Annotated in this window: 107 protein-coding genes (2 of these 107 running past the window's edge); 54 read left to right on the plus strand and 53 right to left on the minus strand. The window is 62.8% G+C overall.

The window, feature by feature from the left end; all coding sequences use genetic code 11:
- On the plus strand, nt 1-2 hold a 2-nt sliver of the coding sequence (locus ACQ5BM_RS07050) for a threonine ammonia-lyase (protein WP_429809546.1). The gene continues 967 nt to the left of window position 1, outside the view; just 2 of its 969 coding nucleotides fall inside the window; the start codon falls outside the window, past its left edge; the stop codon is cut by the window's left edge — 2 of its three bases fall inside, at nt 1-2.
- Between the two features lie 9 nt (nt 3-11).
- On the opposite strand, the gene ACQ5BM_RS07055 is transcribed toward ACQ5BM_RS07050, so the two are convergent.
- The 7 genes from ACQ5BM_RS07055 to ACQ5BM_RS07085 form a co-directional block, all read right to left on the minus strand.
- Nucleotides 12-698, minus strand: coding sequence for an ABC transporter ATP-binding protein (locus ACQ5BM_RS07055; RefSeq protein WP_429809547.1), 687 nt, complete (start codon nt 696-698; stop codon nt 12-14).
- A complete protein-coding gene (locus tag ACQ5BM_RS07060) occupies nt 695-1,444 on the minus strand; it encodes an ABC transporter ATP-binding protein (RefSeq protein WP_429809549.1) in 750 nt (249 codons plus the stop codon). The genes ACQ5BM_RS07055 and ACQ5BM_RS07060 overlap by 4 nt, the downstream gene beginning before the upstream one ends.
- On the minus strand, nt 1,437-2,408 hold the full coding sequence (locus ACQ5BM_RS07065; RefSeq protein ID WP_429809551.1) for a branched-chain amino acid ABC transporter permease: 972 nt from the start codon (nt 2,406-2,408) through the stop codon (nt 1,437-1,439). Before ACQ5BM_RS07065 ends, ACQ5BM_RS07060 begins: the two co-directional genes overlap by 8 nt.
- 7 nt (nt 2,409-2,415) lie before the next feature.
- Nucleotides 2,416-3,336 carry a branched-chain amino acid ABC transporter permease gene (locus tag ACQ5BM_RS07070; RefSeq protein ID WP_429809552.1) on the minus strand — a complete coding sequence of 307 codons (921 nt, stop codon included), beginning with the start codon at nt 3,334-3,336 and terminating at the stop codon, nt 2,416-2,418.
- Nucleotides 3,337-3,429: 93 nt separating this feature from the next.
- Nucleotides 3,430-4,569 (minus strand): ABC transporter substrate-binding protein, encoded by a 1,140-nt coding sequence (locus ACQ5BM_RS07075; RefSeq protein WP_429809554.1) that lies wholly within the window; start codon nt 4,567-4,569, stop codon nt 3,430-3,432.
- Between the two features lie 42 nt (nt 4,570-4,611).
- Nucleotides 4,612-5,448 (minus strand): tryptophan 2,3-dioxygenase, encoded by an 837-nt coding sequence (gene kynA, locus ACQ5BM_RS07080; RefSeq protein ID WP_429809556.1) that lies wholly within the window; start codon nt 5,446-5,448, stop codon nt 4,612-4,614.
- Between the two features lie 3 nt (nt 5,449-5,451).
- The gene (locus ACQ5BM_RS07085) at nt 5,452-7,071 is read right to left on the minus strand and encodes an AMP-binding protein (protein WP_429809558.1); all 1,620 of its coding nucleotides are present in this window, start codon (nt 7,069-7,071) and stop codon (nt 5,452-5,454) included.
- A 327-nt stretch (nt 7,072-7,398) separates the two neighbouring features.
- On the opposite strand from ACQ5BM_RS07085, the gene ACQ5BM_RS07090 reads away from it, so the two are divergent.
- A complete protein-coding gene (locus ACQ5BM_RS07090; protein WP_429809560.1) occupies nt 7,399-8,229 on the plus strand; it encodes an alpha/beta hydrolase in 831 nt (276 codons plus the stop codon).
- 58 nt (nt 8,230-8,287) lie between these two features.
- Here the strand turns inward: ACQ5BM_RS07090 and ACQ5BM_RS07095 are convergent, their stop codons facing one another.
- The gene (locus ACQ5BM_RS07095) at nt 8,288-9,181 is read right to left on the minus strand and encodes a DMT family transporter (protein WP_429809561.1); all 894 of its coding nucleotides are present in this window, start codon (nt 9,179-9,181) and stop codon (nt 8,288-8,290) included.
- Nucleotides 9,182-9,414: 233 nt separating this feature from the next.
- Here ACQ5BM_RS07095 and ACQ5BM_RS07100 point away from each other — a divergent pair, with 233 nt between their 5' ends.
- The 6 genes from ACQ5BM_RS07100 to ACQ5BM_RS07125 all read left to right on the plus strand — a co-directional run bounded on the left by ACQ5BM_RS07100 (nt 9,415) and on the right by ACQ5BM_RS07125 (nt 14,716).
- Nucleotides 9,415-10,746: a PQQ-dependent sugar dehydrogenase gene (locus ACQ5BM_RS07100; RefSeq protein WP_429809563.1), complete on the plus strand. Its 1,332-nt coding sequence runs from the start codon at nt 9,415-9,417 to the stop codon at nt 10,744-10,746.
- 107 nt (nt 10,747-10,853) lie between these two features.
- Complete coding sequence (locus tag ACQ5BM_RS07105) at nt 10,854-11,372, plus strand: SRPBCC family protein (RefSeq protein WP_429809564.1); 519 nt, start codon at nt 10,854-10,856, stop codon at nt 11,370-11,372.
- On the plus strand, nt 11,338-11,685 hold the full coding sequence (locus ACQ5BM_RS07110; RefSeq protein WP_429809566.1) for an ArsR/SmtB family transcription factor: 348 nt from the start codon (nt 11,338-11,340) through the stop codon (nt 11,683-11,685). The genes ACQ5BM_RS07105 and ACQ5BM_RS07110 overlap by 35 nt, the downstream gene beginning before the upstream one ends.
- Nucleotides 11,686-12,088: 403 nt before the next feature.
- Entirely contained in the window at nt 12,089-13,615 is a 1,527-nt protein-coding gene (locus ACQ5BM_RS07115) for a sensor histidine kinase (RefSeq protein WP_429809568.1), read from the plus strand.
- Nucleotides 13,616-13,617: 2 nt separating this feature from the next.
- Nucleotides 13,618-13,995, plus strand: coding sequence for a response regulator (locus tag ACQ5BM_RS07120; protein WP_429809569.1), 378 nt, complete (start codon nt 13,618-13,620; stop codon nt 13,993-13,995).
- A gap of 136 nt (nt 13,996-14,131) precedes the next feature.
- Nucleotides 14,132-14,716: a cysteine hydrolase family protein gene (locus ACQ5BM_RS07125; RefSeq protein WP_429809571.1), complete on the plus strand. Its 585-nt coding sequence runs from the start codon at nt 14,132-14,134 to the stop codon at nt 14,714-14,716.
- A 32-nt stretch (nt 14,717-14,748) separates the two neighbouring features.
- On the opposite strand, the gene ACQ5BM_RS07130 is transcribed toward ACQ5BM_RS07125, so the two are convergent.
- Nucleotides 14,749-15,951, minus strand: coding sequence for an MFS transporter (locus ACQ5BM_RS07130; RefSeq protein WP_429809573.1), 1,203 nt, complete (start codon nt 15,949-15,951; stop codon nt 14,749-14,751).
- A gap of 140 nt (nt 15,952-16,091) precedes the next feature.
- Between ACQ5BM_RS07130 and ACQ5BM_RS07135 the strand changes: the two genes are divergently transcribed.
- Nucleotides 16,092-16,655, plus strand: a complete 564-nt coding sequence (locus ACQ5BM_RS07135) for a TetR/AcrR family transcriptional regulator (protein WP_429809574.1) — start codon at nt 16,092-16,094, stop codon at nt 16,653-16,655.
- A gap of 90 nt (nt 16,656-16,745) precedes the next feature.
- Entirely contained in the window at nt 16,746-17,216 is a 471-nt protein-coding gene (locus ACQ5BM_RS07140; RefSeq protein ID WP_429809576.1) for a CHRD domain-containing protein, read from the plus strand.
- Nucleotides 17,217-17,234: 18 nt separating this feature from the next.
- Here the strand turns inward: ACQ5BM_RS07140 and ACQ5BM_RS07145 are convergent, their stop codons facing one another.
- The 7 genes from ACQ5BM_RS07145 to ACQ5BM_RS07175 all read right to left on the minus strand — a co-directional run bounded on the left by ACQ5BM_RS07145 (nt 17,235) and on the right by ACQ5BM_RS07175 (nt 22,890).
- Nucleotides 17,235-18,050 (minus strand): carbohydrate ABC transporter permease, encoded by an 816-nt coding sequence (locus ACQ5BM_RS07145; protein ID WP_429809578.1) that lies wholly within the window; start codon nt 18,048-18,050, stop codon nt 17,235-17,237.
- Nucleotides 18,047-18,988: a carbohydrate ABC transporter permease gene (locus tag ACQ5BM_RS07150; protein WP_429809579.1), complete on the minus strand. Its 942-nt coding sequence runs from the start codon at nt 18,986-18,988 to the stop codon at nt 18,047-18,049. The genes ACQ5BM_RS07145 and ACQ5BM_RS07150 overlap by 4 nt, the downstream gene beginning before the upstream one ends.
- On the minus strand, nt 18,985-19,131 hold the full coding sequence (locus tag ACQ5BM_RS07155) for a hypothetical protein (protein ID WP_429809581.1): 147 nt from the start codon (nt 19,129-19,131) through the stop codon (nt 18,985-18,987). The genes ACQ5BM_RS07150 and ACQ5BM_RS07155 overlap by 4 nt, the downstream gene beginning before the upstream one ends.
- Before the next feature lie 65 nt (nt 19,132-19,196).
- Nucleotides 19,197-20,537: an ABC transporter substrate-binding protein gene (locus tag ACQ5BM_RS07160; protein WP_429809582.1), complete on the minus strand. Its 1,341-nt coding sequence runs from the start codon at nt 20,535-20,537 to the stop codon at nt 19,197-19,199.
- 334 nt (nt 20,538-20,871) lie between these two features.
- Nucleotides 20,872-21,249: a hypothetical protein gene (locus tag ACQ5BM_RS07165; protein ID WP_429809584.1), complete on the minus strand. Its 378-nt coding sequence runs from the start codon at nt 21,247-21,249 to the stop codon at nt 20,872-20,874.
- Between the two features lie 10 nt (nt 21,250-21,259).
- Nucleotides 21,260-22,174 (minus strand): glutathione-dependent disulfide-bond oxidoreductase, encoded by a 915-nt coding sequence (gene yghU, locus ACQ5BM_RS07170; protein ID WP_429809586.1) that lies wholly within the window; start codon nt 22,172-22,174, stop codon nt 21,260-21,262.
- A gap of 242 nt (nt 22,175-22,416) precedes the next feature.
- Nucleotides 22,417-22,890 carry a VOC family protein gene (locus ACQ5BM_RS07175; RefSeq protein ID WP_429809587.1) on the minus strand — a complete coding sequence of 158 codons (474 nt, stop codon included), beginning with the start codon at nt 22,888-22,890 and terminating at the stop codon, nt 22,417-22,419.
- Between the two features lie 307 nt (nt 22,891-23,197).
- Here ACQ5BM_RS07175 and ACQ5BM_RS07180 point away from each other — a divergent pair, with 307 nt between their 5' ends.
- On the plus strand, nt 23,198-23,929 hold the full coding sequence (locus ACQ5BM_RS07180) for a glutathione S-transferase family protein (protein ID WP_429809588.1): 732 nt from the start codon (nt 23,198-23,200) through the stop codon (nt 23,927-23,929).
- Nucleotides 23,930-23,976: 47 nt separating this feature from the next.
- Here the strand turns inward: ACQ5BM_RS07180 and ACQ5BM_RS07185 are convergent, their stop codons facing one another.
- On the minus strand, nt 23,977-24,948 hold the full coding sequence (locus ACQ5BM_RS07185) for an alpha/beta fold hydrolase (protein WP_429809590.1): 972 nt from the start codon (nt 24,946-24,948) through the stop codon (nt 23,977-23,979).
- Between the two features lie 197 nt (nt 24,949-25,145).
- On the opposite strand from ACQ5BM_RS07185, the gene ACQ5BM_RS07190 reads away from it, so the two are divergent.
- From ACQ5BM_RS07190 to ACQ5BM_RS07240, 11 genes are all read left to right on the plus strand, one after another.
- Nucleotides 25,146-25,616 (plus strand): Rrf2 family transcriptional regulator, encoded by a 471-nt coding sequence (locus ACQ5BM_RS07190; RefSeq protein WP_429809592.1) that lies wholly within the window; start codon nt 25,146-25,148, stop codon nt 25,614-25,616.
- A gap of 282 nt (nt 25,617-25,898) precedes the next feature.
- Nucleotides 25,899-26,783, plus strand: a complete 885-nt coding sequence (locus ACQ5BM_RS07195; protein ID WP_429809594.1) for a helix-turn-helix domain-containing protein — start codon at nt 25,899-25,901, stop codon at nt 26,781-26,783.
- Between the two features lie 182 nt (nt 26,784-26,965).
- Nucleotides 26,966-29,170, plus strand: coding sequence for a TonB-dependent siderophore receptor (locus tag ACQ5BM_RS07200; RefSeq protein WP_429809596.1), 2,205 nt, complete (start codon nt 26,966-26,968; stop codon nt 29,168-29,170).
- 141 nt (nt 29,171-29,311) lie between these two features.
- Nucleotides 29,312-29,635, plus strand: coding sequence for an ArsR/SmtB family transcription factor (locus tag ACQ5BM_RS07205; RefSeq protein WP_429809598.1), 324 nt, complete (start codon nt 29,312-29,314; stop codon nt 29,633-29,635).
- Nucleotides 29,632-30,042, plus strand: coding sequence for an SRPBCC family protein (locus ACQ5BM_RS07210; RefSeq protein ID WP_429809600.1), 411 nt, complete (start codon nt 29,632-29,634; stop codon nt 30,040-30,042). Before ACQ5BM_RS07205 ends, ACQ5BM_RS07210 begins: the two co-directional genes overlap by 4 nt.
- A 45-nt stretch (nt 30,043-30,087) precedes the next feature.
- A complete protein-coding gene (locus ACQ5BM_RS07215) occupies nt 30,088-30,303 on the plus strand; it encodes a hypothetical protein (RefSeq protein ID WP_429809601.1) in 216 nt (71 codons plus the stop codon).
- 314 nt (nt 30,304-30,617) lie between these two features.
- Nucleotides 30,618-31,424, plus strand: a complete 807-nt coding sequence (locus ACQ5BM_RS07220; RefSeq protein WP_429809602.1) for a phosphate/phosphite/phosphonate ABC transporter substrate-binding protein — start codon at nt 30,618-30,620, stop codon at nt 31,422-31,424.
- 214 nt (nt 31,425-31,638) lie between these two features.
- Entirely contained in the window at nt 31,639-32,565 is a 927-nt protein-coding gene (locus ACQ5BM_RS07225) for a fatty acid desaturase (protein ID WP_429809604.1), read from the plus strand.
- Between the two features lie 331 nt (nt 32,566-32,896).
- Nucleotides 32,897-33,967 carry an HlyD family secretion protein gene (locus tag ACQ5BM_RS07230; RefSeq protein WP_429809606.1) on the plus strand — a complete coding sequence of 357 codons (1,071 nt, stop codon included), beginning with the start codon at nt 32,897-32,899 and terminating at the stop codon, nt 33,965-33,967.
- Nucleotides 33,967-36,753, plus strand: coding sequence for a ribosome-associated ATPase/putative transporter RbbA (gene rbbA / locus ACQ5BM_RS07235; RefSeq protein WP_429809608.1), 2,787 nt, complete (start codon nt 33,967-33,969; stop codon nt 36,751-36,753). The genes ACQ5BM_RS07230 and rbbA overlap by 1 nt, the downstream gene beginning before the upstream one ends.
- Nucleotides 36,754-36,755: 2 nt before the next feature.
- Nucleotides 36,756-37,868 (plus strand): ABC transporter permease, encoded by a 1,113-nt coding sequence (locus ACQ5BM_RS07240; protein ID WP_429809610.1) that lies wholly within the window; start codon nt 36,756-36,758, stop codon nt 37,866-37,868.
- 79 nt (nt 37,869-37,947) lie between these two features.
- Here ACQ5BM_RS07240 and ACQ5BM_RS07245 read toward each other — a convergent pair whose 3' ends face one another.
- A complete protein-coding gene (locus ACQ5BM_RS07245) occupies nt 37,948-38,391 on the minus strand; it encodes a hypothetical protein (RefSeq protein ID WP_429809612.1) in 444 nt (147 codons plus the stop codon).
- Between the two features lie 352 nt (nt 38,392-38,743).
- Between ACQ5BM_RS07245 and ACQ5BM_RS07250 the strand changes: the two genes are divergently transcribed.
- Complete coding sequence (locus ACQ5BM_RS07250) at nt 38,744-39,685, plus strand: MYG1 family protein (RefSeq protein WP_429809614.1); 942 nt, start codon at nt 38,744-38,746, stop codon at nt 39,683-39,685.
- Between the two features lie 89 nt (nt 39,686-39,774).
- On the opposite strand, the gene ACQ5BM_RS07255 is transcribed toward ACQ5BM_RS07250, so the two are convergent.
- A complete protein-coding gene (locus ACQ5BM_RS07255) occupies nt 39,775-40,674 on the minus strand; it encodes a LysR family transcriptional regulator (protein WP_429809616.1) in 900 nt (299 codons plus the stop codon).
- Nucleotides 40,675-40,789: 115 nt separating this feature from the next.
- Between ACQ5BM_RS07255 and ACQ5BM_RS07260 the strand changes: the two genes are divergently transcribed.
- Nucleotides 40,790-41,626: an oxidoreductase gene (locus ACQ5BM_RS07260; protein WP_429809618.1), complete on the plus strand. Its 837-nt coding sequence runs from the start codon at nt 40,790-40,792 to the stop codon at nt 41,624-41,626.
- 115 nt (nt 41,627-41,741) lie between these two features.
- Here the strand turns inward: ACQ5BM_RS07260 and ACQ5BM_RS07265 are convergent, their stop codons facing one another.
- Complete coding sequence (locus ACQ5BM_RS07265; RefSeq protein ID WP_429809619.1) at nt 41,742-43,013, minus strand: MFS transporter; 1,272 nt, start codon at nt 43,011-43,013, stop codon at nt 41,742-41,744.
- Nucleotides 43,014-43,118: 105 nt separating this feature from the next.
- Here ACQ5BM_RS07265 and ACQ5BM_RS07270 point away from each other — a divergent pair, with 105 nt between their 5' ends.
- Entirely contained in the window at nt 43,119-43,568 is a 450-nt protein-coding gene (locus tag ACQ5BM_RS07270; protein WP_429809621.1) for a winged helix-turn-helix transcriptional regulator, read from the plus strand.
- 508 nt (nt 43,569-44,076) lie between these two features.
- Here ACQ5BM_RS07270 and ACQ5BM_RS07275 read toward each other — a convergent pair.
- Together ACQ5BM_RS07275 and ACQ5BM_RS07280 are read right to left on the minus strand one after the other, a co-directional pair.
- Complete coding sequence (locus ACQ5BM_RS07275) at nt 44,077-45,912, minus strand: ABC transporter ATP-binding protein (protein WP_429809623.1); 1,836 nt, start codon at nt 45,910-45,912, stop codon at nt 44,077-44,079.
- A 51-nt stretch (nt 45,913-45,963) separates the two neighbouring features.
- Nucleotides 45,964-47,163 carry an aminotransferase class V-fold PLP-dependent enzyme gene (locus tag ACQ5BM_RS07280; RefSeq protein WP_429809625.1) on the minus strand — a complete coding sequence of 400 codons (1,200 nt, stop codon included), beginning with the start codon at nt 47,161-47,163 and terminating at the stop codon, nt 45,964-45,966.
- A 271-nt stretch (nt 47,164-47,434) separates the two neighbouring features.
- Here ACQ5BM_RS07280 and ACQ5BM_RS07285 point away from each other — a divergent pair, with 271 nt between their 5' ends.
- The gene (locus tag ACQ5BM_RS07285) at nt 47,435-48,172 is read left to right on the plus strand and encodes an IclR family transcriptional regulator (RefSeq protein ID WP_429809839.1); all 738 of its coding nucleotides are present in this window, start codon (nt 47,435-47,437) and stop codon (nt 48,170-48,172) included.
- A gap of 15 nt (nt 48,173-48,187) precedes the next feature.
- Here the strand turns inward: ACQ5BM_RS07285 and ACQ5BM_RS07290 are convergent, their stop codons facing one another.
- The 5 genes from ACQ5BM_RS07290 to ACQ5BM_RS07310 form a co-directional block, all read right to left on the minus strand.
- Nucleotides 48,188-48,703, minus strand: a complete 516-nt coding sequence (locus ACQ5BM_RS07290; protein ID WP_429809627.1) for a RidA family protein — start codon at nt 48,701-48,703, stop codon at nt 48,188-48,190.
- 22 nt (nt 48,704-48,725) lie between these two features.
- Nucleotides 48,726-49,937 (minus strand): amidohydrolase/deacetylase family metallohydrolase, encoded by a 1,212-nt coding sequence (locus ACQ5BM_RS07295; protein ID WP_429809629.1) that lies wholly within the window; start codon nt 49,935-49,937, stop codon nt 48,726-48,728.
- A 3-nt stretch (nt 49,938-49,940) separates the two neighbouring features.
- Nucleotides 49,941-50,810: an ABC transporter permease gene (locus tag ACQ5BM_RS07300; protein ID WP_334197776.1), complete on the minus strand. Its 870-nt coding sequence runs from the start codon at nt 50,808-50,810 to the stop codon at nt 49,941-49,943.
- Nucleotides 50,810-51,751 carry an ABC transporter permease gene (locus ACQ5BM_RS07305; protein ID WP_429809632.1) on the minus strand — a complete coding sequence of 314 codons (942 nt, stop codon included), beginning with the start codon at nt 51,749-51,751 and terminating at the stop codon, nt 50,810-50,812. Before ACQ5BM_RS07305 ends, ACQ5BM_RS07300 begins: the two co-directional genes overlap by 1 nt.
- Before the next feature lie 120 nt (nt 51,752-51,871).
- Nucleotides 51,872-53,401 carry an ABC transporter substrate-binding protein gene (locus ACQ5BM_RS07310; RefSeq protein WP_429809634.1) on the minus strand — a complete coding sequence of 510 codons (1,530 nt, stop codon included), beginning with the start codon at nt 53,399-53,401 and terminating at the stop codon, nt 51,872-51,874.
- A gap of 259 nt (nt 53,402-53,660) precedes the next feature.
- On the opposite strand from ACQ5BM_RS07310, the gene ACQ5BM_RS07315 reads away from it, so the two are divergent.
- Complete coding sequence (locus ACQ5BM_RS07315) at nt 53,661-54,359, plus strand: aspartate/glutamate racemase family protein (RefSeq protein WP_429809636.1); 699 nt, start codon at nt 53,661-53,663, stop codon at nt 54,357-54,359.
- Between the two features lie 113 nt (nt 54,360-54,472).
- Here the strand turns inward: ACQ5BM_RS07315 and ACQ5BM_RS07320 are convergent, their stop codons facing one another.
- Together ACQ5BM_RS07320 and ACQ5BM_RS07325 are read right to left on the minus strand one after the other, a co-directional pair.
- A complete protein-coding gene (locus ACQ5BM_RS07320; protein WP_429809638.1) occupies nt 54,473-54,766 on the minus strand; it encodes a hypothetical protein in 294 nt (97 codons plus the stop codon).
- Nucleotides 54,767-54,980: 214 nt separating this feature from the next.
- Nucleotides 54,981-55,928, minus strand: a complete 948-nt coding sequence (locus ACQ5BM_RS07325; protein WP_429809639.1) for a LysR substrate-binding domain-containing protein — start codon at nt 55,926-55,928, stop codon at nt 54,981-54,983.
- 145 nt (nt 55,929-56,073) lie between these two features.
- On the opposite strand from ACQ5BM_RS07325, the gene ycaC reads away from it, so the two are divergent.
- On the plus strand, nt 56,074-56,700 hold the full coding sequence (ycaC, locus tag ACQ5BM_RS07330) for an isochorismate family cysteine hydrolase YcaC (protein WP_429809641.1): 627 nt from the start codon (nt 56,074-56,076) through the stop codon (nt 56,698-56,700).
- Between the two features lie 76 nt (nt 56,701-56,776).
- On the opposite strand, the gene ACQ5BM_RS07335 is transcribed toward ycaC, so the two are convergent.
- Nucleotides 56,777-57,955 (minus strand): MFS transporter, encoded by a 1,179-nt coding sequence (locus ACQ5BM_RS07335; RefSeq protein WP_429809643.1) that lies wholly within the window; start codon nt 57,953-57,955, stop codon nt 56,777-56,779.
- Nucleotides 57,956-58,268: 313 nt separating this feature from the next.
- On the minus strand, nt 58,269-58,685 hold the full coding sequence (locus ACQ5BM_RS07340; protein WP_429809645.1) for a DUF2000 domain-containing protein: 417 nt from the start codon (nt 58,683-58,685) through the stop codon (nt 58,269-58,271).
- Between the two features lie 130 nt (nt 58,686-58,815).
- Between ACQ5BM_RS07340 and ACQ5BM_RS07345 the strand changes: the two genes are divergently transcribed.
- On the plus strand, nt 58,816-59,301 hold the full coding sequence (locus tag ACQ5BM_RS07345; protein WP_429809647.1) for an Lrp/AsnC family transcriptional regulator: 486 nt from the start codon (nt 58,816-58,818) through the stop codon (nt 59,299-59,301).
- 16 nt (nt 59,302-59,317) lie between these two features.
- On the opposite strand, the gene ACQ5BM_RS07350 is transcribed toward ACQ5BM_RS07345, so the two are convergent.
- Entirely contained in the window at nt 59,318-60,223 is a 906-nt protein-coding gene (locus ACQ5BM_RS07350) for a LysR family transcriptional regulator (protein ID WP_429809649.1), read from the minus strand.
- A gap of 131 nt (nt 60,224-60,354) precedes the next feature.
- Here ACQ5BM_RS07350 and ACQ5BM_RS07355 point away from each other — a divergent pair, with 131 nt between their 5' ends.
- The 4 genes from ACQ5BM_RS07355 to ACQ5BM_RS07370 all read left to right on the plus strand — a co-directional run bounded on the left by ACQ5BM_RS07355 (nt 60,355) and on the right by ACQ5BM_RS07370 (nt 63,183).
- Nucleotides 60,355-60,834 carry a carboxymuconolactone decarboxylase family protein gene (locus ACQ5BM_RS07355; protein WP_429809651.1) on the plus strand — a complete coding sequence of 160 codons (480 nt, stop codon included), beginning with the start codon at nt 60,355-60,357 and terminating at the stop codon, nt 60,832-60,834.
- Between the two features lie 59 nt (nt 60,835-60,893).
- Nucleotides 60,894-61,646, plus strand: a complete 753-nt coding sequence (locus ACQ5BM_RS07360) for an SDR family oxidoreductase (protein WP_429809653.1) — start codon at nt 60,894-60,896, stop codon at nt 61,644-61,646.
- 51 nt (nt 61,647-61,697) lie between these two features.
- The gene (locus ACQ5BM_RS07365; RefSeq protein ID WP_429809655.1) at nt 61,698-62,105 is read left to right on the plus strand and encodes a cupin domain-containing protein; all 408 of its coding nucleotides are present in this window, start codon (nt 61,698-61,700) and stop codon (nt 62,103-62,105) included.
- Between the two features lie 67 nt (nt 62,106-62,172).
- Nucleotides 62,173-63,183 carry a mechanosensitive ion channel family protein gene (locus ACQ5BM_RS07370; protein ID WP_429809657.1) on the plus strand — a complete coding sequence of 337 codons (1,011 nt, stop codon included), beginning with the start codon at nt 62,173-62,175 and terminating at the stop codon, nt 63,181-63,183.
- On the opposite strand, the gene ACQ5BM_RS07375 is transcribed toward ACQ5BM_RS07370, so the two are convergent.
- Nucleotides 63,166-63,654, minus strand: coding sequence for an RrF2 family transcriptional regulator (locus tag ACQ5BM_RS07375; RefSeq protein WP_429809659.1), 489 nt, complete (start codon nt 63,652-63,654; stop codon nt 63,166-63,168). The genes ACQ5BM_RS07370 and ACQ5BM_RS07375 overlap by 18 nt on opposite strands.
- 195 nt (nt 63,655-63,849) lie before the next feature.
- On the opposite strand from ACQ5BM_RS07375, the gene ACQ5BM_RS07380 reads away from it, so the two are divergent.
- Nucleotides 63,850-64,416 (plus strand): methylated-DNA--[protein]-cysteine S-methyltransferase, encoded by a 567-nt coding sequence (locus ACQ5BM_RS07380; RefSeq protein WP_429809661.1) that lies wholly within the window; start codon nt 63,850-63,852, stop codon nt 64,414-64,416.
- Between the two features lie 315 nt (nt 64,417-64,731).
- Nucleotides 64,732-65,505 (plus strand): LuxR C-terminal-related transcriptional regulator, encoded by a 774-nt coding sequence (locus ACQ5BM_RS07385; RefSeq protein WP_429809663.1) that lies wholly within the window; start codon nt 64,732-64,734, stop codon nt 65,503-65,505.
- Here the strand turns inward: ACQ5BM_RS07385 and ACQ5BM_RS07390 are convergent.
- From ACQ5BM_RS07390 to ACQ5BM_RS07415, 6 genes are all read right to left on the minus strand, one after another.
- Nucleotides 65,474-65,743, minus strand: a complete 270-nt coding sequence (locus tag ACQ5BM_RS07390) for a transposase (protein ID WP_429809665.1) — start codon at nt 65,741-65,743, stop codon at nt 65,474-65,476. The genes ACQ5BM_RS07385 and ACQ5BM_RS07390 overlap by 32 nt on opposite strands.
- Nucleotides 65,744-65,839: 96 nt before the next feature.
- Nucleotides 65,840-67,267 carry an HlyD family type I secretion periplasmic adaptor subunit gene (locus ACQ5BM_RS07395; RefSeq protein ID WP_429809667.1) on the minus strand — a complete coding sequence of 476 codons (1,428 nt, stop codon included), beginning with the start codon at nt 67,265-67,267 and terminating at the stop codon, nt 65,840-65,842.
- Nucleotides 67,268-67,286: 19 nt separating this feature from the next.
- A complete protein-coding gene (locus ACQ5BM_RS07400; protein ID WP_429809668.1) occupies nt 67,287-69,002 on the minus strand; it encodes a type I secretion system permease/ATPase in 1,716 nt (571 codons plus the stop codon).
- Between the two features lie 190 nt (nt 69,003-69,192).
- Nucleotides 69,193-69,810 (minus strand): PE-PGRS family protein, encoded by a 618-nt coding sequence (locus tag ACQ5BM_RS07405; RefSeq protein ID WP_429809670.1) that lies wholly within the window; start codon nt 69,808-69,810, stop codon nt 69,193-69,195.
- A 280-nt stretch (nt 69,811-70,090) separates the two neighbouring features.
- Nucleotides 70,091-71,152 (minus strand): hypothetical protein, encoded by a 1,062-nt coding sequence (locus tag ACQ5BM_RS07410; RefSeq protein ID WP_429809672.1) that lies wholly within the window; start codon nt 71,150-71,152, stop codon nt 70,091-70,093.
- Between the two features lie 185 nt (nt 71,153-71,337).
- The gene (locus tag ACQ5BM_RS07415) at nt 71,338-72,327 is read right to left on the minus strand and encodes a GlxA family transcriptional regulator (RefSeq protein ID WP_429809841.1); all 990 of its coding nucleotides are present in this window, start codon (nt 72,325-72,327) and stop codon (nt 71,338-71,340) included.
- Nucleotides 72,328-72,741: 414 nt separating this feature from the next.
- Between ACQ5BM_RS07415 and ACQ5BM_RS07420 the strand changes: the two genes are divergently transcribed.
- Together ACQ5BM_RS07420 and ACQ5BM_RS07425 are read left to right on the plus strand one after the other, a co-directional pair.
- Nucleotides 72,742-73,770 (plus strand): four-carbon acid sugar kinase family protein, encoded by a 1,029-nt coding sequence (locus tag ACQ5BM_RS07420; RefSeq protein ID WP_429809674.1) that lies wholly within the window; start codon nt 72,742-72,744, stop codon nt 73,768-73,770.
- A gap of 3 nt (nt 73,771-73,773) precedes the next feature.
- Nucleotides 73,774-74,475: a FadR/GntR family transcriptional regulator gene (locus ACQ5BM_RS07425; RefSeq protein WP_429809676.1), complete on the plus strand. Its 702-nt coding sequence runs from the start codon at nt 73,774-73,776 to the stop codon at nt 74,473-74,475.
- A gap of 162 nt (nt 74,476-74,637) precedes the next feature.
- Here the strand turns inward: ACQ5BM_RS07425 and ACQ5BM_RS07430 are convergent, their stop codons facing one another.
- The 3 genes from ACQ5BM_RS07430 to ACQ5BM_RS07440 are packed head-to-tail and all read right to left on the minus strand — an operon-like array spanning nt 74,638 to nt 77,911.
- Complete coding sequence (locus ACQ5BM_RS07430; protein ID WP_429809678.1) at nt 74,638-75,756, minus strand: iron-containing alcohol dehydrogenase; 1,119 nt, start codon at nt 75,754-75,756, stop codon at nt 74,638-74,640.
- Nucleotides 75,757-75,761: 5 nt separating this feature from the next.
- Nucleotides 75,762-76,718, minus strand: a complete 957-nt coding sequence (gene pdxA / locus ACQ5BM_RS07435; RefSeq protein WP_429809680.1) for a 4-hydroxythreonine-4-phosphate dehydrogenase PdxA — start codon at nt 76,716-76,718, stop codon at nt 75,762-75,764.
- On the minus strand, nt 76,715-77,911 hold the full coding sequence (locus ACQ5BM_RS07440; protein WP_429809682.1) for a sialidase family protein: 1,197 nt from the start codon (nt 77,909-77,911) through the stop codon (nt 76,715-76,717). Before ACQ5BM_RS07440 ends, pdxA begins: the two co-directional genes overlap by 4 nt.
- 232 nt (nt 77,912-78,143) lie before the next feature.
- Here ACQ5BM_RS07440 and ACQ5BM_RS07445 point away from each other — a divergent pair, with 232 nt between their 5' ends.
- The 6 genes from ACQ5BM_RS07445 (at nt 78,144) to ACQ5BM_RS07470 (ending at nt 84,992) form a co-directional block, all read left to right on the plus strand.
- Nucleotides 78,144-79,007, plus strand: coding sequence for a DMT family transporter (locus ACQ5BM_RS07445; RefSeq protein WP_429809684.1), 864 nt, complete (start codon nt 78,144-78,146; stop codon nt 79,005-79,007).
- 56 nt (nt 79,008-79,063) lie between these two features.
- Complete coding sequence (locus ACQ5BM_RS07450; protein ID WP_429809842.1) at nt 79,064-80,533, plus strand: ABC transporter substrate-binding protein; 1,470 nt, start codon at nt 79,064-79,066, stop codon at nt 80,531-80,533.
- Between the two features lie 87 nt (nt 80,534-80,620).
- On the plus strand, nt 80,621-81,535 hold the full coding sequence (locus ACQ5BM_RS07455; protein WP_429809844.1) for an ABC transporter permease: 915 nt from the start codon (nt 80,621-80,623) through the stop codon (nt 81,533-81,535).
- A gap of 10 nt (nt 81,536-81,545) precedes the next feature.
- On the plus strand, nt 81,546-82,469 hold the full coding sequence (locus ACQ5BM_RS07460; RefSeq protein WP_429809686.1) for an ABC transporter permease: 924 nt from the start codon (nt 81,546-81,548) through the stop codon (nt 82,467-82,469).
- Complete coding sequence (locus ACQ5BM_RS07465; protein WP_429809688.1) at nt 82,462-84,081, plus strand: ABC transporter ATP-binding protein; 1,620 nt, start codon at nt 82,462-82,464, stop codon at nt 84,079-84,081. The genes ACQ5BM_RS07460 and ACQ5BM_RS07465 overlap by 8 nt, the downstream gene beginning before the upstream one ends.
- A 26-nt stretch (nt 84,082-84,107) precedes the next feature.
- Nucleotides 84,108-84,992, plus strand: a complete 885-nt coding sequence (locus tag ACQ5BM_RS07470) for a dihydrodipicolinate synthase family protein (protein WP_429809690.1) — start codon at nt 84,108-84,110, stop codon at nt 84,990-84,992.
- Between the two features lie 46 nt (nt 84,993-85,038).
- Here the strand turns inward: ACQ5BM_RS07470 and ACQ5BM_RS07475 are convergent, their stop codons facing one another.
- From ACQ5BM_RS07475 to ACQ5BM_RS07485, 3 genes are all read right to left on the minus strand, one after another.
- A complete protein-coding gene (locus tag ACQ5BM_RS07475; protein WP_429809692.1) occupies nt 85,039-88,077 on the minus strand; it encodes an AsmA family protein in 3,039 nt (1,012 codons plus the stop codon).
- Between the two features lie 76 nt (nt 88,078-88,153).
- Complete coding sequence (locus ACQ5BM_RS07480; RefSeq protein ID WP_429809845.1) at nt 88,154-89,101, minus strand: DUF817 domain-containing protein; 948 nt, start codon at nt 89,099-89,101, stop codon at nt 88,154-88,156.
- Nucleotides 89,102-89,265: 164 nt separating this feature from the next.
- Nucleotides 89,266-89,748, minus strand: coding sequence for a hypothetical protein (locus ACQ5BM_RS07485; RefSeq protein WP_429809694.1), 483 nt, complete (start codon nt 89,746-89,748; stop codon nt 89,266-89,268).
- 533 nt (nt 89,749-90,281) lie between these two features.
- On the opposite strand from ACQ5BM_RS07485, the gene ACQ5BM_RS07490 reads away from it, so the two are divergent.
- The 7 genes from ACQ5BM_RS07490 to ACQ5BM_RS07520 all read left to right on the plus strand — a co-directional run bounded on the left by ACQ5BM_RS07490 (nt 90,282) and on the right by ACQ5BM_RS07520 (nt 100,649).
- Nucleotides 90,282-92,018, plus strand: a complete 1,737-nt coding sequence (locus ACQ5BM_RS07490) for a hypothetical protein (protein ID WP_429809696.1) — start codon at nt 90,282-90,284, stop codon at nt 92,016-92,018.
- 128 nt (nt 92,019-92,146) lie between these two features.
- Nucleotides 92,147-94,189, plus strand: coding sequence for a type I secretion protein (locus ACQ5BM_RS07495; RefSeq protein ID WP_429809698.1), 2,043 nt, complete (start codon nt 92,147-92,149; stop codon nt 94,187-94,189).
- A 175-nt stretch (nt 94,190-94,364) separates the two neighbouring features.
- Entirely contained in the window at nt 94,365-96,653 is a 2,289-nt protein-coding gene (locus ACQ5BM_RS07500; RefSeq protein ID WP_429809700.1) for a type I secretion system permease/ATPase, read from the plus strand.
- Between the two features lie 6 nt (nt 96,654-96,659).
- Nucleotides 96,660-98,000, plus strand: coding sequence for an HlyD family type I secretion periplasmic adaptor subunit (locus ACQ5BM_RS07505; RefSeq protein WP_429809701.1), 1,341 nt, complete (start codon nt 96,660-96,662; stop codon nt 97,998-98,000).
- A gap of 497 nt (nt 98,001-98,497) precedes the next feature.
- Complete coding sequence (locus tag ACQ5BM_RS07510; RefSeq protein ID WP_429809703.1) at nt 98,498-98,914, plus strand: hypothetical protein; 417 nt, start codon at nt 98,498-98,500, stop codon at nt 98,912-98,914.
- Between the two features lie 119 nt (nt 98,915-99,033).
- Nucleotides 99,034-100,005, plus strand: a complete 972-nt coding sequence (locus ACQ5BM_RS07515) for an aldo/keto reductase (RefSeq protein ID WP_429809704.1) — start codon at nt 99,034-99,036, stop codon at nt 100,003-100,005.
- 263 nt (nt 100,006-100,268) lie between these two features.
- A complete protein-coding gene (locus ACQ5BM_RS07520) occupies nt 100,269-100,649 on the plus strand; it encodes a VOC family protein (RefSeq protein WP_429809706.1) in 381 nt (126 codons plus the stop codon).
- Nucleotides 100,650-100,715: 66 nt separating this feature from the next.
- On the opposite strand, the gene ACQ5BM_RS07525 is transcribed toward ACQ5BM_RS07520, so the two are convergent.
- On the minus strand, nt 100,716-101,141 hold the full coding sequence (locus tag ACQ5BM_RS07525) for an OsmC family protein (RefSeq protein ID WP_429809707.1): 426 nt from the start codon (nt 101,139-101,141) through the stop codon (nt 100,716-100,718).
- Nucleotides 101,142-101,297: 156 nt separating this feature from the next.
- Between ACQ5BM_RS07525 and ACQ5BM_RS07530 the strand changes: the two genes are divergently transcribed.
- Nucleotides 101,298-101,780: a methyltransferase family protein gene (locus ACQ5BM_RS07530; protein WP_429809709.1), complete on the plus strand. Its 483-nt coding sequence runs from the start codon at nt 101,298-101,300 to the stop codon at nt 101,778-101,780.
- Between the two features lie 59 nt (nt 101,781-101,839).
- On the opposite strand, the gene ACQ5BM_RS07535 is transcribed toward ACQ5BM_RS07530, so the two are convergent.
- Both ACQ5BM_RS07535 and ACQ5BM_RS07540 read right to left on the minus strand, forming a co-directional pair.
- Nucleotides 101,840-103,045 (minus strand): aromatic amino acid transaminase, encoded by a 1,206-nt coding sequence (locus ACQ5BM_RS07535; protein WP_429809711.1) that lies wholly within the window; start codon nt 103,043-103,045, stop codon nt 101,840-101,842.
- Nucleotides 103,046-103,070: 25 nt separating this feature from the next.
- Complete coding sequence (locus tag ACQ5BM_RS07540; protein ID WP_429809713.1) at nt 103,071-103,982, minus strand: DMT family transporter; 912 nt, start codon at nt 103,980-103,982, stop codon at nt 103,071-103,073.
- A 116-nt stretch (nt 103,983-104,098) separates the two neighbouring features.
- On the opposite strand from ACQ5BM_RS07540, the gene ACQ5BM_RS07545 reads away from it, so the two are divergent.
- Nucleotides 104,099-104,554, plus strand: coding sequence for an Lrp/AsnC family transcriptional regulator (locus tag ACQ5BM_RS07545; RefSeq protein WP_173518946.1), 456 nt, complete (start codon nt 104,099-104,101; stop codon nt 104,552-104,554).
- Nucleotides 104,555-104,578: 24 nt separating this feature from the next.
- On the opposite strand, the gene fabF is transcribed toward ACQ5BM_RS07545, so the two are convergent.
- The 4 genes from fabF to ACQ5BM_RS07565 all read right to left on the minus strand — a co-directional run bounded on the left by fabF (nt 104,579) and on the right by ACQ5BM_RS07565 (nt 108,950).
- Nucleotides 104,579-105,847, minus strand: a complete 1,269-nt coding sequence (gene fabF, locus ACQ5BM_RS07550; RefSeq protein ID WP_429809715.1) for a beta-ketoacyl-ACP synthase II — start codon at nt 105,845-105,847, stop codon at nt 104,579-104,581.
- A 127-nt stretch (nt 105,848-105,974) separates the two neighbouring features.
- Nucleotides 105,975-107,168, minus strand: coding sequence for an acetyl-CoA C-acyltransferase (locus ACQ5BM_RS07555; RefSeq protein ID WP_429809716.1), 1,194 nt, complete (start codon nt 107,166-107,168; stop codon nt 105,975-105,977).
- A 45-nt stretch (nt 107,169-107,213) separates the two neighbouring features.
- Nucleotides 107,214-107,819 (minus strand): TetR/AcrR family transcriptional regulator, encoded by a 606-nt coding sequence (locus ACQ5BM_RS07560; protein WP_429809718.1) that lies wholly within the window; start codon nt 107,817-107,819, stop codon nt 107,214-107,216.
- Between the two features lie 117 nt (nt 107,820-107,936).
- Complete coding sequence (locus tag ACQ5BM_RS07565; protein ID WP_429809720.1) at nt 107,937-108,950, minus strand: oxidoreductase; 1,014 nt, start codon at nt 108,948-108,950, stop codon at nt 107,937-107,939.
- Between the two features lie 54 nt (nt 108,951-109,004).
- Here ACQ5BM_RS07565 and ACQ5BM_RS07570 point away from each other — a divergent pair, with 54 nt between their 5' ends.
- The gene (locus ACQ5BM_RS07570; protein ID WP_429809721.1) at nt 109,005-110,024 is read left to right on the plus strand and encodes an AraC family transcriptional regulator; all 1,020 of its coding nucleotides are present in this window, start codon (nt 109,005-109,007) and stop codon (nt 110,022-110,024) included.
- On the opposite strand, the gene ACQ5BM_RS07575 is transcribed toward ACQ5BM_RS07570, so the two are convergent.
- Entirely contained in the window at nt 110,005-111,063 is a 1,059-nt protein-coding gene (locus ACQ5BM_RS07575) for an adenylate/guanylate cyclase domain-containing protein (protein WP_429809723.1), read from the minus strand. The two genes, ACQ5BM_RS07570 and ACQ5BM_RS07575, sit on opposite strands and share 20 nt — an antisense overlap.
- Before the next feature lie 146 nt (nt 111,064-111,209).
- On the opposite strand from ACQ5BM_RS07575, the gene ACQ5BM_RS07580 reads away from it, so the two are divergent.
- A protein-coding gene (locus tag ACQ5BM_RS07580) for an SRPBCC family protein (RefSeq protein WP_429809725.1) crosses the window boundary here: on the plus strand, nt 111,210-111,579 show its 5' portion. It continues 89 nt past the right edge of the window; the window shows 370 of its 459 coding nt (coding positions 1-370); the start codon lies at nt 111,210-111,212; its stop codon lies beyond the right edge, outside the window.

Raw genomic sequence — 111,579 nt, forward strand, 5'->3', positions numbered from 1 at the left:
GAGCGGCTGGCTCAAACGCCGAGATAGCGGTCCTGAAGTTCTGGCGTCAGCGCTGCTGGAGCGCCTTTGAAAACCGTCGCGCCCTTTTCCAGGACGAAGCAGCGGTCGGCGACCGGCAGTAGTTCCGAAAGCGTCTTGTCGATAACGAGGATCGACTGTCCTGCCGCTTTCAGCGTCCGGATCGCCGACCAGATGTCCTGGCGGATGACCGGCGCCAGCCCTTCGGTTGCCTCATCGAGAATGAGCAGGCTGGGACTGGTCATCAGCGCCCGGCCGATCGCCAGCATCTGCTGTTCGCCGCCCGAAAGCGTATTGGCATATTGGTCGCGCCGCTCGCCGAGGCGAGGAAAGAGTGCGATCACCTTCTCGAAGCTCCACGCGCTGCCGCGGGCCGTGGCGACGAGGTTCTCCATGACGGTGAGATTGGGAAAGCAGCGCCGTCCTTCGGGCACAAGCCCAAGGCCGAGTCTTGCGATCCGGTGCGGCCGCATGCCGGAGATCGCCTTGCCCGCAAAGGTGATAGCGCCGGCGCGTGGGCGTAGGAGGCCGAGGATCGAATTGATCGTCGTCGTCTTGCCCATGCCGTTGCGGCCCATGAGTGCGACCACCTCGCCCTCCCGGACATCGAGATTGACACCAAAAAGCGCCTGGGAAGCCCCGTAAAAGGTTTCGAGGCCCTTGATTTCGAGCAGGCTCACGCGGCTTCTCCCAGATAGGCCCGGCGGACTTCCGGGTCGCTGCGGATTTCATCGACCGTGCCCGACGCGATGATGCGACCATAGACGAGCACCGAGATGCGGTCTGCCAGCGCAAAAACCGCGTCCATGTCGTGTTCCACTAGCAGCATCGGCGCTTCGTAGCGCAAGCCGTCGAGGAACGTCGTCAACCGCTTCGAGCCCTCCGGTCCCATGCCGGCCATCGGCTCGTCGAAGAGAAACGCCTTGGGCGACAGCGCCAGCGCGATGGCGATTTCGAGTTGGCGGCGTTCACCGTGCGAGAGTTCGGCCGCCGGCACATGGGCGCGCGCGGCAAGGTCGACGCGCTCCAGCATCGCCATCGCAGGTTCGGTCAGGTCCTTGTCGCGGGTCACCTGGCGGAAGAAGCGAAAGCTGCTGCCCTGCCGCGCCTGCACCGCCAGCATGACATTGCGAAGGGCTGAAAACTCCTGCGCGAGCGACGAGATCTGGAAGCTGCGCGCGAGGCCAAGCCGGGCGCGCGCGGCCATGTCGAGGCCGCCAATATCCTGGCCGAGAAAGCGGATGGTGCCGCTATCGGCTTTCAGCGAGCCGGCGATCTGGTTGATCAGCGTGCTTTTTCCGGCGCCGTTCGGGCCGATCAGCGCGTGGATCTGGCCCGGGCGAAGCTCGAGGCTGACGCCGTCGGTCGCCTTGAGGGCACCGAAGGATTTACGGAGATCGCGGATTTCGAGAACGGGCTCAGACATGGCGCGGCTTTCCGGAGAGGAGACCCAGCAATCCGCCGCGGGCAAAGAGCACGATACCGAGCAGGATGAGGCCGAGGAAGAACTGCCAGCGCTCGGTGATGCCGCCGAGCACGTATTCGAAGAAGACGAAGATCATCGCGCCGGCGACCGGTCCGAACAACCGGCCCTTGCCGCCAAGAATGATCAGCACGATCAGCTCGCCCGACATGTGCCAGGAGAGCATCGAGGGGCCGACGAAGCGGTTGAGGTCGGCATAGAGCGCGCCGGCGAGCCCTGTGATCATCGCCGAGACGGCGAAAGCGACGAGGTGGATGTTGAAGGGTGCAATGCCGACGGCGGCAAGGCGGATCCCGTTCTGCCTCGCCGCCTGCAGGGCGCTGCCGAAGCGTGAACCCTCGACCACGCGAAACAGAAGAAGGGCTGCCATCAGGGCCGCGTAGCAGATCAGGAAATAGGGCAGGGGCTTGGCGGTGTTGACGCCAGGAAAGACGTTGCGCATCGACAACGACAGCCCGTCCTCGCCGCCATAAGCCGGCCAGGAGATCGCGAAGTAATAGATCATCTGTGCGAAGGCGAGCGTGATCATGATGAAATAGACGCCTGATGTGCGCAGGCTGATCGCACCGATCGGCAGCGCCGCGAGCCCGGCGACCGCCACGGCCGTTATCCAGATGAGCGGCATCGACGACGTTGCGGGGATGTCGGCGAAGAGCGGCTCTGCATTGAAGGCGTGCGTCGCGAGGATGCCGGCGACGTAACCGCCGAGGCCGAAGAAGGCGGCGTGCCCGAAGGAGAGCAGCCCCCCGAGCCCAAGCGCGAGATTGAGGCCGACGGCGGCGAGCGCCAACACGGTGACGCGGGTGGCGAGCGTCACGTAGAAGGGTTCGCCCAGGCCGGCGGCCAGAAGCGGTGTGCCGAGAAGCAGAAGGGCAAGCAGCAGGTTGACGGTGGTTTCGCGGCTCATCGGGACCTCATGATTGCGCCGCAAACAGGCCGCTCGGCCTGAAGGCGAGGATCAGCGCCATGACCACATAGATCAGCATCGAGGCGAGTGCCGCGCCGATCGTCGTCGCCTGCGACGCGGGCATGGTGAGTGCCAGCAGCGAAGGAAGCAGGAAGCGGCCCATCGTGTCGACGACGCCGACGATCACCGCGCCGACGAGCGCGCCCTTGATCGAGCCGATGCCGCCGATGACGATGACGACGAAGGCGAGGATCAGCACCGGCTCGCCCATGCCGACCTGTACCGACTGCAGCGCCCCGACCAGGGCGCCGGCAAGGCCCGCGAGCGCTGCGCCAAGCGCGAAGACGACCGTATAGAGCGTGCCGATGTCGACGCCGAGCGCCCCGATCATCTCGCGGTCGGACTCGCCCGCCCGGATGCGCATGCCGAGACGCGTCCTGGATATCAGCAGGTAGAGACCGACGGCCACCGCGATGCCGACACCGATGATCGCCAGGCGATAAAGCTGGTACTGGCCTCCGCCCGGGAGCGGTACCGCACCCTGCAGCAAAGGCGGTATGTCGAGATAGAGCGGGAACGAGCCGAAGAGCCAGCGCGCGCCCTCGGACAAGATCAGGATCAGCGCGAAGGTGGCAAGCACCTGGTCGAGATGATCGCGGTCGTAGAGCCTGCGGATGACCGCGACCTCGATGATCGCACCGACGCCGGCTGCGGCGGCGAGGCTGGCGATCAGACCGATCCAGAAGGAGCCGGTGGCCGCAGCGACGGTCGCACAGGCGAAGGCGCCGATCATGTAAAGCGAGCCGTGGGCAAGGTTGATCAGGCCCATGACGCCGAAAATCAGGGTCAGGCCGGCGGCCATCAGAAACAGCATCACACCGAGCTGAAGCCCGTTAAGCAGTTGTTCGATCAGGAGTGCGGTGAACAAGAGACCGGTCCAAGCTTGATGTCGGGAGGACATGGATCATCGGCCGGATGCCGGCATCAGGGCCGTGCATCCGGGCGACGACAGGTGCTGGCATCACATGCTGCACTTCTCGGCGTAGGCGTCCTTGTGATCTTCGAAGGCCGTGGCGATGATCTTGTTGGTCAGCACACCATCGGCTTCCTTCACCACCTCGCGCACATATATGTTCTGGATCGGGTGGTTGTTGTTGTTGAAGACGAACTTGCCGCGCACCGACTGGAAGTCAGCCGCCTTGAGTGCCGCGCGGAAGGCGTCCTTATCCTTGACGCTCGCCTTCGAAAGCGCGGCAAGGATCAGGTTGGCCGTATCCCAGCTTTGCGCCGCATAGATCGAGGGCAGGCGCTTGTACTCGGCCTTGAAGGCTTCGACGAACTTCTTGTTGGCCTCGTTGTCGAGGTCCTTCGACCAGGTCGCTGAGTTCTTGACGCCAAGCGCGGCATCGCCGATCGCCGGCAGAACGTCTTGGCTGAAGGAGAAGCCGGGGCCCATGACCGGGATGTTCACGCCCGACTGGGCATATTGCTTCATGAAGGCGATACCCATGCCGCCGGGCAGGAAGAAGTAGACACTATCGGCGCCGGATGCACGGATCTGGGCGATTTCGGCGGCGTAATCCGTCTGGCCGACCTGCGTGTAGATCTCGCCGGCGAGGCTGCCCTTATAGTAGCGCTTGAAGCCAGTCAGCGCGTCCTTGCCGGCTGGATAGTTGGGCGCCAGGATGAAGGCGTTCTTGTAGTCCTTGTTGGCGTATTGCCCCATCGCCTCGTGGAAATTGTCGTTCTGGTAGGCGACGTTGAAATAGTTCGGGTTGCAGTTCGCGCCGGCAAGCGCGGACGGGCCGGCATTGGGCGAGAGATAGATCACATCCTGCGCAACCGTGTTCGGCACGACGGCCATGGCCAGGTTCGACCAGATGATCCCGGTCATGAGATCGACCTTGTCGCCCTGGATCATCTTCTCGGCGATCTGCACCGCAAGTTCCGGCTTCTGGGCATCGTCCTCGATCACCAGTTCCACGTCCTTGTTGCCCGACTGCTTGATCGCAAGCGTGAAGGCATCGCGCATGTCGATGCCGAGACCCGCACCGCCCCCCGAAAGCGTGGTGATGACACCGATCTTCACCGGCTCGGCATGGGCAAGGCTCGACGTCGCAAGCGAGAGGCCAAGAAGGCTCGCTGCCAGAATGCGGTTCATGCTGTTCTCCTCGTTTGGGGTTCCCTTATAAATTGTGTTCTATCAGAGACCCGTGCGCACGTGCCAGAGCTCAGGGAAGAGTTCCACTTCGAGCATCTTCTTCAGATAGGACGCGCCGGATGTGCCCCCGGTTCCGCGTTTCATGCCGATGATGCGTTCGACCGTTGTGACGTGGTTGAAGCGCCAGCGCCGGAAGTAATCCTCGAAATCGACCAGCTTCTCGGCGAGCTCGTAAAGCATCCAGTAGCGCTCGGGATCGCGGTAGACGGTCTGCCAGGCAGCAAAGACCTTGTCGCTTTCCGTGCGGGTTTCGCGCCAATCGGTCCGATCGGCCTCCTCGCCGACATCGAAGCCGTTGCGCGATAGCAGCCGGATCGCTTCGTCGTAGAGCGACGGCGCGGCGAGGATTGCTTCCAGCTTCTCCATGATGTCGGACCGGTGCGCATGCGGCCCTAGCATTGCGACATTGCGGTTGCCGGCAAGGAACTCGATCGCCCGGTACTGCCAGGACTGGAAGCCGGAGGATTGGCCGAGCGATTCGCGGAACGTGGTGTATTCGCTCGGCGTCATGGTACGCAACACGTCCCAGGCGCTGTTTAGCTGTTCGAAGATGCGCGCGACCCGCGTCAACATCTTGAAGGCGGGTTCCAGCCGGTCGTCGCGGATCGAGCGGACCGCGGCGTTGATCTCGTGCAGCGCGAGCTTCATCCAGAGTTCCGATGTCTGATGCTGGATGATGAACAGCATCTCGTCATGGGCCTTGGATAGCGGCTCCTGTGCGTCGAGCACTTTCTCCAGCATCAGGTAGTCGCTGTAGGACATGCGGCCCTTGAACGACATCTGGGCGCCTTCTTTCGAAGGATCGTATGATTTGCTCATGGTTTAGTTCTCCGACCGCAATCGGAACCGCTGGATCTTGCCCGTGGCTGTTTTCGGCAGGCTGTCCAGGAACTTTACCGATCGCGGATATTTGTAGGGCGCGATCGTCGCCTTCACGTGGTCCTGCAGGCGCTTGATCGTCGCGTCATCCGCTGGCACGCCTGATACCAGCACGACATAGGCCTCGACGATCTGGCCTCGCTCCGCATCGGGCGCGCCGACGACGGCACATTCGGCGACTTCCGGGTGGGAAATCAGGGCGGCCTCGACCTCCGGGCCGGCGATGTTGTAGCCGGCGGTGATGATCATGTCGTCTGACCGGGCGGCGAAATGGAAGAAACCGTCCTCGTCCTGGTAGAAGGCATCGCCGGTGAGGTTCCAGCCGTCGCGAACATAGTCGCGCTGGCGCGCGTCCGACATATAACGGCAGCCGGTCGGGCCGCGCACGGCAAGCTTGCCGATCGTGCCGCGGGGGACTTCGCGCATCTCGTCGTCGACGATCCGCGCTTCATAGCCGCCGACGGGTTTCCCGGTCGAGGCGGCCTTGCGGTCCTCGAAACGGTTGGAAATGAAGATGTGCAGCATTTCGGTGGCGCCAATCCCGTCGAGGATCGGCTTGCCGGTCTTTGCCGTCCATTCCTCGAAGACGGGTCCCGGCAAGGTCTCGCCCGCGGAGATCGCCACGCGCAGGGAAGAGAGGTCAGCGCCGTCGTCCATCGCCTTCATCATTGCCCGATAGGCGGTGGGGGCGGTAAACGAGATCGTCGCTCTGTACTTCTCGATGATCTCCACCATGTTGGCGGGCGTCGCGTGCTCGAGCAGCGTTGCCGCTGCCCCGAAACGCAAGGGGAAGATCGCAAGGCCGCCGAGGCCGAAGGTGAAGGCGAGCGGCGGCGAGCCGACGAAGATGTCGTCGGGCGTGACGCCGAGCACTTCACGGGCGTAGCCGTCGGCGATCGCAAGCAGATCTCGGTGGAAGTGCATGGTCGCTTTCGGGACACCTGTCGTGCCCGAGGTGAAGCCGAGCAGTGCCACGTCGTCGCGTCCGGTATGCACTGCCTCGAAGACCACGGACTTGTCGAGCGCGATCCGGTCGAGTTCGGCGTCGTGGTTCGCGGTCCCGTCGAAGCCGATGACCTGTTTCAGAAAGCGGCTGTCCTTGGCGCAGGCGATCATCTCGTCCATCAGGCGCGTGTCGCAGAGCGCCAGGCCGATCTCTGCCTTGTCGACGATCTTCGTCAGTTCGCCGGCGCGCAGCATCGGCATGGTGTTGACGACGACCGCGCCGACCTTTGTCGCCGCCAGCCAGCAGGCAACCATGGCCGGATTGTTGGCGGAGCGGATGAGCACGCGATGTCCTGGCTTTACGCCGTAGTTCTCGACGAGCGCATGGGCGAGCCGGTTTGTCCAGTCGGACAGTTCCTTATAGGTTCGGTGGCGGCCGTTGCCGATCAGCGCGGTATGGTCGCCAAAACCCTTGGCGACCATGGCATCCGTCAGTTCGACGGCGGCGTTGAGGTGGTCCGGGTAGTCGAAGCCTTCGAGAAGGAATTCCGGCCATTCTTCCGGTGGCGGCAGATGGTCGCGTGTGAATGTATCGACGTGCGAAGTCGGTCCGAGCATGTGGCGGCTGTTCCCTTGTTCAGTTCCTGCCTGTTGCGCAGGCATTTTTCAAAGCCGGCTAAATTTCTTGCGGTGGTGCGGAGCCCTGCATGCGAACAGGTTGCAGGCTGCGCCGCATCGTCGCCGATGGGCTGCGCCGTCGCTGCGACGACTCCAATGATCGTGATGGGCACAGCGAGACCTCCACTTCTCGGCTGAACATGGGGCAGCATCGCACCAGTCTAAAATTATTTCAAGCCTAAAGTTTTTCCAATGACGCCATTGCGTTTCTCGCCGGGGCGGGTGATTTCTAGTGCATGGGGAGACATCGAAGGGAGGATTGCATCGATGCTGGAACACCGTGTTTCCGATTGGAACGATGCCTATGCCAATGGCGTGAACATTGCGCGGGGCGATCGGTGGCCGGAGGCATGGGCGGGGCCTGCCGAGGCATTCCGCAACGCGCTTTCAGCATCCGGGCTGGCCAAGCTTGACGTTGCCTATGGCGAGCGATCCAGAAACCGGATGGACCTGTTCTTCCCGGATGAGGCGGCGAAGGGTCTGGTCGTTTTTGTTCATGGTGGATTCTGGTTGCAGCTCGACAAAAGCTTCTGGTCGCATCTTGCCGCCGGCGCCGTCGCCCATGGCTATGCCGTTGCCATGCCGTCCTATACGCTCTGCCCGGAGATCCGCATTGCCGGGATTGTCGGGGAGGTCGCGGCGGCCATCAGCGAAGCAGCGAAACTGGTCGAGGGCCCGCTGATGCTGACCGGCCATTCGGCCGGCGGCCATCTCGCCAGCCGGATGATCACGGCGACCGCGCCGCTTTCTCCCGATGTCCAGGAGCGCATCCGCAACGTCGTCTCGATCTCGGGTGTGCATGACCTGCGCCCGATGATGTCGACCGGGATGAACGAGAAGCTGGCGATCGATGAGGCGGAGGCGCTCTCGGAAAGCCCGGCGCTGCTGCGGCCCATGCCAAATGCCCGCATCACCTGCTGGGTCGGTGGCGGCGAGCGCGCGGAATTCCTGCGCCAGAATGCGCTGCTTGCCAATATCTGGACCGGACTTGGGGCGACCACGGCGACCGTCGTCGAGCCGGACAGGCATCACTTCAACGTCATAGATGGCCTTGCCGATGCCGCGCATCCGCTGACGAGAACCTTGCTTTCGGTGTGAGCGCGGCGCCGGACCAAGGGGGATGGTCGCGAAGCCCGCATCCACGGGGCTGCGGGTGTCAGCGAATGAAGATCAGCGCCATGCCAAGAACGACGAGGGCAGCCCCGGCCCAGGCTCCCGCGGCGGGCCGCTCGCCCGTCCTCAGCCAGAGCATCGGCAGGATCATGACCGGCGAGGTCGCCGATAATGTCGATATGATGCCCACCTTGCCGCCTGAAAGCGCGAAGAGCAGCAGCGTCATCCCCATGCCAAGCGCGAGCACCCCGGTCAGCGCCGTCATCGCGGCAACCTTAAGCGTCAGTGGCGCCCTCGGTTTGACCGATGGAATCGGTAGCTGAATCAGGATGCTCAGGCAGAAGGCCGCAATGCCGACGCGCAGCATGGAGGCGACAAAAGGATCGATGCCGGCGGCCATGACCGGTCGCACGATGATCGAGCCGATCGCCTGACCGGTGGCGGCGCCGAGTCCGAGCAGCACGCCGATCCAAAGCGGCCCCTTGACCTTTTCCCATTCGTGAATCTGCGCCCGGCGCTTGCCGAAGAGAATGGCGAGAAACACGCCGGTGGCCGTCAGCGCGATGCCTCCAACCGCTGTGGGCGACAGTGTTTCGCCGAGCAGCAGCCAGCCGAGCAAGGCGGCGATCGGCGCGTTGAGGGCGAAAAGGATGCCGGAGCGTCGCGGACCCAGCCGATTGAGCGCTGCGAAGAGCAGCGTGTCGCCAATGAAAATACCGATCAAACCCGACAAAAGCAGTGGTGTAACGCTTGCGGCATGAAGCTCACGCCACGTTCCGGTGGCGAGCACATAGATTGCCAGGAGCCCTGTGACGAAGATCTGCCGAAGGCGATTGAAGGCGGGCGCGCCGAGATGGCCGGCCGGCCCGGCCGAGATCAATCCCGTCAGGGCCCAGCAGGTCGCCGCCCCCAGCGCGGCGAGTTCATGAATTGGCATGATGTTCCGATCGGTAGACTGCGGCTTGCGAAAAAGCTCTTCTCGGCCTCCGTTAAAGCTTGAGCAAACGGCGTTCGTCCAGCGCTTTTTCAGCCGCATCAACAGGGTGTTTCGTTCTGGACGGCGCTTGCGCGCTGGCGTTGATTGCGAACGCGTTTTTCTGCACTTTTCTCCAGGCGCCCGGAACGCCTGAAGCCGGCTGTCGTTAGGTTCGGACATCGAAGGAATCCGCCATGAAAAAGCTCGTGATCGCCCTTCTGGCTTTTGGCGTCGTTGCGGCTGCTGGCGGCGTGGGCCTTGGTTACCTGTCGCGACAGGAGGCAACGGTGCCGATCGAACAGACCTATGGTCCCAACCCGGTGCTGGTCGAACCAAAGATCGAGCGCGTGCCGTCCGTCAATGTCGCGGAAGCCACGCCTTGGCCTGCGGGCACGATGCCATCGGCGGCCGAGGGCCTTGCCGTCAAGGAGTTTGCAGGCGGCCTAGATCACCCGCGCTGGCTGCACGTGCTGCCGAATGGCGACGTGCTGGTCGCTGAAAGTAATGCACCGCCGCAGCCCGAGCCAGGCTTTTCCGTGCGGGCCTTTGCTGCCCGACTCATCCAGGGCAGGGCCGGTGCCCGAAGCCAGAGCGCCAATCGCATATCGCTGTTGCGCGATGCCGATGGTGACGGTGTGGCCGAAACAAAGACTCCCTTCATCAACGGGCTCAATTCGCCTTTCGGCATGGCCCTGCGCGACGGCAAGCTCTATGTCGCCAATGCCGATGCAATCGTGGCCTTTCCCTATCAGGAAGGGGCAACCGAGATTGCGGCACCCGCCGAGAAGATCATCGACCTGCCGGCCGGTCGCAACCACCACTGGACGAAGGATCTCGTCGCCAGCTTGGACGGGTCGAAGCTTTATGTCACCGTCGGTTCCAATTCCAATGTCGGTGAAAACGGCATGGAGGAGGAAAAGGGACGTGCCGCCGTGCACGAGATTGACCTCTCCACCCGGAAAATGCGGCTATTCGCATCCGGGCTTCGCAATCCCAACGGGCTCTCCTGGCAGCCGGATAGCGGTGAACTGTGGGTTGCGGTCAACGAGCGCGACGAGATCGGGCCCGATCTCGTTCCCGATTACATGACCTCGGTCAAGGATGGCGCCTTCTACGGCTGGCCCTATAGCTGGTATGGCCAGCATGTCGACGAGCGGGTCAAGCCGCAGGCTCCCGAACTGGTGGCGCGCGCGATCAAGCCGGACTATGCGCTCGGCGCCCACACCGCCTCTCTCGGCCTGACCTTCAACACTGGCGACCTCTTCGGCCGCGACATGAAGAATGGCGCTTTCGTAGGCCAGCATGGCTCGTGGAACCGGATCCCGCGCAGCGGCTACAAGGTGATTTTCGTACCTTTCGACAACGGCAAGCCGTCCGGCCCGCCGCGGGATATCCTGACGGGATTCCTGACCGACGACGGCAAGGCGCTGGGGCGGCCGGTCGGTGTCGCGATCGCCCGTGACGGTGCGTTGCTTGTTGCCGACGACGTCGGCAACAAGGTGTGGCGGGTCGCGCCCGCGTCCTGAGCGATCTCGCGACGAAGGGTCGGCGGACAAATGTGCAACTATTTGGTTGCGCATCTGTCGGCAGTCGCTATACTTGCAACCAAATCGTTGCACGAAAGGAAAGCGTTATGAGCTCATTCGATCGTATCGAGAAGGCAATCCTGCTGCGCGCGCCCATCGAGCGCGTCTGGCGGGCGATAACCGACGTCTCGGAATTCGGGCAGTGGTTTGGCGTCGAGCTGAACGAGCCTTTTGCTCCGGGACGGGCGGTAACGGGCTCTTTCAAGGGAGAGTTCAACGAAGAGCATATTGCGAAATACCAGGCCTCGATGGGTCTCGAGCCGGCGCCGATCCGCCAGCCCGAACCGAATGCCGTTTTCTGCACCGTCGAGGAAATGGATGCGCCGCGGCTTTTCAGCTTCCGCTGGATACCCTATGGCCTCGACGCCGAATGCGATCCCGCGCGGGAGCCGACCACACTCGTCGAATTCCGGTTGGAGGCGGTTGCCGGCGACACACGGTTGACGGTCACGGAATCCGGCTTCGAAAACGTGCCGGCGCATCGGCGCAAGCGCGCATTTCTCATGAATGACGGTGGCTGGAGCGCCCAGATTGAAAACATCAAGCGCCATGTCGAACACGCCTGAGCGGGAACTGGCGGGCGTCTTTGCGGCGCTCGGCGATACGACCCGCCTTGCGCTGGTCACGCGGCTCCTGGCCGCCGGTGCCCTGACGGCAACGGCACTGTCCGAGGGGCAGGCAATCACCCGGCAGGCGATCGTGAAACACCTGCAGGTGCTGGTGACGGCAAGGCTGGTGGTGCACGAGCGTCACGGCAGGGAGGTCCTCTATGCGGTCGATCCGCGCCGCCTTGAAGAGGCGCGCGCATTTCTCGAGGCGATCGCAGAGGGCTGGGACAAGGCGCTTGGCCGGCTCAAATCGCTTGTCGAGACACCCTGAGGCCGCCGGCAACTCGGCCGACCTGGCCGGTGACCCAGTCCGACGCGTCGGAGAGGAGAAACGACACCGCGGCTGCGGTCCGATGATTGCCGACGGTCGCGGCCTTGGATAGGTCTTTCGCGACGGACCACTTGCGGACAGGCGCTGGGAACGCCTCGCCTCGGCTCTCGAGCCCATCTCGTGCCGACAACGATCGGGAGGCCCCGCCCGGATCGCCGTCGCACTTGTCCGTGATCGGTCCAATCGAGGTCCCGGCAGGCTTGAAATCGAAGCGCCGCGCTACAGTTGTTTTCTTTTGGTCACCGGGCGTGCGTGGACGGACCAATCTCGCAAGTGGCATTCGTGATCGCAGCCTTTCAGGGGTGGTTTCGGCAGACCTCTCGCCGGGACCCGAGGTGCAGACATGAGGCAGGGTTCGTCCGGCGTCGATAGTTCCTGGATCAAGAAGGCCGACGAACTGGCGGCCCTCTTTCAGTTCACGGATGCTCTCTACCGCGCCGATTCGATCACCGACATTTTCGATGCCACGTTCGATGCGATCGAGCGAGCCTTGCGCTGCAGCCGTGCCTCCATTCTGCTTTTCGATCATGCCGGGGTGATGCGTTTCGTCGCGTCTCGCGGGCTCTCGGAAGGTTATCGCCGGGCTGTCGACGGCCATTCGCCGTGGAGACCTGGTGACCGCGACGCCACCCCGATTTTCATCAGCGACATAGAGCTCGCCGACGAGCCTCAGGCGCTGAAGGACATCATAAGGCGCGAAGGGATCCGCGCGCTCGCCTTCATTCCCTTGACCGCCAACGGCGTGGTCATTGGCAAGTTCATGACCTATCGCGAAGTCGTGCACATCTTCACCGAGGAGGAAGCCGTTCTCTCCCTGACGATCGCCCGGCAATTGGGCTTCAGCATCGAACGCAGACGGATCGAGGAGGCGCATCAGCGTGCCGAGAAGGGACTTCGCCGCAGCAACGAGCGCTTGCGGATCATCCTCGATAGCGCCAGCGAGTATGCGATCATCACGCTCGATGGTGCCGGACGGATCGCAAGCTGGAACAGTGGCGCCGAACGGCTGCTCGGTTATCGCGAGAGCGAGATACTTGGCCAACCGGGCGACATTTTCTTCAGCCCTGAGGACCGTGCGTCGGATGTCCCCGACCAGGAGATGCGAACGGCTCGCGAGGAGGGCCGGGCAACCAACGAGCGCTGGCACTACCGCAAGGATGAAACCCGTTTCTGGGGTTCCGGCGTCATGCTTCCCGTCGAGGAGAGCGGACCGGACCGCTACCTCAAGATCTTCAGGGATCGAACCGAGGAGCGCAGGGCGGAAAAGCGCCAGAAGCTGCTCATCGGCGAGCTCAATCATCGTGTGAAGAACACGCTGGCAACCGTGCAGTCCCTTGCCGAACAGACGCTTAAGAGCTCGGAGACGCCGGAAGCGTTTGCCAGCGCGTTCAACACCAGGCTGCTTGCTCTTGCCAAGGCGCACGACCTGCTCACGAGCGAGGCATGGCAGGCGGTACACCTCAACGACATTGCCCAAGCCGTTCTCGCAGCCTGGATCGAAGATGGGCGGGTGTCTCTTCAAGGACCTGCGGTCCGCATCAGCCCCAAACAGGCTCTCGCGCTCTCGATGGCGTTCAACGAATTACTGACCAATGCGATCAAATACGGCTCTCTGTCGAACACCAGCGGCCGCGTTTTATTGTCGTGGCAATGCAGCGACACGTGTTCGGTCCGGTGGGAAGAGCGCGGCGGACCGCCCGCGTCACCTCCGGACCACCAGGGGTTCGGGCTGCGCGTTCTCAACCGCGGGCTCGCCAGCGAACTCGGACACCCGGTCGATCTTCGGTTCGAAGCGTCGGGAGTTACCTGCACGATCGGGATGGATTTCGTCGACGGGCGGCGCGCCGGCGTGGACGACAGGGGGGAATGACCATGTCTGCGATTTTGGCGGGACGCCGGATACTTGTCGTCGAAGACGAGATGCTGGTGGCCATGTCGATCGAGGACACCTTGATCGATGCCGGCGGCGAAGTGGTTGGTCCTGCGCCCACCGTGGGGCGGGCATTGGGGCTGCTGCAATGCGAGGCCAAAATCGATGCCGTCGTGCTGGACATGAACCTCCAGGGACAGAGCGGGCTTCCGGTCGCGGACGCATGCGATGAAAGATCGATCCCTTTTATCATCCTGAGCGGCTATGGCGACACGGCGCTCAGCGGGACACGCCATGCGGCCCCGATCCTTTCCAAGCCCTTCGCGAGCGCGGTACTGGTGAAGGCTCTCACGACGCTTTTCGAAGGCAGCCGCTCATGATGGGCCCGGGCAGCCTGGCTGGTCGCGCCTGCATCGAGCGCTTACAGCCCTGAGAAGGAACCGCATTTCATCCCGCGGGTTGGGTCGCCGGACCCAAATGCATGGGATGGCGCTATGTGTCGGGTGGATTGTGATCATGAACGCGGAACGCTGGATTCATATTTGCGTCGACATGCAGCGCATGTTCAACGAGGAGACGCCATGGCAGGTGGACTGGATGGCGACGATCTCGGACCAGGTGCTGGAGGTCGCCGGTCGTTTTCCTGATCGCACTGTCTTTACCCGGTTCATTCCGCCAAAATTGCCGGCAGAAATGCCTGGCATGTGGCGGTCCTATTATGAAAAATGGCCGATGATGACAGCGACACGGCTCGACCCGGGCCTGCTCGATCTGCTTCATCCCTTGCAGCGTCTGGTGCCGCCTGCCCGGGTCCTAGACAAGCGCACCTATTCGCCCTGGCTAAGCGGCAAGCTGGAAAGCTTGCTCGCTCATCAGGATGTCGGAACGATCGTGGTGACGGGCGGCGAAACGGATGTCTGCGTCCTGGCGACCGCGCTCGGCGCGATTGACCTGGGCTACAAGGTGATCCTGTTGAAGGACGCCGTCTGCAGCTCCGTTGATCAAACGTACAATGCCGCGCTCGACCTCCTCGGCAATCGCTTCTCGGTTCAGCTGGAGATCGCGACGACGCAGGAGTGGCTTTCGCTGGCGCGGGCCTAGGCGCCGCCATTCGGGAACCGCTTGCGCCACGGTCAGGCCATGCTCGGCTCCCTTTCCGAAGACGCCCGGCTGGCAAGCAGGCCGAGGATACCCACGCCGATGATCGCTGCCGCATAGATGTCGGTCGTGAGCTGGTAGCCCAGCGCCTTCGCCAGGAAGCCGGCGAGAATTGCCGGCAGGCTGAACGCCAGATAGCTCTGGATGTAGATGGTGGATAGCAGCCCGGCGCGCTCGTCGGCTTTTGCCAGCGGCATGACCGAACCGAGCGTGGCGAGGAAGCTCGTGCCGAAACCCATGCCGGTGAGAAGCGTGCCGACAATCAGGACGGGCACATAGGCGAGGTGGGTCCCGGCGACCACGGTCAGCATGCCGAAAGTCGTGCTCAAGACGCCGAAGGTCAGGTTCGCCTGAGGATTGCGGGCGCGGCGGAAGAAGACGGCGAATGCGCCGGCCGCCATCAGCGCCGCGACGACGGCGCCCCCGGTCAGCGGGTTCTTGTTTCCCGTGGTGGCGACGACCAGCGAGGGGACGAGCGAAAGGTAAAATCCCCCAAGCGCCCAGTTCGCTACGTTGACGGGGGTGACGAGCGCCAGCGGTCGCTTGGCGCGCTGCGGAATGGCGATCCGCGGCATGAGCGAGGATAGCGCTCCGGGGCGGCGCGAACCGGTTTCGGATATCAGCCAGATCGCCGCCGCCTGCACCAGGAAGCCGGCGAACAGCAGGACATAGACGAGATGAAGCGGAAGGGGGCCGTACTGGATCAGCGCGCTGGTGCCGAGCGCCCCGACCGCCAGGCCAATCAGGGGTGCGAGCGAGTTTACGAGCTGCCCTCTGGCGTGGTCGACATCGACGAGTGCCGCGCCGATCGAAGCGCCGGCGACGCCCGTCGCAAGACCCTGCACGATGCGTGCCGCGATCAGCCAATGGGTCCCTTCGGCGAGCACGAACAGGGACATTGCCGCCATCTCGACGAGCAATGCTGCGAATATCACCGGCTTGCGCCCGAGATGGTCCGAGATCGAACCGGCGATCAGCAAGGCCACGAGAAGTGCGAAGGCGTAGACCGCGAAAATAACGGTCATTTCCACCGGGCTGGCGGCGAAGTTCTCCTGATAGAAGCGATAGAGCGGGGTTGGGGCCGAGGAGGCGCCGAAGAATGTCGCGAGCGTGACGGCGTAGAAGGCGATGGGACCTGCCGGGCGAGCGCTCTCTCTGGATTCGGAGGTGGAAGACATCTATATAACCCTTAAAGCTAAATCGTTGCGTTTGGCAGATTTAGGTATGCGCCGCACTAAAAGCAAATAATTTGCTTTTATGCTGTTGTGAGAATTTCTGAAGCATCGGCTGCGGCCGAAGAAAGACGGGGTTGGAGCGGATGGCGACAAAGGAAGGCCCGCGGCCGGGCGGACGAAGCGCCCGGGTTCAGGCGTCGGTTCACAAGGCCGTGCAGACCTTGCTGGCGACGCACGAGCGCACCGAGGTCACGGTTCCGTTGATCGCGGCGGAAGCGGGCGTTACGCCTTCGACAATCTATCGCCGTTGGGGCGACCTGCAGGAACTGCTCGCCGATGTCGCGGTCGAACGGCTACGCCCCGACATGGTACCTGTCGACACCGGAAGTTTTGGCAGTGACCTGATGGCTTGGGCCGAGCAATATGCCGAGGAAATGTCCTCGGGGCCGGGTCGCGAGATGATCCGCGACGTGCTTGCGGCGCAGGATGGAAGCGGCGCCTACCAGTGCTGCAACTTCACCCGGCAGCAGATCGAAACGATCGCCGAACGCGCCAGGGAGCGCGGTGAAGTCTTTCCGGATGTTGAGACCGTCATGGACGGCGTCGTCGCGCCGATCATGTACCGGATCCTCTTTGGCGGCGCGCCGGACGCCGCGCATGTCGAGCGTCTGGTGAGGGCGTCGCTGGCGGCGAAACCGGCGCCTTGAGGCGCCTTGCTTCCCGAGAACGATGGCACCCGCGTCCCGCCGCGGGTCCTGCGACGATCCTGCAACCGGAACTTAAACTGGTGCTCGGGGTTGGAAGGCCTGCCCAACATCTGTTCTGGAGGATGCGAGATGAGACCGATCCACAAGAGTTCCCTTCTGGCCTGCCTTGCTGCCATTGCAATTATGGCCGCCGGCGGCGTTTCGGCCGAAACCTTGAAATTCAAGGCGGATATGACGGGATCAGGTGAGGTGCCGCCCAATGAAAGCGCGGGCAAGGGCATGGGTGAAGTCACCCTCGATACAACGTCGAAGACGTTGACCTGGACCGTGAAGACCGATGGCCTGTCAGGTGATCCGACCGCCGCCCATTTCCACGGTCCGGCAGCCGCGGGCGAAAACGCCGACCCGGTCGTCGATATCTCGACCTCCATGAAATCGGGCTCTGCCGAACTCACCGATCAGCAGATTGCCGATCTGCAAAGCGGCAAGTGGTACCTCAACATCCACACGGCGAAATTCCCCGACGGTGAGATCCGCGGCCAGGTGGAGAAGGCACAGTAAAGGCTGGCGGCCTTCCGCCTACTTCACGGCGCCATGGGCAAGCCCGCTGACCAGATAGCGCTGCATGAACAGTGCGATCAGATAGACCGGGGCGATGCCCGCCAGAGAGGCCGCAGCCATCTGGCCGAAATTCACCAGCCTGTCGCCCTGGAACAGCGAAATGCCGACCGGCAGCGTTCGCGTGGCATCGGAGAAGGTGAAGGCCGAAGCGAAGAGGAACTCGTTGTAGGCGAGCACCGTGATGATGATGAAGGTCGCCACGATGCCCGGCGCGATGATCGGCACCACGATCTGCAGCAGAATGCGAAGCGGCCCCGCTCCGTCGATGGCGGCGGCCTGCTCGATCTCAATCGGCATCCGGCGCAAGAATGGCGTCAGCAGCCAGAAGGCGACGGGTACGTTGGCGAAACCGTAGATGAGAACCAGACCGGTACGCGTGTCGAGAAGACCGCTCGCCTTCAGCAGGAAAAACAGCGGGATGAGTGCCACGATCGGTGGTGCCATGTAGCTTGAGAGCGTTACGTCCGAAAGCCATCGCCCGCCGATCTTCAGCCGCAGCATTGCGTAGGCTGAAGGCAGCGTGAGCGCGATGGTGAGCGATCCGGCAACGAGCGATACGATCACGGAATTCACGATGAAGCCGACGACATTGGCCGCCTCGAAGGCCGCCGGCCAATTGGCAAGCGTCGGCGCCGTCGGCCAGAAGTGGTCGTTGAGCACGTCGTCCTTCGTCTTCAGGGAGACGGCGAGGAGATAGAGGAAGGGTAGGGCGAAGAAGCCGACGATCGGTGCCGTTGCAAGGCCCAGCCAGAGATGCCGTGCGACGAGCTTCATAATTCGCGTCTTTCGAAATGCTGATGGAGACGCACGACTGGCAGCGTCGCCAGCCCTATGACCAGCGCATAGATCATCGTCTCGGCGGCCGCCCGCCCGACATCGAACTGCTCGATCGCCCGCCTGTAGATGGAAAATCCCGCCGATGTCGTTGCAAAACCCGGCCCGCCGAAGGTGAGGATGTAGACGAGGTCGAACAGCTTGAACGAGAGGATCAGTTTCAAGAGATAGATCGACGAGAGTGGCGCGGCGACCAGTGGCAGCGTGATGTGCCAGAAGCGCTGCCAGCCATTCGCGCCATCGACGAGTGCCGCCTCCCGGACCCCTTCCGGAATCGTCGAAAGCGCCGCGAAGCAGAGGATGACGATGAAGGGCGTCCATTGCCAGAGGTCGGCGACGGCGATCGCCAGCCAGGCGAACAGTGGGTGGCCGAGGAAAGAGATCGGCTGGGAGATCACGCCGGAGTTGATCAACGTGCCGTTCAGCAGTCCGCCCGCCGGCGCGAAGATCAGCTTCCAGGCGATGCCGACCATGACGGGCGGCGTCATCAGAGGCAAGAGCACGAGGCTCATCAGGAAACGGCCGCCTTTCAGCAGCGACGTGAAAAGCAGCGCGATCAGAAAACCGAATGCGAGTTGCAGCAGCGACGTCGAAAACGCATAGGCGATGCTTCTGCCGATCGCCGAAAGGAACACCGGATCCTGCAGCGCCGTTGCGAAATGCTTGATGCCGACGAAGCCGCGAAACGGTTTTCCAAGCGTACTCTTGCTGAAGGCGAGCCCGAGCAGGAAGACGGTCGGGTAGAGCGTCGTGACGGCCAAGGCGAGCACGACGGGGGCGATCCATAACGCACGTCCGAAGCGTGCCGACAGGGTGTCTCGGCGCCAGGTCTTTCGGTTCGCGTCCGGGCCAAGGGCGTCGAGGGTGAAGGCGGTCATGCGGCCTCTGCCAGAGCAGGCCGTATCGGCCCGCTGCCGGCCCGCGTGGCGACCAGCATGTCTTCGATGTCATCGAAGTGACCAGGCGTGATTTCCAATTCGCTGCGGCCGAGCCTGCGCTTCGGCAAGGTTTGCGTGGTCATGATCTTTCACCTCTAAAGAGAAGAGGGGGCGCTGCCGGGAGGAAGCGAGCGCCCCCAGCGAGCAATCAGCCGTTGGTCTCGATGATCTCGGTCCAGGCCTGGTGGGCATCGGCGATCGCCTGTTCTGCGCTCTTGGTGCCGGCGAGCGCCAGCGCCAACTCGTCGGTCAGCGCGTTTTCGAGCTTCGGCGCATAGACGGCGGTCGGCCAGGCGAGACTGTTCTCCAAAGCGCCATCGTCGAGCAGCGGCTGCACGAGCGGCTGGAATGCCTTGAATTTTTCCGACTTCAGGCCCGACTGGCGGTCCGGGTCGATGCCAGAGCCGGTCAGCGTCAGGAGTTGCTCGTGATAGTCCTTGCTGGTGGCGAGCTTGATCAGGTCCCAGGCGACATCCTTGTTCTTGGACCCGCTGGTGATCGCAAAACCGAATCCGGCGTTGAAGGCGAGCCGCGGCGTCGTGTTGCTGCCGCCGGTGGGAATGCGGGCCACGCCCCACTTGTCGACGATCTTCGAGCCCTTGGGATCCTGGGCATAGCCGCCAAGGTCGGTCCAGAAATCGATCTGCGCCGCCTTGCCGTTGAGGAAGGCGGGCAGCCCCTCTTCGAAGCGGGTTTCGAGCGGGGTCGGCAGTGCATGGGGTGCCGAGGCGAGCAGCGACTTCAAGGCCTCGACCGCCTCGGTGCTGTCAAGCGCGGAGGTGCCGTCCGGCTTCAGGAAGTCGCCGCCGAAGCCGGTCAGACGGTTGGCATAGGTGGAGAGGATGATGACCGGGATCTTGGCGCCCAGAACGGCCGCGCCGTAGATGCCGTTCTTCGCTTCGGCCTCGGTGATCACCTTGGCGTTTTCATTGTATTCGTCCCAGGTGGAGGGCGCCTTCAGGCCATAGCGGTCGAAGAGCTCACGATTGTAGAACAACAGGTGGCTGTCGCCGTCATAGGGCAGGCCATAGCGGCGGCCATCATGCAGCGTGTACTGGTTGTAGATGGTCTGGATGAAATCGTCCGGCTGGATCTCCGACTTGTCGCGCTCGATCAGGTCCGTCACATCCTCGATCACGCCATCTTCGGCGAGCTGGCCCTTGTAGGTATAGAAATAGTCGATGACGTCGAACTGGTTCGCGCCCGATTGCACATCCAGTGTCGCCTTGACGCTGACCTGGTCATAAGGGACCGCCGTGACGTTGACCTTGGCGCCGGTCAACCTCTCGAAATCCTCGGCGATCTTCTTGCCGGTGACCACATGCGGCTGGATGATCAAGAGATTGATCGCGCGCCCGGCGTACTTGTTGCCGGACGCAAGCGCCGTCGACGCGACAAGCGGTGCGATCAAGGGCAGCGTCCCCGCGGCGGCAAGCGATTTCAGCACGCTGCGGCGGCGGTAGGCCTGGCCGAAAATGGAATTGGACATCGGATCCTCCGTCGAGATCTGGGTTCTGGCGGTCGGCGCGCGCCAATCCGTCGGCCGGTGGTCAGCGCCGCGTGACCTTGCTTCAGCATCATGGAGGAGAAGACAATCTTTATATACATATAATCCATATATTTTATGGGTTATATCAGAATGATTTTCCTGCAGCGGCCCACCGGCCGGGGCAGGAATTTCTCAGCTGGTCCGATCGCCGCGTCAATGCTGCTGGAAGAGCCGAAAGCCGCTCCCGTCAGCGCGTTGGGAAACGGAGCGCGTCAATACGCGGAGGCGGCGGACAACCGATTGGGCCTCGATGCTCAAGGCCCAAACGCGGCGGTCATACTTCGAATACGTCCTCGAACGACTCCGGGAAGCTCTGGCGGGCGATCCTTTCATCGATCACCAGCAGGGATTCGTAGGACAGCGGATCGAAGTCCTTGTCCGCGGCCACGACCTCGCGGCCGAAGAGAAGGCAGAGGCGGGCGGCGTCGAGATTGCCGCGCTCGAAGGGTTCCGCGCCGAAGTAATGCCAGAGAGCATGCAGGAAGGCGGCGTCGATCCGGTGTTCCGCCGTGCCCGGGCGGCCGCGACGCGGTATCGCCTTGAGCGGCGTTACCCCGCGCGGATTGGCCCGGCGAATGGTGAACTGGATGCCGGTGCCCGGCATGCCGGACGGAAAGCCCCGGTGTTTGGTCATGTCGGGCAGGTTTGCCATGCGATCCTCCTCAGGCCGTCTCGGCCTGAGCGATCTTGTCCTGCGTCCTCGTCTCGAAGTCGGAGGCGTCGTGGCGTTCGTGCAGTTGTTCCGACGGATCGCCGCTCAACCGGTTGACCATACGGCCGCGCTTGACCGCCGGGCGAGCCGCAATTTCGGCTGTCCAGCGCTGGACGTGTTCGTAGCTCTGGACCTCGAGGAAGGTGCCGGCGTCGCCATAAGCCTGGCCAAGCGCGAGATTGCCGTACCAGGGCCAGGTGGCCATGTCGGCGATGGTGTATTCTGAGCCCGCCAGGAACCGGTGGTCGGCGAGATGACGATCGAGCACGTCGAGCTGGCGCTTCACCTCCATCGCATAGCGGTCGATGGCGTATTTGATGTGCATCGGCGCATAGGCGTAGAAATGACCGAAGCCGCCGCCGAGGAAGGGAGCCGAGCCCATCTGCCAGAACAGCCAGTTGAAGGTCTCGGTGCGGGCACGAAGCTCGCTCGGCAGGAACGCGCCAAATTTTTCTGCGAGATAGGTGAGGATGGAGGCCGACTCGAAGACGCGGACCGGTTCGCCACCGCCTTTCGGTTTACGGTCCAGGAGCGCCGGGATCTTGGAGTTGGGGTTGACGTCGACAAAACCGGATCCGAACTGTTCGCCATCGCCGATACGGATCGGCCAGGCATCATATTCGGCGCCCGAATGGCCCGCGGCCAGAAGCTCTTCGAGCATGATCGTGACCTTCACGCCATTCGGAGTCGCGAGCGAATAGAGCTGCAGCGGGTGCTTGCCAACCGGCAGGTCCTTGTCGTGGGTCGGCCCCGAGATCGGGCGGTTGATGCTGGCAAACGCGCCGCCGTTGCTTTTGTCCCAGGTCCAGACCTTTGGAACTTGGTAGCCGGCGGGGAAATTGTCAGCGGGAGATTTTTCGGTCATGAACTCTGTCCTTATCGCCTCAAGTGCATATCCAACGGGCAAGCAACGTCACAAAGCATCCGATGTCGGCCAGCTGCTTCGTGCAGTTCTATACCGTCCTTTCGGTGCCTTCCAGAAAAACGGTTTCACTTCGTGCGCACGCACTAGCATGCAAGCCTCGCAGACGCGCGGCTTTTCGATATGCGGACGTCCGCTCTGGTCGGCTAAGAACGCCGTTGGCAGGATCGCCCGTTGGCGGAGCATCAGCCGCGCCTTGCCGCTTCGATTGCGGCCACGTCGATTTTCCGCATGTCCATCATGGCCTCGAACGCGCGCTTCGCCTCGCCGCCGCCGGCGGCGAGCGCTTCCGTCAGGACGCGGGGCGTGATCTGCCAGGAGATCCCCCATTTGTCCTTGCACCAGCCGCACGCGCTCTCCTCGCCGCCATTGTTGACGATGGCGTTCCAGTAGCGGTCGGTTTCTTCCTGATCGTCGGTGGCGATCTGGAACGAGAAAGCCTCGTTGTGCTTGAACATCGGTCCCCCGTTGAGGCCGAGACAAGCGACACCGGCAACGGTGAACTCGACCGTCAACACGTCGCCGTCCTTGCCGGACGGATAGTCGCCGGGCGCCCGGTGCACCGCCGTCACCCGACTGTCCGGAAAGACTTCGGCGTAGAAGCGTGCGGCGGCTTCGGCATCCTTGTCGTACCACAGGCAGATCGTGTTCTTTGCCATAAGCTTTGTTCCTTTCGCGTTGAAGACCTGCGGTCCTCTCCATGGGGTCTCCTACGAAATAGGTAGCCTACCGGCTTTCTCCAGCCCGAAAGCGCTCATGGGCTCTGCCAAGCCCGCATCATGACAGCTTCATCGCCTTGCATATTTGCGCGCTCGCGATCGATCGTAGCGCCATCTGGTGGAAAGCCGGGCCGCGATGCCCCGGCAGTCAGCGTCTACGCATGTAGACGATAAGTCCAAGTCCGGCCGTCTACAGAGGCAGCGTCTACCCAGCTACATCCGTGGCACCAACCATGGAGAAACCGACATGCACTCTATCTCTGAACCGATCTTTACCGCGGGCTTTCCGCTTGGCAGTTCCGCAGGACTTGTCACGGCATTCGAATGGCTTGGCCAACCCTATCGCCTTACCCGCGTCGACATGCTCGGGGAAATGCGCACCGAGGCCTATCGGCGGCTGAACGGTCGGGTCGAAACTCCCGTGTTAGTCAGCGAGGAAGGCCGTGTCCTCACCGAAACGATGGCGATCGCGCTGTGGCTGGAGCGGCGGGACCAAGAGCGCCGCATCAGCTTCGCGCCCGGAACGTACGAAGCTGACCGGATGCATCAGTTCATCGCCTTCCTCAACACCGGCTTCACCGGCGCCTTCTTCCCCCTGTGGGTGGCGCTGGAGGCGGAGGAGGCCACGGAGGATTATCGCCAAACGCTCCGCGCCTTCGGTCGCGAATTTGTCGCCAAGCGCCATGCGCAGCTCGAGGCGATGATGGGCGACGGCGACTATCTGCTGGGCGACCGGCCAACGCTCGCCGATGCGGTGTTCGTTGGCGTCGCGCGCTGGGTGGATTTTCACGAGGCGATCGATCCGCAGGACTATGAGCAGAACTACCCGCGCATCCACGCGCTGCGCAAACGTATCGAGGCCGATCCCGCCTTCCGCTTCGCGCTGGCGATCGAGGACGGAAAGTCGGCTGCCGGCAGCGGTTCGATGAAAGGGCTGGTCCCGCTTCAGGACGTGTTGCGCATGACAGGCGCGCTTTGATCCGATGAGGTTGTGCGCCGACGAGCGCGGCGCGCAACCCACGACCGTCAGATATGCCGCGCGAAATCGATGATGGCGTCGCTCACGAGGTCCGGACGTTCCTGCGGCAGCCAATGTCCGCTGCCGGGCACGACGACCTGGTCCAGGAGTTGGGGAACGAGGCCGGGCATTGCGTCGATGATGGCCTGCATTCCTGGGATGCTGAGTCCGGTGTCCCGCTCGCCGACCATGAACAGGGCGGGTACATCGACCTTCATGCCGGCGAGCGACGCTTGCAGTTGCCAGTTGCGATCCAGGTTGCGGTAGTAGTTCAGGCCACCGCGAAAACCGGAGTGGGCGAACGCCTGCGCATAGGCCTCGAGGTCGGCGGCCGTCAGCCAGTCCGGCATTTTATCCGGATCAGGAAGAGCCGCGAGCAGTCCGTCGCGCCGGGAAACCATCCCGAATGGATTTGGCGTCTGATCCCCGGCTTGCCGCGGGCCGGCGTCTCCGGAAGCTGCAAAGAGAATTTTCCTTAGCGTCTGCCGAATGTCCCGCTCCAGTTCCACCTCGGCGACACCGGGTTCCTGGAAGTAGAGCGTGTAAAGCTGTGCCTTATCGGTCTGTGGGAAGATCCGGCTCGGCGGCATGGGCGGAGGTGCCATCATCGGCACACTGATCGCGACCACGCCACGGAAGCGATCTGGCCGCATTTGCGCCGCCTGCCACGCGACCGTGGAGCCCCAGTCGTTGCCGACGATGAGGGCAGTCTCTTCGCCGAGCGCGTCCAAGAGCGCGACCATATCGCCGACGAGATGAAACAGGGTGTATTCATCGATCGCTGCGGGGCACTCCGTGTGCCCATATCCGCGCATATCCGGTGCCACCGCACGAAAGCCGGCTTTGGCCAGTACCGTCAATTGATGACGCCAGGCGCGGGCCGTTTCCGGAAAGCCGTGGCAGAAGAGGACGAGTGGCCCTTCTCCCTGTTCGGCGACATTCATCCGGATCGTTCGCGTCTCGATGGTACGAGCAGGCATTTTCAGTCCTTCCGCTTTTGATGTCATGCCTCGGATGGCGATCTCAGCGCTCCTTGCCGGCCACGTTGTCGCCAGCAGAGCGGCCAATATCGTCCGTCTTCGCATCCCTGGGTCCTTGATTCCGTAATTTTATAAGTTACAGAATCGGGTGAGGTCAAGAATGCGTAACAATTATAGTTACGCTTTAGAGGTGGCATATGAAAAGAGATAGCCGGCTGGCGCGGATGATCCACGTGCTCATCCATATGGGGCTTCTGGGCGGGCGCGAGACTTCGGAAACCATCGCGAAAATGTTGAACACCAATCCGGTGGTCGTGCGCCGCACGATGGCGGCCTTGAAGCGCAACGGCGTGGTGGATTCCGAAGGAGGACGAGGCGGCGGATGGGTTCTGTTGCGGTCGCTGGACGACCTGACGGTCCTTGACATTCAGAAGGCGCTGGATGAAGGCGAGGTCCTGGCCGCCGGCATTTCGGAAGATCACCCCACCTGTCCGGTAGAGCGGGCAGCGAATGCCGCCCTGGTGCAGGCGTTCGACAAGGCGGAAAGCGCTTTGCTGGACGAGTTCGCAAAGCTCAGGCTGTCGATCATTGCCGAACATGCGATATCGGACGAAAAGCAAGGGATCCCGCCCCCGGACGGAAGAGAGGATGACGGGAAACAGCGCTGACGACCCGCGCCTGACATGGGGCGGCAACTTCCCCTTGGTGGCGAAAGGGCTATGCGCTTCGGTTCGTCGAGGAGGCGGTAGCAAGTGCAAAGTCGTCGGGTTGCATGTCGACTTCGAGGCACATCTTCATGGCTTCTATTTTGAAGCCTGCGGCTTCGTTCCCGCCGATGCCGGCCTGATCCGCCTTCGATAGGAGTCGCTAATGCGCCCCCGATCAGGGCTTCCGTTGCGCATTAAAGGTGAGTAAAGAAGGAAGGAATTAAACCGAGCATTTGGCAATTGATGACGTTCCAGCCACGGATGCAGAACAAGATCTCCGGCTTCAAGGTTCTCGGCGGCTTGCACCGCCGGGAATGGAACGGAATCATCGCCGATGTCTGGGAAGTCGAATGCGAGGCGCGGGCGGGAGGCCACTATGTGTCGGATGATCCGCGCATGTTCATCTTGCTCGATGCGCAGGGCGGGAGCCGCTGCAACGTCAAGCTCTCGCCCGGTGGCCCCGGGACCGTGCAGAACTATCGCGAACAGGGGCTTTCATACATCCCGGCCGGCATGGAAATCCGGGCCGATGTCGTCGATGTGCAGTACATCCGCCATCTAGATCTGCACTTCAATCTCGATGTCCTCAGCCGGCGGCTGATGGAAGATCTTGATGTCAGCCGTTGCGACACGCCGCGGCTGATGTTTCACGACGAGCGTTTCCTGCAACTCGCCCGGCTCATCGCCGCGGAGTGCCTCAATCCGCAGCCGCTGCATGATCTCTATGGTGATGGTCTGACCGTCGCGCTGTTCATCGACCTGATGAAGCTCAACCGCGCTGCACCGCGCAAACGCAGTCCACTTGCCGCCTGGCAGATGCGCCGCGTGGCTGACTACATCGAAGAGAATTTCGGCCGCAACATTCGGCTCGAGGAGTTGGCGACGCTGGCGGGACTGTCGCAATCGCATTTCAGCCATGCCTTCAAGGCCTCGACCGGCATGGCGCCGCATCAATGGCAGACGAATGCACGTATCGAGCGAGCCAAGCAACTTTTGCTGAAAAATGACACGTCATTAACGGCCGTAGCCGTCGAGACCGGATTCTCGGACCAGGCGCATTTCACTCGGGTTTTCCGCAAAGTCGTCGGCACCACGCCGGCGCAATGGCGGCGGAGCCGATTGGCCTGAGCAACTCGTCTGGCGCGGGCAGACGATCGCTGTGAATAGCCCAGGATCGTTCAATTTCCGCGGATCGCTCCAAGCGTCGGCATAATAGTTGATATAAACACTCATCTTATCTGAGGTTTGGTTTTTAGTGCTGCATATCGTCCGGGGGATTGGTGCGATGGGCGGCTCAGGGCGATGAAGAGATGATGGTGAGTGGCAGGGCGGCCGGTTTGGCCGAATGGCTGGCAGGCGGGGTAGCCGGCATTGCAATTCTCGCGGCGGGTGCCGCGATCGCGCAGGATGCACCGGCAACCCGGCTGGAAAAGATCGAGGTCCAGGCCGGCGCGACCCAAGACAGCGCGACCGGTCCGGTCGAGGGATATGTCGCCAAGGCGACGACCACCGGTTCGAAGGCGGCAACGCCGATCAGCGAAATTCCCCAATCCGTATCGGTCATTGGCCGCGAGGAGCTGGACGATCGCGGCGTCGTCAACAAGGTCGACGAGGCGCTTCGCTATACGCCGGGCGTGATGGCCGAGCCCTTTGGCGTCGATCCGGACACGGACTGGTTCTATATCCGCGGCTTCGACGCGACGCAGACCGGCGTCTTCCTCGATAGCCTCAACCTCTTCTCCTATGGTTTCGGCGGCTTCCAGATCGATCCCTTCATGCTCGAGCGCGTCGAGGTGCTGAAGGGGCCTTCGTCGGTGCTCTATGGCGGCGCCAATCCCGGCGGCATCGTCAGCCTCATCAGCAAGCGGCCAAGTGATGACACCTCCGCCTATGTGGAGACCGGGATCAACAACAACGGCAATGCCTTCCTCGGCATCGACGTGAACCGGCCGCTGGACGATGCGATCAACTACCGCGTCACCGGCAAGATCTCCGGCGGCGACAACTATGTGGACCATTCGGAAGACCTGCGCGGCTTCATTCTGCCGCAGATCGCCTATCAACCCGACGATGCGACCAGCCTGACGGTTTACGGTCTGCTGCAGGGCCTTGATCAGGTCCACACCGGTGGCGGCTTCCTGCCCTATGTCGGCTCGGTCGTCGACGCGCCTTTCGGGAAGATCGACCGCAAGGCCTTCTTCGGCGAACCGGGGATCGATACCGGCACCTATGTCCAGCAGATGCTTGGCTACGAGTTCAGGCACGAGTTCGACAGCGGCTGGCAGTTTAGCCAGAACCTGCGCTACGGCCACCTCTACAAGCATGAGAATGGCCCGTATACCTACGGCTATTATGATCCGAGCCTGCCGTTCCCGGTTTCGCCGGTGCCGGCCACGCCCGACAATCTGCTCTATCGCCTGGGCTTCGAGGCGACCTCCAAGGTCGATGCGTTCAGCGCCGACAATCGCCTCGAGGGAGAATTCGAGACCGGCGCCCTCGATCACACGCTGCTGGTCGGGCTGGACTACAAGCTCTTCCGCCTGGACCACGTTCAGGCTTCGTCGGCGGGAACGCCGATCAGCGCCACGGATCCGGTCTACGGCGCATCGCAGCCGGCCAACGCCATCTATATCAACCAAGTGATCACCCAGCAGCAGCTGGGCGTCTACGCACAGGACCAGATCCGCTTCGGCGACGGTTGGCTCGTCACGCTCAATGGCCGCTATGACTATGTCGACACCCGGACCGACAATGGGCCCACCTTCTGGGCTCCGACGCAGAATTCGACCTTCGATTACAGCGAAGGCGCTGCCAGCGGCCGCGCCGGGCTTGCCTATGAATTCGACAATGGCCTGACCCCCTATGTCAGCGTTGCCACCTTCTTCAATCCGATCGTGGCGGTGACGGCGACCGGCAACACCAAACCCGAGGAAGGTGAACAGTTCGAAGCCGGCGTCAAATACGAGCCGACCTTCTTCGACGGTGTGCTGACCGCGTCTGTCTATCAGCTGACGAAACGCAACGCGCTGGTGACCGACCCGCTGACGAGTATTTCCACCCAGACCGGCGAAGTGCGCTCCCGCGGCATCGAACTCGAGGGCAAGGTCAATCTCAACGAGAGCTGGAAGGTGATCGCCGGCCTCGATTTCATGGATATCGAGGTGACCGACGACGCAAACCGGGCACTGGTCGGCAAGTCGCCTTATCTCGTCCCCGATGCGCAGGCCTCGCTATGGATCGACTACACCGTGCAGCAGGGCGCGTTCGAGGGCGTCAGCCTCGGTGCCGGTGTTCGCTATCGCGGTGAAAGCTGGGCGGACAAGGAGAACACGGCGAAGGTGCCGTCCTCGACGGTCTTCGATGCCGGACTGCGCTATGAGAAGGACGGCTGGGGTGCCGCTCTGAACGTCACCAACCTGTTCGACAAGGAATATGTGAGCGGTTGCAGCGGTGTCCTTGTCTGCGGTTACGGCGACGCCCGGACCGTCACGTTCAAGCTGAGCAAGAAATGGTAATCTCCGACTAGCCCACTTTCCTCTCTGGCCGCTCTTGGATGCGAAGACGGACGAGACCCGCAAGCAGGTTTCGCCGCAACCCATTTGACAAACGCATAGCCAATTGACTATACGTCATTCATAGTCAATTGGGTATGAGACATGTCGCAGTTACAGGACGCGGTCTTTCGGGCACTCGCAGATCCCACACGTCGTGGGCTCTTCGAGCGTCTCTGCCGCCAGGGCGATACGACCGTCGTCGGCTTGCTGGCCGATGCCGGCGTTTCGCAGCCGGTCGTGTCCAAACATCTGAAGATCCTGAAAGCTGCAGGGCTCGTGCGCGACCGGCATGAAGGCCGCTACACCTATTACAGTGCCCGGCGCGAAGCGCTCGGGACCCTGGTTGACTGGACGACGGAGATGGCCGGCTTCTGGCAGGACCGCTTCGACGATCTCGATGATCTACTAAAGAGAATGGACCAATGATCGAAACAACCGAAACTACCCGCGCTGTCGTCGTCGAACGCAATTTTCCCTATCCGCCAGAGAAGATCTGGCGCGCGCTGACACAACCGCATCTGATCGCCGAATGGCTGATGCGGAACGATTTCATCCCTGAGGTCGGCCGTCGCTTTACCCTCTCCGCCGATTGGGGGCAGGTCGATTGCGAGGTTCAGACGATCGAGGCGAACCGCGAGCTCGCCTATCGCTGGGATACCAAGGATCTCACCAGCGTCGTTACGTGGACCCTTGCCGCCGCCGATGGCGGCACGAACCTGCGCATGGAGCAGCGCGGCTTCCGGGCGGACCAGAAGGCTTATTTTCAGGGTGCGACCGTCGGATGGCCGCGGTTCATCACCCAGCTGGCAGAGGTCGTCGCGAAACTCGACTGACCATCGCTTGGCTTCAGAACCGCTTTTCACAATCAAGGTGCCAGAATGACCTCTCTCATCCGGACAATCCATCGATGGGCGTCGCTGCTGTTCTCCCTGGCCGTTGCTGCGATCTTTGCCGGCATGGCTTTGGTGGTGCTCCCCGAATGGGTCTACTACCTGCCTCTGCCGCCGCTGGCCGTGCTTCTGCCGACGGGGCTCTATCTCTTCGCATTACCCTATCTGAGCAAGCCGCGAGATAGGGTTCAGGCGGCCGAGTAAGGGCGTCGCGGCTGGCGGCATCAGTCGACGTCCTTCCCATCGACGCGCAACAGCCACGGGCCGAGACACCCGGTTCTCAGCATGATGAATGGCCTGCGCGTGCGCGATCCGATCCCCATCGTCGGACGAGGGTGGCCGCCCGCGTCCGACGGTTCTTTTCCTCAAGGAACCGAAGGCCGTCATAAGACAAGCGCGTGCGGCAATCCCCTATCCTCGAGGCGGGCTTCGGGGTCGCATAGAATTCGATTGAGAATTAAGTCTATGCAATGCATAGAATTTTCAATCGCATTCACGATATCGCCCCGAGGTCGCTCATGCCCATCGCAAGTCTTGCCATGTACGTCAGCCCGGCGCCGCTGAAAGACGCGACGCGGCTGTTCTGGGAGGCGCTGGCGCATCGCCTTCGTGCCGTGGGGCTCGATGCGCCCGCGGCACTGCAGGAGGACATACGTTATGACGAGGCCTGGCTTCGTCCCGATCTGTTGTTCGGCCAGACCTGCGGCTATCCCTATGTCCAGCGGCTGCGCGGTCAGGTGCAACTGGTGGCGACGCCGGTCTACGGACTGCCGGGCTGCGATGGTCCGCTCAAATGCAGTTTCATCATCGTCAATGCTGAATCCTCTGCGCGTTCGGTCGAGGATTTGCGGGGTGCTCGCGCGGCGATCAACGATCCCGGCAGCAATTCCGGCTACAACCTCTTTCGCGCCTTTGTGGCGCCCCATGCGATCGGCGGCCGGTTTTTCTCGTCGGTGCTGGAAACCGGCGGCCATGTTGCGAGCATCGACGCGGTTTCGAGCGGGATCGCCGATATCGCCGCGATCGACTGCGTGACCTTCGGCAATACCTTGCGCTTCGACCCGGATCGCGTCGCCGGCGTGCGCATCCTGGCGGAAACGAAAAAAGGTCCGGGATTGCCGTTCATCACCGCCGTATCGACGCCGGCAAGGGATCTTGTGCTGCTGCGCCGCATGCTTGCGGAAACCATCGCCGATCCGGCCCTTGCCGAGATCTGCGACACGCTTTCGCTGCGCGGCGTCAGCCTGCTGGCAGACGGCGACTATGAGGCTTTGGCCGCGCTTGACCGCGATGCTGCCGGCCGCGGGTACCCGACGATCGCCTGACGGTTCATCAACCGCGATTCATCCCGACGAGCATGAGCAAGACTGGCAGAGTAGAATATAAATTACATAGAATAAATATTTTGTGACTGTGGCGTTTGGCGCAAGCACTTTTCCCCTTTGCGTGGCTTCGCCGCAATGCCATGCGGCGCGTTCCCGTTGGCCGGCTTTTTATATTGGCGATTGAAATCGATCGCTTTTTCCGGCCGGAGACCCGATGTCGACTGACGCGCTGCCCCAACAATCGAGCCTATCTGCAATCGCCCGCGTCGAATGGCAGACCGTTGCCCTGACCCTCGTCATCTATGGTGGCTTTCTCGCTCTGACCTGGTTCTGGCAATCGCTTCCTGTTGCCGTCGTGATTGGCCTTGGCGGCTGGCTCATTGCCTGGCACGGATCGCTGCAGCACGAGGTCATTCACGGGCATCCGACGCGCAATCAGCACGTCAACGATGCGATCGGATGGCCGCCGCTCTCCCTTTGGTTGCCCTATGCGATCTATCGCGAAGGGCATCTCGTCCACCATCGCGACGAACATCTGACGGATCCGATAGAGGATCCGGAGTCCTCCTATTTCACCCGGACTGCCTGGGAAGGCATGGGCAAAGTGGGACGGAAACTTGCCGAGTGGAACACGACCTTGCTCGGCCGGCTGACGCTCGGCCCGCTGGTCATGATCCTGAGCTTCCTCGCGCAGGAGGCGGTCCTGATCGCGCGGGGTGACTGCGCGCGGATAAGGATCTGGCGTGCGCACGCGGCAGGCGTTGCCGTCGTGCTCGTCTGGATTGTCGCGGTTTGCGGCCTGCCGCTCTGGCTCTATCTTTTCGGCTTCGTCTATGTCGGTGCCGCGCTGACGAGGCTTCGTTCCTATGCTGAACATCGTTACGCCGGCCATCACGACGAGCGGACGGCGATCGTCGAAGGCACGCCGCTCTTCGGTCTCCTGTTTCTCTACAACAATCTGCATGTGCTGCATCACCAGCGGCCGGGCATTCCCTGGTATCAGATTCCGGGCCTTTATCGCCGGCACAGAGTTGCGCTGCTGACGATCAATGGTGGCCTCGTCTATCGCGGCTATCTCGACGTGGCGCGCCGATTTCTCCTGAAGCCGCACGACGATCCGCGCCATCCGCAGCATCCGTAGCTCAGGAAGCGAACGGAACGAAGCCACGAGGCCCGGAGGTGAAAACTCTAGGCGCCCTGCCCGTAGCGTGCCCGGTGATGGGCGACGAAGGCGCGCAAGGCCGCAGAGTTTTTCGGCCTTGCAGGCGGCGACCAATTCAACCCGGCTTTGGCGCCAAGGCGCGGCTGATCGGCAATTGACATGAGTCAATGCAGCAACCGAGTCCTTCAGGCCTGTTCTAGCGACGACCCTTTTGCGCCGCCGTGTGCAGCCAGCGGGTCTGCCTATTACCGGTTGTGTTTGCGCGGCCGCGGGCTATTGTCGTGGCATGTGTTGAAGGTGGGACGCTGAAATGGAAAAAGCCCGGAAGAATTGGTTCTTGGTCGGTCTGGTCGTCCTGGCGCTCGCGGGCGGTTACTATGCCTGGCAGAACTTGGATCGCAATGCGCTGCCTGCCGGGATCGCGAGCGGTAACGGACGCATCGAGGCCGTCGAGATCGATATCTCGACCAAGACCGCGGGACGGATCAAGGAGATCCTGGTGGACGAGGGTGACTTCGTCATTGCCGGCCAGGTGCTCGCCCAGATGGACACCGCGCAGTTGGAAGCGCACAAGCGGCAGGCCGAAGCGCAGCAGCATCGTGCGATTATCGGCGTCGAGGCGGCGAAGAACCTGGTCACGCAGCGCGAAGCGGAAAAGGCGGCGGCGGAAGCCGTGCTGGCGCAGCGGCGAGCGCAACTGGACGCTGCCGAACGACGGCTCGCCCGGTCCGAGCAACTCGTTAGGACGAGCACCGTTTCGCAGCAGGTGCTCGACGACGACCGAGCCACTGCCGAGGGTGCCAGAGCGGCAGCCAGTGCTGCCGAGGCGTCGCTCGCCGCGTCAAATGCTGCGATCAATTCGGCGAAGTCCCAGGTCGTCGATGCCGAAGCCTCGGTCGAGGCGGCCAAGGCCTCGGTCGAAAGCATCATCGCCGACATCAACGACAGCACCCTGGTCTCGCCGCGCGACGGCCGTATTCAGTATCGTGTGGTCCAGCCGGGCGAAGTGCTAGCGGCCGGCGGCCGCGTGCTCAATCTCGTCGATCTCGGTGATGTCTACATGACGTTCTTCCTGCCGACGGATCAGGCTGGACGCCTGTCGATCGGCAGCGAGGTCCGGCTCGTCCTGGACGCCGCGCCGCAATACATCATTCCCGCCAGGGTCTCCTATGTCGCCGACGTCGCGCAGTTCACGCCGAAGACGGTGGAAACGGCTGAGGAGCGGCAGAAGCTGACCTTCCGCATCAAGGCGCAGATTCCGAAGGAACTCCTGAAGAAATACATCCGCATGGTGAAAACCGGTCTTCCGGGCGTCGCCTATGTGAAGGTCGACCCGAATGCGGAGTGGCCGGCGAGCCAGACCGGCACGCTGGTGCAGTGATGGCTGGTTCCGACAGGGCCGGCCTGCCGCCGACAGAGCCCGTGGTTCGCTTGCGCGCAGTCACGCTTTCCTATGGCAAGACGAAGGCGCTGAACGACGTGACGCTCGACATCCCGTCCGGCTGCATGGCCGGGCTGATCGGTCCGGACGGCGTTGGGAAATCCAGCCTGCTGTCTCTCGTCGCCGGCGCACGCGCCGTGCAGGCGGGGCGCGTCGAGGTGCTTGGCGGCGACATTGCCGATCCCGGTCATCGGCGCCGGACCTGCCCGCGCATCGCCTATATGCCGCAGGGTCTCGGCAAGAACCTCTATCCGACACTTTCCGTTTTCGAGAATGTCGATTTCTTCGGCCGGCTCTTCGGTCACGATCGCAAGGAACGCGAGCGGCGGATTGTCAGCCTGCTCGAAAGCACCGGCCTTGCCCCTTTCGCCGAGCGCCCTGCGGGCAAGCTCTCCGGCGGCATGAAACAGAAGCTCGGGCTTTGCTGTGCGCTGATCCATGACCCCGATCTCCTGATCCTCGACGAGCCGACGACCGGCGTGGATCCCCTGTCGCGGCGACAGTTCTGGGAGCTGATCGACGACATTCGCGCCGAGCGGCCGGGCATGAGCGTTATCGTCGCGACCGCCTATATGGAAGAAGCCGCCCGCTTTGACTGGCTGGTTGCGATGGATGCGGGCCGGGTGCTGGCAACGGGCACACCCGAGCAACTGCTTGAAAAGACCGGTGTCGGCACGCTCGATTCCGCCTTCATTGCGCTGCTTCCCGAGGAGATCAGGCGCGAGCACCACGACGTCGTCATTCCGCCGCGCCCGGAAGGCGCAAGCGACGACATCGCCATCGAGGCGAGCAACCTTACCATGCGCTTTGGCGATTTCGTCGCCGTCGACAATGTCAGTTTCCGCATCGGGCGCGGCGAGATCTTCGGCTTCCTCGGCTCCAACGGCTGCGGCAAGACGACGACGATGAAGATGCTGACTGGCCTGTTGGCCGCCAGCGAAGGGATGGCAAAGCTCTTCGGACGCGAGGTCGACCCGCGCGACATGGAGGTACGCCACCGCGTCGGTTACATGTCGCAGGCCTTTTCGCTCTATACCGAGCTCACGGTCCTGCAGAACCTGGAACTACATGCCAGGCTGTTCGGCATGGAGGCGGAGAACATTCCGAAACGGATCGAGGAACTGGCGAAACGCTTCGATCTCTCTGATGTCATGGAGGTCCTGCCGGACGCCTTGCCGCTCGGTGTGCGCCAACGGCTCTCGCTTGCGGTGGCTCTGATCCATTCACCGGATATCCTCATTCTCGACGAGCCAACGTCCGGCGTCGATCCCGTGGCGCGCGACAGTTTCTGGCAGATCCTCGTCGATCTCTCCCGCAACGACCAGGTGACGATCTTCATCTCGACCCACTTCATGAACGAGGCGATGCGCTGCGATCGCATGTCGCTGATGCATGCGGGCAAGGTGCTCGTCAGCGACACGCCGGCCGGCATCATGAAAAGCCGTTCCGCCTCGACCCTGGAGGAGGCTTTCATCGCCTATCTGGAAGAGGCGATCGCCGGGGCAAAGCAGCCGGCTCCCGCAGTGGTCAGGGCCACGACGCCGGCGGAGCCGGCCGCCGGACGATCGGCCGAGGCCACGCGGCCTCCGAAATCAGAGTTTTTCGACGTCGGGCGCATGTTCAGCTACACCCGCCGCGAGGCGCTGGAACTGGTGCGCGATCCCATCCGCGCAACGCTCGCCACGATCGGCACGGTCATCCTGATGTTCGTCATCGGCTACGGCATCAACATGGATGTCGAGGACCTGACCTTCGCGGTGCTCGACCGCGACCAGACGACGACCAGCCGCGACTACATTCTCGAGATTGCCGGCTCGCGCTACTTCATTGAGAAGGATCCGATCACCGACTATGCCGATCTCGACCGGCGCATGCGCAACGGCGAACTGAGCCTGGCGATCGAGATTCCACCCGGTTTCGCCCGGGATGCGGCGCGCGGCGATACGGTGGAGATCGCGGCCTGGATCGATGGCGCGATGGCGAGCCGTGCCGAAACGGTCAAGGGTTACGTCCAGGGGCTGCACGCCCATTGGCTGACCGGCAAGATCCGCGAACGCTATGGGGCCGCCGCAACCACCGGCAGCTTCAGGATTGAGACGCGCTTCCGCTACAATCCCGACGTCAAGAGCATCGTCGCCATGGTACCGGCGGTCATCCCGCTCCTGCTAATGCTGATCCCGGCGATGTTGTCGGCGCTCAGCGTCGTGCGCGAGAAGGAACTGGGGTCGATCGTCAATCTCTATGTCTCGCCGGTCACCCGGCTCGAATTCCTGATCGGCAAGCAGATCCCCTATATTGCCCTGGCGATGCTCAATTTCGTGTTGCTGACGGCCTTCGCGATTTTCGTCTTCCGGGTGCCCTTTACCGGCAGCCTGCTTGCCTGGACGGCCGCCGGGCTGATCTATGTCTCGGCGGCGACGGCCATGGGGCTCGTCATCTCGACCTTCATGTCGAGCCAGATCGCCGCGATCTTCGGCACGGCGATCCTGACGCTCATTCCGGCGATCCAGTATTCCGGCATGATCGACCCGGTCTCTTCGCTCGAAGGCGCGGGGGCCTTCATCGGCCAGATCTATCCGACCACCCATTTCATGACGATCGCCCGCGGTACCTTTTCCAAGGCTCTGGGCTTCGGTGATCTCGGCGGCGCCTTCGTGCCGATGCTGATCGCGGTGCCCGTGCTGCTTGCGGTAGGCACGTTCTTCCTCAAGAAGCAGGCGAGGTGACGATGCGCCTGTCCCATATCTATCATCTCGGCATCAAGGAACTCTGGGGGCTCTGGCGCGATCCGATCCTGTTGATCCTGATCGTCTATTCCTTCACGCTGTCGGTCTATACGGGCTCGACCGCAATGCCTGAAACATTGAACCGCGCGGCGATCGCCATCGTCGACGAGGACCGATCGCCGGTTTCGACGCGCATCTCGACCGCTTTCTATCCGCCCTATTTCGTGCCGCCGCAGATGATCACGCCGGCGGAAATGGACCGCCGCATGGACCAGGGGCTCGATACTTTCGCGCTCGACATTCCGCCGAATTTCCAGACGGATCTCTTGGCCGGCCGCTCGCCGACGATCCAGCTCAATGTCGATGCGACACGCATGAGCCAGGCCTTTTCCGGCAATGGCTATATCCAGCAGATCGTAACCGGCGAGGTCTCGGGTTTCCTTGACCGACACCGCAGCGAGACGCCGCTGCCGGTCGATCTTGTCCTGCGCGCGCGCTTCAACGCCGAACTCAACAAGGGTTGGTTCGGCGCGGTTATGAACGTCATCACCAACATCACCATCCTGTCGATCGTGCTGACGGGCGCGGCGCTCATCCGCGAGCGCGAGCACGGAACGGTGGAGCATCTTTTGGTCATGCCCGTGACCCCGTTCGAAATCATGGTCAGCAAGGTCTGGTCGATGGGGCTCGTGGTGCTGCTCGCCTCAGCGGTCTCGCTCATCTTCGTCGTCAAGGGCGCGCTCGCCGTTCCGGTACAGGGTTCGTTCGCCCTGTTCCTGCTGGCAACAGCCCTGCAGCTCTTCGCGACCACGTCGATGGGCATCCTGCTTGCAACGATCGCCGGCTCCATGCCGCAGTTCGGCCTGCTGCTGATGCTGGTGCTTCTGCCGCTCCAGGCTCTGTCCGGCGGCATGACGCCGCGCGAAAGCATGCCCGAGATCATCCAGAACATCATGCTGGCGGCGCCGAACACGCACTTCGTCATTCTGGCGCAGGCGGTTCTTTTTCGCGATGCCGGTCTGGACGTGGTCTGGCCGCAGCTTCTTGCCCTGCTGGTGATCGGTGCGATCCTGTTTGCCTTCGCCATGCGACGCTTTCGGGCGTTTCTGAAATAGACGCCGCAGATGGCTGCTGATCGGAAGGCGATGCCGACCGATCGACGCTTGATCGCTGCTTTCCATGCTGCGGGAGGCGTCAGACGGGAATGAACTTCCCGTCGTAGCGCACGCGAAAATTCCGGCGCTGGGCATCTTCCTGGAAGCAGACAAACACCAGTTCGAGATCGTGCGTGCTGCTGCGTCTGCCAAGCAGGCTCAGCGTGATCACGATCACGCCGCCATAGGTGCGTGTCAGGTTGATGGCCGCGCGTCGGATTTCGTTAGTGCCGGCATCGTCCCGGTCTTCGCGCCGTTCGTAAACCTGCCAGTAACGCGCGCTTTCCCAGGCGGACCGCAATGCTTCCGTTATCTCCGCCTTGAACTCGTCTACCGACCGTCCTTTGCTCCATGAAACGGTCCGCTCGGTGTGATCGCCAAAGATATCGAGATAGCCGTCATAGTCGTCCGGATGGGAAAAACACCGCTCGATCATTCCGAATGCCACGTCGTCGGAAATTGCTGCCTTAAAGAAAATCGTCATCGAATCGCAACCCTGCCTTGAGCGCCTATGTTGTCAAAGCGTCAGCGGCGTATCCAGTCCCCCGGCGTCTGATCGCTGCCGGGCGAACAACTATCATGCCTCTACAGTGACTTGAACCGGCTGACATCCTGTCCGTGAAAGGCTCTTACGTCATTCGAAGTCGATATCCGAGGGAAGGCTGGTGGATTGGAAATAGGGGTGTCGTGAAACAGCAGATGGGGTTCGTCGTCGTGCGATCGAACAGTCCGGTTGCGAGATCTTCCACGCCGCGAAGAAGATGGTGGGTTGAGGTGGCAGCAAGCAATGGCTATGTGGAGCGCTCCCTCTTCAACGAACGACAAGGCCAATCGGGATGATCCCAGAGTTTCTCGTCACCCATTCCGGTGGCTTCCATGCCGACGAGCTGTTGTCCACCGTCATCCTCACGCGGCTTTTTCCAGAGGCCCGTCTCGTCCGCAGTCGGGCTGCGGAATGGATCAGGCCCGGTGCAGACCGCATCATCTACGATGTGGGCGGCCAATATGACGCCGCCGCCGGTATCTTCGATCATCATCAGCGCGGTGCGCCGCTGAGAGCGGACGGCCAGCCCTATAGCTCGTTCGGACTGATCTGGAAGCATTATGGCCGCGACTATCTGGCCGCTTCAGGCGTTCCTGGAGACCATGTCGAGGCGGTCCATGCCGCCTTCGACGCCCGCTTCGTGCTTCCGGTCGACCTGATGGACAATGGCGCGCTCGATCCGTCCGTTGCCGGCCCGCTCGCCGGGCTCACGCTGCCGGCGCTGCTGGAAACCTTGAAACCCGTTTTCGACGAGGCCGGCCAGGAGGCTGAGGATCGCGGCTTTCAGGCGGCCTTGGCGATCGCCCGCACGCTCGTCGAGGCTGGCGTAGCGCAACGCGCGGCAAAACTGAGGGCCGAGACGCTCGTCCTTCAGCAAATCGCCCAGGCCGGCGACAGTCGAATCCTCGAGTTGCCGATGGGCATGCCCTTTCGCCCGGCCGTCGTGAAATCTGGCGCCGATCATTTGTTGTTCGTCGTTCATCCGCGCGAAAAAGACTGGTGCCTGACGGGCATCCGCAAGGCCGATGAGGGCTTCGAGCTTCGCGCAGACCTGCCGGTGGCCTGGGCCGGTCTGACCAACGGCGAATTGGAGGCGGTCTGTGGGGTTGCAGGCGCGCGCTTCTGTCACAATGGCCGCTTCATCGCGGCCGCCGCAACGCGCGAAGCGGCCCTCGCCATGGCCGCGCTGGCCGTTGCGGAGGCCACTTCGTCCGCCGTGGAAAACAGGGCGTAAGCTAGGACCTTGTGTCGGGCGGCTTTGCCTGGCCGGAAACGGTATCAGGACCGACCGCGGCGCGATCGGTCGCATGAAGCGGCTTAGCGCTAAGTTTTGGGGCCCGCGGTTTTGACGAAATCGACGAAGGCGCGCAGCGCCGCCGGCATTTGCCGCCGGCTGGGGTAATACAGATAGAAGCCGCCGTAATAGGGGCACCAATCCTCGAGCACTCGAACGAGTTTTCCTTCTTCGACGAGCGATCGCACCTGATCCTCGAAGGTGAAGGCTATGCCGGCGCCCGCAAGCGCGGCGTCCACCATCATGTCCTGGTCGTCGACGATCAGAGGGCCGCTCACCTCAACCTGAAGTTCCACACCTCCGCGCTCGAACTCCCAGGCATAAAGCCGGCCGCTGCCGAAGCGCAGTCCGACACACGGCAGTTCCCTCAGGTGATCGGGAGCGGTTGGCTTGGCAAAGCGCTCGAAAAAGGAAGGCGTTGCCACGATCGCGGTGCGCTGGCGTGGCCCGATCGGTACGGCGATCATGTCCTGTGCGATGACTTCGCCGAAACGAACGCCGGCATCGAAGCCCTCCGACACCATGTCCACCAGGTCGTTGTCGACGACGATCTCGATGCTGATCTTCGGGTAGGCTTCGAGAAAACGCGCGACCAGAGGCAGAAGCACCATCTTTGCGGAGGCGCGCGCCGCATTGAGTTTCAACCGCCCGACAGGGGTGCCCCGGAAGTTGTTGAGGTCGTCCAGCGCATCCTCGATGTCGCGGAAGGCAGGGGCGACCCGGGCGAGCAGAAGTTCGCCTGCTTCCGTCAGCGCGACGCTGCGGGTGGTTCGGTTGAAGAGACGAAGATCGAGGCGTTCTTCAAGAGCCTTCAGGGCATGGCTGAGCGCCGATGGCGTGCAGCCCAGTTCGTCTGAGGCGCGGCGGAAGCTTCGATGCCGGGCCAACGCCAGGAAGGAAGACAGATCGGAAGGCGATACGGTTCTCATTGTTGAATGGTACTCATTAGATCAGGGAGAATCCAGTCGATTATCTCAGCAGATGTAACGGGGTAGAACCTTCTCAGCCGCCGACGATGGAGCGGCGAAACAACAGGAGGTTCACATGCATACTTGGTTCGTCACCGGGGCTTCTCGCGGATTTGGTGCCCTCATCGTTGAAAAGGCGCTCGCCAAGGGCGACCAGGTCGTCGCGACGGCGCGCAATCCGAAGGCGATCGTCGAGCGTTTCGGCGCGCAGCCCAATCTTCTGGCCGTGGCGCTCGATGTCACCGACGAGTCCCAGGCGCATCAGGCCGTCGGGCAGGCGATCGCACGCTTTGGCCGGATCGATATTCTGGTCAACAATGCCGGCTACGGGCTGCTCGGTGCGGTCGAAGAGGCAAGTGGTGCCGAGATCGAGACCCTCTACCGCACCAATGTCTTCGGCTTGCTGGCCGTCACCCGTGCCGTGCTGCCGCATATGCGCCGCCAGCATTCGGGACGCATCCTGAACTTTTCGTCGATCGGCGGATATCGCAGCGGGCCCGGCTTTGGCGTCTATTGCTCGACGAAGTTTGCGGTCGAAGGCTTGACCGAGGCACTTGCGGCAGAGCTTGCCCCGCTCGGGATCCATGCCACGGCGATCGAGCCCGGCTATTTCCGCACCGACTTCCTCGACTCGACCTCGCTCAGCGTCAGCCCGATCGAGATCGACGACTACGCGGAGACGGCCGGTGTCGTTCGCAGCAAGGCGAAGGACATCAGCCATAACCAGCCGGGCAACCCCGATAAGCTGGCAGAGGTGCTGATCTCGTTCGTCGACGCAGAAAATCCGCCGGTGCGGTTGCCGCTCGGCAGTGACACGGTGGCAGCGATCGAAGCCAAACACGCATCGGACGCCGAGCTTCTGGCCCAATGGCGTGCCGTGTCCCTCTCGACCGATTTCGACCCGGCCGCATAAACGTTGAGGCAGTCGGCCGCTTCCTCAGGCCCCGCCATGATGCGGGGCCTTCTCGTTGCCAGGCCAACTTAGTTCGCGCCGACAGGCTTGAACTGTCGCCACTGTTGCAGATCACTTAACCGTTCGACGCTGCGCCTTCCTCCGGGGTCTGCGACCTCGAAGGTCGGGTCGCCAGCCAGAAGATGAGCGAGGCAAGGCTGATCACCGTGCCCATCAGACAGACGCCGCTCCATCCCGCATGCGCGTAGGCGACGGTGGAAAGGGAGGATCCGATCGCGCTGCCGAGCGAGTAGAACAGCATGTAGCCAGCCGTCAGCCGGTTCTGCGCTTCCGGGCGGACCCGGTAGATCAAGGCCTGGTTCGTGACGTGGACCGCCTGGAGCCCGAAGTCGAGAACGACGACACCGGCGATCAGCCACAGAATGGACTGGTCCAGCAATGAGATCGGCAGCCACGCAATGAGCATGAGCGCGAGTGCAATGCCCGTCGTCGTCTGGCCCAGTCCAAGGTCGGCCCAGCGGCCCGCGCGAGAAGCAGCCAGTGCCCCGGCGATGCCAGCCAAGCCGAAAAGACCGACCTTCGTATGCGACATGGAGAAGGGCGGCGCACTCAGCGGCAGAACAAGCGGGGTGAGCAGCGTCGTCACGTTCGCGAAAATCAGCAGGGCGATCACGCCCCGGGTGCGCAGCACCGGCTCTTGCCAGATCAGCTTGAAGGTGGAGCCGACAAGGCGGGGGTAGCTGAGCTTGCTCGCTTCCCGCTTCTGGTGTGGCAGGAGCCGATGCAGCAAGACGGTGATAACAAGCGTCACGGCACACGATGCGAGATAGACCGATCGCCAGCCGAGGAGATCCGTCAGAAGACCTGCGACGGTGCGGGCGGACAGGATGCCGATCACGATGCCGCTGGTGACGAAACCGACCACGTGGCCACGTTCAGATGGCCGGGCCAGGCTGGCCGCATAGGCGACCAGGGCCTGCGTCAGGACGGCAAGCATGCCGACGGTCGCGATCGAGGCCATCAGCATTTCCGTGTTGGCTGAAAGGGCCACGAAGCCGAGCGCCATCGCCGAAAACAGCGATTGGGCGATGATCACCCTGCGGCGATCGAAAAGGTCGCCAAGCGGAACAAGCAGGATCAGGCCGAGCGCGTAGCCGACTTGCGTCGCCCCGACGATCAAGCCGGCACCTGTTTGTGAAAGGTCGAGATCGGCCGCCATCACATCCAGCAGGGGATGCGCAAAATAGGCGTTGGCGACCGCAAGGCCGGCGGCAAAGGCAAAAAGGGTCATCATCGGGCGCGTCAACGCAGACACCACAACACCGGCATTTGGGCGCACGCCATCGTTTGCGGCGTCGCTCGACGCCGCAGCAGCTCTACCATCCATTGGACTTCTTCCTTATTTCGGTTTAATAATGAAACCAAGCAATGGATACCAATTTGGTTTTATAATGCAACCAAAAATCTCGTGGAGCGGGAGAGGAGAGTTCGTATGGTGGCGCGCAAAAGCCTCAAGGGCGACTACTGCCCGAGCGCGCGATCGCTGGACGCGATCGGCGACTGGTGGTCGCTGCTGATCGTGCGCGATGCGTTCGAGGGACTGAGGCGCTTCAGCGATTTTCACAAAAGCCTCGGCATTGCCAAGAACATCCTGACCGATCGTCTGCGCACGCTCGTCGACCGCGGCATTCTCGAGACGGTTCCCGTGGACGGGACGAAGGCGCGGGTCGAGTATCAGTTGACGGCCATGGGGCGGGACCTGTTTCCCGTGATGGTTGCCTTGAGGCAGTTCGGTGAACAACACCTCTTTCAGCCCGGCGAAGAGCATTCCCTGCTGGTCGAAAAGGAAACCGGGTTGCCGGTAAAGCTCGATATCCGCACGCAAGATGGCAGGCCGATCGGTGCCGCCGAGACGGTCCTGATCAAGGTTCCCGAAGACTGATCGGGTCTGCAACGATCCGCACAACGACGACAAACTGATCGTCGCCCGCCGGACAGCTGGTGCGTGTTTTCGGTGTTCTCCGGCCGGCGACGCGTGCCGGCGAAGCTCTCCGGGGCGTTGTGCCTTCAACCTCGATACAAAGGTGAGACGAACCGGGCAGGTTGGGCGCTCGACTGCCGTTTCGTTGGCCATGGCGAGAAACCGGAAAAACCGCCATGTTCGCCATCCCTGCCGCGTCCGGTTGACACGGTTCGCGCTCGGTTGGGTAATAGTCCTGCCGGGAAAAAGTTCCGCGCCTGCAACGGGATACGGGTGCCCGATCGCAGGCGCATGCGTCAGTCGATCAAGAGCCGCGAAAGACCGCTGCGAACGGCGCAACTCTAAAGCACGGTAACAAGAAGTACCTAGATGGCGGCGGCACCTTGGCGGTGCCGCATGACGGTGAGCGGATCGCCGCGTGTGGCACGGCTGGCCTTGCCGGCGGTACTGCCGGCTAGACGCAATCCAGCTACACCTGGACGAAATGGTCCTCCCCGACCTGCCGGTAACGCCGTTCGGCCGGAATATAGTCGGGGGCGCGCAAGGGGCTCTTGAGCTCGTCGCTTGCAACGCCGCGGCGGGCATGGCGGCGTGTCGGATCGGCAATCGGCACGGCGGCGATCAGCTTCTTCGTATAGGGGTGCTGCGGGTTTTCAAACACCTGGGCGCGCGACCCGATCTCGACGATTTCACCGAGATGCATGACCGCAACGCGGTGGCTGACACGCTCGACCACGGCCATGTCGTGCGAGATGAAGAGGTAGGCAAGACCGAGGCTCGCCTGCAAATCGAGCAGTAGGTTGATGACCTGCGCCTTGATCGAGACGTCGAGCGCGGAGACGGATTCGTCGGCGACGATGACCTTCGGGTCGAGCGCAAGCGCCCGGGCGATACAGACGCGCTGGCGCTGGCCGCCAGAGAATTCATGCGGGTAGCGCGCGGCCATCTCGGCCTGCAGCCCGACCCGTTCCAGAAGGTCCGCAACCTTCTCGCGCGCCTGTCTGGCCGTGCCGAGCCTGTGCTCGAGAAAGGGTTCGGCGATCGCGGCCCCCACCGTCATGCGCGGGTTGAGGCTGGCAAAGGGATCCTGGAAGATCATCTGCATGGTGCGGCGCATCTCGCGGAGCCGCTTGCGGTCCATGGCCAGAACATCCTGTCCGTCGAGCCTCACCGAGCCGCTTTCCGGCTCAATCAGGCGCATGATGGCGCGGCCGGTCGTCGACTTGCCGCAGCCGGATTCGCCCACGAGCGACAGCGTCTCGCCCGGCTGCAGGCTGAAGGAGACGTTCTCGATCGCGTGCACGCGGCCCTTGAGCTTGCCGAGAAGGCCGGCGTGGATGTCGAAGCGCTTGACGAGGTTCTTGACCTCGAGGATCGGCTTGCGGCCGGATTGAACCGTATCGGTGGCTTCGGCTGAGGCTGTCGGCAGGCCGGTTGCCGGGTCGACGACAGGAAAGCGCATCGGCTGGCTCTCACCCTTCATCGAGCCGAGCATCGGCACGGCCGAAAGCAATGCGCGCGTATAGGGATGTTTCGCCCGGAGGAAGATGTCCTCCGTGCGTCCGGTTTCGACGGCGTCACCACGGAACATCACCACGGTACGATCGGCGATCTCGGCAACGACGCCCATGTCGTGGGTGATGAAGAGCACCGAAGTGCCTTCCTCCTCCTGCAGCACCTTGATGAGGTCGAGGATCTGGCCCTGGATCGTCACGTCGAGCGCCGTCGTCGGCTCGTCGGCGATCAGAAGTTTCGGGCGGCTGGCAAGCGCCATGGCGATCATCACGCGCTGGCGCATGCCGCCGGAGAAACGGTGCGGATATTCGTCGAAGCGGGACGCCGCAGAAGGGATACGGACCTTTTCGAGCAGGCGAATGGTTTCTGCGCGGGCGTCGGCCTTCGACATGGGCTTGTGGCACAGTAGCGCCTCGGAGATCTGGTCGCCGATGGTGAACAGCGGATTGAGGCTGGTCATCGGTTCCTGGAAGATCATCGCAACGTCGTTGCCGCGCACATTTCGCATCTCGCTTTCGGGCAGATCGAGGATGTTGCGCCCGCCCATCATCACCCGTCCCTCGATGCGGCTCGTCTCCTTCTGCAGGAGCCGCATGATCGAGAGCGAGGTGACGCTCTTGCCCGATCCGGATTCGCCGACGATCGCGACGGTTTCGCCGGGGGCAACCTCAAAGGAGATGTCGCGCACGACCGGCTTCCAGGCGCCGTCGACCAGGAATGAGGTGGTCAGGTTCTCGACGGAGAGAACGGGCGCCGTCGAACGGTCCTGCTGAGCTTGGGTCTCGGTCATATCGGCTCCTCCGCCTGGTATTGTGCGTCTCGTCGCTTTCGGATGCTGAGATCAGTCGGGCCAGCGCAGCAGGCCGGCGAAGCGGCGGGCGTTGCGCTCGCTGAGCGAGGTGGCAATGATCTCGTTCGATGCTCTCGCCTTGTCGAGTTCGTCGGCAAGGCGGCTTGCGACGATCTTCTCCTGACCGGGATGCAGGTTGCAGGGGTCCAGGTAGAAGTAATTATGTTCGACCTCGTGGTCGCGCACGATGATCGGTGGCGCGCCGCGCGCGAGCGCATCGGCGAGATCCCAGGCGGTGATGTGGGCCTCCTGCGGATCGATGGCGACGCGCAGACGGTCGAGTGGGTTGTTGGTCGGATCGGCCTCGATTACCGGCTTGATGCCGGGACGACCGCTCAGCGTCTCGTACCAGAGGTTCAGGTAACCGGTTTCGCGTTCGCGGATGCCGGCATGGTCGCGCCTCTCCCAGGCTTCGAGTGCCGCCATCACGCCGAGCATGCTTTCCTTGCCGACCTTCATGCCGCGGCCGATGCCGAGGTTCTGCAGGAAGGTGTTGCGCACCAGCTCCTTTCTGCCGGCGACGATGCCCGAGGTCGGGCCGCCCAGGAACTTGTGGCCGGAATAGAGCACGATGTCGGCGCCCTGTTCGAGGAAGATGCGCAGATCGTACTCAGAGGCAGCATCGACGATGACGGGGACGCCCTTCGAATGGCAGACCTCGGCAAACTCCTTGAGACCGACGAGGCCGTACTGCACGACGTGATGGGAGACGACATAGATGGCGCAGGCCGTGTGCTCGTTGATCGCACCTTCGATATGATAGCGATAGGCCGAGGTCGCCTGGCCGACGAGCACCGGTTTGGCGCCGGCGATGCGGATGGCCTGATCGACGGGGGCGCCGTAGCTCACCACGTGGCCCATCTGGATGATGACCTCGTTCTTGAGGCCGGTCGTATCCGGCAGGCGCTCGATTGCCGCGAGATTGTTGCCGGTCATGGTGCCGGCGACGGCGAGGCTGATGCCCGCGGAGCAGGAAGCGGTCACAAAACCGGCCTCGGCACCCGTTAGCCGTGCGATGACTGGGCTCACCTTGCGCTGCAGATCGTTGATCTCGACAAACTGCGGCAGTATGCCTGTCATTGCGGCAATCGCTTCCGGGACCACGATCGATGCCCCGAGGCTGGTCATCGTGCCGGAGACGTTGATAACGGGACGAAGGCCGAGAGCTTCGCGAATGTCACGGTCAGGCATAGTGGTCTCCATGTGATTTTCTTGTCGTCGAGGCGGCTAGACTATTCCGTTTTCGCGGAATATCTACCATAGTAATGAAGTATGCGTGAGGCGTTTCGCCGTACGGTCCAGCCGTCTTGAGCGGACCTGCATGGCTGCAGCCTCGCATTTCGCTGTCGATATAAGATCCAAGCCGCGCGGGAGTGGAGCAGTGGACAAGACGACGACCGGCGCCGAGCCGAACGACGACATTGAAACGACCGGCAAGCCGCGCCGTTCGCGCGTGAGCGGCATGGACCGTGCCTTGCAGGTTCTGGATTTCCTTTACGAGACCGGCGCCCCGAGCGGCGTCTACGCCATCGCCAAGGCGGTCGGTGCGCCGCTGTCGACGGCTTACGTCATCGTCGACGACATGGTCGAAAAGAACCTGCTCAGCCGCGATGCCGATGGTCTCGTCTGGCTTGGCGACCGGCTCTATCACTATGGCCTGGCCTATGCCCGCTCGCTCGATTTCCTCGGCGTTGCCACCCGCGAGATGCACGACCTCGGCCGTGTGGTTTCCGAGACGATCCAGCTTTGCGGTCGCGACGGCGACTATATGCAGGTGCTCGCCATGGCCGACGGTCCCGGTCATTTCCAGGTGACGTCGCGCGTCGGTACGCGCGTGCCGCTCAACTGGACGGCCTCCGGCCGGCTGCTCGTCGGCCATCTGCCGGCCGATGAACGGCTCGAGCTTTTCCGCCGCTGCGCCCGCACATCGCCGACCGGCCGCGCCGATATCGACCCGGCGACCCTTTCCGCCCAGGCCGAAAGCGCGCTTGCCGCGCGGCTGTCGATCCAGGCGGGTGAATCCGATTATGCGGTCGCCTGCGTCGCCGCGCCGATCCTCGACGACAAAGGCAATTGCGCCGCCACGATCTCGATCGTGCTGCCGGAGCAGAAGATCCTCGACGATCGGGCGTTTTACGCCGATCACGTCAGGGTTTCCGCGGAGCGTATCGAGAAGATGATGGGCTGGCGCAGCCATTGATCCGACCTCCCGTCGTCACTCGTGCAGAGCGACGATCGCCTCGATCTCGACGGTGATGTTGCCGGGTAGAGACCCGAAACCCACCGCCGAGCGCGCATGGCTGCCGGCCGCTCCAAAAACGTCGATCATCAGGTCCGAGCAGCCGTTGATGACACGCGGATGCTCGGCGAAGTCCGGTACTGCGTTGACCATGCCGAGGATCTTGACGATGCGCCTAACCCGTCCGAGATCGCCCAGCGCGTCGTGCATGACGGCAAGCAGGTTGATGCCGGTCAGCCGCGCATGGTCATAGGCGCTGTCGATATCGACATCCGCACCCACCTTGCCTGCATGCAGATGGCCGTCGACCTCGCGTGGCCCCTGGCCCGAAAGGTAGAGGATGTTGCCCTCGCGCACATGCGTCACGAAGTTGGCGATCGGCGGCGGCGCCGGTGGCAGGTCGATGCCGAGGGCCCGAAGCCGTTGATACGGGGAGGCAGCTTCGGGGCCGTCTTTCTTCTGATCCAGACTGTTCACGCGATGTCCTGTCATTTCTGTATTCGGTGGCCTTGGTTCAGCGGTAGCCGTAGCCATGGCTGTGGTCCGGGCATTCGACGCGCTGCGGCTGATAGCGGGTGGCCGTGACCACATCGGTGCCCATCACTGCGTAACGCGGTTCGAAGAGGCGATTGAGGTGCGCCTCTGCGCCGAGTGAATCGAAGACCCGCAGTTCGGAGTCGACGAGGTCGAAGAGGGTGAATTCGGCGCGAGCGCCGACAGCGAGCAGATTGTCCATCGGCAAGCGGATCACCGAGGCCGGCGCGTGGGTTACGGCCTCGACCACTTTCTCGAAGGGCATGCCGACGCTGAGGAGTTTCGACATGGTGGTGCCGAGGTCCCAGACGGACTGGTTCATGCTGCGCAGATGCACGTCGGTGGAGATCGAGAAGGGCAGGAGCCCGCGGGCGATCGCGACTTCTGCGACGCGGAAGGAGAAGGAGGCGCCGCCATGGCCGATGTCGAGGCGGATGCCTTCGCCGGCGCAGCGCTCGGCAAGTTCGAACAGGTCCTCGTCCTCGATGATGCTCGACCCTGCCTTGCCGTTGAAGCAGTGGGTGACGATGTCGCCGGGACCGAGGATCTCCAGCACCTCGTCATAGAGCGCCGGCGGCTCGCCGACATGGACCATCATCGGGACCTTCAGAATCTTGGCGATCTTCTTGCCGAGCTTCACCGGCGTCACGCCCCAGGAACCGGTGATGACGTGGCTGGCGCGGACTTTCAGCCCGACGATGTGCTCGCGGTTTTCCTGGTAGCAGGCAATGATGCGGTCGATGTCGATCGAGCGGATGTCGGAGAGTTCGCTGACGCGATTGCAGGCGACGAGACCGATCGAGCCGAGATTGAGGAACGCCTTGATGCGCTCGCGTGCCGGCTCGATGATATATTCGCGGAAGCCGTGGAAATTGGCTTCGCCTGCCGAACCCGCGTCGACGATAGTGGTGACCCCGCGCTCCATGCCGCAGAGCTGCGGGCGCACGGAGATGTCGGTGCCGCCATGCCAGACATGGGCGTGAAGGTCGATCCAGCCGGGGGAGATCCAGGCTCCCTTGCCTTCAACGCGGCGCGCTCCGCCGGGAGCTTCGATGTTCGGGCCCAGTGCCGCGATGCGGCCCTCGCCGTCGACGAGAATGTCGATCGTCTCAGTCGGCGCCGCCATGCCGAAGGCGACGGGCTTCACCTGCCGGATCAGCACGGGATCGGCGCTGGGAGTTGCGTTCGTCATGACTTACAGGTCCTTTCTGAGGCGGGGGTCGAGCATGTCGCGCAGGCCGTCGCCGACCATCTGCAGCGACAGCACCGAAAGCACGATGGCGATGCCGGGGAAGAGCGTCACCCAATCGGCCTGGCCGATATATTGGCGACCCGAGGCGATCATCGTGCCCCAGGTCGGAATTTCCGGGCTGACGCCGACGCCGAGGAAGGAGAGACCGGCTTCGGCGAGCATGGCGTGGGCAAAGAGGAACGTGCCTTGCACGAGCACCGGTGAAAGAAGATTGCGCAGCACGTGCCGCGTCATGATATGCGGCGTCGAGATACCGAGCGCGCGCGCCGCCTCGACATAGGGCAACTCGCGGATCACCAGCGTCGAAGCGCGCACGACGCGGGCGAGCCTCGGCGCATAGACGATGCTGAGCGCGATGATCACGGTCGTCAGTGATGGCCCGAGGGCAGCGACAAGCGCGATCGCAAGCAGGATGTCCGGGAAGGCCATCATCGCGTCGATGACCCGGGCGATCGGCGTGTCGAGCTTCGGGAAGAAGCCGGCAAGCAGTCCGAGCACGACGCCGATGACGGTCGCAAGCGTGACGACCGCCGCGCCGACAAAGAGCGACAGCCGGCCCGCATAGATGGTGCGGGAGAAGACGTCACGGCCGAATTCGTCGGTGCCGAAGAACCATTGCATGCCGGGCGGCGTCAGCCGGTTGACGATCGACAGCTTGCCGGGCGCATAGGGCGCAATCAGCGGTGCGAAGGCGGCAAGCAGCACGAAGACGGTGAGGACGATCAGGCCGAGAGCAACCGTCTTGCGCTTCAGGAGCCGGCGGATGAACTTGCGGCCCTCGCTCTCGGAGGGCACGGATACGGTGATAGCCATCAGTAGCGCACCCTTGGATCAACGAGGAGATAGAGCATGTCGATCGCAAAATTGATCAGCACGTAAAGCGCGGCGATGACGAGCAGTGCGCCTTGGATCACCGGATAGTCGCGGCGAAGCACGGCGGAGACGACGAGGTTGCCCACACCGGGCAGGCCGAACACGGTCTCCGTGACGACCGCGCCGGAAATCAGCACGGCGGCGGTGAGGCCGATGATCGTCAGGATCGGGATGAGCGCGTTCTTGAGCGCGTGTTTCATCACCACCTTGCGTTCGCCGAGCCCCTTGGCTCGGGCGGTGCGGATGAAATCGTCGCCGAGTACGTCGAGCATCGAGGCGCGGGTGAAGCGCAGGATCAGTGCGGAGGAGACGACGCCGAGTGCAATCGCCGGCAAGGTCAGGTGATACATGCGCTCAGTGAATGAGGAACCGGGACCGCCATAGCCGGAGACCGGAAACCAGCCGAAGCGGACGGCAAGCACCTGGATGAGGATCAGGCCGAGCCAGAAGCTCGGTATGCTGGCGGCCAGCATTGCGAGCGTCGTTGCCGCCTGGTCGACGAGGGAACCACGCTTATAGGCGGCATAGATTCCGATCGGTAGCGCGATGGCGCAGGCGATCACGATCGAGAACAATGTCAGGAAGAAGGTCGGTTCGGCGCGTTCGGCAAGGGCTGAGGTGACTGGCTGGTTGAGGAAGATCGATTGGCCGAGATCGCCCTTAAGCAATTGCCCGATATAGTAGACATATTGCAGCCCGAGCGACTGATCGAGGCCGAGCCGGGTGCGCAATGCCGCGATGTCTTCCTGGGTCGCTTCCGGACCGAGCATCACCGCAGCCGGGTCGCCCGGGGTCACGCGGACGATGACGAAGACGATCGTGACGACGAGCGCCATGACGACGATCATGCCCATCAGCCGCTGGAGAATGTAGCGTAACATGGTGGCCTCGAAACTTTCCTGTGCGCGTCAACCGCCGAAGCGGATGAAGACCGTCGCGTCCTTCCGGCGGGCGGTCAGCAAATGGCCGCGCGCCCGCCGAAATCCCTGGGAGGTGGGAGCTTATTTCTTGATCGAAGCGTTCCAGAAGTATGGCCATGGCGCCGGCGAGACGCCTTCCAGTGTCTTCGACTTTGCCGAGAGCGCGTTGAAGTCGCCGATCTTGATGAACGGTACTTCCTCGTAGATCACCTTCTGCACGTCAGCCCAAAGGGCCACACGCTTGGCTGGATCGGATTCGGCGTTGAAGGCATCGACCGCCTTGGCACGCGCCGGGGTATCCCAATTGCCGGGTGCCTTGGTCGACATCATGCCGATCAGCGCCGGTTCCGGCAGGAAGGGGCTGTGAGTGATGTAGATGTCCCATAGCGTCGGGTCGGCGCGGCGCTGGGTGAGCGTTGCCCAGTCGACCACCTGCAGATCGACCGTGAAGCCGGCAAGCTTCAGATACTCGGCCGCGACCTGGGCCATCTTGTAGTGGAACTCGTACTGGCGGCTGGTCAGGATGCGCAGCGGCTCACCCTTGTAGCCGGAGGCTTTCAACAGTTCGCCAGCCTTCTCCGGATCGGCGATGTTGTAGGCGCCTTCGGTGCCTGCATCGGTCCGCCAGGCGTATTGCGACGGATAGAGGGCCGCGTCGAGCGCATAGAAGTCGGTGCTGCCGAAGGCGGCCGCCATCATGTCTTCCATGCTGAGCGAGGCGCGGATCGCCTTGCGCAGTTCGACATTCTTGGTCATGCCGTTACCGGAGTTCAGCACGAAGACCGGCCAGCCGAAAGGCTGCAGCATGACAGGGTCGGAGGCGCTCGAACCCTTTACCCGCTCGAAGGATTCGACCGGCAGCGAGTCGACATAGTCATACTGGCCGGAAACGGCGGCCTCGACGCGGGTATTCGGGTCCGGAACGGGCACGAAGCGGATTTCGTCGGCATACTGGTGGCGGGCGCCGCCATAGCCGTTGGCCTCGCCTTCCGGCGATTTGTAGGCGTCAAAGCGGGTGAGCTGGATATACTGGTCGGCCTTTCGCTCCTTGAGCTGATAGGGGCCGGTGCCGACGAAATCGGTCATCGGTTCGGCCTGCTTCTCCGACGGAAGCACGATCGCTGCGGAGTTGTTGAAGGCCAGCAGCGAGACGAGCGGCGCGTAAGGGGTGTTGAGCGAGATCTTCACCGTCAGCGGGTCGACCGCCTCGATACCGGCGATCGTCGTTGCCGTCTGCTTGCCGCGCGAGGCAACCTTGGTCCAGCGCTCGAGCGAGGCGACGACGTCCTTGCTGTCGAGGTCGGTGCCGTCATGGAACTTGACGCCGGAGCGCAGCTTGATCGTGTAGGTCTTGCCGTCGGCGCTGATCTCCGGCAGCGCGCTGGCCAGAAGCGGCGTCGGCTTCCAGTCCTTGTCGAAGGTGTAGAGCGTCTCGAAGATGTGCTGTGAGACGATGCCGACAAGATCGGCGGTCGAGGCCATCGGATCGAGCGTCGGTGGTTCGCCCACCGTCGCCACATTGATGACGCCACCTTTTTCCTGCGCAAAGGCGAAGGATGCCGATGCAATGAGCGCCGTTCCGACAAGCAAGGCAAGTTTAGTCGATTTCATGATTGCTCCTCCTCTTATTCCATAGTTATGTTATGAAGTTCTTTATTTTGGAATATAAAAAGGCACAAAGTCGGAAATGTCAACCGGAGGCCGTCGTGTTACGGGCATTGTCGAACGCCAGGCTTGATGGAGACCGGCGAGGCCGGCGCGGTTTCGGGCGAGGAAATGCCTGTTTCACTAGGGAATTCCCGCGCGCAGGAGCTTTCGCTATCGCCAGCGATTTGTTAGCTCGAAGGTCGGTGGAAAGAGGAGACGCCAGGTGAAGGTCATTGGGCTAATCGGCGGGATGAGCTGGGAGAGCTCCGCCCAGTATTACCGCATCATCAACGAGACGGTCCGCGACCGGCTCGGCGGCGTGCATTCGGCAAAGTCGCTGATGTGGTCGATGGATTTCGGTGAAATCGAGCGGCTTCAGCACGATGGCAATTGGCCGGCGCTGACGGAGGAAATGATCGCGGCCGCACGCCGACTGGAAGCAGGCGGCGCCGATTTCCTGATGATATGCACCAACACCATGCACAAGATGGCCGCCGACGTTTCGGCAGCCGTCTCCATCCCGCTGCTTCATATTGCCGACCCGACCGCCGAGAAGATCAGGGCGGCAGGCCTCGGCAAGGTTGGCCTGCTCGGCACCGCCTTCACCATGGAGCAAGACTTCTACAAGGGCCGCCTGAAAGACGCGTTCGGTCTGGAAGTGCTGGTGCCGGAGGCGGAAGACCGCGCCAAGGTGCACGAGATTATCTATCGCGAACTCGTTGCCGGCATCGTCAAGGACAGCTCGCGCGACGCCTACCGCGCCATCATCGCGCGACTTGTCGCTGCGGGCGCGGAAGCGATCATCATGGGCTGCACGGAGATCATGCTTCTGATTTCGCAGGCAGACAGCCCGGTCCCGGTCTTCGATACGACCGAGATCCATGCGCTCGCCGCCGTGGATCTCGCGCTCGAAGGCGCGTGAGTGGCTGAGACGCCATCGGCTGCTGCCGGGTCGGGCAGGGGATGCTGACGGAGGGGCGCTGGCCGCGTAATGCTTTGACGGCCGGCGGAATCGCCGGCCGTGGTGGCAAGCCTTTAGTGTAAGGTGAATGCCCGGGGCTCGCCTTGAAACAGGCTGAGCAACGCGATGCCCTGCTGCAGCAGAAGTTCGGCTGCCGGCAAGTCGCCAGCGATCAGATCGTCGGCACAGCTGGTGATGATGTTGGCGAGGCTGATCGAATTCTCTGCGAACCGATCATCGCCGATCTCGTAGGCCTTTTCGGCCGTCGCCTCGAGTGCGTCTGCGACGAGCGCCATCATGTCCGAGCGCTCGTGAAGCGTCATCTTGTCCAGTGTCTTGGCGTCAAGCGTCTTGGCAGATGTCTGCATGATTACCTTCCCTGTTGTTGAAGCCGGAATTGGCCGCGCCGGCCGCAGGGCCGGGGGAAAAGTCTACGACTGTGATGGATCGCTGATGGGAGCCGGCGTCGAACGCGGCTTCCTCATTAAGATCGTGAATAGCGGCGCGGTATGCAAGGAATGGCTACTATGCGCCCTGCGCATGGGTCGCGACCTGTGGCAAAAGAGGTGTCTCCCAGGCGCCTCAACCACCCATATGGGTAATCTTCGCCGGCCATGCCAGGCTCTCGTCGATCGTCAGGCGGTCGGCGGCGCATTCCTGGGCGAGAAAGTCGATGAAGGTGCGAACCGACGGCAAAAGCCCGCGCCTCGAGGGAAAGACGGCGTGAACGATGCCTGACGCAGGCCGCCATTGCGGCAGCACCGGCACAAGGGTTCCGGCCACCAGGTCCTTCCAGATCATCATCGTCGGCAATTGCACGATGCCGGCGCCGTCGAGTGCGGCCTCGCGCAACGCTGCCATATCGTCGGTCAGGAAGCGTGGCTCATGCCGGACGACCGCCTGCTCTCCCGAGGAACTTTCCAGCCGCCATTCATAGCTGTGAGTGGCGGATGTCCAGGCAAGGCTGGCGAGTCCCGCCAGTTGCTCGGGCGCCCGGATCGGCTCTTTGAGGAAGCCTGGCTTGGCGACGAGATATTGCGAACTGTCGTCGAGCTTGCGCATGACGAGCTCGCTTCTTTCCAGCGGCGGAAACCGCACCCGGATGGAGACGTCGAAGCCCTCGGCGATCACGTCCACGCGGCGGTTGGTGCTTTCGAGCTGCAGGCTGATTTTCGGATGGGCGGTCATGAACCGGGCGAAGAGCCGGCCGAATTGGAAGGAGATCAGCGCCGTCGGACAGCTCACCCGGATGGTGCCCTGCGGCTCTCCTTGGTGCTGCGCAATGAAGGCATCGGCGGCTTCGGCCTCGATCAACACGGCGACGCAGCGCTGGTAGTACTCGCGGCCGACATCGGTGACAAAGAACCGCCGCGGCGAGCGCTGGATCAACCGAACGCCGAGCCGGTCTTCAAGCGTCGCAATCCGCCGGCTCAGTCGGGACTTTTGTGTTCCGGTCGCCCGTGCCGCTGCCGCAAAGCCGGCATGCTCCACGACTTGCACGAAATAATAGAGGTCGTTCAGGTCTTGCATCGTTCTACAAATAGAACGCTGCGTCGAAATTCACAATCTTTTTGCCTTGACGGTGCTGAAGTAGCCTACATCCAATCACAGCGGATCAGGCAGCGATGAACGCACCGCCGGCGGTGATGGAACCAAGCGAAGGAAAGGACTTCCGATGACCAAGCCCTACGTACGCCTCAACAAGGATGATGTTGCCGTCCTGCTCGTCGACCATCAGACCGGTCTCCTGTCGTTGGTGCGCGACTTCGATCCGGACAAGTTCAAGAACAATGTCCTGGCGCTCGGCGATCTCGCCAAATATTTCAAGCTGCCGACGGTTCTGACCACCAGCTTCGAAGACGGCCCGAACGGCCCGCTGGTGCCGGAACTGAAGGAACTGTTTCCCGACGCGCCCTTCATTCCCCGTCCGGGTCAGATCAATGCCTGGGACAACGCGGACTTCGTCAAGGCGGTGAAGGCCACCGGCAAGAAGCAGTTGCTGATTGCCGGCGTGGTGACCGAGGTCTGTGTGGCGTTTCCGGCGCTTTCGGCGATCGAAGAAGACTTCGAGGTCTTCGTCGTCACCGACGCCTCCGGCACGTTCAACGAGGTGACCCGCGATTCTGCCTGGTCGCGCATGACCGCCGCCGGCGTTCAACTGATGACCTGGTTCGGCGTCGCCTGCGAACTGCACCGCGACTGGCGCAACGACATCGAGGGTCTCGGTACGCTGTTTTCCAACCACATCCCCGATTACCGCAACCTCATCACCAGCTACACCACCATGGCGGCGCGCAAGTAAGGCACGCTGCCGGTGAGCGACGAAAGCCCCGGCCGATCACGGACGGGGCTTTTCGCATGGCATATCGCGGTGGCGGTTACGCGCGGCTGGCGGCCCGTTGAACATCCTGCGCGGTGACGCGCGTGGCGGGCTTCAACCGGCCGGTCAAAAGCAGGCTGGTGACGAGGAAGGGCACGAGCACGCCAAGGCCGAAGCGCATGTCGCTGTGTTCGGCGACGAGGCCGATCAGCGGCGGTCCGAGCAGGAAGCCCAGAAGTGCGATGAATGACAGGATGGCGACGCTGGCGGCGGCTGGCCGGTCCTTCTGGTCGGCTGCCGCGGTGACAGCGAGCGGGAAACCGACCGAAACACCGAAGCCCATGGCGGCAAAACCGGCAAGCGCGGCCCAGGCGGCAGGGCTGATGACCACCAGAACCAGCCCGGTAACGCTGGCGATGCCGCAGGCGCGCGCGACGGCAACCGGTCCATAGCTCGCCTTCAGCCGGTCGCCGGCGAAGCGGCCGGCTGCCACCATGAAGGCGAAGATCGAATAGCCGAAGCCGGCGCTGGCGCCGGAGAGCCCGTAGACGTCGCGAAGGAAGACGGCCGACCAGTCGGCCACGGCGCCCTCGGTCATGGTGATGCCGAAGACGAAGAAGCAGACGCCAAGCAGTGCAAGGCTCGGCAACCGTCGGCTGGATGGCGCCGCCTCCGCAGACGCGGCCTCGCCGGTCTGGAGGCGCGGCAGCTTGCTGGCAAAGAAGACACTGATCGGCAGCATGAACGCCGCCGCCAGTGGCACTGCCCATTCCGGCGCGACACGGAGCGCGGCGAAGCCGACACCGATCAGGCTGCCGGTCATGATGCCAAGGCTCCAGAACCCGTGGCACGTGCTCATGATCAACTGCCCGGAGTGCTTTTCGATCGCGTCGGCCTCGACGTTGAGGCCAAGCTCAAGCGTTGCCAACGCCACGCCGACGATGGCGAGTGTCACGAAGAGCCCTTCGATGCTTGAGGCCCATGTCGGCAGCCAGACAAGTGCCAAAAAGACCACGAAACCATAAAGGATGGTGGCGCGGCCGCCGATCCAGGCGACGAAACGCCCGGCAAAGGGCAGGGTAAGCAGGATGCCCACCGGCATGCCGAGGAGGGCAACGGCGAGCTCCGCCGGTCCGAGACCAAGGCGCTGCTGTACATCGGGTATGCGCGGCAGCCAGGCGCCGAAGGCAATCGGCTGAAGGAAGAAGATCAGCATGATGAGCCGTTGGTTGGTCATGCGCATTGTTCCCCAATAGTTATCGTATCGCGCGCTCCGACCTCGGCAGCGGCGGCGCCGTCGAGCCGATGCGGTCCATGAAGCAATTCTGATATTCTGAAAATCGTTTTCAGAGCTTGTCGTGCACGACAGATGCCGTCAAGCTTGGAAAGAGCTTCTCTGGCGAAAACGCGGCAATTCCAGAGCGAATGGCGGGTGGGTGTTGCGAATGTGTCGCCACTTTCCCGTGTGATGCCGGGCTGATATGAAAAAAATATACATAGGCATGGGCGGCGTCCCTGCGAAGGGGCGCCGCCCTTGCCTCCGGCGTGCACTACCTGAGCAGCTTCAGGGATCCCGTCAGCGACTTCACCCATTTGGCCGTGCCGGCGAGGCCGATGCCGTCGATCGTTTCCTCTGCGAGGTCTCGTTCCGGGAACTGGGCTTTATAATCTGCATAGCTGTGCAGCGAGCGCGCGAAGGCCGGAAACGGCACGACGATGCGATCCTCCTGTTTCGGCAGCGCCTTTAGAAGCAGTGCGCCGATCGTGCGGCTGTCGGCCTGGAGAACCGGAACGGGGCGGTTGGAACTGATATCGATCGTATTCTGCCTGCTGTCCGTCAGTCTCTGGTTGCCAAGGTCGGGCATCGCCGAGCCAATGCCGATGGAAATCGCCGCGATGGTGTTGGCGAGGTGGCCCGGTGGCAGTTCCGGATTGACGACGATGGCGAGGCGGATGTCCTGAAGCACGGTGGTCTATTCCTTCCTGTTTCTTGATCGGGAGAATAGACCGAGCTTCGAGGTAGGTTCTTTCGAATGTTGCGGAGAATTGTTCAAGCGAGGTAGGTTCTACCCAAATCAATGAGCTTCGAGGTGCAATATGCCAGCGACTTTGACGCCCGCGGACGTGAAGATATTGACCGCCCTGCAAAATGACGGGCGCCTGAGCAACCAGGCGCTTTCGGAGGAAGTCGGCATGTCGACCTCGCCGTGCTGGCGGCGCGTGCGCCAGCTTGAGGACGATGGTGTCATTCAGGGCTACATGGCCGTCCTGAACCGGAGGGAAATCGGCTTGGGGGTGCTTGCCTTCATCCGGGTGAAGATCGACAGCCACACGGAGGCGGAAGCCGATGCCTTTGCCGACGAAGTGATGAAGCTCGACAGTGTCGTCGCCTGCTACAGCATTGCCGGCGATGCGGACTTTCTTCTCCAGGTCGTTTCATCCGACCTCGATTCCTACTCGGACTTCGCCATGAAGGTCGTGCGGCGACTGCCCTGCATCAAGGAAATGCAGACGACCTTCGTTCTGAAGGAAATCAAGGCCTTCAGCGGTCTCCCTTTGCGCGCGACGACCGGCCACCGCTGAGCGAAGCATTTCGTGGTTAGGAGGCGGACGCCATCAAGGGGTCCTCCCGGACGACCTGCACGAGGAAGTCGAGAACCGTCCGCACCCTCAGCGGCATGTTCCGGCGTGACGGATAGACGACGCTGATCGGCAGGCGCGCCGGCGGAAAGTCCGGCATGATGTTCACCAGCCTGCCGGCTTCGATGTCAGGGCAGGCGAGAATATGTGAAAGAACCGCAAGTCCGCCCCCTGCCAATACCGCCCGATGCACGGCCACGGCGTTGTTGGCGACGAGACGCGGCGCGATGCGCACGAAGATGTCGTCGGATCCATCGGAAAAAGTCCAGGAGCGCCCGTCTCCGGCGCGGCTATAACAGATACATGCGTGGCCGCCGATCTCGTCCGGTGTTTTCGGTGCGCTTCTTCCGTCGAGATAGCCGGGTGCTGCGACGAGGAAGGCGGTCGTCCAGCCGATGCGCCGGCACATCAGGCTGCTGTCTGACACAGGGCCGAGGCGCACTTCGAGATCGATCCCTTCGCCGACAAGATCAGACGGTTCTTCGCGCAAGATCAATTCGACCGACAGGCCCGGATGCCGCTCGAGGAAGGCAGCGAGGCGGTCGCTGACATAGAGGCCGAGCGGTGCAGGCAGGGTGAGCCGTACGCGTCCGGACACCATGGCGGTCTCGGCGCAGGACGCCTCGTTGAGTGCGTCGACCGCTTCGACCACTCTCAGCGCCATCGGAATCATATGTTCGCCCTCGGCGGTGAGCGCCAGCGCGCTCGTCGTTCGATGCAGAAGGCGCGTGTTCAGATGTTCTTCCAGCGCCGATACCTGCCGCGACACGGCCGGCTGCGTCAGCTTGAGGTCGAGCGCTGCTGCAGAGAACGAGCCCGTTTCCGCAACCCGCAGGAAGGCCCTCAGCGCAGAGACGATGTCCATTCAGGCCCCCAAACGTTTCGGCATAAGGCTTATGCGGCGAGTGTATGCCCAATGCGCTTTACTGTCCAGATATTAAGGATATTGTGTATCCATAAGGATATTTTTTGTCCTTAATAACGGAGCAAGAAGCCATGACACAGCGCCTGAACTACGCACAGCATTCCCCCGAGTTCGTGAAGAAGCTCTCCGACCTCAGCTTCAGCCTGAAGGACAGCGTCATCGAGCAGAAGATCCGCGATCTCGTGAACATCCGGGCCTCGCAGATCAACGGCTGCGCCTTCTGCCTCGACATGCATGTGAAGGAAGCGAAGATCCACGGCGAGAGCGAATTGCGCCTCTACCACGTCGCGATCTGGCGTGAATCGAACCTCTTCATCCCGCGCGAACGCGCAGCGCTGGCCTGGACCGAGGCGGTGACGAAATTGCCCGAAGGCGGCATTCCGGACGAACTTTACGAGCGGGTACGCGGCCAGCTTTCGGAGAAGGAAATCTCTGACCTGACGTTCGCAATCTCGATCATCAATGCGTGGAACCGTGTCAGCGTCGCCTTCAAGAACGTGCCTGGTTCGGCCGACAAACTCTATGGTCTCGACAAGGCCGGACTGAACTAACCCCTGTTCCAGAGTGATCGGGCAAGGCGGCGCGTGCGCCGTAGCGATTGGAGGATTCCATGAAAATCGTCATCATCGGCGGGACGGGCCTTATCGGCTCCAAGACGGTCGAGCGTCTGCGAAAGCAGGGCCACGAGGTGATCGCCGCCTCCCCGAATACCGGCGTGAACACGATTACGGGCGAAGGGCTCGCTGAGGCGCTTGCCGGCTGCGACGTCGTCGTCGATCTCGCCAATTCGCCCTCTTTCGAGGACGAGGCGGTGCTCGCGTTCTTCGAGACCTCCGGCCGCAACCTGCTTGCGGCCGAAAAAGCGGCGGGCGTCAAACACCATGTCGCGCTTTCGGTCGTGGGCACCGAGCGGTTGCAGGAAAGCGGCTATTTCCGCGGCAAGCTCGCCCAGGAGAGGCTGATCAAGGCTGGCAGCATCCCCTATACGATCGTGCACTCGACCCAGTTCATGGAGTTCCTGGGCGGCATCGCCCAGTCGGGAACCGTCGGCGGCACGGTGCATCTGTCCCCCGCCTATGTGCAGCCGATCGCCTCGGATGATGTCGCCGATGTCATGACCGAGATCGCGCTCGCGGCCCCTGCCAACGGCACGATTGAAATTGCCGGCCCGGAGCGTTCGCGTCTTAGCGATCTCGTCGCCCGCTATCTCGAGGCCAGCGGCGACAGCCGCAAGGTCGAACCGGATCGTCGGGCGCGCTATTTCGGCGCTCTTCTGGAGGACCGTTCGCTCGTCTCCGACAACAACCCTCGGCTCGGCCGCATCACCTTCGCGCAATGGTTCGCCACCTCCGCTCGCAAGTGAAAACACCGTGTGCTTGGCGCATACCACCAGACCCCCGAAAGGATTTCCGACATGATCAAGTCACTCATTTCCGCTCTTGCGGTCACGGCCGCATTGTTTGGATCAGCCGCTGCCGGCGACGCTTCCAAGGTCACGCTCGTCTACGAGCACGAACTGCCAAACGTTCCGGGCAAGAGCATCAAGGGTGTTCTGGTGGAATATGGGCCGGGCGGTTCCTCGGAGGCGCATACCCATCCGAGCACGGCTTTCATCTACGCAACGGTGCTCGAAGGCACGATCCGAAGCAAGGTCAATGACGGCCCGGTCAAGGAGTACAAGGCTGGTGAGAGTTTCTCCGAGATGCCCGGCGATCGCCATGGCGTCAGTGAAAACGGCAGCAAGACCGAACCGGCCAAGCTGCTTGCTGTCTTCGTCGTCGATACTGCCGAGAAGGAACTGACCCATCCGATGACGAAGTAACGCAAGGAAGGCCGGGTGCCGATCGCGCAGCCGGCCTTTCGTTCGGGCGCAACTTTTGGAGCCGATCATGTTCGCCGACAATCTGCCATTGCCGCTCGTCCTGATCAATCTTCTCGGGGTTACCGGCGTTGTCGTCTGGCACCTGCAGGGTCGTGACCGCCCCACGGCCAGGCTGATCGTCCAGATCCTCTTCTTCTGCGTCATGACGGCGGTTCTCCTCTTTGCGGGCATCATGCCGCATCGAAACGACGATCAGTACCTCCAGGGCGCGGCCGCCCTGCTGGCGACGTCAGCGCGCGTCCTATGGTGGACGCACCTGGCTTGGTCCCTGATCGGCTTCGTCCGTATCTACATCGTTCTGGAAAAGCGGCCCCGGGAGGCTCGCTTGCTGCAGGATCTCATCGTCGCAGTCGTTTATCTCGGTGTTGCACTGTCGGTTCTGGGCTTCGTCTTCAACGCGCCGATCGGCACGCTCGTCGCAACGTCTGGCGTGGTCGCCATCATCTTCGGTCTGGCGCTTCAGAACACGCTTGGCGACGTATTTTCCGGCATCGCGCTGACCTTGGGGCGGCCTTTTGCCATAGGCGACTGGATTGCACTTGGCGACGGCACCGAGGGGCGTGTCATCGAGAACAACTGGCGTTCTACTTTCCTGCTCACCAGCGCCCACAACGTCATTGTCCTGCCCAACAGCGCGCTGGCCAAGATTGGGCTTACCAATCTCAGCCGCCCGGACGAGACGCATCAGATCTCGCTCCTGATCCGTATTGCGGCAGGTCATTCACCGCCGCGTGTCGAAGCCGCCTTGCGGACGGCGCTATGCGGCTGCCTCCGGATTGTGCATGAGCCGCCGCCGGTGGTCGCCCTTAAGGCGATCGACGCGGTGGCGATCGAGGCTGAACTGCAGTTTCGCGTCACGAGCCCGGCAGAGAGGACGCCTGCCCGCAACGAGGTGATCGCGCGCGTCCATGACCAATGTCTCCAAGACGGCCTTTCGCTTGCATTGCCGCCGCAGGCATATCTCTATGCCCTGCCTGCCGATACAGGCACCCAACTCCGTTCAGCCGGCGCGCTCTAGCACCCAGCCGAATGTACGCTTCATGAGGTCTGCGGGAATTTCCTTCGACAGGATCTCGATCAGATCGGACAAGCGCACATTGCGGAGCTTCTCGCGCCAGGCTTCGTCCGCTTCCCACATGATGCGCGCCACCGCGCACGGCGTGCTTTCGCAATAGCCGGGCGCGCGACAGGGATTGTTGGCCCTGATGTTGGTGCAGACGAAGGTTCGCGCCTTGCCTTCGACCGCTTCGACAATATCGAGAAAGGTCAATTCGGCCGGTGGTTTTGCCAACCGGTATCCACCCGACGGACCGAGGGTGGTATGGACAAGGCCGGCTTGCGAGAGGCTTTGCAGCGCCTTCGACAGATATTCCTTGGGGAGCCCGTGGAACTCGGCAAGCGCCTTGGTCGAGAGATAGCGGCCCTCAGGCAGGCCCGCCAGGATCGCACAGCAATGCAACGCCCATTCGACTTGGCTCTTAAGGATCATGTGTTCTAACGATCATGCATTCGTCCGGCCGATGCCATCCGCACCTATTAAGGACAAGAAATATCCCTATTTTCCCGTCGTGTAAACAGCGCTTCGAGCAAACGCAGTCAAGCGGCGGGAATGGTGGCAGGAAACGGGTTGAATTCTTGCCTCTTCGGCACGATTTTGATGGGTAGACACAGGGAGGCCGTACCGATGGGCCAGGCAGGACATCGCTATTTCATCTTCGAGACTGCCGCCGGGTTTTGCGGTATCGCCTGGAACGACGTGGGCATCACGCGCTTCCAGCTGCCGACCCGCACGGCAGAGGCAACCGAGCGGCTGCTGTTGCGGCGCCTGCCGGTCGCCGAGGCTTGGGAGCCGACCTGCGAAATCCGGGAAGCCGTCGAAGCCGTCCGACGCTACTTCGACGGCAAGGAAGTCGACTTCACCGGGTTTACGGTCGATCTGGAAGGGCAGGACGAGCTCTTCCGCCGCATCTATGCCGCGACCCGCGCGCTGCTGTGGGGACAGACCACCACCTATGGTGCGCTGGCAAAGGAGCTGGGTGCCGGGCCGGAGGCGGCGCGTGATGTCGGTCAGGCCATGGCCAGGAATCCGGTATCCTTGATCATCCCTTGTCACCGGGTGCTTGCCGCCGGCGGCAAGATTGGCGGCTTCTCGGCGCCCGGCGGTTCCACCACCAAGACCCGCATGCTCGAGCTGGAAGGCGTCCAATTGGGTCAGCCGGCCGAACCGACGCAACAGTCCTTCGGGTTCTAAATACTTCGACGACCGCCAGACGGATCGGGCGCTCAAGGTCGCTTTTGCCGAATTAAATGGGACGCCGTGCGCGTGTGTTGTGGGAACAGGGGGTGACTGATGGTTGCGCCACGCCACCCTCTTTCCGAGAGGTTCTCGGACATACTGCTCAACATATGTTACAAGCTTCATCGGCATTTCGGGAAATACATAGTGTTTTCAAAATGTTGCCGAAGCTGCCCAATCGGATTAATTCCGATTTTCTCATGACAGACTATCAGAACGGAAATATTTTAGCGTCACAATCTTGTCGCAAACGAATCCTGGGGGTGACGCATGTCCATCAGTTCAGGAACGCCCTGCCGCAAGGACCGTACGCCAACGGGGATCGTGATAGAACGTCAGGCGCTGGTGCGCAGCGTCATCGTCGCCATTCTCGAGTGCGAACTCTCCGGTTGGAACTTTATCGATATGGTTTCGACCGACTGCCTTGACCAGGCGCTCGGCTACGACGTGCGTTTAATTGTGCTGGACCTGAGCGCTCGAAGCGACGTCTGGTACAGCTTGCATGACGCGCTCGCGAAAATTCGCAAGTGCTTTCCGGACGTGCCGGTTGCGGTGCTCTCGGACACGGACGACAAGGCGACTGCCGCCGACGTTCTCAAGCTTGGCGTTCGCGGCTTCTTCACGACATCCTTGCGGATCGAACTGGCGCTTGCAGGCTTGCGGCTGATCCTTGCCGGTGGCGTCTTCTGTCCAGACCCGCTTGCCGCGCTCACCGATTGTGCCGCTGTCGCTCGCCAAAGTGAAAGGGTGCCGATCAGCGCCTACCGAAGCGAGTTTGCGCTCGCCGACTTCACGCCCCGCGAGGCGGACGTCCTTGCCGAGCTGCGCTGCGGGTCTTCGAACAAGGTGATTGCCGGAAAGCTCAATCTATCCGACCATACGGTGAAGATGCATCTGCAGCACATCATGCGTAAATTGCAGGTGCAGAACCGAACCGAGGTCGTCGCCTTGCTCGCAGATCGGGCAACCGCCGGCGATGGTCATGCCACCGCCGCCAACGGCAGCAGCGTCGTCAACGTGATGTCTTTTCGAGCATCTCGCTGAGGGTGGCCGCCGTCAGCATGGCTTCGGCCAGCAGCCTCTTGAGCTTCTGATTCTCCACTTCGAGCGCCTTTACGCGGTCCGCATCGAAGTTAGGGCCTCTGATTTGCAACGACTGCCACCGATAGAAAGTCGGTTGGCTGATGCCATGCCGGTGGCAGACATCGGCGACGGTTGCACCGTGCTGATGCTCCTTCAGGATCTCCAGGACTTCGTCGTCACTGAACTTGCGTTTGCCCATCGCGGCTGTCCTTCGGGGAACCGAGTGGCACATGTGATCGCGAGGGCAAGAAACAGAGCCCATGGGATAGGCCACGGCGTACCCGCGCGGCATATCTCAGTTCTCGCGAAATGCGGTGTTGAAACTGTCAATCAACGGACGCAACGCATAAAGCGCCACGCTGCTCGTACCGGTCTCTATCATGGCCCGCACCGGCATGCCCGGTACCATCTCCACGCCCGGCATCCGACCCAGCCGCTCATCGGTAACGCGGATCGTTGCGGCGTAGTAGCTGTGCCCGGTTTGCCGGTCGACAAGGTGATCGGCGGACACATAGGAGACCGTGCCCTTCAGCAGCGGAACCCGCCTCTGGTTGTACGGAATGAGATGGACCTGAGCCTCAAGCCCGGCATGGACCTGGGCGATGTCTTCCGGTTTCACCCGCGCTGCCACGACCAGCGCGCCGGTGTCCGGTACGAGGTCGGCCAGTGGCTCTCCGGCACCGATGACGCCGCCTGTGGTGTGGACGCGCAGGTCCATGATCACTCCGTCGTCGGGCGCCCGGATCTCCGTTCTCGCCAATTGATCATCGATGGCGTTCAGGCGTTCGCGTAGTTGCGCCAGTTGGTTTTCCGTGTCGCGCAGCGTGAGCGCGACCTCATTCAGTCGGTCGCTACGCAGCTTGACGATGTAGGACTGCGACTCGCTGATGACCTGGTGGGCGCGGGATATGCGTGCGGAGACTTCGCCGATCTGGCCGCCGATGTCAGCCTTTTCCCGGGCCAGGACGAGGGCCCGGCTCCTTCGTTCGAGGCCTTTCTCGGTCAGCATCGAGACGGTTTCAAGCTCCTGGTGCGATATGGCGTTTCTTTCGACCAGCGATGCCTTCTGGGCGCTCAGGCCGGCGATTTCCTCCAGCACCTCCTTGATCTTCTGCTGCGTGATCACGATCTCCGACTGCATCACCTGGCGCCGTGCATCGAAGATGTTCTGCTGCCCGTCGAGAATGTCGCGGATCACCCGGTAGTTGCCGGCCTGCTCCACGAGATCGGGCGGAAAGGCGACGTGGTCCGAACCGTCCTGCTCGGCGGTCAGCCGCGCCTGCCGCGCCTCGGCATCCCAGAGTTGGCCACGAAGGCTGTCCCGTTCCGAGCGGGGTTTCGTGTCGTCGAGCTTGATCAGCACCTGACCGGCAGATACCGCGTCGCCGTTGCGGACAAGGATCCGCCTGACGATCCCGCCTTCAAGATGCTGGATGGTCTTGCGGTTCGCTTCGGTCTCGATGACGCCGGACGCGATCGCCGCGCTGCTGAGCGGTGCAAGAACCGACCAGATGCCGAGGCCCACGACGAAGACGCCGACCAGCAGATTTCCCGTCCAGGCGACATGCCGCAGCCTCGACATCGGTGAAGCGCCGGCAAGTGTCAGCGGAAGGCAGGTGGCGACGGCGGCGGAGGGTTGGGGCCTGGCTATCCCCTTGCTGTCTGAGACGTAGCCATCGATTTCAGGTCCGCGTCGGGTCAGGTCGGATTTGATGAGCTCCATCGTTTTCGTGCCTCCCTGCTCACGTGCCCGCTCGCGCTGGTGGTTGCAGATAGGTATCGAACACCCAGTCGCTGTCGCCGAAGGCTTCGATCGTGCCGTTGCGCATGATCGCGATCTTGTTGGTCACGGGGAGAATGCCCATGCGGTGCGTGATGATGACGATCATCATCCCCATGGCGCGCATGCGGGCGATTGCTGCAAACAATCGGCGTTCGCCATCATAGTCCAAGCTGGAATTGGGATCGTCGAGGACGACGAGCGCGGGATTGCCGTAGACCGCGCGCGCCAATCCCAACTGCTGGCGCTGGGCCCGAAGCAGGGTCGCGCCGCCGTCGCCGATATCCGTCTCATAGCCCTGTGGCAGCTGCATGATCACATCGTGCAGCCCGACAAGCTTTGCCGCTTCGATGACCTTGTTGACGTCGCCGCCGTCGAGCCGGCCGACGACGTCCTTCACCGCGCCGCCGAAGAGTTCGATGTCCTGCGGCAGATAGCCGATGTGACGCATGCCGCCTCCGAGCCGGAGGGTGGATATATCGACGCCGCCGAGCAGGGCGTTGCCGAAGGTCGTCGGCTGCACGCCCGCGATGATGCGGCCAAGGGTGGACTTTCCGGAGCCGGAGGGACCGATCAGCGCAAGGCAGTCGCCCGGCATCAGCCGCAAGGTGACGGAATTCAATATCTGGCGGTTACCCGAGGGAAGGGTGTAGCCGACGCGCTCGAGCACGAGGCCGCCCGCTTCGGGCATCGGTATCGTGCGCACATTGTCCTGCGCGGCGATCGAAATCAGCATGGTGTTGATGCGCTTGAATGCGGCATAGGCGAAAGCAACGGCGCGCCACGCGCCGATCGCGCCCTCGACCGGTGCAAGCCCGCGACCGAGAAGCAGGCTGGAGACGAAGATGATGCCGGGGTTTCCGTTTTCCTCCAGGACGAGCCAGGCAGCCGACCCCATCATCAGGATCTGCGCCAGCATGCGCACGGATTTCGAGAGCCCGAGAATGGTCTCGGTGCGCTTCATCGCATCGTCCTGCGCTTGCCGCGCGGTCTCGGCGTCGCGGTAGACGAGTTGAGCGGCGCCGTTCTGCATGTTCATCGCGCGAATGACCTGGATGTAGCGCAGTGCGGTCGCGAAACGCACGTGGCTGCGGGAGAGTGCCAGGTTCGCTTTCGCCAGCGGTTGGCGGGTCGAGAATTCCGTGACGATGGCAAGCAGCAGCAAAGTGAGCGCGGTGAAGAGGCCGATGGTTCCGAGCAGCGGGTGGACGAGGAATAGAAGCAGCAGGAAGATCGGCGCCCAGGGAACGTCGAAAAGCAGCGAACTGGCCGGTGCGTCGAGGAACTGGCGCAGGGTCGACAGGTCGCGGTAGCAGTCGTTGGCGAGGCCCGTTTCGGTGCGGGCTCCGTACTCGAAACATGCCGTCAGCACGACCGGCCGCAGGCGGTGGTCCAGCCAACTGCCGATCCGCGACAATGCCGCGCGCCGCACGATATCCAGGATCGAGCCGACCAATACCGCCGCCGCGATGATGAGCGTCAGCATGAGCAACGTGTCGGCGCTGCGGCTCGACAGGACGCGATCGTAGATCTGCAGCAGGTAGATGGAAGGAGCGAGCAGGAACAGGTTATAGGCGCAGCTATAAAGGAAGACCAGCAGGAACGCCCCGGTGCAGGCCCTGAGAGCGATGACGAGATGGGTCGGAGGAAGGTGCGCTCCTGTCGAATTCGTTGTCATTATCAGATCTCGATACTGACACGGCGGCTCAGTTCCCACAGGACTCTCTGGACCAAAATCGATCTCAGGACAAAATCCCGCAGCGGTTCAACGTGCTACGGCACCTTGCGCGTCCGAACGGAGGCGCGGTGCCGCAGGAAAGGCGAATAGGAGGATCGCCGGCCATGGCCGGCGATCCTTGTCGAGCGACTCAGATACCGATGTCGCTGATGCTGCCTAAGGTGTTGTCGAAATTGTCGAGTACAGTCGAGACCGCCGTGGTGTTGGTCGTCGTTGTGGTTTCCGAGATCGGGTTCGAATGAACCAAAGCTGCGGAAATATCGCCACCGAGGGCCGCATTGCCGCTGCCGCCGGCACCGCCCATGCCTGCAATGATCGTTCCATGTTGGTCGGCAACGAGTGTATTGGTCTGGGTGGCGGTGGTGTCCGCCCCCATGCCCACGACGTTGCCGCCACTCGAATTGCTCTGGTCGCCACTCGAGGTCGGGTTCCCGCCTGCACCGGCGGCGCCGCTATTGCTGAGGGCTGCGCCGCTATTGGTGAGGCCTGCAAGGGTGGCGATCGGCGTCTGAACGAGGCCGCCGCCATTGGCGTCGCCGGTTCCCCAGTCAGCGCCCTGCCCAACATTGTCGCCATTGACGACCGTGGGGTCTGCGCCGTCGACAGTCTGTGTGCTGGCGAGAGTGGCGACTGGACTGTAGAAGATATCGCCGTTGCTGGTGCCGTCGCCACCGTTACCTGCATTCGCGTCGCCCGCAGTGGGATTGGTCAGGTTAATCGTGTCTGATGTCACTTGCGTAATAGGCATAGCGTCTCTCCTCTACTTGTTACCCCGTAGTCTTGGACGGTTCGATGCCACAGCACACCGCCACGGGCGGGGGTCAGCGCAAACCATGGTGCGCGTGATCATCGGGGGGAACCAGCCGGACATTTGGAGACGTTCCTTTGGGTAGGGTCTGCAGTGCCGCAGGTTTTGCCGGCGCAAATTTGTCCGGGTTCGATTCGATGGATGTTGATCGTGAGCAATGAGCCGGGCCGCTCCCCCGCGTTAAGACCGGTTGCCGATCCTGATTTTGGAGCGCCACACATCAGCCGTGCAGGACGTCGTCGATTAGCGCGGTATTGGTATCGGCGATGTTGCCTTCGCCGCCAGCTCCCCCGATACCGCCGATCTGCAGCGTATGCTGGTCGACGAGCAGGTGGTTGAGCTGGTCGGCTTCCGCGATGCCGCCCGCAGGCACGGCGATGTTGATCGGGTGGAAGTAGCCGATGTTGACGTCGACGGTGCTGCCGTTCGAATAGCCGTCACCGCCGCCGCCGGCGACCCCGCTTCCGGTGAAGATCGTGTCCGAGGAGAGGTTGAAACCGCCGCCCTTGCCGCCGACGCCGGCAATCTGCACGCCGCCCTGGTCGAAGATCACGTTGTTCGTCTGCGTGGCATGGGCATCGCCGCCGGCGGCGCCGACGGCGATATTGATCGGCGAGAACACCGCGACGTTTACGTCGACCATGCTGCCGATGAAAGTGCCGTCGCCGCCGTGGCCCGCATAGGCGTCGCCATTGAAGATGAACGTCGCGCCCTGCGGGGCGGGGGCGGTATTGCCGGCAACGTTATGGTCCCCGCCCGAGCCGCCAACGCCGCCGATCTGGGTGGCGCCCTGGAGGAAGGCGGCATTGTTTGTCTGCCCGGCCGAGGCGCTCGCGCCTGGACCGGCCGCCACCGCTAGGTTCAACGGCGCAAACACAGCGGTGTCGGTACTGATGAGGCCGCCAAAAAAGCTGCCATCACCGCCACCGCCGGCCACGCTGCCGCCGCCATGGCCGACCGCCACGTTGCCGTCCCCGCCTTCGCCACCGATGCCGGCCATCTCGGTGACGTGCTGGTTCATTAGCGCGTTGTTACCCTGGTGTGCCTCGACGTCCGTATGCGGGCCGGCGATTGCTGTATTCGACGGCATGAACATCGCCAGCGTGTTGCTGCCGATCGTGCCCAGGCTGGTGCCGTTGCCGCCGCTTCCGGCCGAGTTCTGCGCCGGCGCTATGTCGAGCGGAAGCCATGTCGGAACCAGCGCGAGATGTCCGCCGGCGACCGTGCTCTGATTGGAGTTCGCGTTCGGTGCCTCTTCCGACAAAAGACGAGTTTCCGTCATCGCCTTGACTCCCATAGGCTCGCTCCCTCGCAGCACGATCATGCGGCGTGTGCGAGCGCGCATTGCGAACTATTTTGAAGGCGGTTGCGGCAAAAGGTGAGCCTGCAATTCGGCTACGTCCGTTCGGGGAGGCCATTAGTCGATCGGCTATCGCGGCCCGAGCCCCGAGAACCGCAAAGCAGGTTTCATTTCGACAGTGTCGCGCGCATCTGGCGCGGCGACTGGCCGAAGGTCTTGGCAAACATCCTGGAGAAATGCCCCGCGCTTTCGAAGCCGACTTCGAGGGCGATTTCAATGAGCGAAGCATCGGTCTGGGTGAGAAGGTGCTTGGCGCGTTCCAGCCGGAACTTCCTGTAGACATGTGCGGGCGACATCTTCGCCTTTTCCATGAACAGGCGCTCGAGTTGTCGCCGCGACAGGCCGACGGAGGCCGCCAGCTCCGGGATCGAGATCGTGTTCTCGGTATTCTGCTCCATGATGATGAGGGCAGCGTTCAGGCGCGGATCGTTGCTCTCGATCGCGAGCGGTTTTCTCGGTTGCACATGAAGATGCGAGCGGGCCTTGTCGATCTGCAGGACTTCCAGCGCATTGCGCTCCGCTTCCCTGCTGATGTGGAGGCGCACGATATGGGCCGCCATGTCGGCCGCGCTGCTGCCGCCGGCGCAGGACCCGCGGGTGCGGTCGAGGTTGAAGAGGCGGTCGGAGCGAACCTTCAGATCCGGGAAGCGCTCGCGGAATGCCTGATAGTGGAGCCAGCTGACGCAAACGACGTGCCCCGCCATTAGTCCTGCTTCCGCCAGGATGAAGGTCCCGGTGCACAGGCCGATCAAAGGCACCTTCTTTGAGGCTGCCTTCTTCAGGAAAGCGATGGTCTCGTCGTCGATCGGATGTTCGTTCTTGAGAAGGCCGCCGACCATCACGATGTAGTCGAACTGGCCGGGGTCGACGAGGCCAGATGTCGGCGCCACCTGAACCCCGCAACTGGATGCGATCAGATGGCGGGTATTGCCGAGGACCTGCCAGTCGGCGCGCACGCGGCCCGATTTGTCAAGCTCGTCGCTAGCCAGCCGAAGCGTGTCGATGAAGAGAGCGAAGGCCGAGAGCGTGAACGATCGCGCCAGTACGAAGCCGATCTTGAGACGGTTGGCTGCAGCATCATTGGATTTCGTGTTCATCGTCATTGAGAACCCATTTTCAATTTCTCTCCCAGTTGGCGCCCGTAGGCCACCCGTCACGGCCAAGACACCTCCTGAGGATCGTGGCGCAATGTCGCAAGCACCGACAATAGGAACCGCGAGCCTCGCGTTCTGCGACCATCATCCGATCCGTTATCCTATCTGAAATCCGCGTGCCAGGGGATCACAATCACTCATGAAGATCAGCCGGCGCTCGAAGCGTTCCATCTTTCAAATCCTGTCCTGGCGGGTGCTCATCGCGGGATGAGGCAGACCTGCGGCGGGTACCATGTTGCGTGACGGCGGCGTGTGGCCGGGAAGCCCTCTTACTTGTAAATATGAGTTCAAAAAAGATTGACATTTCAACAGAAAAGATAGTTATAAAGATAACAACAAATCAGCTGGACTCATGAGATGCTCGCCATTGTCGCTGATGACCTGACCGGCGCACTGGATGCCGCGGCACCGTTTGCCGCGAGGGGCTTCCACGTCGAAGTCGCCTTGGCGAACGAAGCGATCAGTGATGCTCTGGAGGCGGAACCGGACGTGCTGTCGGTCAATCTCGGCTCGCGCGAACTGAGCGCGGAAATTGCCAAGCAGCATTCCGCCGCCGCTCTCGCCGCCCTGCCTTCCGGTTCGCGGATCTTCAAGAAGGTCGACTCTCGTCTGAAGGGCAATATTGTTGCCGAACTCGACGCGATGGCCTTCCATTCTGCGCTGGTGGCGCCGGCCATTCCTGCCTTTGGCAGGGTGGTGACATCCGGCCGTGTTCAAGGCTTCGGAGTAGATGCACCTATTTCCGTTGCCGAGAGGCTCGGCCGGCATGCGGCAAAGGCCTTGATCCCGGATGCATCGACCGAGGCCGAAATGCGCGCCCTGCTCGACGAGGCGGAGCGAAGCGGCACGGATCTGCTGATCGGAGCGCGTGGCTTGGCTGAAGCGCTTGCCGAGCGGATGAGCGGCGGAGCTGAAGCGCGCGCTGCCGAAGTGGCGATCGGGCCGGCCTTGTTCGTCATCGGCTCGCGGGACCCGATTACGCTTGCCCAGATTGACGCGCTTCGCAGCGCGATTGCTCTGTCCTACCTGCCGGCGCCGAATGGGCGACTTGTGAAAGAACACGACGCTGGCGGCGCGATCACCCTTGTGCAGGCGGTGCCAGGCGAGGGGGAGGCGACGCCGGAGGCGGTTTCCGAAGCGCTTGCCGACAGCGTTTGTCCAGGCCTCGTCCAAGCGGCAGGGACACTGCTTCTGTCCGGTGGCGCAACCGCAGAGGCGGTTTTGAAGAGAATGGACATTCGGCGTTTTCGGCTGCTTGGCGAATGCCTGCCTGGCCTGGGCTTGGCTGAGGTCGAAGGACGTTGCATCATCGCCAAGTCCGGTGGATTCGGCGCGCCGGAGACACTGAAGGAAATCGCGGAGGCTGTCCTCCGCAAGATGGGATGACGGATGGGACTGGAGAACGGAACAGCACGCAAAAGCCTCGGCGATCTCGTCTTTGAGCGCATGCACCGTGCGATCAAGTCCGGCGCCTACAAGCCGGACGAGCGCTTGCCGACCGAGCATGATCTGGCAAGCGAGTTCGAGGTTTCCCGGCCCATCATCCGCGAAGCTCTGCGCCGGCTGCGCGAGCAGGGTTTCATCTATTCGCGCCGGGGGGCGGGCAGCTTCGTTCGTGCCGTCGGCATGCGTGAGCCGCTTGGCTTCGGGCAACTGGAGAACGTCGCCGATCTTCTGAACTGCTACGAGTTCCGCCTGACGGTCGAGCCGGCCGCTGCGGCGGCTGCGGCCGAGCGGCATGATGCCACCACCCTGGCTGCCATCCGACAGGCGCTGGAACTGATGCGGGACGCCACCAATCGGCAATCGCACCGGGAGGATGCGGACTTCCAGTTTCATCTCGCAATCGCGCGTGCCGCCCAGAACAGCTATTTTTTCACGGCGATGGAAGCGCTGAAGGATCACATCGCCGTCGGCATGCGGTTTCACGGCGCTTCGGTCAAGCGGGAGACTACCGGGCTGACGCGGGTCTTCGCGGAGCACGAAGCGATTGCCGAAGCCATTGCCGCGCGGGAAGCCGCAAGGGCAAGACAACTCATGCATGACCACCTTGCCGGATCCCGCGAGCGCCTGTTCCAGGCGACGAAGTAGTCGGCAATTGCAAAACCCCGGTGGCGCCGGGGCTTTGATTTCGGCAGCGTCCGATGAACTAAAGCGCGCCGCGATCCTTCACATTCGCTCCTTGCGCTTTAAGTCTTTGATATTTCGCATGTCGCTATCGCAAAACAGCCGCACACTTTTGCGCGACATGCTTTAGAAGGCTGCCCTGTAGACGGCGAGCACGTCTTCCACGCCCATGTCGATCGGGTTGTTGTCCATCAGCCGGCGGTTGGCATGGGCCTCGCTTGCATAGAGCGGCAGGTCGTCGGCCTTGGCGCCGTGCGCGGCAAGCGACATCTCGATGCCGAGCTCGCGGCAGAAGCCGCAGGCTGCATCCAGGAGTTTGCTGGCGGGGAGATTTTCACCGAGGCCCAAGGCCCGGGCGACTTCCGCGGTCTTGTTCACAGCAACCGACTGGTTGAAGGCAAGCACGTGCGGAAAGATGATCGCGTTCGCCAGGCCATGGGGCAAGCGAAGCCGCGTTCCGAGCGGATAGGCGATGGCATGGCCGGCGGCCGTGTTGACCGGACCTAGGCAGATGCCGCCGTAATAGGAGGCGAGCATCATCCCTTCGCGCGCTTCGGTATCAGCACCATCCTTGACGGCGCGCGCGAGGTACTTGCCGACGAGCTTGAAGCCCATGCGGGCAAAGCCGTCGATCATCGGATGGGCGCGGCGGTTGGTGAAGGCTTCCACACAATGGGCCATGGCATCGACACCGGTAGCGGCAGTTACAGCCGGCGGCACGGAATAGGTGAGCTCCGGATCGAGAACGGCGAAATCGGCAATCATATGCGGGCTTTCGACCGCGATCTTGTTTCCCTTGACCGGATCGGTGATCAGCGAACGGATGCCGGCTTCGGAGCCAGTACCGGCGGTCGTCGCCACCTGGGCAAGGCGCGTGTTGCGGCCCAGAACCCGGTTCGGCCCGGCAACATCGGCAAGCGTCTGCTCTGAGTCCCAAAGTACGGCAACCAGCTTGGCAACGTCGAGCACAGATCCGCCGCCAAGGCCGACAATAAGGTCCGGCTTGCACCGGCGAGCGGCGTCGAGTGCGGCGTTCAGGGTATCGACATCCGGTTCGCCTGGGATCGCGTCAAACACCGTCGCGCGGCCCGAAAGCTTCAGGCGATCGACGAAGCCTGCGGTGATCGGTGTTGCGATGACGAGGACCGAGCCCGCGTCTGTCGCCCAGGCGCCGACATCTGCGATCGTGCCGGCGCCGACGGCCAGGCGGCGCGGCTGATGAAGAGTAATCGGAGCGATGGTCATGGAGGTCATCCTCGCTTGGCAGCGCCCGCCACGAGCTTGCGGGCGTAGGCAATGGCGGAGTTCATGTTGCCGTGGTTGGCGATGCCTTTTCCGGCGATGTCGAAGGCTGTGCCGTGATCGACCGAGGTGCGGTCGATCGGCAGGTCCACCGACACGTTGACGGCGGTGTCAAAGGCGACGAGTTTCACCGGGATGTGTCCCTGGTCGTGATATTGCGCGACCACGAGGTCGAAAGCGCCCGAATAGGCACGGTGAAACACCGTGTCGGCGGAGATCGGACCATAGGCATCGATGCCTTCCGCCCGCGCCGCCGCGACGGCCGGCGCGATCTGGTCGTCATCCTCGGTGCCGAAAAGGCCGTTCTCGCCGCAATGGGGATTGATGCCGGCGACCGCGATTTTGGGAGCCGCATAGCCGATGCGCTTGAGATGGGCGTCGCCGGCGCGGATGGTGGCGAGAACCCGTTCGGTCGTTGAGCGTTGGATCGCTTCCTGCAGCGCCACATGGGTCGAAACGTGGATGACCTTGAGCCGCTCGGAGGCAAGCAGCATATAGGCCGCCTTCGAACCCGTCAGGCTGCGCAGCATCCCCGTATGGCCGTCATAGTGATGGCCGGCAAGGTTCAGCGCTTCCTTGTTGATGGGCGCCGTCACGATGCAGCCGATCACGCCGGCTTCAGCGTCGCGCACCGCCTTTTCGATGAAGCGGAAGGCTGCGTCGCCGGCGATCGGGCTCAACTGTCCCCAGGGAAGCGGTGCACCCTCGATCGGCAGATCCACGACGTGCGACGCTAGGTCAACCTCGAGACCGAGGGCAGCACGGGCCGCTTCGAGCGTGGCGAGATTGCCGTAGATCCGGATCGTGTCGCGCTCCTGCTGCGACATGTCGGCAAGCGCGCGCACCGAGATTTCGGGGCCGACGCCGCACGGGTCGCCCATGGTTATGCCGATGATATTGCTCATGAAGGTCTCCATTGGTCGGCGTTGTCCCAGCCAGGGGCCAGGCGGACATATTTGATGGCGCGCCGGTGATAGGTGTAGGCGAGGTGCATGGTGCCGTCCGGCCCCTCGAGCAGCCAGGGATAGGACATCTCCTTGTTGCGGCCGTCGGTCGAGTCATTGGAAAGGCATGTGCCGGGGCCGTCTTCGATCAGCAGTCGGACAGGGAAGGTCTTGCCGCCATCCTCGGAGAGGCAGAGGGCGACGGGTGAACGCCGCACACCCCAGGCCGGAACACAGCCGCCTGTCGGGTCGGCGTCGGGGCGGCTGTCGTCCTCGCCAAGTTCGTCGTAGAGCGAGGCGCGCCGCTCGGCAGTGTCGGCCGCGCTGACGGGATTGCAGATCATCGCAATCCGGCCGTCGCTCAGGCGCAGGGCGGCGATCGAGGAATTGTTGTTGGGGACGTCGCTTGCTTCCGGCCGCGACCAGGTCCGGCCCTCGTCGAGGCTCTCGGTTCTATAAACCCAGTCCGCTTGCCGTCGGCGGAAGAGGGCGGCAAGGCGGCCGTCGCCGAGCGACACCGGCGACATGTGCACGCAGCCGATGGACTGATCCAATTCTTCCAGCTGCCATGTCTCTCCCTGGTCGAGCGAAATGCCGAGGGCGGCGGTATCGTGGCTGCCGTTCCACTTCTGGCCAGGGCGCTGAACGCAGCGGAAGATCGGCAACAGCCAGGCGCCGTCAGCGCGCACCACGAGGGGCGCACGGATGAAGCAGCCACGGGGGAGGTCGAGATAACGGCCCTCGGTCGTCGCCAGTGTCAGCGGGTCGGATGCGTTGCGGCGGATCTCGGCCATCCGGATCCGGCACTCGTCCTGATTGCCGGAGGGTTGGGAGGTGTGGAAGAGCCACAGCCTGCCGTCGGGCGCGGTGAAAAACACCGGGTTCTGCTCCGAATGCGCAGGGTCAAAGCTCAGACGCTGCGGCGGACCCCATTGCATCGCATCCTTCGGCAGGACGGACGCGAAGATGGAGATATCCGACTTGCCCTCGAGCGTGCCGCCGAACCACGCGCAGGCGAGCGCGCCATCTGAAAGCAGATGCAGGAAGGCAGCATGATTCTGGATCATCGGCGAAGGCAATAGCGCTTCCATGCGCCCGGGCGAGGCGGCTTGAAGCAGGCCATTCATGCTGCGGGCGATTTCTTCCGGGTCCATGGGGCTCCTCCTGTGTGCTCCGAAAATCGCCGAATTTTCAAAGTTGTCAAGTTTGATAAAGTCACAAATAGGCCAATTCGTCACCTGTGTTTCCATTAAATTATTGTTTTTAAAATATTATTTATGACAAAAATTCGGCATTGAATTTTACATTCAGATTTAATTTGACAAACTTGAGCGAAAAGGGGATGGTCTGGGCAAGCCGGCGAGAGGATGCCGGGAGGAGGATCTCATGCCGGAAGTCAGCCCTCATGGGGCTAAGATGGCAGTCATGTTCGCGGTCGGTGCCGCGATCCTGGCAGCAGTCGACGCGGTGATCGTGCGGGCGCTGAATGGTGCCGTGCATCCCTTCGTCATTGGCTTCTTTCGTGCCTTCTTCGGTGCGGTTATCCTGTTGCCCTGGGTTGCCCTGCGCCCGTCCGTCCTCAGGTCAAGCCATCCCTTGCGCCAGCATGCGGCCCGCGCGGGCTTCAAGCTGCTGGCGATGGTCGCATTCTTCGCCGCCTTCAGCTGGGGCCCGCTTGCCGACGTGACGGCCATCGCCTTCACGTCACCGATCTTCCTGTTGCTCGGCGCCGTGCTGGCGCTGGGCGAGAAGCCCGGACCGGCGATGATCGGCGCGGTGGCGCTTGGTTTCTTGGGGGCAATGCTGATCATTGGCCCTTCGGGCGCCGGCTTCAGCCTTGCCATTCTTCTCGCGCTTACGGGCGCGGTGCTCCAGTCGGCCATTCAGTTGATCCTGAAGTCGATGTCGAAGGGCGATACGACGTCGACGCTTGTCGTCTGGAACCTCCTCTTGACCGTTCCGATCGCGCTTGTCTTCGCTCTGCCGTTCTGGACCATGCCGGGCGCAAGGGAGATGGGCCTCCTGGCGCTGCAGGGCGTCGTCGGAACCGTCTGCATGATGACCCATGCTTTTTCGCTTGCGCCCGCCACGATCGTCGCGCCGGTGGATTTCCTGCGCCTGCCGCTCGTGGCGCTCGGCGGCTTTGCGCTGTTTGGTGAACACATTGCCCTCACCACCCTTTGCGGCGGCGGGCTCATCGGTTGTGCGGCGCTGATCGCCGCGCGATCCGGAAAAGCAACATCCGGCTGAATGAATTTCACTAGGGAGGAAATGCCGTGAAGAAACTATTCGTCTTGAGTGCGCTCATGCTGGGTTCGGCCCTGTCGCCCGCTTTCGCGGGATCGGGCCCGATCAAGATCGTGCTCGCCGAGGAAGCGGACCTGCTCGAACCCTGCATGGCGACGCGCTCGAACATCGGCCGCGTCATCATGCAGAACGTCAGCGAAACGCTGACCGAGCTCGACGTCCGCGGCAACAAGGGCGTCATGCCGCGCCTTGCCGAGAAATGGGAACAGAATGAAGACGGCAGCTGGCGCTTTCATCTGCGCCAGGGTGTCAAGTTTTCCGATGGCACGACCTTCGACGCCAAGGACGTCAAGCACAGCTTCGATCGCATCATGAGCGACAAGAACACCTGCGAGTCGCGCCGCTATTTCGGTGGCATCACGGTGACCCCCACCGTGGTCGACGATTACACGATCGATTTCAGCGCCGATCCGGTTCAGCCGATCCTGCCGCTCTTGATGTCTCTCGTCACGATCGTGCCCGAGGAAACACCGCTCGAATTCGTGCGCGAGCCGGTCGGTACCGGCCCGTACAAGCTGACCAACTGGACGCCGGGCCAGCAGATCGTGCTGACCAGCCGTGACGACTACTGGGGCACAAAGCCGGAAGTAACCGAAGCCACATACCTGTTCCGCGCCGACCCCTCGGTGCGCGCTGCCATGGTCCAGACTGGCGAAGCCGATCTTTCGCCGTCGATTTCGCAGCTCGACGCCACCAACCCGGCCACGGATTTCTCCTATCTCGACAGTGAAACCGTCTATCTGCGCATCGATCACAACATCGAGCCGCTGAACGACGTTCGCGTCCGCCGCGCGCTCAACATCGCCATCGACCGCCAGGCCTTCCTCGGCACGTTGGTTCCCGACAGTGCGCTGCTCGCCACCGCCATCGTGCCGCCGCCGACGCTCGGCTGGAACCCCGACGTCAAGGTCTTTCCGTACGATCCGGAAGGCGCAAAGAAGCTGCTCGAGGAAGCCAAGGCCGATGGCGTGAAGGTCGAAACGCCCATCACCATCATCGCCCGCTCGGCCAATTTCCCGAACGTGACCGAAATCATGGAAGCCATTCAGGCGCAGCTTCAGGAAGTCGGGTTCAAGGTCGATCTGAAGTTCGTCGAGGTCGCCGAGCACGAGCAGTATTATTCGAAGCCCTTCAAGGAAGGTCGCGGACCGCAGATCGTCGCTGCCATGCACGACAATTCCAAGGGCGATCCGTCGTTCTCGATGTTCTTCAAATACGCGACCGACGGCACGCAGTCCGGCTTCTCCGATCCGAAGGTCGATGACCTGATCAAGCGCGCATCGGCCGCCGTCGGCGAAGAACGCGCCAAGCTCTGGTCGGAGCTGATCGCCTATCTGCACGACGACGTCGTTGCCGACGTCCTGCTGTTCCACATGGTCGGCTTTTCCCGCGTCTCCGACCGGCTCGATTTCAAGCCGACGATGGCCACCAACGGGACGCTGCAGCTCTCGGAGATCAAGATCAAGTAATCTGCCCTGGCGAACGACAGGTTCGCCAGTCACAACAGCAATCAAGGCGGTGGGATGATCCCGCCGCCGGATTTCTTCGAGGGCGCCATGCTGAAATTCGTTCGAAAACGCGCCGTGGCCAGTCTGATCTCGCTCGTCGGGCTGCTTGTCATGGTCTTCTTCCTGTCGCGATTGACGGGGGATCCGGCCGCCTTGTTCCTGCCGGTCGAAGCCTCCGCGGAGATGAAGGCGCAGTTCCGTGAACTGCACGGTTTGAACGATCCCATGCTGGTGCAGTTCGCGCGTTATGTCGGCGACGTCGTGACCGGCGATTTTGGCGAATCCCTGCGCAAGGCCCGCCCTGCACTGGACGTCGTCCTCGAGGCCTTCATCTGGACGCTCTGGCTGGCCGTCATCACCATGACGCTCGTCGCCGGCGCCGCGATCGTCGTCGGCTCGCTTGCCGCCTTCCGCGCCGGCGGCTTCTTCGACCGGCTATCCTCGCTGATCTCGCTGGTCGGCGCTTCGGTTCCCGATTTCTGGATCGCCATCGTCGCGATCGTCGTGTTCTCGGTAAACCTTGCCTGGCTGCCGACTTCGGGCACCGGGTCTTTGCTCCATTGGATCCTGCCGATCTCGGTTCTGTTCATCCGGCCCTTCGGTATCATCGTGCAGGTGGTGCGCGGCTCGATGATCGGGGCGCTCTCCTCCGCCTATGTGAAGACGGCGCGCGCCAAGGGCGTCAAATCGGGGCCGATCATCTTCGTGCATGCACTGCGCAATGCCACGCTGCCGGTCATCACCGTCATCGGCGACCAGGCGGCGAGTCTTCTCAACGGCGCGGTGATCGTCGAGACCATCTTTGGCTTTCCCGGGGTCGGCAAGTTGATGATCGATTCCATCCTGCAGCGTGATTTCAACGTCGTGCTTGCCGCCATCCTCGTCACGGCGCTGGCGATCTTCCTCATGAACCTGTTGATCGATCTGGCCTATGCGCTGCTCGATCCGCGCATCCGGCATTGAGGAGGCGAACATGACCCTGCAGACCGCCGATACAGTCCTCGCCGACGAACCGCGCTTTGCGACGCGCATGTTCCGCATGCTGCTTGCCGACAAGTTCGCGCTTTGCGCCGCGATCTTCCTGCTCTTCGTCCTGATCCTCGCGATCGTCGGGCCGAGCTGGCTCGGCGATCTCGCGACCAAGCAAAACCTCAGGGGGCGCAACGCCGTGCCATTTGACTGGGAGCGCGGCTGGGTCTGGTGGATGGGGGCCGATGCGCTGGGGCGGCCACTGCTTGCCCGCATCATCGTCGCCACCCAGAACACACTGATGGTCGCCGCCGGCGCGGTCGCGCTTTCGGCAACCGTCGGTACCTTCCTCGGCCTCGTCGCCGGCTTCTCCTCGCCGCGCGTCAATCAGGTCATCATGCGGCTCGCGGACGTCATCATGTCGTTCCCGTCGCTACTGATCGCCGTCATCGTGCTTTATATTCTCGGCTCATCGATCCTCAACCTGATGCTGGTTCTGGCGATCACGCGTATCCCGGTCTACCTGAGAACGACGCGCGCCGAAGTGCTGGAAATCCGCGAGCGCATGTTCGTGCAGGCCGCGCGCGTGATGGGCGCATCGAGGAAGCGCATCCTCTTCCGCCACATCCTGCCCGTGGTGCTGCCGACGCTGACGACGCTCGCGACGCTTGACTTCGCCTATGTGATGCTGGCGGAAAGCGCGCTCTCCTTCCTCGGTATCGGCATCCAGCCGCCGGAGATCACCTGGGGCCTGATGATCTCTCAGGGACGCCAGTACCTCACCAATGCATGGTGGCTTTCCTTCTGGCCCGGCCTTGCGATCATCCTCACCACCATGTCGCTGAACCTGCTCTCGAACTGGCTGCGCATCGCGCTCGACCCGGTGCAGCGCTGGCGCCTCGAAATGAAAGGTCGCAAGAATGGCTGACCATCTCCTGGAAGTCCGCGACCTTTCGGTCGAATTCCACACCGCAGCCGGCGTCGTGAAGGCGGTGCGTAACATTTCCTACCACCTCGACCGTGGTGAGACGCTTGCGATCCTCGGCGAGAGCGGGTCCGGCAAGTCGGTCTCCTCGTCGGCGATCATGAACCTGATCGACATGCCGCCGGGACGCATCAGCTCCGGAGAGATCCTGCTCGATGGCGTCGACCTGCTGACGATGCCGACGCAGGAAAGGCGCAAGGTCAACGGGCGCCGCATCGCCATGATCTTCCAGGATCCGCTGAGCCATCTCAACCCGGTCTATACCGTCGGCTGGCAGATCCGCGAGGCACTCACCACCCACGGAACGGGTGCGGCACAAGCCGCATCGGAAGCGTTGCGGCTCTTGACCCGGGTCGGGATCCCCGAGCCCGAGCGCTCGCTCGACAAATATCCGCACGAATTCTCGGGCGGCCAACGCCAGCGCGTCATGATCGCCATGGCGCTGGCGCTTCGCCCGGACCTTCTGATTGCCGATGAGCCGACAACGGCGCTCGACGTCACCGTGCAGGCCGAGGTTCTCGCGCTGCTTGAGGAGTTGCAGCAGGAGACCGGCATGGCGGTCCTCATCATCACCCACGATCTCGGTGTCGTCGCGGAGATCGCCGACCGCGTCGTGGTGATGGAAAAAGGCGTCCTGGTCGAGGCCGGCACGGTGCGCGAGGTCTACAAGAACCCGCAGCACCCCTATACGAAGAAGCTCATTGCCGCCGCCCCCGGCAAGGGCGAGATGCATGCGCCGGCGGCGCGCGCCGAGCCGGTGCTCTCGGTTCGCGACGTGCGCAAACGCTATGGCTCCTTCGAGGCGCTGAAGGGCTTGTCCTTCGATCTCATGCCCGGCGAGACCATGGCCGTCGTCGGCGAGAGCGGCTCGGGCAAGTCGACGCTGGCGCGCATCCTGCTGCGTCTCGACGAACCGGACAGCGGCAGTGCCCTTTGGAAGGGTCGCGACCTCTTCACCATGTCGCCAGCCGAACTTTACAAGCTGCGCCGCGACTTGCAGATGGTGTTCCAGGATCCGACGCAGTCGCTTAATCCGCGCATGACGGTCTATCAGCTCATTTCCGAGGCCTGGGCCATCCATCCAGATATCCTGCCCAAGGCGAAATGGCGCGAGCGCGTCGCCGAACTTCTGGTGCAGGTCGGTCTCAGTCCGGAACACATGGGCCGCTATCCGCATCAGTTCTCCGGCGGTCAGCGCCAGCGCATCGCAATCGCCCGCGCACTTGCGCTCGAGCCACAGCTCATCATCTGCGACGAGGCCGTCTCGGCACTCGACGTCTCGGTGCAGGCTCAGGTGATTGCGCTGCTCGATAGGCTGCGCAAGGAAATGGGCATCGCCTTCATCTTCATTGCCCATGACTTGCCGGTCGTGCGCGACTTTGCCGACCACGTCATGGTCATGCAGAAAGGCAATATCGTGGAGCTTGGAACGGTGCGCGACGTGTTCGAGACACCGCGGCAAGACTATACGCGCGCGCTGCTCGCCGCCGGCCTCGACCCCGATCCCGACGTCCAGGCCGCCCATCGTGCCGCCCGTCTTCAGCGCGCGTCTTGAGGCGCGCACATTCAAAGGATATCCGCATGACCAAGCAAGCCTTCGTTGCCCTCGTCACCTGCTTCAACGAGGACGAGACCATCAACTACCAGGCGACGCGCGCCCAGGTCCGCCGCCAAGTCGCTGCCGGCAACAACATCATGTGCGCCGGCACCAACGGCGACTTCACGGCGCTGACCTTCGAGGAGAAGGTGCGCCTGACGGAAGAGGTGGTCGACGAGGTCGGCGGTCGGGTCAAGGTGATCGTCAATGCCGGCATGCCCGCAACCTTCGAGACGGTGAAGCTCGCCCGCGAATTTGACTGTATCGGCGTCGACGGGATCGCTGTCATCACGCCGTTCTTCATCGCCTGCACGCAGGATGGTCTTGTCCGCCATTTCTCCACCGTCGCCGACGCCGTGCAGACGCCCCTCTACCTCTACGACATTCCGGCCCGCACCCAGAACCACATCGAGCCCGACACCGCGCGCACGCTCGCGGGCCACGGCAACATCGCCGGCATCAAGGATTCGGGCGGCGCAAAGGAGACGCTGGAGGCCTATCTGCAGGTTGCCAAGGAGGTCGATGGCTTCGAGGTTTATTCCGGTCCCGACCATCTCGTGCTCTGGGCGCTGCAGAACGGTGCGGCCGGCTGCATTTCGGGGCTCGGCAACGCCATGCCGCTGGTGCTTGCGGGCATCCTGAATGCCTTCAATACGGGCGAGATCGGTGAAGCCGAGAAGCAGCAGGCGATTTTCGCCGCTTTCCGCACCGACCTTTATGCGCTGGGCTTCGCTCCGGCCATGGTCAAGCGCGCGCTCTTCCTGCAGGACCCCTCCGTCGGCGCGAGCCGCCAGCCCGCCCTGCTTCCGAACGCAGGGCAGGACGACCAGATCGCGGCAATCCTTCGGAAATACGAACTTCAGGGGTGACGTTCCTCGGCGGCGGGATCGGCGAGGAAGGCGCTTCAGGCGCGGGCTATTGCAGAAGCTGGTTGAACAGCTTTCCCAAGGTGCCGCTTTCCTCCGCAGGCTGCTCCGCTTCGGCGGCTGGTTGCTGGTCGGGCTGCTGCACTACCGGCGCCGGTTGTTCGGCGGCGACGTCGGGTGTCACGGCTTGTTCTTCAGCCGGCGGCGCGGGCGGCGTCTCGCTGCCCTCGGTCGCGTTGCCACCGATGATCTCTTCGATGGAGAGCTGATCCCCTCCGTCTTTCGGTGGTTTGCCGATCGCGCCGCCGATGATGTCGCGGATCGATCCGGCTTTCCCGCCGCCGGAGAGAAGCTCGTCGAGCTTCAGCTTTTCGGTGGGCAGTCCCAGCTTCTTCAGCGCCGACAGTGCGGCGTCAGGGTTCTTCAGCAGGCCTGAGAGATCGGGATAAATGCGCGGAGCCGCAAAGGAACCCTCGATCATCACAGGAACGCCGATGCCTTCGGTCGCGATATCGGCGCCTTGGCCTTCCAGCGAAGCGACGACGCGCGGATCCAGGCGGAAGTTCAACTGGTCGTTCGGAAGGTTTGCCTCACCGCTGCCGCTCATACGCACCAGCGGGCCGATGAGCTTGATATCTTCGGTGCGCGCGACGCCGTTCTCGATGGCGAAGGATGCCCCGAGCTCGGTAAAGCCGGTCGCGCTGTTTTCATTCTGCTTGAAGCCCGACGACATCAGGCCGACGAGGTTGTTGTAAACATCGGCGACGTCGATGCCGCGGATAGCACCGTCGGAGAAGCGGACGTTCGCCGCCCCCTGGAGCGCACGCTTGAGCGCTCCAGTCGTCGCGCCCGCGCCGGCGATATCGAACTGGGCCTGCAGTGCGCCTTCGAGATGCTTGAAATTCGCAAGGTCGATCAGCAGCGGGGCGGCCGAAGCGCCGGCGATCGAGGCCTTCAAGGCGATCGACGCCCCTTCTCCGGTGCCATCGGCCTTGAGGTTCGCGGCCATCCGACCGCCATAGAACGGGCTTTCAGGTAGGTCGAGGCTGGCCACACCCTCGGAGATCACCAGAGTGGTTGCCACCGGTCCGGCAAAGACGCGGCCATATCCAAGCCTCTCCGCATCGACCTTGATGGACGCATCGATCGTTCGAAGCGACGACAGGTCCAGCGGCGCGTCCGGAGCGGGGCTGCCGGCTTTGCCCTTCGCTTGCGGCGATGCTGGTTGGGCACCGGCAAGACGCGCCAGGTCAAGTTCGGCGAAATGGAGGGCACTCAATATCTTGAGCGGGGTGCCCAGCTGTACGGAACCGTTGCCGGTTCCTTCGACCCCATTGACCGAAAGGGTGGCTTTTTGAAACTCGACGCCGGAGGCGCTGGCATTGACTTCGCCCTTGAAGGCGAATTGCTCCACGCTGTCGCCGCCGCCTTGGCCAATCCAGGCCAGAAGCGCGCGCATATCGGCTGCTGCGAAATTCACCTTCCCGACATAGCTGCCCGCAAGTGCCGCCTTGCCCTCAAGCGAGAGTGTCGCTTCAGGCATGCGCAGGTCGAGCTTCAAGGGCAGCTCACCTGGCACCGTGCCCGAGAGCAGGTCGCGGACAGGCAGCCGCAAATCGGCGTCGGCGGCTTTCCCGCGCCAAACCAGGTTGCCGGACAGGAGCACCGGCTTGGTAAGATCGTCGATCTTGACTGCCAGCTTCCTGATCTTCACTTCGCTCATCGACGGGTCGCTGATGCCTGGCGCCACGAAGGTGGCGTCGCGCAGGCTGGCCGTGCCGCTTGCATTGACGGTCTTTCGGAATGTGTCTCCGCCAAGGCCGCGGAACGCGAACCCGGTATCCATCGCAAGCGTGCCGGATAGTGGAACCGATTGGCCCGCGAGGCTCGCGAGCTTCGCGATATCGAGCCCCTTGCTTGCGACGCGGCCCTTGAACGTCGGCTCGCCCTTGCGAACGTCGGCGGTGATTTCGGCCGAAATGCCGCCGGCGTCTATGCCAAGATGCTCGAGCCGGGTCGTGAGCAATCCATCCTTCAGCGTCGCCGTCAGCGCCACATCAGCGGCGGAAATATCGTTGACGGTAATGGCGCCCACATTGACGCTGACATCGGCATCAAAACCGGCGAGTGCCTGCAAGCCGGCCGAAGTCGACTGCTTCTCCGACTGCCCCGCGGATTTGGACGACCCCGAGGCGCTGGTTTCGACAAAGGCGCTGAAATCCAGCTGGTCGGCACTGAGATCGGCCAAGAATCGCGGCCGGTCACCGGGAATGAACAGCGCATCGAGGCTGAGCTCTTCCTCTCCGACAAGCAGTTTGCCGCCGCGGATCTGGTAGCTGCCATTGCTGTTGAGCGCCACTTGCCCGCTGGCCTTGATTTCGGTCAGGCCTGGTGCAAGCACGGGATCGGCTTCCACCGAGAGGCTGAGATCGGCCGGCTTGCGCTCAAGCAATGGGCGGAGCGGGGAGACGGAGAGCGCGATCTGATAGCGCTGGTCCTTGAGCCGGGCACCGGCCGACAGCGAAAGTTCGCCGTCAATGTCAGGAGCCTGGAGTGTAACGTCGAGATCGCTGACGACCTCACTCGCCCCGCTGTCCTTCACCTGTCTCAGCGTGCCTTCGGTGATCGATATCGTATCGATCGCGCTTCGTTCGAGGAAGGCAACCAGGGCGGCAAGCGGGTCATTCGGCTTTGCCGCGCCATTGCCGCCGCCGCCGTCATCCGCGGCCGCTGCGTTTACTGATTTCTGCCGTATCACCACGACCGGCCGCGTGAGCCTGACTTCCTTGACATGCAAGCGGTCCGACCAAAGCGAGGAGAGTGTCACCGAGCCAGCGACTTCGCCGATTTCCGCGGTCATGCCATCGCCTTCCGCGTCGAGCGAAACATTCTCGGCCACAACTGCCAAGTGAGGGATGACGGAAAGCCGGACGGGACCCTTCAGTTCGATCGAGCTACCCGTCGCGCTCGAGAGCTGTCGGCTGAGTTCGGCACGCATCCACGCGCTGGAAACGAAGCTCGGCAGGACAACGAGAGAGATGACGACAAGAACGCCGAGCGCCAGCAGGCCAAGAAAGAAACGCCGCATGTGTCTCTCCGTTGCGAAAGCGATTGATTCGGTATCGTTTTCCACGGCGGCGTGATTTGCAACTCTTGCGGTGGGTTCACCTGGAAGCCACCGCACCTCCTGCGCCCGCGGTGACGTCCGTCCTCGCCTCCGCATCGCTGTTCGTCGTCGACACATTCCGAGCTGCTGCCGCGTATGTTCGCGGGCGATGCACGAGCGTGACCAGCACGAAGGACAGGATCATCAGCAGGTACCAGGCGCCGAGCTTCTGGAGCGATACCAGGGTCCAGCCATTGTGCTGAGAGGGATAGATCCAGGCGCGCGACCAGGTGCCGATATTCTCGGCAAACCAGATGAACAGGGCGACCAGCAGGAATCCGAGAAGCAACGGCATGCGGTGCCGAAACCGGAAGACGCGATAGTGCACTGTGGTGCGCAAGAACAGTGCCGCGGTGATCGCAAACAGCGCGTAGCGCAGGTCGATGATGAAGTGGTGCGTAAAGAAATTGGCATAGATTACCAAGGCGAGCAGCACCGTCGCCCAGAGCGGCGGGTAGCCGTCGTAGCGCATGTCGAGGATGCGGGTCACGCGGGCGAGATAGGAGCCGACGGCGGCATACATGAAGCCTGAGAACAGGGGCACGCCGCCGATGCGGAAGATGCTTGGCTCCGGGTAGATCCACGACCCGACCGAGGTCTTGAAGACCTCCATCACCGTGCCGACGACGTGGAAAATCAGAATGACCTTGGCCTCGGCAATGGTCTCAAGCTTGAAGACGAGCAGACAAATCTGGATGGCAAGGGCGGCGAGGAAAAGGTAATCATAGCGGGCGATGCCCATCTCCTCCGGCCAGAACAATTTCGTCGCGAGCATCAGGGCGAGCATGGCACCGCCGAAAAGGCAGGCGAAGGCCTGCTTGATGCCGAACACCAGGAACTCCGTCAGACCGCCGAGGAGGCCGCTCGCAGGAAGTCGGTCGAGCAGGCGATGCGCCACAGCATCGATACGCGCTTCCCGGCTCGTAAAACGCCTGCCGTCTGACATTTGAGCCACTGTTTCCGCCTCCCGCTTCACCGTTGGAGACGCGATGGCGGGACAATGCGGTTGAATTATGGATGGTCGACAACTGCCAGGTGGACGGACGTGCGGACGCCTCGTTACGACACCGGCTCATTCCATCTTGCGGCAGCGCCTGCGGACCAGTGGCCTCAACGTGGGAAGGAATAGCGCTCGACGACCGCCCAGATTTCCCTGTTGACCCCCTGGAGCTGCTCGATGACGTCGTTGATCCGGGAGATCTCGGCATCGTTGATCTGCTCGATCTTGCCGTACTTGATCGTGTCCTTGCTGTCGAAGATCGCCATCAGCTGGGTGCTTGCCTGGTCTCCGGTCTCATCGAAGGAATAGATGCAGTGGCTGTACTTGTTGCGAAGCTTCGCCTGCCGGGCGAGCTGTTGCGTCAGCGCGAGAATTTCCTGCCGTTGGTTCGGCGGCGTCTTGTTTGTCTTGGCCAATCGCTCGACGAGCTCGATGCGAGCCCGCGTCGTGTTCAGCGTCAGGAAGATGACGATCGCGGTTTCCTTGTCCACCCGCGCAAGGCCGGCGATCAGATAGATGAGCAGGCTTTCCGTGTTGGTCCAGGTGTAGTTGAGCTGCCCGATCAGGAGAAGGATGTCGTGAAATCTCGCCATTGGGCCCCTGCCAAAACCTTGCTGTCCAAGAACCATTCCGTTCCAGAATAGCGCATTCCCGTTTTCAGTAAATTCTTCCAATAGGACGATGCGGTGCACGTATTCGGTGCCGGCTCGATCGCGCGCAATGACTCCGTTTAAAAGCTACTTCTAATAGGTAATACCTTGGACGGACCGAGGGCAACGGCCGCGCTACCCCGGCGAGGCTAACCCGAAGTGGCAGCTTACAACACGTGTCTGTTTGCGACAGACTGCTGACGCAACCGGAGAGCAGGATGCACTCAGGCCTTTGAGGGCTGGACACTGCACCGAATGGAATAATGCCCTTTTTAGAACCTGATCAGCTCTTCTCGACCAAGCGGGAGAGAGAGCAGCTCTATTTTAGTTGATTGCAAATCATTGACATACGGGCGCGCAAGCGCCTCGGAGGATCCAAACTTTCATCAAAACCAACCGCAGCCCGCTAATGGCCCAAATCCGCGTAAGAGAAGAATGCGGTTCGGCTGTAGCGGTCTCAACTTGAGGTGATCGTTATGAGCAAGGACAAGAATTTCCTGTTCCCATGGGACCCGAGCCAGGACCAGAGCCAGGACCAGGATCAGGGACAAGGCCAGGGACAAGGACAACTGCAAGCTGAGCTCCAGGGCCAGCTCCAGGGTCAGGGACAAGGCCAGGGCCAGGGGCAAGGACAGGATCAGGGGCAAGGACAGGATCAGGGGCAGGGGCAAGGACAAGATCAGGGCCAGGACCAGTCGCAGTACAGCGAATCCTACAACGGCAACCTGAATGGCAATGGCAATCTGAACGGTAACGGCAATGCCAACGGTAACGCCAACGGCAACGCCAACCTGAACGGTAATGGCAACCTGAATGCCAACGGCAACCTGAACGCCAACCACAATGAAAATACGTCGAACACCCATGTCGACGTCGACAGCAAGACCAACGTCGACGTCAAGGTCGATCTCGACCTTGATGGCTACAAGCCGTCTGACGATGACTTCAACGACATCGACCATTCCAAGATCGACGGCATGGCGAGCACGAGCTTCAAGGACATCCTGAACGACTCGCTTAACGGCAACAACAACGTGGCCAACGTCTTCAGCCAGAACGCCATCATGTCGGACGACGACAAGGCTGAAAACATCCAAAACAGCGGACAGCTAAACCAGAACGGCAGCGCCTGGGGTGGCACCGCCAGTTCTGGCGACGGTATCCAGTCCGGTGCTGACGGTGGCGCCGGCGGAAGCGAGTCCTATGCCAATGGTGGCGACGGTGGCGCCGGCGGTCACACGATCGGCGGCTTTGCTGCCGGCGGTGAGGGTGACGGCGGCGATTCCGACAACGATGGCGACGCAACCGGCGGGCATGGCCTTGGTGGTATCGCAGCCAGCGTAGGCGTCGGTGCGGACGGCACGAGCGGTGATGCCAACGGTGGTGCTGCCACTGGTGGTGCCGGTGGCGCAGGCGCCGCAGGTCTCGGCGTTGGCCTCGGTCTTGGCGTCGGTCTGGGTGTCGGTGCCGCAGCCGGTGGCGAAGGCGGTGACAGCACTGCCGGGAGCGGTGGCGGGTCGGGTGCCGTCCAAAGCGGCGACGCCAACGCGTCGGACGCTGGCAACGGTGGGGACGCCGGTGGGTTCGTGCTTCCGATCCTCAACTTCGGTGGCGACGGTGGCGACAACGACGGTGGCAACAGCGTAGCACTCGGTCAGACGGGTGACGCCGATGGTGGCAGCTCAGGCGATGCCGGCAATGGCGGCAACGGCTTTGGCGCAGGCTCCGGTGCCGGCGGCGGCTTTGGCGCAGGCGCTGGCTATGGTGGCGATGGCGGTGCCGGCGGCGCTGCCGATGCGAGCGGTGGGACCAGTGGTGACGCCTATGGCGGCGACGGTGCCGGCGGCGCGGCTGACGGCGGTCATGGCCTTGGCGGCCTTGCTCTCACGGGCTCGTGGGCCAGTGGCGGCGAAGGCGGTGCGGCCTATGGTGGCGACGCCTGGGGCGGCGACGGCGGAGCCGGCGGTACCGGCGGCTTCGCGACCAACGGCGATGGCGGCGCGGGCGGCGATGCCGGCACCTGGGGCTCCTTCAACGGCGGCGACTCCGTGGTCGAGGGGCTCTCCCAGGCGACGGCAGATGCCACGATCGACACCAATGCCTTCAACCAGCAGATCGTGCTCGGCGCGAACCTGCAAGGCAACACGATCGACATGACGGTCGTCGGTGGCGACTACCATGCCGACGTGATCGGTCACGACGACAACTCCTGATCGTGAGGTGACGCGGCCGGTTCCAACGGTTCGCAATCGGTTTCGAACAGGGCTGCGCGGGTCCCGCGCAGCCCGTCATGACCCGATCCGCTACGGGCACTACCGGCAACAAAGAGGAGACACTAACCATGTACTCCGCGAAAATCTCCGAATCCATCGCCCACTTCATCGGCCTTTTCCAAGTCTCGATCGAAGATGTTCGCCTGCGCGAGGCGCACGAGAAGTTCGACCCGGAACGTGAAGTTCACAAGGATCCGACGGACATCGAGGCCGCGCCCGTCAAGGTGCAGGCTCCCTACGATCTCGACGACTTCAGTCCCAACGTCCCCTACCATCCGCTCGACACGAACATCTATGGGCCCGTACCGGACGGATATGCCGGACTGCCCTTTCCGGAGCCCCCGCTCACGGAAGGCGTGATTGGCCGCAGCGACGTTGAAGGTGTCGCGCAAACCTGGTCCATCAAGGCGTCCTTTGTCGGCACGCCGCACACCATCAATCCCCCGGGGTCGGTGGCCGTCTACAGCCAGCAGACCGTCGAGCTCTCGGATAACGATTTCGTCGATATGGGTGGGCACGGGTTGAAATCCGGCCTGCATATCGACGACAGCGCGACGATGGCTCAGCTCATTGACGCCGCGCAGCAGGTTTCGCCGCTAGGCCCCGTGGACGTTGCCGGCTCCGATGCAACGATCGCCAGCCTGGTTACGACAACGGCCGCGACGCTTGATGCCTATTCTCCCGACGATACGGGGCAAGTGGATGGGTTGGTTGCCAGCCAATTCGTCGCCAAAGGCGACACGCTTGAAGGCATCCATGTGAACGGTGAACTCGTCGAGAAGGCGCCGGTTCTCAAGGATCATCTGCCAAACCCCGACGGACCGTCGAACGAACCCGATGAGCCTGAACTGACGAACAGCCCGAAGGAGGCCAGTGGCGCTGTCGCGCACGGCGAGGGCCCCGTTCCGGTCGTGGCTTCGGTTGAACTGGATGCAGGCAGCAACACGCTGGTCAACGAGGTCGTGATTTCAGGTAACTGGCTGCAAGCGAATGTCCTTGCGGCTGCCGGCGATCACGTCCAGCACAACGCTATCATCCAGACCAATGTCTATTCCGACAATGACGCCGTGGGCGCCACGCTCACCGGTGGGGAGCTTGCGGCGGAAAAGCTGACCGAGGCGCTCAATATCGCATCGTTCAAGCATGTCGAGCCGACGGAAACTGCACGGGACGAGTCGAGTGCATTTCCCAAGGCTTGGGCCATCACCAAAATCAAGGGTGACCTGATGATGGTGAATTGGCATCAGCAATTCACCTTCATGTCCGACAACGACACGGCGATCCTGGCCGCCTCCGGTTCCAAGCTGTCGATCATTGCCGGTGACAACACCGCCGCCAACCAGCTCTCGGTATTGGAACTGGGATATCGCTTCGATCTCGTCTTCGTCGGCGGAAACGTCCTCGACGCCAACATCATCCAGCAGACCAACATCCTGCTCGACAATGATTTCATCGGGGCTGTCGGCGGTTTCCATATGAGCGGCCATGGGTCGGTTTCGACCGGCGGCAACCTCTTGTGGAACTATGCCAGCATCGTTGAAGCCGGTGGCGCGGGCCCGGTGAACCCGATGCCCGAAAGCTACTTGTCGGCTCTGGAAGACCTCTCCGAAGGCAAGAACCCGTCATCGAAAGACTTCATGCACGATTCTGTCTTTGCCGGATTATTGGGCCTGAGAGTGCTCTATATTTCCGGCGATCTCGTCAGTCTCAACTACATTCAGCAGACCAATATTCTGGGCGACAACGACCAGGTGACGCTGGCCATGAACGCGCTGACGGAGCGTCCCGATGCGGACTGGACCATTTCGACAGGCAAGAACGCCTTGGTGAACTACGCCGGCATCGTCGACGTGGATACCGGCAAGACCATCTATGCCGGTGGCGGCATCTATTCTGACGAAGTGCTCGTGCAGGCCGAACTGATCAAGAACGAGCCCTTCCTCGAGGGGCAGGATCCGAATGCACTGGCGAGCGAGGCAGTCGTCTTCCTCGGCGACGACATGCTGAGCCCGGATACCGGTCATCAGTCGCAGGGCCACGCATCGCCGCATTCGGCCATGCACACGTCAGACACCGTCAGCGTCGATCCCATGCATAGCATGGTCGCCTGAAGGGGCGCGGGAGGATTCCATGACCGACCGCACCGACCCGTCGCGGCAAAACGTTACCGAAGCCGGAAACGCGCTTCCTGCGGATGCCGATGGGAAACCACGGCAGGCCGGATGGCCGGATACACAAGCCACTCAGCAGCGGTTCCTTCGCGGACTTGATCATCAGGAGAGCATCTTGGACCGAGCCGTAAAAGAGATCGACGGGTTCGCAGAGCAACTGCGCAGAGCGGCGGCCAACGACGCCAGCGAAAATGAGGGCAGGGCAAACCCCGGCGGGGCATCCGTTGCGAGTCCAGGCGCCAGGGCTGCAAGCTCGACACCTCCGGCCACCCACGTGACCCCACCGCCGACGAATATCGTGCCCCAGCCAGTCAAACCCGTACCGACGACCACAAATGCGGCGCCTCCGGCAAACAATGCCGCGCAGATGGGCAGCGTCGCACAGCGCGCCTGCCCCCCGAAAGCCGAGATTCCGGCCAACGTAGAAACGCTCTCGGCACTGCGTGATCGGATGTCGGCGGAACAGCGGCCAGCGCAAGAGCAGCGTAAGCCCGATGTCGACCAACCGGTTGTCTGGCCGGCGGCCGAAGTGAAGGAGAGGAACTCGCCGCCAGGCATGGTCGTGATCGATGGCGATCGCGGGCCGATCAAGGCAGAGGTGCGACCGTCCGGCAAGGATGGCGGCTCTTCGAGCGGCAATGGCGGTCACGGCGGCGGCGCAAGCGTCTTTCACAAGCGCCTGGGGCCGGTGGATTTCACTGCGAGCCTCAAGGCCGGCCTCAAAGCGATCAGGCAGAACCTGATGATCGTTATGGTGTTCACGATCGCCACCAACGTCCTCGTACTCGCGATACCGGTTTATCTGTTCCAGATTTCCGATCGCGTACTGACCAGCCGCTCGATCGACACGCTGGTGATGCTGACGGCCCTGATCGTCGGCGCGGTGGTGCTGCAGACGATTTTCGACGGTATCCGCCGCATGATCCTGATGCGGACGGCGGTGGAGGTTGCCGCCCAGCTCGGCGCGCCGATCCTGAGCGCCGCCGCAAGAGCCGCCCTTCACAGCAACGGGCGTGAATATCAGACGCTCGGCGACCTGCAGCAGCTTCGCGCTTTCCTGGTATCGGGAACGCTGCTTTCCTTTCTCGACGCGCCGATCGCGCCCTTCTTCGTGCTGGCGGTATTCCTCATCCATCCGCATCTCGGCGCGATCGTCATTACCTCGGCCATTCTTCTCCTGATCGTGACGCTCTTGAACCAGCGGGCGACCGCGGCCGGGTTTGGGGAGGCGACCAACTACCAGACGAAGGCGAACCTTCATCTGGATTCGATGTCGCGCAATTCGCAGATCATCAATGCGCTGGCGATGATCCCCGAAGCCGTCCACATCTGGGGCAAGGACATGGCCGGCTCGCTCAAGGCCCAGGTTCTGGCACAGGACCGCAACATCGCCTTCGCGTCGCTCTCCAAGGCGGTGCGGCTGCTTACCCAGGTGACGATGCTCGGCTGGGGTGCGAACCTGGCTCTGCACGGCCAGCTGACGGGCGGCATGGTAATCTCCGCCTCGATCATCGCCGGCCGCGCGCTCGGCCCCATCGAAGCGGCGATCGAGGGCTGGCACCAGGTGATCCAGGCCCGGGCCGCCTATGGGCGGATTTCGGCGCTGCTGCATACGTCTCCGCTCAATTTCGAGCGGCTGAAACTGCCGCGGCCCGAAGGACGCCTCGACGTCGAGCGTCTGCTCTTCGTTCCGCAGGGCACCAAACGGGTCGTGCTCAACGGAATTACCTTCGCGCTCGAGCCGGGCGATTCGCTTGCGGTGATCGGCAGTTCCGGTGCCGGCAAGACGACGCTGGGAAAAATGCTGGTCGGCTCGATCCTGCCGACGTCAGGCAATGTCCGCCTCGATCTCATGGACCTTAGGAACTGGGACCAGCGTCAGTTCGGTGAGAGCATCGGGTACCTGCCGCAGGACGTGCAGCTTTTCCCGGGGACGATCAAGGCCAATATCGCCCGCATGCGTGAAGATGCCACCGATGCGGAGATCTACGCCGCCGCCAAGCTTGCCGACGTCCACGACATGATCGCCATGCTGCCCCATGGATACGAGACCGTCGTTGCGGCCGACGGTTCGCCGCTCTCGGGCGGCCAAAAGCAGCGCGTCGCGCTGGCCCGCGCCTTCTTCGGCAATCCACGCATGGTCGTGCTCGACGAGCCCAATTCCAATCTGGACACGTCAGGCGAAACGGCGCTCACGCGCGCGCTGGCGCATGCAAAGCGCGAGAAGATCACGGTCATCACCATCACGCAGCGCCCCGCGCTTCTCAACAGCGTCGACAAGGTCCTGCTGCTGGTGAACGGCACCGTGGCCCTCTTCGGCTATCGGCAGGATGTTCTCAAGGCGCTCGCTGCGCGCGGGGTGAACACCGAAGGTAATCCACTCGATCAGACCCAACTTCCGTAGGCGATCATGACGGACGTAGCCAAAGTACAGGACCTGACATGGTACGCGGAGGTACCGCGCTCCATTTGGCAACACACGCTGATCGGTTTCGTGCTGATCGGCGTCACATTCGGCGGCTTCGGTGTCTGGGCCGTTACCGCACCGTTGGCGGCGGCGATCATCGCACAAGGCAGCTTCGTCGCCACCGGCCAGAACAAGGTCATCCAGCATTTCGAAGGCGGGATCATCAAGGAGATCCTGGTCAGCGAGGGCGATCGCGTGACGGCAGACCAGCCGCTGATCCGTCTCGACGAGACGGCCGCGCTCGCCAATGAGCGCCAGTTCTTCCTGCGGCGGGCAAGGCTTGAGGCGATCGTCGCCCGCCTCAATGCGCAGGCGCATGGTCTCAAGGAGATCACATTGCCCGATGTTCTGATATCGCACCTGAAGGACGATCCGGAAATCGCGCCGATCGTGCAAAGCCAGCAGCTCAATTTCCAGACGTGGAGAAGCAAGCTCGATAGCGATATCGGCCTGCTGAAGCGCAACATCGAGAGCCTGGAATTCCGGTCCGAAGGCTTCCAGGAGCAGTTGAAGGCGGTCCGCGAGCAGCGCGCCCTTCTCGACGAGGAATACGCCGGTAAGAAAGTGCTGCTGGCGAAAGACCTGATCCGCAAGACGGAGATCAAGACCATCCAGCGGGCGATCGCCGATGCCGAAGGCCAGATCGGCCGGCTGATGTCGGAAGTCTCCGAAACGGGTGCACAGATCCTGAAGCAGGAGCAGCAGGTGAACCAGACGGAAGAGAGCTACAAGGAGGCGGCTCTCGACGAGTTGCAGAAAGCTGAAGCCGAACTGGACACAGTGCGCGAGCAGTTGCGCGGGGCTACCAACGTGCTGCGCCGCGCCACGATCAACGCCCCGGTGACGGGGACGGTCATCAGGATGCACTACCACACATCAGGCGGCGTCATCGAAAGCGGCAAGCCGATCATGGAAATCCTGCCGGCCGACGTGCCTCTCATCATCGAGGCACAGGTCCTGCGCACCGAGATCGACAATATCAAGGTCGGCGAGAAGGCAACCGTGCGACTGACGGCGCTCAATCAGCGCACGACGCCAGTTCTCAACGGGCAGGTCTTCTATGTGTCTGCCGACGCCTTGCCCGTGCAGACGCAGGACGGGACGCGCGAGGTTTACCTAGCCCGCGTCAGCCTGCCGGCCAGTGAACTCGCACGGGTCCATAACTTTGCCGTGACGCCGGGCATGCCGGCCGAAATCCTCATCCAGACGGCCGAACGGACCTTCTTCGATTATCTTACGAAACCGATCCGCGACAGCATGGCCCGCGCCTTCATGGAAAACTGATCGTGGCCTTTCGACGGTCGTCCGCGGAGCGTGCCAATCGCCTGAGATACAGGCCGTAGCTTCAATTCGCGGCGAAGCAATAGAAGAGGCCCTCGCAACCGGTACCCTTGAAGGCTTCGATGGTGCAGCCTCCCCGCGTCACCTGTTGCGCGCAGGACGCATGGCTGGCTTGCGAAATCCCCGCTACGATTTGGGCGCGATCGCTATATATTCAAAAGCATCGAAGCGATGCACCTCCTCCCGCAGAGCTTCGACAGGCGAACGACCTTCTCCTCCTCCCAAAGGTCGTTTGTGAGATCAGCGCCACTCCTCCTCCCAGGGCTGCTGATCGGTTTTCTAAAGAGCCTGCCGCTCCTCCCGCGGCGGGCTCTTTTGTTTTTCGCCGGATGGAAACCTCACCTTGCGCATATGCACCGGGAGCGACGGCAGGTGCATGGCGCTCTCCAACTTTGCGGAACAAAGCGCCGGCTGGACGGTTGAATATCAAGGAGGTTCCAATGTCTATCCGGCAATTGAAATCCAGTGTGGAACTGAAATCACCGCGATGGGCGTTTCACCACGGCGCGGGGAGCCTTCGCCGGGCGCAAGGCGCTGAGGCGCGCAGCTGGGCGGTAAAGGAAGAACCGCGCGCGCAGGTCGTCGACGCGGGCGACGGCGGCCTGGTAGCTCCCGACCTTGATGCCAGCCTTGAACCGGATCGCAGCCGCCAACCGTCTCCGCACGACTATAGCCGTCCGGCGGTCAAGCTTGGCAAGCTGGGTTCCATCCAGGATATGCGTGACGAGGACTGCTCCGGCGGGCCGGTCTGGCTGGCCGTGCTCGGCGATAATACCAGCGACGCGATGCGGCAGTTCATCGGCCTGGTGCTCGCCTTCATCTTCCTGTCAGCAGTCTTCTTCTGGTTCCTCGCATAGGGCGACGAAAGCGTGCGGGTGACGTTGCCCGATCTCTGCAGTGCCGCGACGGTTGACGCGGGAAGGCCGAACCCTAGATAACCGGCGACACCCCGCCTTCCAACGCCAGCGAGCTCATCATGTACTATAGAACCTTCGGCCGTAGCGGCCTTCGCATATCCGAGATCGGCTATGGTGCCTGGGGCATCGGCAAGAGCCATTGGCGGGGCGCGAGCGACGATGAATCCGCCCGGGCCCTCAACCGCGCGGTCGATCTGGGCGTGAACTTCATCGACACCGCACTCGGGTACGGCCAGGGTCACAGCGAGAGGCTGATCGGGGCTTTGCTGCGTGAGCGGTCGGAGACGATCCATGTCGCCACCAAGATTCCGCCGAAGAATATGCAATGGCCTGCCCGCGCCGGCACGCCGGTCGAGCAGACCTTTCCTGCCGACCATGTGATCGCCTGTACCGAGATGAGCTTGCGCAATCTCGGGGTCGAGACGATCGACGTTCAGCAGTTCCATGTCTGGTCGGATGAATGGGTCGGCCGTGGTGACTGGCTGGAGGGGATCGAGCGGCTGAAGGGTGACGGCAAGATCCGCTACTTCGGCGTCTCGATCAACGACTATGAGCCCGACAATGCGCTGAGGCTGATCGAGACCGGCGTGGTCGACAGCGTACAGGTGATCTACAACATCTTCGAGCAGGCGCCGGAGGAAAAGCTGCTGCCCGCATGCCTTGAACACAAGGTCGGCGTCATTGTTCGCGTGGCGCTGGACGAAGGCGGCCTGACCGGTCAGATCCGCGCCGACACCGTCTTCCCCGAAGGGGATTTTCGCGAGACCTACTTCCGGGGCGAGCGCAAGCGCGAGGTGGAGGAGCGCACGCAGAAGATCGTCGAAGACCTGGAGATCGCGCCCGATGCGCTCGCCGAAACGGCGCTGCGCTTCGTTCTCAGCCACCCCGCGGTATCGACAGTCATTCCCGGCATGCGCTCGGTGCGCAACGTCGAGCGCAATTGCGCCATCGGCGACGGCCTGGGCTTGCCGGATGCTCAGCGCGCAAAGCTGAGCGCCCATCGCTGGCGGCGCAACTTCTACCGGGATTGAGCGGCCTGTTTCGCCCGCCTAGCCGAGGATCGGAGAGTGGCGCGGCGGCTGGATCGATCTTGGTTCGGCCTGCCGATTGCTCGCCGCAACTCGGCCGCCTGGAGGGCGTGCGTCGCGCCGCTGAAACCGTTCTCGCGTCGCCAGATAGGGACGCGATGCTGCTTGCGCTGCATATTGGAGGCGTGAGGCTTCTGGGATTACCGGAATAAGCGCTGGCCGTCGCGAGGGAGCCGCATCGGCCGAGCTCCGTTGGAGGAAAGGCAATGTCGGAAACAGTCAATGTCCGCTACATGGTCGACGACGTAGAGGCGGCGATCGCCTGGTACACGACCCATCTCGGCTTTTCGGTTCTGTCAAATCACGCGCCGGCCTTCGCGGATGTCCAGCGCGGTGCGTTGCGGCTCCTGCTCAGCGGGCCGACAAGTTCTGCGGGCAGGCCGATGCCGGACGGAGAGAAGCCGGGGCCTGGCGGCTGGAACCGCATCCATCTGATTGTCGACGACCTCAAGGCCGAAGTGGAACGGCTGCGCCACGCCGGCGTCACGTTTCGCAACGACATCCTCACCGGTCCCGGAGGGGCGCAGATCCTGCTGATCGACCCCTCCGGAAATGTCGTCGAACTGTTTCAGCCAGCGGGCCGATGACTTTCGCGCCCTGAGCACGTTCGTTGATGCCACGCGTACCGCTGGATGCGAGTGGTGGGTTGGGTCTCAGCCGGCGCTGGTGTCGACCACTTCAAAATCGTGCGTGATTGTCGCGGTCTTGGCGAGCATGGCCGAGGCCGAGCAGTATTTTTCGATCGAGAGGGAGATGGCGCGTTCGACCTTGTGGACCGCCAGCCCGCGCCCCTTGACGATGAAGTGCATGTGAATGCGGGTGAAGACGCGGGGTTCCGTCTCGGCGCGATCCGCATCGAGTTCCACCACGCAGTCCTCAACCGGTTCGCGGCCCTTTTCGAGGATATGGACGACATCATAGGCCGAGCAGCCGCCCGTGCCGATCAGCACCATCTCCATGGGGCTCGGCCCCGGCGTGCGCCCTTCTTCACCGAAGGCGGTTCCCAATACGACTTTGTGGCCGCTTCCAGACTCTCCGACGAAGGTCCGGTCTTCCACCCATTTGACGCGTGCTTTCATGTGTCTCGTCCCGTTGCAGCAATTGCCCGGATCATGGACCAGGGGGTCGATGATCTCCAGTTCACATAACGTCTCGAAGGATTTTCGCAAATGGCCCGCTTCCGCTAAAATGGAGCCTGAGTTCATTTGCACGTGAACAGGGTGAGGATCAGTCGGATGAACGAGACGACCGGAAAATCGGCTGACAGTTCCGGCGCGGTGGTCCATCCGCCGATCGCCTGGGTGTTGGCGGTGGGTGGCGGCCTCGTCCTTGACCGCCTCTACCCGCTGCCGTTTGTGCCCGACGCGGTGCCCGGAGTTGTGGTCGGTGGCATCGTTTTTCTCGCCGGTCTGGCACTGCTGATCTGGTCAGCCATGACCTTCGGGCGGGCGGGAACCGAGATCCAGATCGACCGGCCGACCACCACGATCGTTGAAGCCGGGCCTTACCGCTTCACGCGCAACCCGATCTATACGGGCATGTTCCTCGGCTTGGTCGGCTTTTCCATCGTCTTCGACAGCCTGTGGCTGCTGATCCTGCTGCTCCCCTTCTACCTTGTCATCCGCTATGGCGTCGTCGCCCGCGAGGAAGCCTATCTCGAGCGCAAGTTCGGTGATGTCTATCGCGCTTATAAGGGACGTGTCAGGCGCTGGCTCTAGCTAAATCACGACGATCAGTGAGAGGGGAGGGATGCGAGCGGAAACCGCACGCAGTTTCCTCATCCCGCTCGAGCGTGAACCAGGTACGGAGAGCTTGAAACCGCCCGGAGGGCTTCGGCCAGTCGCTCGATGTCGCGAGGCAACAGCCCGGCAATGTTGATGCGACCACTCGCGGTTCCATAGACACCGAAATCCTCGCGGAGCCGGTTCATCTGGCGCTGGTCGAGCGGCAGCAGCGAGAACATGCCTTTTTGACGGCGCAATGCCTGGAACGTCTCCGGAGCGCCGCAGCGAGCGAGCGCCGCGGTGAGGTCGCGGCGGACCTCGGCGACGCGCCGGCGGCTTGCCTCCAGTTCGGAAAGCCACATTCCGGGGCTTTCGAAGAGGTGCGCGGCAATAGCGGCGCCGTGCTCCGGCGGCATGGAATAGTTGGCTCGCGTGATCCGCTCCAGTGTGGCACGAATGTTGCCGAGCAGGTTTCTCTCTGGCGCGATCACCATCGCCGCACCGGTCCGTTCGCAGTAAAGGCCCATGTTCTTGGAGCAACTTGCCGCGACGAGCACCGTGTCGAGTTCTTGAGCGAAATGGCGCAAGCCCGCGGCATCCTGTTCGATCCCGTCGCCGAAGCCCTGATAGGCCATGTCGATAAGGGGGATCAGTCCTCTCTCCTTGCAGAAGATGGCAAGCCGGCGCCACTGCTCTGATGTCGGATCGATACCGGTGGGATTGTGGCAGCAGCCATGGAGGAGAACCACGTCACCCCGGCGGGCTTCCTCGAGATCTGCGACGACCGCGTTCATATCGAGGCCGGTCTCGTTCTCCTGCCAACGGAACGCCCGCACGATCAGGCCCGCGGCGGTCATGATCGGGCGGTGGTTCACATAGCCGGGATTGGTGTTCCAGACCGTCGCGTGCGGCGAGACGAGCGCGATGAAATCGGCGAGCACGCGAAGCGCGCCAGTGCCACCAACCGTCTGGATCGTGCATTGACGGTCGAGCGCCTCGGCGCCCTCACCGAGAAGGAGTCTCGACATTCCATCGTTGAACGCCAGGTTCCCGGAGAGTGCCCTGTAGGTTTTGGAGGCAGCGGCGGAAGCGAGGCGCGCCTCGGCGTCCTGCACGGCTCGCATCACCGGAGTTTGGCCCGAAGCATCGCGATAGACCCCGACGACGAGGTCGATCTTGTCGCCGCGGCGATCCTGTCGGAATGCGTTGATGAGGGCCCACAACGGATCGGGGTCGGCGATTGGCAGAGCAGCGAGCATGCTTGGGTTCCTGTCGTTCTTGAAATTAATGGCGGTTTGCCAGGATCACGCCTGTGGTGATGACCAGGATGCCGACGGCGGTCGCGAGCGCGAGGCCCTCGCCGAGGATCGGAATGGCCATCAGGCTTGCAAGCGCCGGTGCGAGTGAGCCGAGCGTCGCGCTTCTGGCGGCGCCGAGCCGCGAGATCGCAAAGGCGTAGCCGACGGTCGAGACGAGACCGACGCCGAGCCCCTGGACCAGGATGAAGGGCAGGGCCTGGTGCCACGAAAATTGCCCGATATGCGTGGTGACGGCGCCCGTGAAGAGCAGCGGGACGAGGATGACGAGCGAGCCGATGGAGAGCAGCAGACCGTTGCTGATCGCATCCACGCCGGTGCGGCGAAGGCCGATCGTATAGGCGCCCCAGATAAGGCTCGCGATCAGCAGCAGCCCGACGCCGCGCAGTGTCTCGGTCGTTACCGCATGCTGCTGCCCGGCGACGATGCCGATGACGCCGGCAAGGATCAGCGCGAGTGGCAGCCAGCGCTTCCTCGCAATGCTTTTTCGCTCGAGCAGAAGCGCGAGCAAGGCAACGGAAAGCGGCGTCGTTCCGGCAACCAGCGCGCCGACATAGGCCGCGGATGTCGCCTTGGCGCCCTCGGAGACGATGAAGAAGAACGGCACGCCGCCAAGCAAGACCAGAGCCGCATCCCGGAGCTTGACCTGGCGAAGGGCAGAGAGCCGCTGAGGGATAGCTGGCAGCAAAGCGATGATGGGGATCGCGAAGCGGATGACGGCAACGTCGGCGGTGGCGAGCGGCGACGCCCCGATCGCCCGCATGGTCAGCGCAAAACCCGCCCAGACCAAGACGACGATGGAGAGCACGACGTAGCCGGTTGCCGTTGGTGTCAGCCATCCGGTTCTCGATTGCTGGAAATCTGACGTCACATCGGTCATGCGGAGCCTCGCTGTCTGGATGGCTCACATGATATGCTTCTCAGGCTGTCGATTTCTTGCTATTTCACTGGCCAAGCACATGGATTTTGGCAGAATCTGCCAACTGGGAGGGGTGAATGGACGAAAAGGACAGGCAGATCATCTGGGCGCTGCAGAAGGACGGCCGCCTTTCCAATCAGGACCTTTCCGAGAAGGTCGCGCTGTCGCCGTCGCCGTGCCTCAGGCGGCTGCGTTTGCTCGAGGAGGCGAAGATCATCAAGGGCTATACGGCGATCGTCGATGAGGAGGCCTATGGTCTGCCGATCACGGCCTTCGTCCGCATCCGCCTGGAGCGCCACTCCGAAGCCTCCGTCGCCGCCTTCGAACGCAAGGTGAGAACAATCGACAACATCCAGGATTGTTACGTCATGACCGGCGAGGCGGACTACCTGCTGCGTGTCCTGGTGACAAGCCTCAAGGATTACGAACAGTTCGTCCGCACGCAGTTGCACAACATCGAGGGCATTGCGGCGATCGATACGAGCTTTGCCTATGGCACGGTCAAGCGCGCGACCGTCTTTCCGCGTCTGTGAGCGGCCAACGAGTGCCGGGCCTCGTCACGCCGCCCAGCGCCGGAAGATGACGCTGGCGTTGACGCCACCGAACCCGAAGCCGTTGGAGATGGCATGATCGAGCGGCATCTTTCGTGCCGCCCCAGAGACGATGTCGATGCCGTCGGCAGCCGGATCCGGCGTTTCAAGGTTGAGCGTCGGCGGCACCGTCTGGTCGCGCAGCGCAAGCACGGTAAAGACTGCCTCCAGACCACCGGCTGCGCCCAGCAGATGTCCGGTCGCGGATTTCGTCGCGCTGACGGCGATTTCTCCGTTGCGGCCGAAGACCGATTTGATCGCCTCGATTTCGCCCCTGTCGCCGACGGGCGTCGATGTGGCATGGGCATTGAGGTGACGGATATCGCCTGGCCGAATGCCGGCCTGGGCAATGGCGATCTCCATGGCTCGCCGGGCACCCGCACCGTCCTCCGGGCCCGAGGTGATGTGGTGGGCATCGGCCGTCGTGCCATAGCCGACGAGTTCGGCGATCGGCGTCGCGCCGCGCGCCAATGCGTGCTCCAGCGCCTCGATCACGACGATGCCGGCGCCTTCACCCATGACGAAGCCGTCGCGATCGACATCGAACGGTCGCGAGGCGCGATGAGGCGTCTCGTTGAATCCGGTCGACAGGGAGCGAGCGGCGGCGAAGCCGCCGAGGCTGATGGTGTTGATGCAGGCTTCCGCCCCGCCGCAGATCGCGATATCCGCCTCGTCAGCGCGGATCATCCGGGCCGCATCGCCGATTGCCTGGACACCTGCGGCGCAGGCTGTTACCGGCGCGCCGATCGGCCCTTTGAAACCGTGACGGATCGAAACCTGGCCGGCGGCGAGGTTCACGAGAAACGAGGGCACGGTGAAGGGCGAGAGCCGCCGCACACCGCGCTGGTCGACCGTGCGGACCGCCTCCGAGATTGCCGGGAAGCCGCCGATGCCGGACGCGATCACCGTGGCCGTGCGCTGCTGTTCGATCGCGCTTGCAGGCCTCCAGCCGGACTGCTCGATTGCCTCTTCCGCCGCCGCCAGCGCCAGCAGGATAAAGCGGTCCATCTTGCGCTGATCCTTCGGCGGAACGATCCGATCGGGATCGAAGCCAGCGGCGGCGTCGTCGGCAAGGGTGGGCACCGTCCCGCCGATCTTGCTGCCAAGGTCCGCGACGACCTCATCCGGCAGACGCCGAAGCCCCGAGTGTCCGGCAAGAAGCCGCGACCAGCTTGCCTCTACGCCCGCTGCCAAAGGGCTGATGGCCCCCATTCCTGTTACGACGATGCGACGCATCTATTCTCCTGACCTAGGTTTACACAGCCCGAACGGAAAACCATTCGTGTTGTTGCGAAATTGCTCTGGTATGCGGGGCGCAACGGGCGTGCAGCAGCGCGGATGCCCCTTTTGATCCTCAGTGCTCTCAGCGTGGGCGCTCGATGGCGATCGCAGTGGCCTCACCGCCGCCGATACACAGGGCCGCGACGCCTTTCGAAAGCCCCCGGCGTGCCAAGGCGTGAAGCAGGGTCACGATCAGCCGCGCGCCGGTGGCACCGATCGGATGACCGAGCGCGCAGGCGCCGCCATTGACGTTCAGCCGGTCGCGGGCGATGCCAAGGTCCTTGGCCGCGGCCATGGCGACGACGGCGAAGGCTTCGTTGATTTCGAAGAGATCAACGTCATCGACGCTCCAGCCGGTCTTTTCCAATAGCTTGCGGATCGCGGGAATAGGCGCAGTGGTGTACCAGGCGGGTTCCTGACTATGCGTCGCATGCGCCCTGATTTCAGCAAGGATCGGCATGCCTTCGCGCTCGGCGATCGAGCGGCGGGTCAGGACGAGAGCGGCAGCGCCATCGGCATTGGCCGACGCGCTGGCGGCCGTGATCGTGCCATTGGCGCGAAAGGCGGGTTTCAGGTTCGGGATCTTTTCGGGCGACACTTTCAGCGGATGTTCGTCGCTGTCGATGACCTTGTCTGCCCCCTTGGCAGCGACGATGATCGGTGCGATCTCGTCGGCAAAGGCACCGGTTTCGATCGCGGCGCGGGCACGTGTCAGCGTCTCAACCGCATAGGCGTCCTGATCCGCGCGGCTAAACCCATAGGCTTCGGCCGCCGCCTCGCCGAAATCGCCCATCGGCCGGCCGGGCTCATAGGCATCTTCCAAGCCATCGAGCATCATGTGGTCGAAGATCCGGTCGTGCCCGGCGCGATAGCCGGCCCGCGCCTTGGGGAGCAGATAGGGCGCGTTCGACATAGACTCCATGCCGCCGGCGACCGCGACATCGATCGATCCGGCGAGAATGAGATCATGTGCCAGCATGGTCGCCTTCATGCCGGAACCGCAGACCTTGTTGATCGTGGTGGCGCCGACGGCATCGGGCAGGCCGGCGTGGCGGGCGGCCTGCCTGGCCGGTGCCTGTCCCTGGCCAGCGGGAAGCACGCAACCCATCAACACCTCGTCCGGCCGATCGGGCGAGAGTTGTGCCCGTTCAAGTGCGGCGCGAATGACGTGGGCGCCAAGTATGCTCGCCTGGGCCGGTGCCAGATCGCCAAGAATGCGGCCAAGCGGCGTGCGCACCGCCGATACGATGACGATCGGATCAATGAGACTGGACATGTCGAAACCTTTCCGGCTGGAAAATGACGGTGCGGTGCCCGCCGCTCACTGAGGCAGATGTTGGGACGCGTCCCCGGTAGAGGGTTCCGGAAACAGATGGTCCGTGGCCGCCTTCAGGAACCTATTGGAGAGTTGCGCGTCGTCGACGGCCCGAGACAGCATCAGTGCACCGACCATGGTCGAGAGCGCGACGATCGATTGGTCACGCGCCTCCTGTCCCGGCGCAGGCGTCATCATGCCATCGAGAATATCGAGATGGCTTTCGACGCCGGCCTCGAAAACCTGGCGAAGGGCCTTGCCGCGGCGGGCAGCCTCCGGCGCGAGCGCTGCCAAGGCGCATCCGTCCGCCTTTTCATGGCGGTGCGCATCCGACAGGTAGAAGCGGAGCAGGGCGCGAAGCGGTTTGCTGACCGCTTTGGAGACGACCCCGGTCCAGTTCGCCACGCCCTTCTCCAAGGCCTTGGAGGAGGCCTGGACGATGAGGTCGTCCTTGGATTCGAATTGCTTGTAGAAGCCGCCTTGGGTCAGGCCGGCGCCCTTCATCAGGTCGTTCAGGCCGATGCCGTCGAAGCCTTTCTCCCGAAAGAGGCGACTGGCGACGTCGATGACCGTTCGGCGGTTTTCCTCCGCCTGTGCGCGGCTCACTCTCATGGCCTGCTCCCTTCAGGAAAATGCGACAGCCAGAATATATTGCGATCACCATCTATTCGTCAAGCATAGATGGTGATCGCAATCTCAACGGCCGCTTGAGTGGCCGCCGAGGGCGCTTCAGGCGCCTAGCCGCACACCGGTCATCGTCTCGCTAATGAACCAGAGCCGCTCGGCTGCCCCTCGATCGACGGCATAGGCCTCGACACCGGAGAGGCGGGCAGATGTCGTATGGCGCGCGATCGACCAGGGTGTGTTCGGGGGAAGCTGCGGGGCGATATCAGAGTCCAGGCAGAACACCCCGCCCTTGCCGTCAAGCTGCGGGCTGGTCGCGCACCAGACCTGGGTGGCGGCCCCTTGCGCCGGCGTCTTCAGGTCGCGCGACGGGTCGAGGATCGGTTCGCCCTTGTCGTCCAGCGCACCGTGCGCCTGCAAAGTCTCGACCGAGAGATGGCGGGTCAGCCCGGTTCCGACGATGCCGCCCGGATGCAGGGAGAAGGCACGAATCCCGTGACCCTTGCCGCGTGCGTCGAGCGCCGTGGCAAAGAGAACATTCGCCGTTTTCGACTGGCCGTAGGCGAGCCACGGATCATAGGCGCGGCGCTCGAAATTGATATCGTCGAACATCACGGGCGAAAAGCGGTGCCCGGCGGAAGATACGGAAACGACGCGCGCGCCTTGTGCCCGCCGCATCGCCGGCCAGAGCCGCGCAACCAGTTGGAAATGGCCGAGATGGTTCGTAGAGAATTGCAGTTCGTTGCCGCGCGCGTCACGCGTCAGTTCATCGACGGCCATGATACCGGCGCTGTTGACGAGGATATGGAGCGGCAGGCCGGAGGCAAGGAAATCGTCAGCGAAAGAGTCGATCGAGGCCGGATCGGTTAGGTTCAACGGTCGCACTTCTATCCCGGCTGCAACCTCTGCGATCGACTTGCGGGCGCGTTCGACGTCGCGAGCCGGCACGACCACTTTGGCGCCAGCCTGCGCAAAGGTTCGTACAGTCTCGAGGCCAAGGCCGGAATAGCCGCCCGTGACGATGGCGATCTTGCCGGTGAGGTCGATGCCGCGGATGACATCCGATGTGGTCGAGGCGGCGGTGAAGCCGGAGTTGATGGGCTCTTGCAAGATGGACATGGTGGGTCTCCAGTTGATGCGCCCTGGAGATATTCATCATCCCACGAATTATGAATGCTTGAGAATCCGCAGTTCTTTCGCCATAGTTCAGAAATGGACCGAGATCCGCTTTCCTCCATCCTGTCGCTGATCGAAGCCCGAGCGGTCTATGCCGGCGGTTTCAGTGCCGGCGGCGATTGGGCTATCCGCTTTCCGCCGCCGGAAAAGATCAAGTTCTTCGCCATTGCCCGCGGGGCCTGCCTGCTTGCTGTCGATGGCCTCGGCGATCCGTTGCAGCTTGCTGCCGGCGACGTCGTGCTGCTTTCGGCAGCGGCTCCGTTTACGATTGCCAGCGCAGAGGGGATTTCCCCCATCGATGCCTGTGATCTCTATACCGAAGGCAAGCGCATGGCGTCGCTGGGGCAGGGCGAGGATTTCCTGTTCATGGGCGGCCATATCGACCTCGGCACTGCGAGCAGCCGGCTGCTCGTCGACAATCTGCCGCTGGTTATTCACCTGCAAAGCGACGATGCCGGGGCGGGTCAACTGCAATGGCTGATCCGGGAACTGGTGCAGGAAACGATGGAGAGCACACCCGGCGCGGATGCCGCGCGCACGGGCCTCGCCCATCTGATGTTTCTGCAGATCCTCAGGGGGTACCTTTCACGTGAGCGCGGCGTCGATGTCGGCTGGCTGCGTGCCGCCTGCGATCCCAAGCTGGCGCCGGCGCTCTTACTGATGCATGGCGACCCGACCCGCAACTGGCACTTGCCGGAGTTGGCGCGCGCCGCGGCAATGTCGCGTACGGCCTTTGCCACCTATTTCAAGACCGTCGCAGGCATCGCCCCGCTCGGCTATCTCGCCGAATGGCGCATGCGGCTGGCAGAGCGAAAGCTACAGGATGGTGGCCAGTCGGTGGCAATGGTCGCGCAGTCAGTCGGCTACGCCTCGGAAGCCGCCTTCAGCACTGCGTTCAAACGTATCATGGGCCGCTCGCCGCGGCAGCGCACGAACAACGCTGGCGGTTTGGTCAACTCTCGCCGAGCGCGCTCTGACCGGCAGCCCAACGATGGCCCTACGCATCCGGCAGGGTGAAGACGGCGCAAGGTGTCGCGATGCCGCGCAAGGTGTGATCGCCGAGCGGCAGGAGCGGCGTCGAAGTCGCTGCGGCGACGGCGCCAGAGACCAGCACAGGCCGGCCGAGCGGCCGGCACAACCCCTCTAGGCGGCTGACGAGATTGACTGCCGAACCGATGGCGGTGAAATCGAGCCGGTCGGCTGCGCCGATGTTGCCCCAGAGAATGTCGCCGAGATGCAGGGCCACGCCGAAGGAGAGCGGCGCCAGACCCTCGGCCTGCCGCGTCTGATCGAGATGCGCCATGCCGGCGCGAGCGGCCGTGACCGCGCGCAAAGCCGCATCACAGGCTTCGGTCGGCGAACCAGTGACCGGAAAAATCGCCAGGACGCCATCGCCGATGAATTTCAGCACCTCGCCGCCGAAGGCATGGATCGCGCCGGCCACGCGATCGAACCAGGCGTCGAGTGCCGCGATCACCAAAGCGGGTTCCGTCGCTTCGGACAGAACGGTGAAATTGCGCAGGTCGGCGTAAAACAATACTGCGCGAATGGTTTCCCCGGTTCCGCGGGTGAGCGCCCCGGCCCGGACGCGGGCGGCGCTGCGGCGGCCGAGATAGGCTTCGAGCAGCGCAGCGAGCGCTGCCCGCTCGACAAGAGCGGCCAAGGGGGCAGCGGCGAAGCGGGCGACCTGACGAAGCTTTGCCGTCTCGGCCGGGTCGAAAGGGCGGGTGCCGGCCCAGCCGAGCATCGCCCGCTCCGTTCCCGAACCGGTCGATTGTTCCAGCACCGGCCCCAGCCCGGTCAGCCAATCTTGACCTGCCCGATCGGAGACTGCACCCGCAAAGCCCAGGCTCTCGATCACCACGCCAGTCTCTGCCCGCCACAACCAGCTACGGCGAGCGATGATCGGGTGCGGCACGGAAAGGGTGAGCGCACCGCCGGCAAGCGGCAGTTCGTCGGCGACAAGCAGACGTCCAAGCTGCGCCAGGAAACGGTCCGGTTCAGGCGCGGCGCTCGCTTCATCCACCAGCCAGGCGAGGGGTGCGGACAAATCCATGCCGGAATGATAGCGCCGGGACCCGTTCGGGCAAGAGCCATACCGGTGGCGCCATTGGCCGCGCGGGTCTATGATCGCAGCAGCCCGGGTTCCGTGCTTCCTCTCTTAAGAACCGGCGGGCAGGCCAAACAGCAAAGGGAAGACCGATGCAGGAAGCCCTCGTCGTCCGCCGCGAAACGCATATTCAGGCACCGCCTGCCGCCGTCTTCGCTCTCCTGACCGATCCGGAGAAGATCCTCCGCTGGATGGGAACGGAAGCCGATACCAAGGCGGAGCCCGGCGGTCTCTACCTCGTCAACGTGACCGGCGCTCGGTTTGCTCGCGGATCCTTCCGTGAGGTGGTGCCGGTGCATCGGCTCGCCTACAGCTTCGGCTGGGAGGGCAGCGACATCGTCCCGCCCGGTTCCAGTCTGGTCGAGATCGACCTGATCGAACAACCGGATGGAACGTTGCTGCGTCTCACCCACACGGGATTGCCCAATTCCGAGCAATGCGCCGGCCATGCGGAAGGTTGGG

The sequence above is a fragment of the Ensifer sp. B1-9 genome (genome assembly GCF_050474445.1).
GTDB lineage: Bacteria > Pseudomonadota > Alphaproteobacteria > Rhizobiales > Rhizobiaceae > Ensifer.

Excerpts from the sequence above, each read along its gene's own strand:
- ACQ5BM_RS07060 (WP_429809549.1), bottom strand. The coding sequence starts at position 1,444 with ATGTCTGAGCCCGTTCTCGAAATCCGCGATCTCCGTAAATCCTTCGGT.
- ACQ5BM_RS07065 (WP_429809551.1), bottom strand. The coding sequence starts at position 2,408 with ATGAGCCGCGAAACCACCGTCAACCTGCTGCTTGCCCTTCTGCTTCTC.
- ACQ5BM_RS07075 (WP_429809554.1), bottom strand. The coding sequence starts at position 4,569 with ATGAACCGCATTCTGGCAGCGAGCCTTCTTGGCCTCTCGCTTGCGACG.
- kynA (WP_429809556.1), bottom strand. The coding sequence starts at position 5,448 with ATGAGCAAATCATACGATCCTTCGAAAGAAGGCGCCCAGATGTCGTTC.
- ACQ5BM_RS07085 (WP_429809558.1), bottom strand. The coding sequence starts at position 7,071 with ATGCTCGGACCGACTTCGCACGTCGATACATTCACACGCGACCATCTG.
- ACQ5BM_RS07090 (WP_429809560.1), top strand. The coding sequence starts at position 7,399 with ATGCTGGAACACCGTGTTTCCGATTGGAACGATGCCTATGCCAATGGC.
- ACQ5BM_RS07095 (WP_429809561.1), bottom strand. The coding sequence starts at position 9,181 with ATGCCAATTCATGAACTCGCCGCGCTGGGGGCGGCGACCTGCTGGGCC.
- ACQ5BM_RS07100 (WP_429809563.1), top strand. The coding sequence starts at position 9,415 with ATGAAAAAGCTCGTGATCGCCCTTCTGGCTTTTGGCGTCGTTGCGGCT.
- ACQ5BM_RS07105 (WP_429809564.1), top strand. The coding sequence starts at position 10,854 with ATGAGCTCATTCGATCGTATCGAGAAGGCAATCCTGCTGCGCGCGCCC.
- ACQ5BM_RS07115 (WP_429809568.1), top strand. The coding sequence starts at position 12,089 with ATGAGGCAGGGTTCGTCCGGCGTCGATAGTTCCTGGATCAAGAAGGCC.
- ACQ5BM_RS07120 (WP_429809569.1), top strand. The coding sequence starts at position 13,618 with ATGTCTGCGATTTTGGCGGGACGCCGGATACTTGTCGTCGAAGACGAG.
- ACQ5BM_RS07125 (WP_429809571.1), top strand. The coding sequence starts at position 14,132 with ATGAACGCGGAACGCTGGATTCATATTTGCGTCGACATGCAGCGCATG.
- ACQ5BM_RS07130 (WP_429809573.1), bottom strand. The coding sequence starts at position 15,951 with ATGTCTTCCACCTCCGAATCCAGAGAGAGCGCTCGCCCGGCAGGTCCC.
- ACQ5BM_RS07135 (WP_429809574.1), top strand. The coding sequence starts at position 16,092 with ATGGCGACAAAGGAAGGCCCGCGGCCGGGCGGACGAAGCGCCCGGGTT.
- ACQ5BM_RS07145 (WP_429809578.1), bottom strand. The coding sequence starts at position 18,050 with ATGAAGCTCGTCGCACGGCATCTCTGGCTGGGCCTTGCAACGGCACCG.
- ACQ5BM_RS07150 (WP_429809579.1), bottom strand. The coding sequence starts at position 18,988 with ATGACCGCCTTCACCCTCGACGCCCTTGGCCCGGACGCGAACCGAAAG.
- ACQ5BM_RS07155 (WP_429809581.1), bottom strand. The coding sequence starts at position 19,131 with ATGACCACGCAAACCTTGCCGAAGCGCAGGCTCGGCCGCAGCGAATTG.
- ACQ5BM_RS07160 (WP_429809582.1), bottom strand. The coding sequence starts at position 20,537 with ATGTCCAATTCCATTTTCGGCCAGGCCTACCGCCGCCGCAGCGTGCTG.
- ACQ5BM_RS07165 (WP_429809584.1), bottom strand. The coding sequence starts at position 21,249 with ATGGCAAACCTGCCCGACATGACCAAACACCGGGGCTTTCCGTCCGGC.
- yghU (WP_429809586.1), bottom strand. The coding sequence starts at position 22,174 with ATGACCGAAAAATCTCCCGCTGACAATTTCCCCGCCGGCTACCAAGTT.
- ACQ5BM_RS07175 (WP_429809587.1), bottom strand. The coding sequence starts at position 22,890 with ATGGCAAAGAACACGATCTGCCTGTGGTACGACAAGGATGCCGAAGCC.
- ACQ5BM_RS07180 (WP_429809588.1), top strand. The coding sequence starts at position 23,198 with ATGCACTCTATCTCTGAACCGATCTTTACCGCGGGCTTTCCGCTTGGC.
- ACQ5BM_RS07185 (WP_429809590.1), bottom strand. The coding sequence starts at position 24,948 with ATGCCTGCTCGTACCATCGAGACGCGAACGATCCGGATGAATGTCGCC.
- ACQ5BM_RS07190 (WP_429809592.1), top strand. The coding sequence starts at position 25,146 with ATGAAAAGAGATAGCCGGCTGGCGCGGATGATCCACGTGCTCATCCAT.
- ACQ5BM_RS07195 (WP_429809594.1), top strand. The coding sequence starts at position 25,899 with ATGACGTTCCAGCCACGGATGCAGAACAAGATCTCCGGCTTCAAGGTT.
- ACQ5BM_RS07200 (WP_429809596.1), top strand. The coding sequence starts at position 26,966 with ATGATGGTGAGTGGCAGGGCGGCCGGTTTGGCCGAATGGCTGGCAGGC.
- ACQ5BM_RS07205 (WP_429809598.1), top strand. The coding sequence starts at position 29,312 with ATGTCGCAGTTACAGGACGCGGTCTTTCGGGCACTCGCAGATCCCACA.
- ACQ5BM_RS07210 (WP_429809600.1), top strand. The coding sequence starts at position 29,632 with ATGATCGAAACAACCGAAACTACCCGCGCTGTCGTCGTCGAACGCAAT.
- ACQ5BM_RS07215 (WP_429809601.1), top strand. The coding sequence starts at position 30,088 with ATGACCTCTCTCATCCGGACAATCCATCGATGGGCGTCGCTGCTGTTC.
- ACQ5BM_RS07220 (WP_429809602.1), top strand. The coding sequence starts at position 30,618 with ATGCCCATCGCAAGTCTTGCCATGTACGTCAGCCCGGCGCCGCTGAAA.
- ACQ5BM_RS07225 (WP_429809604.1), top strand. The coding sequence starts at position 31,639 with ATGTCGACTGACGCGCTGCCCCAACAATCGAGCCTATCTGCAATCGCC.
- ACQ5BM_RS07230 (WP_429809606.1), top strand. The coding sequence starts at position 32,897 with ATGGAAAAAGCCCGGAAGAATTGGTTCTTGGTCGGTCTGGTCGTCCTG.
- rbbA (WP_429809608.1), top strand. The coding sequence starts at position 33,967 with ATGGCTGGTTCCGACAGGGCCGGCCTGCCGCCGACAGAGCCCGTGGTT.
- ACQ5BM_RS07240 (WP_429809610.1), top strand. The coding sequence starts at position 36,756 with ATGCGCCTGTCCCATATCTATCATCTCGGCATCAAGGAACTCTGGGGG.
- ACQ5BM_RS07245 (WP_429809612.1), bottom strand. The coding sequence starts at position 38,391 with ATGACGATTTTCTTTAAGGCAGCAATTTCCGACGACGTGGCATTCGGA.
- ACQ5BM_RS07250 (WP_429809614.1), top strand. The coding sequence starts at position 38,744 with ATGATCCCAGAGTTTCTCGTCACCCATTCCGGTGGCTTCCATGCCGAC.
- ACQ5BM_RS07255 (WP_429809616.1), bottom strand. The coding sequence starts at position 40,674 with ATGAGAACCGTATCGCCTTCCGATCTGTCTTCCTTCCTGGCGTTGGCC.
- ACQ5BM_RS07260 (WP_429809618.1), top strand. The coding sequence starts at position 40,790 with ATGCATACTTGGTTCGTCACCGGGGCTTCTCGCGGATTTGGTGCCCTC.
- ACQ5BM_RS07265 (WP_429809619.1), bottom strand. The coding sequence starts at position 43,013 with ATGGATGGTAGAGCTGCTGCGGCGTCGAGCGACGCCGCAAACGATGGC.
- ACQ5BM_RS07270 (WP_429809621.1), top strand. The coding sequence starts at position 43,119 with ATGGTGGCGCGCAAAAGCCTCAAGGGCGACTACTGCCCGAGCGCGCGA.
- ACQ5BM_RS07275 (WP_429809623.1), bottom strand. The coding sequence starts at position 45,912 with ATGACCGAGACCCAAGCTCAGCAGGACCGTTCGACGGCGCCCGTTCTC.
- ACQ5BM_RS07280 (WP_429809625.1), bottom strand. The coding sequence starts at position 47,163 with ATGCCTGACCGTGACATTCGCGAAGCTCTCGGCCTTCGTCCCGTTATC.
- ACQ5BM_RS07285 (WP_429809839.1), top strand. The coding sequence starts at position 47,435 with ATGGACCGTGCCTTGCAGGTTCTGGATTTCCTTTACGAGACCGGCGCC.
- ACQ5BM_RS07290 (WP_429809627.1), bottom strand. The coding sequence starts at position 48,703 with ATGACAGGACATCGCGTGAACAGTCTGGATCAGAAGAAAGACGGCCCC.
- ACQ5BM_RS07295 (WP_429809629.1), bottom strand. The coding sequence starts at position 49,937 with ATGACGAACGCAACTCCCAGCGCCGATCCCGTGCTGATCCGGCAGGTG.
- ACQ5BM_RS07300 (WP_334197776.1), bottom strand. The coding sequence starts at position 50,810 with ATGGCTATCACCGTATCCGTGCCCTCCGAGAGCGAGGGCCGCAAGTTC.
- ACQ5BM_RS07305 (WP_429809632.1), bottom strand. The coding sequence starts at position 51,751 with ATGTTACGCTACATTCTCCAGCGGCTGATGGGCATGATCGTCGTCATG.
- ACQ5BM_RS07310 (WP_429809634.1), bottom strand. The coding sequence starts at position 53,401 with ATGAAATCGACTAAACTTGCCTTGCTTGTCGGAACGGCGCTCATTGCA.
- ACQ5BM_RS07320 (WP_429809638.1), bottom strand. The coding sequence starts at position 54,766 with ATGCAGACATCTGCCAAGACGCTTGACGCCAAGACACTGGACAAGATG.
- ACQ5BM_RS07325 (WP_429809639.1), bottom strand. The coding sequence starts at position 55,928 with ATGCAAGACCTGAACGACCTCTATTATTTCGTGCAAGTCGTGGAGCAT.
- ycaC (WP_429809641.1), top strand. The coding sequence starts at position 56,074 with ATGACCAAGCCCTACGTACGCCTCAACAAGGATGATGTTGCCGTCCTG.
- ACQ5BM_RS07335 (WP_429809643.1), bottom strand. The coding sequence starts at position 57,955 with ATGACCAACCAACGGCTCATCATGCTGATCTTCTTCCTTCAGCCGATT.
- ACQ5BM_RS07345 (WP_429809647.1), top strand. The coding sequence starts at position 58,816 with ATGCCAGCGACTTTGACGCCCGCGGACGTGAAGATATTGACCGCCCTG.
- ACQ5BM_RS07350 (WP_429809649.1), bottom strand. The coding sequence starts at position 60,223 with ATGGACATCGTCTCTGCGCTGAGGGCCTTCCTGCGGGTTGCGGAAACG.
- ACQ5BM_RS07355 (WP_429809651.1), top strand. The coding sequence starts at position 60,355 with ATGACACAGCGCCTGAACTACGCACAGCATTCCCCCGAGTTCGTGAAG.
- ACQ5BM_RS07360 (WP_429809653.1), top strand. The coding sequence starts at position 60,894 with ATGAAAATCGTCATCATCGGCGGGACGGGCCTTATCGGCTCCAAGACG.
- ACQ5BM_RS07365 (WP_429809655.1), top strand. The coding sequence starts at position 61,698 with ATGATCAAGTCACTCATTTCCGCTCTTGCGGTCACGGCCGCATTGTTT.
- ACQ5BM_RS07370 (WP_429809657.1), top strand. The coding sequence starts at position 62,173 with ATGTTCGCCGACAATCTGCCATTGCCGCTCGTCCTGATCAATCTTCTC.
- ACQ5BM_RS07375 (WP_429809659.1), bottom strand. The coding sequence starts at position 63,654 with ATGATCCTTAAGAGCCAAGTCGAATGGGCGTTGCATTGCTGTGCGATC.
- ACQ5BM_RS07380 (WP_429809661.1), top strand. The coding sequence starts at position 63,850 with ATGGGCCAGGCAGGACATCGCTATTTCATCTTCGAGACTGCCGCCGGG.
- ACQ5BM_RS07385 (WP_429809663.1), top strand. The coding sequence starts at position 64,732 with ATGTCCATCAGTTCAGGAACGCCCTGCCGCAAGGACCGTACGCCAACG.
- ACQ5BM_RS07390 (WP_429809665.1), bottom strand. The coding sequence starts at position 65,743 with ATGGGCAAACGCAAGTTCAGTGACGACGAAGTCCTGGAGATCCTGAAG.
- ACQ5BM_RS07395 (WP_429809667.1), bottom strand. The coding sequence starts at position 67,267 with ATGGAGCTCATCAAATCCGACCTGACCCGACGCGGACCTGAAATCGAT.
- ACQ5BM_RS07400 (WP_429809668.1), bottom strand. The coding sequence starts at position 69,002 with ATGACAACGAATTCGACAGGAGCGCACCTTCCTCCGACCCATCTCGTC.
- ACQ5BM_RS07405 (WP_429809670.1), bottom strand. The coding sequence starts at position 69,810 with ATGCCTATTACGCAAGTGACATCAGACACGATTAACCTGACCAATCCC.
- ACQ5BM_RS07410 (WP_429809672.1), bottom strand. The coding sequence starts at position 71,152 with ATGACGGAAACTCGTCTTTTGTCGGAAGAGGCACCGAACGCGAACTCC.
- ACQ5BM_RS07415 (WP_429809841.1), bottom strand. The coding sequence starts at position 72,327 with ATGAACACGAAATCCAATGATGCTGCAGCCAACCGTCTCAAGATCGGC.
- ACQ5BM_RS07420 (WP_429809674.1), top strand. The coding sequence starts at position 72,742 with ATGCTCGCCATTGTCGCTGATGACCTGACCGGCGCACTGGATGCCGCG.
- ACQ5BM_RS07425 (WP_429809676.1), top strand. The coding sequence starts at position 73,774 with ATGGGACTGGAGAACGGAACAGCACGCAAAAGCCTCGGCGATCTCGTC.
- ACQ5BM_RS07430 (WP_429809678.1), bottom strand. The coding sequence starts at position 75,756 with ATGACCATCGCTCCGATTACTCTTCATCAGCCGCGCCGCCTGGCCGTC.
- pdxA (WP_429809680.1), bottom strand. The coding sequence starts at position 76,718 with ATGAGCAATATCATCGGCATAACCATGGGCGACCCGTGCGGCGTCGGC.
- ACQ5BM_RS07440 (WP_429809682.1), bottom strand. The coding sequence starts at position 77,911 with ATGGACCCGGAAGAAATCGCCCGCAGCATGAATGGCCTGCTTCAAGCC.
- ACQ5BM_RS07445 (WP_429809684.1), top strand. The coding sequence starts at position 78,144 with ATGCCGGAAGTCAGCCCTCATGGGGCTAAGATGGCAGTCATGTTCGCG.
- ACQ5BM_RS07450 (WP_429809842.1), top strand. The coding sequence starts at position 79,064 with ATGCTGGGTTCGGCCCTGTCGCCCGCTTTCGCGGGATCGGGCCCGATC.
- ACQ5BM_RS07455 (WP_429809844.1), top strand. The coding sequence starts at position 80,621 with ATGCTGAAATTCGTTCGAAAACGCGCCGTGGCCAGTCTGATCTCGCTC.
- ACQ5BM_RS07460 (WP_429809686.1), top strand. The coding sequence starts at position 81,546 with ATGACCCTGCAGACCGCCGATACAGTCCTCGCCGACGAACCGCGCTTT.
- ACQ5BM_RS07465 (WP_429809688.1), top strand. The coding sequence starts at position 82,462 with ATGGCTGACCATCTCCTGGAAGTCCGCGACCTTTCGGTCGAATTCCAC.
- ACQ5BM_RS07470 (WP_429809690.1), top strand. The coding sequence starts at position 84,108 with ATGACCAAGCAAGCCTTCGTTGCCCTCGTCACCTGCTTCAACGAGGAC.
- ACQ5BM_RS07475 (WP_429809692.1), bottom strand. The coding sequence starts at position 88,077 with ATGCGGCGTTTCTTTCTTGGCCTGCTGGCGCTCGGCGTTCTTGTCGTC.
- ACQ5BM_RS07480 (WP_429809845.1), bottom strand. The coding sequence starts at position 89,101 with ATGTCAGACGGCAGGCGTTTTACGAGCCGGGAAGCGCGTATCGATGCT.
- ACQ5BM_RS07485 (WP_429809694.1), bottom strand. The coding sequence starts at position 89,748 with ATGGCGAGATTTCACGACATCCTTCTCCTGATCGGGCAGCTCAACTAC.
- ACQ5BM_RS07490 (WP_429809696.1), top strand. The coding sequence starts at position 90,282 with ATGAGCAAGGACAAGAATTTCCTGTTCCCATGGGACCCGAGCCAGGAC.
- ACQ5BM_RS07495 (WP_429809698.1), top strand. The coding sequence starts at position 92,147 with ATGTACTCCGCGAAAATCTCCGAATCCATCGCCCACTTCATCGGCCTT.
- ACQ5BM_RS07505 (WP_429809701.1), top strand. The coding sequence starts at position 96,660 with ATGACGGACGTAGCCAAAGTACAGGACCTGACATGGTACGCGGAGGTA.
- ACQ5BM_RS07510 (WP_429809703.1), top strand. The coding sequence starts at position 98,498 with ATGTCTATCCGGCAATTGAAATCCAGTGTGGAACTGAAATCACCGCGA.
- ACQ5BM_RS07515 (WP_429809704.1), top strand. The coding sequence starts at position 99,034 with ATGTACTATAGAACCTTCGGCCGTAGCGGCCTTCGCATATCCGAGATC.
- ACQ5BM_RS07520 (WP_429809706.1), top strand. The coding sequence starts at position 100,269 with ATGTCGGAAACAGTCAATGTCCGCTACATGGTCGACGACGTAGAGGCG.
- ACQ5BM_RS07525 (WP_429809707.1), bottom strand. The coding sequence starts at position 101,141 with ATGAAAGCACGCGTCAAATGGGTGGAAGACCGGACCTTCGTCGGAGAG.
- ACQ5BM_RS07530 (WP_429809709.1), top strand. The coding sequence starts at position 101,298 with ATGAACGAGACGACCGGAAAATCGGCTGACAGTTCCGGCGCGGTGGTC.
- ACQ5BM_RS07535 (WP_429809711.1), bottom strand. The coding sequence starts at position 103,045 with ATGCTCGCTGCTCTGCCAATCGCCGACCCCGATCCGTTGTGGGCCCTC.
- ACQ5BM_RS07540 (WP_429809713.1), bottom strand. The coding sequence starts at position 103,982 with ATGACCGATGTGACGTCAGATTTCCAGCAATCGAGAACCGGATGGCTG.
- ACQ5BM_RS07545 (WP_173518946.1), top strand. The coding sequence starts at position 104,099 with ATGGACGAAAAGGACAGGCAGATCATCTGGGCGCTGCAGAAGGACGGC.
- fabF (WP_429809715.1), bottom strand. The coding sequence starts at position 105,847 with ATGCGTCGCATCGTCGTAACAGGAATGGGGGCCATCAGCCCTTTGGCA.
- ACQ5BM_RS07555 (WP_429809716.1), bottom strand. The coding sequence starts at position 107,168 with ATGTCCAGTCTCATTGATCCGATCGTCATCGTATCGGCGGTGCGCACG.
- ACQ5BM_RS07560 (WP_429809718.1), bottom strand. The coding sequence starts at position 107,819 with ATGAGAGTGAGCCGCGCACAGGCGGAGGAAAACCGCCGAACGGTCATC.
- ACQ5BM_RS07565 (WP_429809720.1), bottom strand. The coding sequence starts at position 108,950 with ATGTCCATCTTGCAAGAGCCCATCAACTCCGGCTTCACCGCCGCCTCG.
- ACQ5BM_RS07570 (WP_429809721.1), top strand. The coding sequence starts at position 109,005 with ATGCTTGAGAATCCGCAGTTCTTTCGCCATAGTTCAGAAATGGACCGA.
- ACQ5BM_RS07575 (WP_429809723.1), bottom strand. The coding sequence starts at position 111,063 with ATGGATTTGTCCGCACCCCTCGCCTGGCTGGTGGATGAAGCGAGCGCC.